Origin of the sequence: Paraburkholderia sp. J7, from assembly GCF_905220155.1 — a bacterium.
Classification (GTDB): domain Bacteria; phylum Pseudomonadota; class Gammaproteobacteria; order Burkholderiales; family Burkholderiaceae; genus Paraburkholderia.
On the sequence record NZ_CAJMYZ010000020.1, the window covers coordinates 56834 to 170133 of the forward strand.

A 113300-nucleotide genomic window follows, 5' to 3' on the forward strand; every position below is an offset into this window, starting at 1 on the left:
GCAGGTGGCGGCCTCGCTCGCAATGGGCGCGCAAGGGGCGTGGCTCGGCACGCTGTGGCTCGCCGCGAGAGAGAACCACACGCCGCCCGCGCTGCTGCAACGTCTCATCGAAGCGAGGAGCGACGACACGCTCGTCACGCGCGCGCACAGCGGCAAGCCGTGCCGCGTCGTGCGCAGCGCCTGGATCGACGCGTGGCAGGCGAGCGACGCGCCCGCGCCGCTGCCCATGCCGCAGCAGCAGGCGCTCACGGGCGGCGACTTCAGCGCGATGCACGAGTACGACCGCGCGGATCTGATCTACGAGGCGGCGGGACAAAGCGTCTTTGCAATCGATGCGCCCACAACGGTCGCCGCGCAAATGTCGACGCTGATCGCGGATGCAAACGCGGCGCTTGCGGCGCTAGAAGCGGCGATGGCCGATTGAAGCAACAGTGTTCATATAAAAAGATGGCACGGAGACGACAATGAATGCAAAGGCATCAGGCGGATCGATACGCGCGTGGCTGATCGTCGCCATGCTGTTCCTGTTCATGGTGATCAATTTCGCCGACAAAGCGGTGTTTGGCCTGGCGGCCGTACCGATGATGCGCGACCTGAATCTCAGTCCGCGCGAATTCGGGCTGGTCGGCAGCAGTTTTTTCCTGCTGTTCTCGCTCTCGGGCATCGGCTTCGGGTTCGTCGCGAACCGCGTGCAGAGCAAATGGCTGCTCGCGCTGCTGGCGGTGGTGTGGAGCGCGGTCCAGTTTCCGCTCGTGACCGCGAGCGTGACGCTGCCTATGCTGATTGCCTCGCGCGTGCTGCTCGGTGTTGGCGAGGGCCCGGCGTTTCCGCTCGCGCAGCACGCCTGCTACAAGTGGTTCGACAATGCGCACCGCAATGTGCCTAACACCATCGTGCAGCAGGGCGCGAGCGCGGGCCTCATGCTCGCGGGGCCGATCCTTTCGTATCTCATCGTGCGCTACGACTGGCACATGGCGTTCTTCGCGCTGGGGATCGTCGGCCTGGTGTGGACGGCGCTGTGGCTCGTGATCGGGCGCGACGGCCCGGTGGGCGTGGCGAGCCATGCAGCGGGCGTGGCGCACGATGGCGCGGGCGAAACGATCGCCTATCGCCATCTGCTGCTGAACCGCACGTTCATGGGCGTGCTCTTCATTTACTTCGTCGAGTACGCCGTCATTTCGCTCGCGTTCACGTGGTTTCCGGTTTATCTGCGGCTGGGTCTGGGCTACGCGCCCATCGTGACGGGGTGGCTCTTTTCCGGCATCGTCGGCTCGTTCATTCCCGTGACGCTGCTGCTCGCGTGGGTCTCGCAGCGGCTCATTCGCAAGGGTGTCAGTTCGCGTTTCGCGCGCGGCGCGATGGTGAGCGGCTTCGCCATGCTCGGCGGCGTGCTGTTCCTCGCGACATCGAGCGGCCTGAGTCCCGCGCTCAAGGTGGCCTGCCTCGCGATAGGCGGCGCGCTGAGCCAGCTCGTCTTTTCGTTCGGACCGCTGATGATCAGCGATATCGTCTCGGTCAGGCAACGCGGCGCGCTGCTCGGCATCAACAGCTCGATCGGCACGCTCGCCGGCCTGATCGCGCCGGCGCTGATGGGCGGCATCGTGCAGGCCAATCATGGCAATCCGGCGCTCGGCTACGAGCACGGCTTTATCGTGGTGGGTGCGCTGCTGCTCGCGAGCGGCGCGCTCGGTCTCGTACTGCTGAACCCGGAACAATCGCGCCAGCGCATTTTCGAAGCGGCCCGGCGCGATGCGGCGCAGTCCCCGGTCAACGAGGGCGCGCAGCCGCGCACGATGGCGCCCTCGATGGATATGGGGCGCTCGCCTTAACGCGCGAGCGCGGTTTCACACGCGAGCGGCAGCACGTCGTTGACCTGCGTGGCGATATGCTCGGCCGCGACGCCGTAGACATGCAGCGAAACGGCCTGTGCAGCGCTGCCGTTGGACAGCCGGTGGATGCTGGTGCGTCCGCGCCCGCCGAACGAGACCGCTCCACTTGCGCGCGGATGCGAGCGAACCACGTCGGCGCCCTGGCGCACATCGTCCCACTTGTAGAGGGTTTCGGTCAGCGTGCCGTCGAGCACGGCGTAGCCGCACCAGGTGTGATGCGCGTGGATCGGGCTTGCCTGGCCCGGCTGCCAGACGAGCGCCGCCACCGTGTAGCGGCCACGGCTGTCCGTTGCGATGAGATGACGCCGGTACTTGTCGGCGCTGCCTTCGCGCTGCGCGCTCGTGACGAGCGCCGGGTCGGCGAGCGCAAGCGTGAGCGCCGCGCGCATGCCGAGCGCGAAGCGCGCGCAGCGCGACGGGTCGGCGGGCGTGGCGCAGGCGTCGAAGGCCGCGTCGAGCGCGGCGGTGAAGCGCGCGACGGCCGCGGCGTGCTGCTCCGCGGTGTGGAAGGCGCTCAGCAGGGCGAATTCGGCAGGGGCGTTCATGGCGTGTTTTTCCTCCGTTTCCTATAGGAAGATTTATAGCCGGTCGCGCCTAGAAAGAGTTTTCCTATTTTTCCCTCGTTTACCCATCGTGTAGAATAAATTTCTACACTTCGGGGAGTGCGGAAATGGATCTCATCGACAGAAAGCTGGTTGAGCTGCTGCAGCAGGACGCGACCATGCCGGTCGCCGAATTGGCGCAGCGCGTCAATCTTTCGCAAACGCCGTGCTGGAAGCGCGTTCAGCGCCTGAAGGAAACGGGCGTGATCCGCGCGCAGGTCGCCCTGTGCGACCCGCGCAAGCTCGGCGTGGGGACGACGGTGTTCGTCGCCGTGCGCACCAACCAGCACACCGAGGCGTGGGCGCAGACCTTCACGCGCGCCGTGCAGGAGATTCCCGAGATCGTCGAGGCGTATCGCATGAGCGGGGAGACCGACTACCTGCTGCGCATCGTGGTGTCCGATATCGACGATTTCGACCGCGTGTACAAGCAGCTCATTCGCGCCGTGCCGCTATTCGATGTGAGTTCGAGCTTCGCGATGGAGCAGCTCAAGTACTCGACGGCGCTGCCTGTGCGCAGTGGGGCGTAGCGGTTAATCGCGGCGCGCAATGCCTCGTGGCGCAAGCCGACTGCAAGGCATGGCGGCGTAGAATGCCCGTTGCCGTCATCCAATTCCAATTCGAGGCTGGGCACGACCGATGAACGAACCGCGCAAGAAAAACCCCACCTTTGGCGTTGCCGTGTTCATCGTGGCGGTGGTCGTGTTCGTGATCGGCACCGTGCTGTTCAATGCGCTGAAAAGCAAGCGCGAGTACGAAGAGACCATGGGCGCCAGCGCGGCCCATGCTTCCGCCAGCACGGCCGCTTCGCAAGCCAGCGGCTCGACGCAGTGACGCGCCGGGCCGATCGCTTGTTATTCCTCGGGTAGCCGGATAATGCTCGCGTCCCGGCGAATGAGCCAGGACGCCGCGATCATCTGCTTGCATTGATGCGCGAGTAGCTTGAGCTCCTGCGCGAGTTCCGCCGTGGCGCCAAGCGAGCGCTCGGCTTCCACCACCATCGTGTCGAGCTCGCGCGTGAGCTGCTTCGTGATGTCGGTTTGATCGAGGGGCGCGGGCGTGCCCGCCTCGGCGGCGACGAGGTTTTCGCGCACGCATGAAAGCGCGCGCTCGAGCGCATCGAGTTTGACCTCTGGCTGGTCGGGGCGCGCCGTGCTGCGCAGCAGCGGGGCGGTGGCCGTGATCTGCGAGGCGAGCACGTGGCTGCGCACGAGCAGGTCGTTGAGCTCGGGCACGAACTTCTGCGCGGCCTTCGGTTCGAGCATCATGCGCTGGAACGCCTGGCCGAGATTCGCAAACGCCACATGCACGTTCTTGCGCGCGAGCCGGTAGCGGAAGTCGCGTGCGAGCGACGGGGTTGCCGCGGCTGCGCTCGAAGTGGTTTGTGCGGACTGCGCAGTGGCCTTCGCGCCCACGGCCGACACCGGCGAGCCGGCAGCGGCGGTAGGCGAATCGCCGACGGTCGCGGCGGCGAGCGCTTCGTCAACGACACTCGCTGCGTTCGCAGAAGCGCTTGCCATGGCGCTCACGCCGCCCGAGTCCGCTGCAATCGTCATCGCAGGCGTGTCATAGGCCGACTTCTGGGCCGGCTTATGGGCCGACACGCGCGCGCCGGTATCGCTCACCGCGGCCCCCGCGAACGCCGGCTGCGGCGCACTGGTGCGCCCGCTCCACCACCAGCTTGCCTCGAGATAGCTGCGTGTCGCCGCGATCATGTCGTGCACGAGCTTGCCCATCAAGCGGTATTCCCAGTACGGGAACAGATGGCTCGCGGCAATGGCGATCATGCAGCCCACCACCGTGTCGATCGCGCGCTCGCCGATGATGCGCATGCTGCCCGGCGCGAGCAGGTGGAACATCAGCAGCACATAGGCCGACGTGAACACGACGCTCGCCGTGTAGTTGAAGAGCAGGAGGCTGTAGCTCATCACCATCGCCGCGAACATCGAGACGAGCAGCACGAGCGGCTGCTTCACGAGCAGGATCAGCGCAATGCTCGCGATACAGCCGATCAGCGTGCCGACGATACGCTGCGCGTTGCGCTGGCGCGTGAGCGAATAACCCGGCTTCAGAATGATGATGCTCGTCATCACGATCCAGTAGGCGTTGGTGAGCGGCAATAGCCGCCCGAGCCAGAACCCCACCGCCACGGCGATCGTCACGCGCAGCGCGTGGCGAAAGCTCGGCGAGGCCATCGTGAGATTCGAGAAAATCTGCAGCCAGGACACGCGACGGTTCGTGACGAAGCGTGCGAGCGCCTCGTCGACGCGCACCTCGGTCTCGGTCGTCGGCACTTCGCTCGCGAGGCTGCGGCGCATGCGGTCGATCAGGCGTGTGGCGCTCCAGATACGCCGGAACGAAGCCGAAATCGCCGCGTAGGCCTCCGGGTCGGTCGCGGCCAGGTCGCGCTTTTTCAGCAGCTCGAGCTCGTATTCGATGGCGCGCAGCTCGGCCTTCACGTTCACGCTCGCGCGCGGCGCTTCGTTTTGCAGCACCGCGAGGCCGATGTCTTCGAGATCGGCGGCGGCCTTGCGGATCAGGTCGCGGTAGAACACGAGCAGGTCCGAGCCGCCGAAGGTGTTGCGCACGAGCGGGTAGTCGGTGTGCGCGCCCACGAACAGCTCATGCAGATCGACCGTGTTGATGAACAGGTTGAAGTGCATGGCGCGCCGCGCATCGATCTTGCCGGCCCGGAGTTTGGGCAGATTGCGCAGCACGATGTCGCGCGCCGCGTCCTGGCGCTCGACGGCGGCGATCTGCTTCGCGACGAGGTTGCGGTAGCACTCGTCGAGATCGTTGTCGAGGTCGAAGAACTGGGCGCGCGCGAGCAGATAGTCGGCGCAGGCGAACACGCTTTCGGCGAGCGCCTGCTGCTCGATGCGATCGAGCATCAGATGGCTGATCAAGGTCGACCACGCCGTGTACCAGAGGCCGCCTAGCAGGATCCACAGCGCATTGACGAGCGCGAGGTGCGGCGTGAAGTGCTCTTCGAGCGTCATCACCATCATGAAGAGGGTGGCGAAGCTGATCTGCGGCCAGCGGTTGCCGTAGACCACGATCAGCGAAAGCACGAAGGTGAGCGGGACTACCGTGGCCCATAGCGCGATGGGACTGAAGGTGGCGAGGCCGGTCGCGTAAGCGGAGAGAAACCCGATCACGCTGCACGCGAGCATTTCGTTTCGCTTGTACTTCAGCGGCCCCGGCATGTCGACCACGCACGCGCCGAGCGCGCCGGTCGAGATGGTGAAGCCCAGCTCGCTCTTGTGAAAGACGAACAGGCACAGGACGGCCGGAAGCGAGATGCCGATCGCGATGCGCAGGCCGCCGTAAAAGTACTGGCTATAGAGGAATTTCCTGATTTCTACGGAGTAGCGCATCGACTGCCGGGAAGTTCGAGAGCGGACGGTACGCCGCGGACTGTGGCGCTGAGTCTAACGTATTTCGGGCACGATCTGACCGCCGATGCGTGCCCGACCGGGTGTCATTCAGTCCACGCTCAGCGACGTTGCGTTCGTGGTCGCGGCGGCGTCGCCAAGCAGGCCGTGCGTGCCGTGAATGCGCCGCATGCGCGTGCGATACCAGAAGGTCCAGGCCATCAGGCCGCCGAACACGCCATAGCCGATGATCGGCGAGACGACGAGAAAGCGCTCGATTGGCCAGGTGGCGGCCAGATAAGTGCGCAGCGCGGAGTCGAGACACAGCCCGAAGCCCCAGATGAACGTAAGCAGGCGCATGGCAGCGACGAAGCTTGCGTTCTCGTTCCAGAGCTGTTCGAGCCGCGCGACGCCCTCGCGAGTCTCGCGCGCGACCGTCGCTCGCGTGAGATAGAACACGAGCGGGCGCTTCGCCAGTAGCGAGATCAGGAACGCGGCGCCGATTGCGCCTGAGGCGAGGCACTCGCGCATCAACAGAACACGCGGACTGCCGCCGAACGCCACGGCAAGGAGCGAGAGCACGATGCCGAGCAGTATGACGGCCGAGAGCGCATCCACGCGCCGAAAGCGCACGAGTTCGACGATGCTCCAGGCAAGTGGCGGCGCGGCCGAGGCAATGAGGCCGCCGACTTCGCCCCAGTGCGGCTCGGCGAGACGATAGGCGACCCAGGGAAGCAGCAGGTTGACCGCCAGTTCGGCGACGAATGCTGGACGCAGCTTCATGGGTTGCGTGCTCCTGAAGGTTCCGCGGAGGCAATGACGCCAGTATGGTTCATGCGCCGCGCGGCAGCAAACCGGCTGCTCAGGCGCCCGACGGGGTGGTTGCATGTCGCATGCCTGTGGCAGAGGCCTGGCGCTTGCGCTGGGTCCATGGCGCATACGTTGTGCGCTTGTGTCAACCTGGCCGCGCTGTGCGACACTGCCGCGTGTTCTCCTTCTCTCCGCCCATGACCGCACGCGCGCCCATCCCGTTGCAGGAAATCGAACTCGTCGCCGTTCGCGCACAGGGCGCGGGCGGCCAGAACGTGAACAAGGTGTCGAGTGCGATTCATCTGCGTTTCGACATCCGCGCCTCGTCGTTGCCCGAGGTGCTCAAGATGCGTCTGCTTGCGCTCGCCGACCGTCGGATCACGACTGAGGGCGTCGTGGTGATCAAGTCGCAGGAATACCGCACCCAGGAACAGAACCGGGTGGCTGCGCTCGCGCGCCTCGAGGAGCTGGTCGACAGCGTGAGCGTGACGCGCAAAGCACGCGTGGCGACGCGCCCCACGCGCGCCTCGAAGCTGCGCCGCCTCGACAGCAAGGCGCGCACCGGCGAGCTGAAGGCGGGGCGGCGGCGCGTATCCGAATAGCTGCCAGGACCACGCGGTGCTTTGCCGGTTCGCCACACATTAACCCCGCTCGCTCCAAGGCCGCTCGCGCGGCCCATGCTCGGGCGGAAAGTCCGCGCACAACACGTGCGTCGCGCCGCCATAGTCGAGCGCGATGGCGGCTGTGTAGCAGAGTTCACCGTCGTTGAGCGAGTAGTGCGGACCCATCACCGCGACCCGGCCGGGCGCGGCGAGCGCGCGCCGGAAGTACTCGCGGCGCGACCAGTTGCTGTCGGTGTCGGGATAGAAAGGCGCGAGGCGCGCAGGCGGCCCGACGCCGGGCATGGCAATCGAAGGCTCGTGCTGCTCGCCATGTTCGTCTGCGCTGAAGACGCGCTGCGCGTGGCTGCCGCCGTCGCCGAAAATGGCCTCGGCGGCCGCTTCGAGCGTTCCGCCGCCCGTGAGCACGCGCGCGCCGCACAGCATGGTGCGTGAGAGCGCGCCGAAATTGACCTGCTCGATGATCTCTGTGCTGCGCTGGTAGTCGGCGAAACGCCGCCACATCGACTGCGCCAGCGCGGCCGCGGCGGCGCCGGCATCCGGAATCGAAGCTTGCGGCTCGCCGAACCAGAAGCCCTGCACGAGATCGACATCGGCCTGCATCAATACCATGAGCTGCGACTCGGTCTCGACACCTTCTGCAAGCACCATCGTGCCGGCGTGATGAAGAATTGAGACGAGTTCCGAAATGAATGCCACATGACTCTCGCCGCGGGTCGCGCGCGTGACGAGCGAGCGGTCGAGCTTGACGATGTCGGGCCGATAGCGCCAGACGCGATCGAAATTGGAGAAACCCGCGCCGAAGTCGTCGAGCGCGACGAGGAAATCGCGTCGGCCGGCAGGCGGCCGTTCGTCGACGAAGGAGCTGTACTCGTCGCCGCCGCGCTGCTCGAGCACCTCGATCACCACGCGTTCGCGCGGGAAATCGAAGTGCCGGCACAAGCCGTCGATTGCGGCTTGCGCGGGGTCGGCGGCGCGTGCGCTGCGCGGCAGCGTGTTCAGGAAGATCCAGCCGGTCTCCACGCCTTGCGCGACGAAATTCGCGAGGTGCAGGCAGCGGGCGAGTTCGTCGAGCTGCTGCGCTTCGGCGCCTTCCACCGATGCGAACAGATCCGCTGGGGCGACGGGGTGGCTCGATTCGTCGGTCACGCGCAGCAACGCCTCATAGCCGACCACGCGTTGATGCGTGATCGAGAGCACGGGCTGGAAGGCGCTGTCGAGCGCGTAACCATGCTGCTGCGCGTGCCATTGCGCGCCCCAGCCGGCAGCGCGCGGCTGGAGTTGGGCGAGCAGACTGGCGGCGGCAGCCGCCTTTGCGTTCGACGGATCGTTCGGCATGGCTCGGGACGCGCGGCGACGCGCGCGGTTCGTGAGCGTTTGAACCCGCAGGCTCGTGGGTCGCGCGATTGCCGTTTATCGCAGGCGCGCGTCCGACGGTGGTAACCGGCGGGGCCTGTCGTCAAGTGTACGGACTATCGGAAAAAACTGCGCGCACGAGTCGTGCCTGGGATGGCGACGCGATGCGTGCCGATGGAGCGTGGGGAGAGTCGAAAGAGGGCGCCCGCCTCGGGTGCGAGCGCCTTGGGTACCGCCTGCCGGCGGTCCGATTTGCCGCTCAGTGCGCGGTGTCGGGCACGTCGAGAATCAGGATGATGGTCCAGTCCGCGTCGCCTTCGTGATGGTATTGGCGTTCGGCGACGATGAACGGCTGCTGCTTGCCGGCCGGCCCGAGGAACAGCACGTCGCCTTCCATCGGCAGGCATTCGATGGGGGGCAGCGCGAGATACGCGTCCTGGTTGCCGCCGCGCGGCATCAGTTTTTCGATCTTGCGTGAGGCCGCTTCGGTCCATTCGATGTCGAGCTGGATGTTGCTCATTGTGTTTCTCCGCGCGTGGCGCGCACAAAAGGTTGGGTCTACGCCGACCGGGGCGTTTTCGAGGTGCGCGACTTTAGCATACCGCGCCCGCGCGCCGTCGCGGCGGCGATGCGCACGACACCGCAAACGCGGCAGGTGGCGCCGCGAATAAAAAAGCCGATGACGGCAAGACCGGCATCGGCTTCATTCCCGGGAAGGCGCTGCCCGCTTGCGCTGGGCTGCGCGCTGCCTGGCCTTCCCTGTTCTTACTGGGCGGGGGCCTTCTTGTGATGCGGATGCCCCGGCTTGTGGTGCGTCATGGGTGCCGGCGCGGGCGCGGCTTCCTGCTGCTGCTGCAGGGCCTGGGCGCGTTGCAGGACGTCGTCGGCTCTGGCCGGATCGGTGCTCATCGTGATGCCGTTATCCGACTGCGCATGCGCAGCGCCCGCCAGTGCGGAAAGTGAAATCAGGACTGCGAGGGACACTTTTTTCATCTCTACCTCCGAAGGAGCGGTTTATGGACCCAGCCGGTACCTGTCCAAGCAGGATGGACATGCCATTCTAACGATCAAATACTCGCTCCAGATGACATCGCGTAACCCGTTCGCGCGGGAGTTACATCTCGTTACATCTGGCGCCGCGATAAGGTCATACTAGAACCAGCCGATCATCCGATACACATAAAACTGGACAACCCCAATCGATTCGTGGAGCGCCGTTTCGGCGGACCTGAGATTGGCCACGCGCGGAAGCAGTCCGCGCTCGACGCGGCGCACGTTGGATACCGCGGGCAACGGGTTCATGTCGAAACGCTGGAAATCGAGCATCGCGCGGCGCATCTGGTACGACGACGTCACGAGCAGGAGCGTTTCATCGTTGCCGGCACGGACGATGGGCGCGACGTTGCGCGCGTTCTGATACGTCGTGAGGCTCTGGTTTTCGAGCACGAGATCGGTGCTCGGCACGCCGGCGCGCAGCAGATAGGGCGCATAGTTGTCGGCCTCGGCGCTCGCATGGTGCTCCGGGTTGCCGCCACTCACGATCACGCGGCATGTGCCGCCCGCGCGCGCACACAGCGCGTGGAGTTCGGCGGCAAGGGCAATGCGTGCGTACACGTCGCGCGCGGGGACCAGTTGGCCATCGCGGGATTCGGTGCCGCCGCCCAGCATGATGATGGCGGTGCGCGCACCGAAGCGCGCCGGGCCGATTTTCGCCTGATCGTAGGGAGTGCGATATAACGCCGGCTGCGCAACATCGAGCAGCACCCCGGTGAGCCAGCCGGTGGCGAGCAACCAGAAGACCAGCGCCCCGCAGGCTGCGACACGCCAGCGCGCGTTGCGCCACAGCAGGCCGAGCGCAATAAATAGCGCAAACAAAACGATTAGAATCAATTTGGATGAGGTAACGTATTGTTTTCGGGAAAATGCGCGTCCAACCGACCTTTGCGCCGCGAACGTGGTGCGGCGTTGGCCGTGCGGGAAGCGGTGAAGCCGCTTTCACGGGGGCCCGGATAACCTGCAGTCCCTGCCGCTGCTCAGCGCGCGGATGGGCGCGTGGGCCCGCCAGGGCACAGACTGCGCCGTTCTCAGGTCCGCATTGCGCCGCTGCCGGTTCGCGCGAGGCTCAATGATCGCAGGACTGCATTTTAAGAAAGAAGTGAGATGACCACGTATTCCAACGAAGCAGTACTCGAAGCGCTACGGCGGGTGCAGTATCGGCAGGTTCCGTGGGCGCGTCGTCCTGAAGTGTTCCAGTATTTGCGCGATCTCGGCATGATGGACATCGTCCGGCAACGCACGGTTGCGCCGGCGCCGGGCTTCCATGCGCCGGTCGATATCGCGGTGCTCACCGATTGCGGCCGCGCCGAATTCGCCCGGCTCGCACGCGACGAGCGCACGCTACAGTGGAGCGCGCATCGCGTGGCCGACTACGTCGCGCAGCGCGTGCCCCAATCGGGCCTCGAAGCCAGCCAGTAAGCACTCTACCTTCTTCGTCCCGCCAAAAAAAAAGCCCGCATCGAAAGATACGGGCTTACCGGAATTACTGCTGCCACGCTGTGCTTGATGGCATAAGGGTAGACCGCAGGTCAGGCGCGGTGGTTCCCTGGGGCAGGGTATATGCTGAGCCGCGGCGTTCCAGGGCGGTCTTGCCGCCTTCCGTGATCGCCGATGCGCTTTCATCGGTCCCGGCGGTCGTCCCTACGGTTCCCTCGATGGTGTTTCGCCGGCCGGCTCACTGCCGCCGCGTCGGTTCCTGCCTCTGTGGCGCGCTGCGGCGGGCATTGTCCGCAATGTCGCCGCGTAAATCGCCACGCGGCACTGGCGGCTTGCCCGCGTTCGGGCCAGGCGCTGCGGGCGGCTGGGCGTGGGCGCCGGTGCGCGACACCGGCCATGGCGGTGCCGGCGCATGCGGCGGCTGGGCAGCGACGCTGAACGACACGAACGACGCCGTTGGCGCGAACAGGGCAAAGAGGGCGAGGGGGGCGAGCGCGGACAGCGAAACCATGATGCCCCGGATGTGCAGGTTCATGGATTTCATGGTGGTTCCCCGTCAATCCGGTTTCTTGACGTTAATGGACATGGTCCTAAGCTAACGTCGGAAGCGAAAGCACGCTGTAAATATTGGTAAAGAGATGTATCGCGCGGTGCCTATCGCTTTGTTGCGGACGCAGCGATGCTCAACGCAGTCTGGTTGAGCCGTGCAGGCGCGGCGGTTTTGGCCCAGGACCGGAAAACGGTCTGCGGCGGCCACGACGTGCGCCAGGGGTGGGAGAAAAACACGCCGGGTGCATGAGGCACCCGGCGGGAAAGCAAGTGAAGCGTGGCTCAGGCCATCTTGACCGGTGCGCGCCACGATTCCGGGTTGGTCCAGAATGCGCCGCGCAGGCGATCGCGGCTCGGCGGTGCGGGCGGCTTGGTCGCCGTGGCGCCGATACGGCCGCGCAGCGAAATTTCGCGGCCGTTCGTGCTCAGTCGCTTGACGATTTCCGCCAGCGTGCCGTCTGCCTGCCACTCGTCGAAACGGCGGCGGCAAGTCGGCGGCGAGGGGTAGCGGCCCGGCAGCTTGGACCAGCCTTCACCCGTCGAAAGCACCCAGAGCACCGCGTTGACCACAGCACGCGCTTCGACGCGAGGCCGTCCGCGCCGTTCGCTCCGTGCCGGTTCAGCACAGAACAACGCCTCGACCAGCGCCCATTCGTTGTCTCTCAAATCGTCGAACAGCATCATGTTTCACCTCAGCGAAGCTATCTCCGGTGCGCTGCCCCGCGCTGCGCACTCTTCATGTACTCCCGGCCGGATGCCGGAGTACCAGGCGGGCCCGGCTGGATCGTCCCGGACTGCATGCTTCCGGTACATCCATCGAACCTGTGCGTGCCTTAATGCGAAAACCGTGCCAGCACGTACGTTCTCGTCTTGAAGCCGCGTGGCGCCAAGCCCGCGCGGGAGATTGCCAGGGGCGTATAAGACTCGAAAACACTTATCGAAGAAATCGGGAGAATCACCAATCTTGTGCAAGCAGGCCCGTCCACCGTGCGTTTGCGCCGTATTGCTGCACTGCGGCGAATAGTCGGGGGCGTCATGCTGTTACCCGTAACAGTGCGCAGTCGACATAAAATTGCATGAAAACGAACAATTCATGAGGCGAGTGGATGAATGTGACGCTACGGCAGTTGCGGGTGTTCATCGAGGTTGCCCGGCTGCAGAGTTTTAGCCGGGCAGGGGACGAAATCGGGCTCACGCAGTCGGCGGTGAGCCGTTGCGTGCGCGAACTCGAAGCCGAGATTGGCGTGAAGCTCGTCGATCGGACCACGCGCGAGGTGCAGCTCACGGATGTGGGCGCGAACCTGATCGCGAGCATTCCACGGTTGCTCAACGATCTGGACGACGCCTTGCGCGAAATTCGCGAGATTGGCGAGCAGCGGCGCGGCCGCGTCGTCGTGGCGGCGAGCCCGACGGTCGCGTGCCGCTTGATGCCGCAGGTTGTGGCCGCGTGCGGGCGGCAATTTCCTTACATTACGCTTGGATTGCGCGACGACGTGCAGAGCGACGTCGTCCGCAAAATCCGCTCGGGCGAGGTGGACTTCGGCGTCATCATCGGGCCCTTTGTCGCCGAAGATCTGGAAACGGAGTGTCTGACTACGGACTCGTTCTGTGTGGTCGTGCGCGGCGATCACGCGCTCGCGCTGAGCCAGGAAGTCTCGTGGAAGGAACTGGACGGCGAACGCCTCGTGATGCTCGACTACGCCTCGGGCAGCCGCCCGCTGATCGACGCCGTGATGAGCGAGCAGGGCGTGCGCGCCCGGGTGGTGCAGGAGCTGGGCCACCCCGCCACGGTATTCGGCCTCGTCGAGGCGGGCGTGGGCATCAGCGTGCTGCCCTGGCTCGCGTTGCCCGTTCCCGCGGGCGCGCCCTTGCTCGCACGCCCGCTCGTGCCGCGCGCGGAGCGCACCGTCGAGCTGGTACGGCGGCGCGACCGCTCGCTTTCGCCGGCCGCCGAGGCGGTCTGGACGCTGATCCGTCAACTGGCCGGACAGCCCGAAGCGCAGCACTGAAACCGCCGCGCCATTGCTTGCGGGCGCGGACCTCATAGCGCCCGGCCGCGCGCTACACTTCACGTTTTCCCACATTCTGTAAGCCCGAACCTCCGATGAGCGATCTCGATCCGTCGTCCTCCGTCTCCTTGCCGCGCGAAGCGGTGCGTGCGTTGCGCTCGTCGCAGATCCGGGAAGTGGCGAACGCCGGGTTCGGCGTTCCCGACGTGCTGCCGTTCTGGTTCGGCGAGTCCGACCGCGTGACGCCGCCGTTCATCCGCGAGGCGGCTGCCGAGGCGCTCGGGCGCGGCGACACGTTTTACACGCACAACCTCGGTATCGCGCCGCTGCGCGAATCGCTCGCGCGCTACGTGAGCGAACTGCACGGCGCGACGCCGGTGGATAACCTCGCGGTGACGAGCGCTGGCGTCAATGCGCTGATGCTGGCGGCGCAACTCGTCGTGGGCGCGGGCGATCGGGTGGTGGCGGTGACCCCGCTGTGGCCGAACCTCGTCGAAATTCCGAAGATTCTTGGCGCCACGGTCGAGACGGTCTCGCTCAGCTACGGCGAGCACGGCTGGACGCTCGATCTCGACCGGCTGCTGGCGGCGCTCACGCCCGACACGCGCATGCTCATGATCAACTCGCCGAACAACCCGACGGGCTGGGTGATGACGCTCGAACAGCAGCGCGCGGTGCTCGAGCATTGCCGGCGCCTTGGCATCTGGATCGTCGCCGACGAGGTCTACGAGCGCCTTTACTACGGTGACGCGAATGAGCGCACCGCGCCCTCGTTCCTCGACATCGCGTCGCGCGAAGAGCGGCTGATCTGCGTGAATTCGTTCTCGAAGGCCTGGCTCATGACCGGCTGGCGGCTTGGCTGGATGGTCGTGCCGCGCACCTTGACTGACGATCTGGGCAAGCTGGTCGAGTACAACACCTCGTGCGCACCTTCGTTCGTGCAGCAGGCGGGCATTGCCGCGGTCGAGCACGGCGAGCCATTCACGCGCGCGCTGGTGGCCGACCTGCGCGCTTCGCGCGACCACCTCGCCGCGGCGCTTGCCAAGCTGCCCGGCGTCGATGTGAAAGTGCCGCACGGCGCGATGTACCTGTTTTTCCGGCTGGCTGGCGCGCGCAACAGCCTCGAGCTGTGCAAGGCGCTGGTGCGCGACGCGGGCCTCGGGCTCGCGCCGGGCAGCGCGTTCGGCCCGCAAGGCGAAGGCTTCGTGCGCTGGTGCTACGCGTGCGATCCGGCGCGGCTCGACGCGGGCGTCGAGCGCCTCGCGCGTTACCTGGAGGCGGTGGGCGCGCATTGAGCGGCAGCCGGGAGCGCGCCGGACCGGTGTCGCGCGAGGGAGCGCAAGGCGGCGGTCCGGCCCGGGTTAAAATGAGGCCGCTCATGCGGAATGGCGTCTTTACGCACCCAGCGTTTTTGCGTAATATGGCGCTCAGTCAAGCGATTCCCTGCGGGAAATTCGCGGCTCCCTCCGGCTGGGTCTGGCTCTTTGCCTGAATTTCGGCCCCCCGGTGCGTGCTCCCATCAATATGACCGATCAGAATCGGGCGAGCGCGTCTCCAGTTCCATATCGTCTTTCGTCTGTCTGATCCGGTTCCTTGAACCTGATTTACCTTACTTAGGGTCTGACCTGGCTGCATGAATACCCAAGAGGCGAAAATCGTCCTCGAGACTGCATTGATCTGCACGCAGGAGCCGTTGAAGATCGGCGAACTGCGCAAACTGTTTGCCGACGACATTTCGGCCGACACGGTCCGCAACCTGCTCGAAGACCTGCGGCATGAATGGTCCGGGCGCGGCGTCGAGCTGGTGGGGCTCGCGTCGGGCTGGCGCTTTCAGAGCAAGCCGGCCATGCGGACGTACCTTGACCGGTTGCACCCCGAAAAGCCGCCGCGCTATTCGCGCGCGGTCCTCGAAACGCTCGCGATCATCGCGTACCGGCAGCCGGTCACGCGCGGCGACATCGAGGAAATTCGTGGCGTCACGGTCAATACGCAGGTCGTCAAACAGCTCGAGGACCGTAACTGGATCGAAGTGATCGGTCATCGTGACGTGCCGGGACGCCCGGCGCTCTATGCAACGACGCGGGAGTTTCTCGACGATCTCGGACTGAAGTCGCTCGACGAGCTGCCGCCGCTCGACGATCCGTCGAGCCAGTTCGGCGAGCAACTGCTTGCCCAGCATGCGATCGAGTTTCCCGAGAGCGCCGCGGCGCAGTTCGTCGCGGAAGGTCAACCCGAGGCTGCCGACACTGACGCCGCAGGCGCGGAAGATGCGGGTGCGACGACGGTAGCCGGGGGCGAAACGCACGAAACGCAAGCAGCCCACGAAACGGAAGCTGCGTACGAGGTGGAAGGCGCAAACGTTGCGGACGCAGCCGACGCCTCGGGCGACGCGGGACATGACGAAACGAGCCTCGCGCAGCACGGGTCAATCCCGGATGCTCACGCGCAGGATGCCGCGCACGCAGCAGATGCGGCGGGCGAAGAAGAATACGAAGACCGCCGCGACGCGGCGCAGGACGACCCCGTCTCGACGACGGACGACGAAGCCGCACGACGCGGCATCTGAAGCAACAAGCATTTTTGACGCGCCCCGCAAGCGGGCGCGCAACCTGACATTTTGAGGTTGTTTTGACTGATATCCACGACACCGATTCGACCGACGCGTCCGAATCCGCTCGCCGCGCGTCCTCCGCGCGCGACGACGACACGCGCGCTTCGCAGGTCGAAGGCGAAGCACAGGGCGGCGAGGGCGAAGATCGTCCGCGCCGTGGTCTGCGCCGCGGGCCGCGCAGCCTGATCGCGCGCCGCCGCGCGGGCGCGAAGGCGAAGGCCGCTGAAGGCGCGGAGGGCGCCGACGTGTCCGCAGCGCCTGACGCCGAGCCGCAAGCGACGCCTGAGCGCGCTCCCGCCGGGCGCGCGCCGCGCAAGGAAGGCGGCGCGAAGAAGGCGGGCCGCGGCCAGAACGCCGGTGGCACCGGCCGGGGTGAGCGTCAAGGCGAGCGCCAGGCTGAGCGTCAACAAGGCGCGGGCAAGCGCCAGAAGGGCCAGGGCCGCACCGAAGGCCAGCCGGCTGCCGCCACGGGCGAGTCCACACCGGACGATCTGTTCCTCTATGTGACTTCGCCGGCGTTCGACGCCGACAACGGCGCCGGTTCGGGCGTGCACGCGCCGATGCTGCGCCGCGGCCGCGCCCAGCAGCCCAAGCGCGTGCTGAGCCCCGACGACGACGCGCCGAAGCTGCACAAGGTGCTGGCGGACGCGGGCATGGGCTCGCGCCGCGACATGGAAGAGCTGATCATTGCCGGGCGCGTCTCGGTGAACGGCGAGCCTGCGCACATCGGTCAGCGCATCCTGCCGACCGACCAGGTCCGCATCAACGGCAAGCCCATCAAGCGCAAGCTGCAGAACAAGCCACCGCGCGTGCTGATCTATCACAAGCCGACAGGCGAAATCGTGAGCCACGCCGATCCGGAAGGCCGCCCGTCGGTGTTCGACCGCCTGCCGCCGATGAAGACGGCGAAATGGCTTGCTGTCGGCCGTCTGGACTTCAACACCGAAGGTCTGCTGATGCTGACGACCTCGGGCGATCTGGCGAACCGCTTCATGCACCCGCGCTACAGCGTGGAGCGCGAGTACGCGGTACGTGTGGTCGGCGAACTGAGCGAGGGGATGCGCCAGAAACTGCTCAAGGGCGTCGAACTCGAGGACGGCCCGGCAAGCTTCCTGCGCATTCGCGATGGCGGCGGCGAAGGCACGAATCACTGGTACCACGTTGCGCTGGCCGAAGGCCGTAACCGCGAAGTGCGGCGTATGTTCGAGGCGGCCGGCCTGATGGTGAGCCGCCTGATCCGCACGCGTCACGGCCCGATCGCGCTGCCCAAGGGCCTCAAGCGCGGTCGCTGGGAAGAGCTCGAAGACAACCAGGTGCGTGCGCTGATGGCGGCGGTCGGCCTGAAGGCGCCGAGCGAAGAGAAGGGCGGTCGCGGCGGCAAGGAGCAGGAACGTCGCCAGCCCGATCCGATGCAGACGTCCATGGGTTTCATCAACCGCGAACCGGTGCTGAGCTCGCATGGTGCAATGGGGCAGCCGCGCCAGGGCCAGGGACGGCGCGGTGCGGCGGGCGGCTTCGGCGGCGGCGCAGGTGCCGGTCACGGCAACTTCGGCGCGGGCTCCGGTTTTGGCGGCCGTGGCGGCAACCGAGCGGGCGGCCGCGATGTCGACGGCAACCGTGCTCCGGGCGCGGCGGGCAAGCGTGCGGGCGGCAACGCCAACGCCAACGCCAACGCCAACGCCAACGGCAATCGCCGCAGCGGCCCGGGTAACGGCGGCAATGCCAATCCCAACGGCAACCGCACGGGCGGCAACAACCGTGGCGGCCAGCGCGGCACGCCGCGCAACCGCACGCGCGGCCATTGATCCGCGAGGCATGCGACGCCCGGCCGCGCCAGGCGGTGGGCGTCGCGGCCATGCAACGGCCGCGATGCGTGCGGTATGTGCAGTCGCTGCCGTTTCAGTTGTGCGCGGTTAATGCGTAAAACGCCGGCAAATCCCCCTTGCGAGCCCGTAAATAACGGCAAAAGGCGCCTCTGGCTTGACCGTGGGTTTGCGTTAATGTGCAAAAAAGGCTAGAATCACAAAGTCGCTGGGCGTGCGGCTCTTTTACGTGCTGTAATTCGCGCCCCAGGTGCGACCACCTGGCTAAGTGAGAAGATGGGCGTTTCGCCCATTTTTTTTTGGTTCGCCCCAATTGGTTACCAACAGATGCCGACGTTTCACGTTCGGCATTGTCAATTTGGGGGTTATCCGAACCATGCACCGGGTCGTTCGTCATCGTGGGGCAAGTAGGTGAGAAGCGCGCGCGCTCACCTGGCGCGCGGCCCGCGAATCCCTAGCGAAGCAAGAATTAGAGCGAAGGAAGTTGCTGGCCCGCTGCGCAGAACATCTGGAGTGGGCATTGTGCAACTGACGGAACTGATTGAAACCACGGTCACCGGGCTCGGTTACGAGCTGGTCGACCTCGAGCGCACCGGGCGCGGCATGCTGACTATCTTCATCGATCAGCCCGCGGGGATCGCGATCGAGGACTGCGAGAAGGTCACGCGTCAGCTGCAGCACGTTCTGACGGTCGAGAACATCGACTACGAGCGGCTCGAGGTTTCGTCGCCCGGTCTCGACCGTCCGCTGAAAAAACTGGCGGACTTCGAACGCTTCGCAGGCTGCGAAGCGGTAATCACGTTGAAAAAGCCATTGGACGGACGGAAATCGTACCGGGGCATCGTGCATGCTCCCGAAGGCGAATCCATCGGTCTGGAATTCGAAGGGAAGGCGGGTCCTGCGATGCTTGATTTCACGCTCGCAGATATCGACAAAGCACGCCTTGTCCCCAAAGTTGACTTTAGGAGCCGCAAACAATGAGTCGCGAAGTGTTGATGCTGGTGGATGCGCTGGCACGCGAGAAGAATGTCGACAAGGACGTGGTGTTCGCCGCCCTTGAAGCGGCGCTTGCGTCGGCCTCCAAGAAACTCTTCGACGAGGATGCGGATATCCGCGTGCATATCGATCGCGAAAGCGGCGAACACGAAACCTTCCGTCGCTGGCGCGTCGTGCCGGACGAGGCGGGCCTGCAGGAGCCGGACCAGGAAATCCTGCTGTTCGAAGCGCGCGAACAGGATCCGGAAGCGCAGATCGACGGTTTCGTCGAGCAGCCGGTGCCTTCGGTCGAGTTCGGCCGTATCGGCGCGCAGGCCGCCAAGCAGGTCATCCTGCAGAAGGTGCGCGACGCGGAGCGCGAGCAGATCCTGAACGACTTCCTCGAGCGCGGCGAAAGCATCATGACCGGCACGGTCAAGCGCATGGACAAGGGCAACTTCATCGTCGAATCCGGCCGTGTGGAAGCGCTGCTGCGCCGCGATCAGCTGATTCCGAAGGAAAACCTGCGCGTGGGCGACCGCGTGCGTGCCTGGATTGGCAAGGTCGACCGCACCGCGCGCGGCCCGCAGATCGAACTCTCGCGCACGGCGCCCGAGTTCCTGATGAAACTGTTCGAAATGGAAGTGCCCGAAATCGAACAGGGCCTCCTCGAGATCAAGGCGGCGGCGCGCGATCCGGGCGTGCGCGCCAAGATCGGCGTGGTGGCCTATGACAAGCGCATCGACCCGATCGGCACCTGCGTCGGCATCCGCGGCTCGCGTGTGCAGGCCGTGCGCAACGAGCTCGGTGGCGAAAACGTCGACATCGTGCTATGGTCGGAAGATCCCGCCCAGTTCGTGATCGGCGCGCTCGCGCCGGCTGCCGTGCAGTCGATCGTCGTCGACGAGGAAAAGCACTCGATGGACGTCGTGGTCGACGAGAGCGAACTCGCGGTCGCGATTGGCCGTAGTGGCCAGAACGTGCGTCTCGCCAGCGAGCTGACCGGCTGGCAAATCAATATCATGACGCCGGACGAATCCGCGCAAAAGCAGAATCAGGAGCGCACGGTGCTGCGCGACCTGTTCATGGCGCGTCTCGACGTGGATGAAGAAGTCGCCGACATCCTGATCGACGAAGGCTTCACGAGCCTCGAAGAGATCGCCTACGTGCCGCTCAACGAAATGCTGGAAATCGAGGCGTTCGACGAGGACACCGTGCACGAGCTGCGCAACCGCGCTCGCGACGCCCTGCTCACGCAGGCGATCGCGAACGAGGAGAAGGTGGAAAGCGCCGCGCTGGACCTGAAGAGTCTGGACGGTATCGACCCGGACCTGCTCGCGAAACTGGCGCAGCATGAAGTTCACACCCGCGACGAGCTCGCCGAGCTGGCCGTGGACGAGCTGGTCGAAATGACGGGAATGGAAGAGGACGCCGCCAAGGCGTTGATCATGAAGGCACGCGAGCACTGGTTCCAGTGACCCGGTAACGGGAAACGACCCCAGGGCGCGACGAGCAGGAAGCGACCATGACCCACTGATCTGATCGCGGCGGAGCCTTGCAGGAAGCAAGGCACCCAAGGCCGCATGACCCGATGTCAACCGCAAGGAATCGGTCCTTGCATTAAGAGGAATGAATGGCGAGTAACAACGTAGCCCAATTTGCCGCGGAACTGAAGATGCCTGCCGGCGTGCTGCTGGAGCAGCTGCAGGCGGCGGGCGTCACGAAAGCGAGCGAAGCTGACTCCTTGTCCGAAACGGACAAGGCGCGTCTGCTCGACCACTTGCGCAAGTCTCACGGCTCGACTGATGCAGACAAGCGCAAGATTACGCTGACGAAACGGCATACGTCGGAAATCAAGCAGTCCGATTCGACGGGTAAGGCTCGCACCATTCAGGTCGAGGTGCGCAAGAAGCGCACGTTCGTCCGCCGCGACGAGTCCGCCGGTGAGGCGGATGCATCGAATCATGCAGCCGACGCAGCCGCTGCCGCCGAAGAGGCGGAGCTGCAGCGCCGCGAGGAAGAAGCACGCCGCGAGGCAGAACTGCTCGAGCGTCAGGCCCAGGAGCTCAAGGAGCGCCAGGAACTGCTCGCGCGTGAAGAGTCGGAGCGCCGCGCGCGCGAAGAGGCCGCTGAGGCCGAGCGCCGCCGTGCTGAAGAAGAAGCAGCAAAGAAGAAGGCAACGGCCGACGCCGCCGCTCGCGAACTGGCCGCTCAGGCCGTGGCCGCGCAGCGTAATGCCGAAGCGGAAGCCAAAGAAGTGAAGCAACAGCAGGACCAGCAGGAAGAACAGCGCGCCGCAGCCGAGCGCGCCGCGCAGCGCGAAGCGGCCCAGAAGGCCGAAGTCGCTGCACGCGAAGCCGCCGAAAAGGCGCAGAAGGAACAGGACGAGATCGCTCGCCGCCGTGCGGCTGCCGAAGCCGAAGCGCGCGCGATCCGCGAAATGATGAACACGCCGCGCAAGGCGCAGGTGAAGGCGCCCGAGCCGCCCAAGCCCGTCGAGCCGCCCAAGCCCGCTGAGGCCAAGGGCACGCTGCACAAGCCGGCGCGTCCGGAAGGTGCGCCGGCGCGTCCGGCCGGCGGTGCAGCCGCCGCGGCGAAGAAGCCGGCCACGACGGCCGCGCCTTCGACGAGCGCGCCGGGTGCAGGCGCGGGCGACCGCAACAAGAAGCCGGGCGCAGGCAAGGGCGGCTGGCAGGACGACGCGGCCAAGCGCCGTGGCATCAAGACGCGCGGCGACTCGTCGGGCGGCGTGGATCGCGGCTGGCGCGGTGGCCCGAAGGGCCGTGGCCGTCACCAGGACGCTTCGACGTTCCAGGCGCCGACCGAGCCGATCGTGCGTGAAGTGCACGTGCCGGAAACCATCACGGTGGCCGACCTCGCGCACAAGATGTCCGTGAAGGCATCGGAAGTCATCAAGGCGATGATGAAGATGGGCCAGATGGTCACCATCAACCAGATGCTCGACCAGGAAACGGCGATGATCATCGTCGAGGAACTCGGCCACCGTGCGGTTGCCGCGAAGCTCGACGATCCGGAAGCGCTGCTGGTCGAAGGCCAGGCCACGGGCACGGATGCCGAGCAACTGCCGCGTCCGCCGGTCGTCACCGTCATGGGTCACGTCGACCACGGCAAGACCTCGCTGCTCGACTACATCCGCCGCGCCAAGGTCGCAGCGGGCGAAGCGGGCGGCATTACGCAGCACATCGGCGCTTATCACGTCGAGACGCCGCGTGGCGTTATCACGTTCCTCGACACGCCGGGTCACGAGGCCTTTACGGCCATGCGTGCTCGCGGTGCGAAGGCAACCGACATCGTCATTCTGGTGGTCGCGGCCGACGACGGCGTGATGCCGCAGACGAAGGAAGCGATCTCGCACGCGAAGGCTGCGGGCGTGCCGCTCGTCGTGGCGATCAACAAGATCGACAAGCCCGATGCGAACCCCGAGCGCGTGAAGCAGGAGCTCGTGGCGGAAGGCGTCGTGCCGGAAGAGTACGGCGGCGACTCGCCGTTCGTGCCGGTGTCGGCGAAGACCGGCGCGGGCATCGACGACCTGCTCGAAAACGTGCTGCTGCAAGCCGAAGTGCTGGAACTGAAGGCACCGGTCGAAGCACCGGCCAAGGGCATCGTCATTGAAGCGAAGCTCGACAAGGGTAAGGGTCCGGTTGCAACGATCCTCGTCCAGTCGGGTACGCTCAATCGCGGCGACGTCGTACTGGCAGGCAGCGCCTACGGCCGCGTGCGCGCCATGCTCGATGAAACGGGCAAGCCCACGAAGGAAGCTGGCCCGTCGATCCCGGTCGAAATCCAGGGTCTCTCGGAAGTGCCGGGCGCGGGCGAAGAAGTCATCGTGCTGCCGGACGATCGCAAGGCGCGTGAAATCGCCATGTTCCGTCAAGGCAAGTTCCGCGACGTCAAGCTCGCGAAACAGCAGGCCGCGAAGCTCGAAAACATGCTCGAGCAGATGGGCGAGGGCGAAGTGCAGAACCTGCCGCTCATCGTCAAGGCGGACGTGCAGGGTTCGCAGGAAGCGCTGGTGCAATCGCTGCTCAAACTGTCGACCAGCGAAGTGCGCGTGCAGATCGTGCACAGCGCGGTCGGTGCGATCAGCGAGTCGGACGTCAACCTGGCAACGGCTTCGAAGGCGGTCATCATCGGCTTCAATACGCGTGCGGATGCGCAGGCGCGTAAGGTGGCCGAGGCGAACGGCATCGACATCCGCTACTACAACATCATCTATGACGCAGTGGATGAGGTGAAGGCGGCGATGTCCGGCATGCTCGCGCCGGAGAAGCGCGAGACGGTGACGGGTATGGCCGAGGTGCGTCAGGTGATCCGCGTGCCGAAGGTCGGCCTGATCGCGGGTTGTATGATCACGGACGGTTTCGTCAAGCGTTCGTCGTCGGTGCGCGTGATTCGCAACAACGTGGTTATCCATACCGGCGAACTCGACTCGCTCAAGCGCTTCAAGGACGACGTCAAGGAAGTCAAGCAAGGCTTCGAGTGCGGTATGTCGATCAAGAACTTCAACGACATCGTCGAAGGCGACCAGTTCGAAGTGTTCGAGATCACCGAAGTCGCGCGTACGCTGTAATACAGCGGCGCCTGCGGGCCGGCCTTCGGGCGGCTCGCTTGCCGCGGGTTTTTGCCGATAACGGGCGGGGCAGGCGCTGGCCAGCCCCGCCCGTTTTGTTTTTGTGCGGCTGTGTGCGCCTCCATGGACGCAACGCCGCCTGAATGCCTCGTAGATCAAGAGGTGGAACCATCATGCCGAAAAAACGTACTTCCCCGAATCGCAATGTGCAGATCGCGGACCAGATCCAGCGCGATCTGTCCGAGCTGATGCGCGAAGTGAAGGACCCGCGAGTCGGGCTCGTGACGATCCAGAGCGTGGAACTCACGCCCGACTATGCGCACGCCAAGGTCTACTTCACGACCCTCACGGGCGACCCGAAGACCACGCAGGAAGCGCTCAACCACGCCGCCGGCCACCTGCACAACCAGCTCTTCAAGCGCCTGCACATTCATACGGTGCCGACGCTGCATTTCCACTATGACCAGTCGGTCGAGAAGGGTGTCGAGATGTCGCGTCTCATCGACGAGGCGAACGCGACGCGCGCGAAGGACGACTGACGCGGGCAATGACTGCATCATCGAAACAGAATCAGGGCGCGCCGCGACCTGACGCGGCCCGACCTAAGGCGGCCCCACCCAAGGTGCCGCGCCGCCTGCTCGACGGCGTGCTGCTGCTCGACAAGCCCGTTGGCCTCTCCAGCAACGACGCGCTGATTCGCGCGAAGCGGCTTTATCGCGTGAAGAAGGCAGGCCACACCGGCACGCTCGATCCGCTCGCGTCGGGCTTGTTGCCACTGTGCTTTGGCGAAGCGACCAAGTTTTCGCAGGATCTGCTCGAAGCCGACAAGACGTATGAAGCGACCATGCGTCTCGGCGTTCGCACGGCAACGGGCGACGCTGAAGGCGAGGCGATCGAAACGCGCGAGGTCACCTGCGACGAAGCCGCAGTGCGTGAAGCGATGGCGCGCTTTGTCGGCGACATCGTGCAGGTGCCGCCGATGTATTCAGCGCTCAAGCGCGACGGCAAGCCGCTCTACGAATACGCGCGTGCGGGCCAGACGGTCGAGCGCGAAGGGCGCGAGGTGAAGATCCTTGCGCTCGAGATGATCGCGTGCGCGCTTCCCGAGACGCCTGAGGTCACGTTTCGCGTGACTTGCAGCAAGGGCACGTACGTCCGCACGCTGGCCGAGGATATCGGCGAGGCGCTGGGCTGCGGTGCGCATCTCGTGATGCTGCGGCGTACGGGTGTGGGCGCGCTCACGCTCGAGCATGCGGTGACGCTCGACGCGCTCACCGCCGCTGACGAGCCCGAGCGCGACACCTGGCTGCAACCTGTCGACGCGCTGCTTTCCACGTTTCCCGCCTTGACGCTCAATGAAGAGGCGGCGCGCCGCTTCATGCACGGCCAGCGCCTGCCGCTCAACGAGCTGGTGCTCGATCGCGCGGCTTGCGAAGCGGCCGAACGCGTGCGTGTGTATGCGGAAGATGGGCGCTTGCTCGGCGTGGCGAAGGCCGCGAACGGCGTGCTTGCGCCGGAGCGGCTGGTCGTGAGCGGCGCGGCCTGAGCGAACTCGAATCGCGCCTCGGGCGCACCAACAAAAACGGCACGTCGGTGAACAACCGGACGTGCCGTTTTGCTATGGGCAGCAGCAAGCGCTAACGCATGAGCCTCAATGCGCCGCCGAAGCCGCCGCACCCGCGTCCGCACCGCCTGAACGTTCGGGCCGCGTGATCCAGATGAGCGCGATCAGCACGATGAAGATCACAGAGGAAATCCAGAACAGGTCGTTCACACCGAGTTGCGCGGCCTGCTGTGAGAGCATCCGGTCGAAGAGCCCGTGCGCCTGGGAAGGATCGAGACCCGCGCCCTGGAACTGCTGCATCGACTGGTTGAAGACCGGGTTGGTCGGCGTCGCCACTTCGGTCAGGCGTGCATGGTGAAACGTCGTTCGGTGATCCCACGCCGTTTCGAAGATCGAGGTGCCGATACCGCCGCACATGATCCGCACGAAGTTCGACAAGCCCGAGGCCGCCGGAATGCGATGGCCCGGCAGACCCGAAAGCGTGATCGACACGAGCGGAATGAAGAGGCCCGCCATGCCAATGCCCTGGATCAGTGTAGGCAGCGTGAGCGCCCAGGTGTCCACGCCCGTGGTGTAGCGCGAACGCATCCAGAAGCACAGCGCGAACACGATAAACGCCGTGGTCGCGATATAGCGCGGGTCGGTGCGCGGCAGGATCTTGCCCGTGATCGGCGAAAGCAGGATCGCGAAGAAGCCCACAGGCGCCATCACGAGACCCGCGTCGGTAGCGGTGTAGCCGATGTCCGTCTGCAGCCACAGCGGCAGCAGCACGAGGTTGCCGAAATACAGGCCGTAGCCCACCGAAAGCGCGATCGTGCCGCCCGTAAAATTGCGCCGCGCGAACAGCGACAGGTCGACCACGGGGTGATCGGCGGTCAGCTCCCATACCACGAAGAAAGCGAATGCGATGATCGCGGTGAGCGCGAGCACGACGACCGTGGTCGACGAGAACCAGTCGAGGTCCTTGCCCTTGTCGAGCATCACCTGCAGCGAACCCACCCAGATGATCAGCAGCGCGAGACCCACGCCGTCGATCGGCGCCTTCTTCACGACCGAATCGCGGTTGCGGAAGATCGCCCACGTCGCGAACGCGGCCACGATACCGACCGGGATGTTCACGTAGAAGATCCAGGGCCACGAGATGTTGTCGGAGATCCAGCCGCCCAGAATCGGACCGGCCACCGGCGCGATCAGTGTGGTCATCGACCACATCGAGAGTGCCATGGGCGCCTTCGCGCGCGGATAGCTCGCGAGCAGCAGCGTTTGCGAAAGCGGGATCATCGGGCCGGCCACGGCGCCTTGCAGTACGCGCGAGGCGAGCAGGAAGGGCAGCGTGGGCGCGAGGCCGCACAACCACGACGAGATCACGAACAGGATGATCGACGCCATGAAGAGGCGTACCTGGCCGACACGGTCGGTGAGCCAGCCCGTGAGCGGCACCGAGATCGCGTTGGCCACCGCGAACGAGGTGATGACCCACGTGCCCTGGTCCGACGACACGCCGAGGTCGCCCGAGATCGACGGGATCGACACGTTCGCGATCGAGGTGTCGAGCACGTTCATGAACACCGCGAGCGACACCGCGATCGTGCCGATCACGAGTTGCGCGCCCTGCAGCGGGGGATGCGCGACGGGTTGTTGTGGTGCTGCCATTGCGTCCTTTCCTGTTGACCTGTTGGAGGGCACGCGAAACAAAGCGGCGCGGGCTGAGGATCAGCCCGCGCCGGTGTTTGCGAGTGCTTTTAGCAGGGCTTCAATCAGCCTTTCGCGCCGGCTTTCGCCGCGTGAGCGGACGACACCTGCGCCTTGGCGGCTGCGTTGCCGCTCGCGCTGTTGCCCGCGTTGCTGGCACCGCTGCTGGCTGCCTTGTGCGCATTCGGGCCGGCGTTTTCGGCGATGATGCGCGCGATCTCCGCATCGGCTTCTGCGCCGTACTTGGCGAACACATCGGTCTCGTACACGGTGTTCTGCGCGTTGCCGAGCTGCGTGCCCGAATCGTTGCGGATGTTCACGTCCACCTGCATCGAGAGACCGATACGCAGCGGATGCTTCTGGAGGTCTTCCGGATCGAGCGAGATACGCACCGGCAGACGCTGCACCACCTTGATCCAGTTACCCGTGGCGTTCTGCGCGGGCAGCAGCGAGAACGCCGAACCCGTGCCCGCCGAGAAGCCCACCACCTTGCCGTGATAGACCACCGACGAGCCATACACGTCGGCCGTCATTTCGACCGCCTGGCCGATGCGCATGTGCTTGAGCTGCACTTCCTTGAAGTTGGCGTCGACCCACAGCGAATTCAGCGGCACCACCGACATGAGCGGATTGCCCGGCGAGACGCGCTGGCCCACCTGCACCGTGCGCTTGGCCACGTAGCCGGTGACCGGCGCGGGCAGCGTGTTGCGTGCGTTCGCCAGATAGGCGTCGCGCACCTTGGCGGCGGCAGCCTCTACGTTCGGGTGATTGGCGATGGTCGTGTTGGCGGTCAGCGCGCGGTTCGCGGCGAGCTGTTGCTGCGCGGCTTCGAGCGCGGCTTCGGCGCTGCGCACGGCGTCGCGGGCGTGCGAGATTTCTTCCTGCGAGACGGCGCCCGTCTGCGCGACCTGCATGCGGCGGCGCAGGTCGTCCTGCGCGCGCGAGAGGTCGGCCTGGCGAACCGCGACTTGCGCTTCGTACTGGCTGTCGTCGGCGAAGAGGCCGCGCACCTGGCGTACTGTTTGCGCGAGTTGCGCTTCAGTCTGCTCGAGCGTGACGCGCGCGTCGGCCGGGTCGAGCAGCACGAGCGGGTCGCCGACGTTCACGGTTTGCGTGTCGTCCGCTTTCAGTGCGATCACCGTGCCGGTGACCTGCGGCGTGATCTGCACGACGTTGCCGTTCACATAGGCGTCGTCCGTGCTTTCGGTAAAGCGCGCGACGAGGAAGTAGTAGAGGCCGTAGGCAACGGCTGCAATCACGATCACGAGGACAAGCAGCGTCATCATGCGCTTGCGCTTGCCGCTGTTCGCGTTCGGCTGCGGGGCCGCCGGCTGCTGGGGGGTGCTCATGGAAGGATCTCCGGATGCTTGCGTGCTGTTCGTTCAGTTTTTGATGTTCGTGTGCTGCCCGGCGCTCAATTCGGCACAGGTGCAGCGTTTGCCGCGTTCGTCGACGCCGCCGCGTTCTGCGGCGAGCGTGTACCGCGCCACGGTGCGCCGTTCACGTCGCTTTGGCCGCGTGCTTCGCTGCCGACTTCGGCCGGCGGCGTGAGCCCTGCGCCTTGCGCTTCGAAGCCGCCGCCAAGCGACTTGATGAGCGCCATCTGCTGGTCGCGGCGCTGCGCCTTCAGGTTCGACACCGTCTGCTCCGCCGCGAGGCGGTTCTGGTCGGCGGTGAGCACCTGAAGCTGCTCGGAGAGACCCGCCTTGTAACGGATCACGGCGAGCTGCCAGGCTTTGGTCGAAGCGTCGAGCGCGCGATCCGCGTCCACGAGCTGCTTGTCGGCCGAGCGGATCGTCGACACGTCGGTCGCCACGTCCTGGAAAGCGCCGATGAGCGTCTGGTTGTAGTTCGCCACATCGAGCTCGAAGTCGGCGTAGCGACCCTTCAGTTGCGCACGCAGCGCGCCCGCGTCGAAGAGCGGCAAATGCACGGCCGGCCCGAACTGCGCCTGGCGGCTCGTGAAGTTCAGGAATTTGCCCCAGCCGAACGCATCGAAGCCGAAGCCGGCCGCGAGGTTCACGTCGGGATAGAACTCGGCCTTGGCTTCCTTCACGTCGTGCATCGCGGCTTCCACCTGCCAGCGCGCGGCGACGATGTCGGGACGGCGCGCGAGCAGGTCGGCGGGCAGATTGTCGGGCAGCGCGACGTTGGCAACCGGATTGAGCACCGGCTGCGCGATCTGCAAGCCGCGGTCCGGGCCCTTGCCGAGCAGGGCGCCGAGCTGGTAGCGCGTCGTTTCGATCTGGCCGTCGATCTGCGAGAGGTTGGCCTGGCTCGTCGCGATATTGCCGTTCGCCGTCTGCTTCTCGACGTTGGTGTCGAGCCCCGCCACCACGCGGCCGTTCGTGATCGTGCCGATGGTCTTGCGGTTGTCGATCTCGTGCACGGCGATGGCGCGCAGTTCGTAGAGCTGGGCGAGCTGGTTATACGTGCGCGCAACCGAAGAGGCGAGCGTGATGCGCGCCTGCTGCATGTCCGCCTCGGCGGCGCGCTGCGCGGACACGGCTTGAGCGAGGCGCTGGCGGTTCTTCCCCCAGAGGTCCAGATCCCACGAGGCGCTGGCGAGCACGTTGTTTTCGCTATACCAGGTGCCGCCGTACGGGGGCGGGAAGAGCGCGTTGGCCGAATACAGCTCGCGGGTCCACGAATAGCTCAGGTTGGCCTTCGGGAAGAGCGCCGAGCGCGAGGTTTCGATGTACGACGAAGCCTTGGCCAGGCGCGCCTGCGCCTGAGCGATGGTCGGGCTGCCTTCGAGCGCCTCGTCGATCAGCTTGGGCAGTTGCGGGTCGCCGAACTGGTTCGCCCAGTCGAGCGTGGGCCACTGGCCGCCTTGCGCCGGAATGCTTTGCGAGCTTTCGAACTGCTGCGGCTGATCGATGGTCTTGTCGCTCTTGATGCCGATGTAGTTCGCGCAACCCGAAAGGGCGAGCGCCGCGACCGCGGCGGCGACCGCCGCCCGGCAGGACAGCGCCCGCACGGCCGGAACTGGCGCAAACTCGGTTTGGGATTTCATTGCTCGTCTCGATGCGTGAGAGTGTGTGGTGATACTGGACGATGCAGCTATTTTCTTGTTCGGCGATTTCAAATTTGCTTGCCCCGTCATCAATTCTCGGGCGAATTCGGGCTCGAATTCTGGCTAGCTTCGCAGCTATTCGAAAGAATTCGCCGCAACATGCTCTTCAGGAATCCGACCTCCTCAGGCGTGAATCCGGCTGAGAGATGCTCCGTGACGCTGCGGAAAATCGCCGGCATGCGCGCGGCGATGGCAAGGCCTTCGGGCGTGAGCGCGAGGCGCACCGCGCGGCGGTCTTCGGAGCTGCGCACGCGCTTCAGGAGCCCGCGCTTCTCCAGCCGGTCGACAAGCCGCGTGACGGCGCTCGCGTCGATGCCATACTCGCGGGCGAGTTCGGCGGCGAGCGTGCATTTGCCGGTCGCCACCATGAACAGGATGCTGGCCTGCTGGCTCGTTACGCCGAGTTCGGCAACGGCGCGCTGGGTGACCATGTTCGACATCGTCGATTTCACCCGCGAGATCAGGTAGCCGACGCTCTCACCAAGGTCGTAGTCGCGGACTTCGGGCGGGGGCGTGGGAGTCGGATCCGTCATGAGATTCTGCTGCGACTGCAATGGTTGACCAGGCAGGAATTATAGGGGCGGTTAGTTGACGCGGCAAGATTTATTCTGCCTTTGCCGAGAAACCTTTGCAGAGTAGGGGCTTAATCCGGCCCCACACGCATGGGAAAATGCGGGGCCGGCGGCGCGCCGGTTCCGCCGGTTTCTCTCATCGCATGCGTTGCGCGGGTGCGACGCTGCCCAACCTGATCCAGGGTGCTCCCTGATATGCGCGAGATCAATTCATCTGCGCGTGCTATACTTTCAGGTTCCCAAAGTGCGTCATTGCAGCGATGCTGAATTGACCCGCCGGCGATCGTCCAAGACAGTCGTCCGGCGCGGCTCGAAGCGGCGGCCGCGCGCCCTTGCCGGGCCTGCCAGCAGGGCATGCGCGGCGCACTCAACTGTACCCAGGTTCCTATGTCCCGCGCTCTTCGCAACATCGCCATCATTGCCCACGTCGACCACGGCAAGACCACGCTCGTCGACCAGCTCCTCCGTCAGACCGCCACGTTCCGTGACAACCAGCAGGTCGCCGAGCGCGTGATGGACTCGAACGACATCGAAAAAGAGCGTGGTATCACGATTCTTTCGAAGAACTGCGCGGTCGAGTACGAAGGTACCCACATCAACATCGTCGACACCCCGGGTCACGCCGACTTCGGCGGTGAAGTCGAGCGCGTGCTCTCGATGGTCGACTCGGTGCTGCTGCTCGTCGACGCCGTCGAAGGCCCGATGCCGCAAACGCGCTTCGTGACCAAGAAGGCGCTGGCGCTCGGCCTCAAGCCGATCGTCGTCGTCAACAAGATCGACCGTCCGGGCGCGCGTATCGACTGGGTGATCAACCAGACGTTCGACCTGTTCGACAAGCTCGGCGCGACCGAAGAACAGCTCGACTTCCCGGTCGTCTATGCCTCGGGCCTGAACGGCTACGCTTCGCTGTCACCGGACGCGCGCGAAGGCGACATGCGTCCTCTCTTCGACGCCGTGCTCGAATACGTGCCGGTTCGCGATGCGGATCCGGAAGGCCCGCTGCAGCTCCAGATCACCTCGCTCGACTACTCGACCTACGTCGGCCGTATCGGCGTGGGCCGCATCAAGCGCGGCCGCATCAAGCCGGGTCAGCCGGTGGCGCTGCGCTTCGGCCCGGAAGGCGAGGTGATGAACCGCAAGATCAACCAGGTGCTGTCGTTCAGCGGCCTCGAGCGCGTGCAGGTCGAATCGGCTGAAGCCGGCGACATCGTGCTGATCAACGGTATTGAAGACATCGGCATTGGCGCGACCATCTGCGCGGTCGACACGCCCGAAGCGCTGCCGATGATCACGGTGGACGAGCCGACGCTCACGATGAACTTCCTCGTGAACTCGTCGCCGCTCGCAGGCCGCGAAGGCAAGTTCGTGACGAGCCGCCAGATCCGCGACCGTCTCACGAAGGAACTGAACCACAACGTCGCGCTGCGCGTGAAGGACACCGGCGACGAAACCACGTTCGAAGTCTCGGGCCGTGGCGAACTGCACCTGACGATCCTGATCGAAAACATGCGCCGTGAAGGCTACGAGCTGGCCGTGTCGCGTCCGCGCGTGGTGCTGCACGAAGTCGACGGCGTGAAGCAGGAGCCGTACGAAATGCTGACCGTGGACGTCGAAGACGCCCACCAGGGCGGTGTGATGGAAGAGCTGGGCCGCCGCAAGGGCGAAATGCTCGACATGGCTTCGGACGGCCGTGGCCGCACGCGTCTTGAGTACCGTATTCCGGCGCGTGGCCTGATTGGCTTCCAGGGCGAGTTTATGACGCTCACGCGCGGCACGGGCCTGATGAGCCACGTGTTCGACGCCTACGGCCCGGTCAGGGAAGGCACGCTCGGCGAACGCCGCAACGGCGTGCTGATCTCGCAGGACGACGGCGCCGCCGTCGCCTACGCACTGTGGAAGCTGCAGGACCGCGGCCGCATGTTCGTGAAGCCGGGCGACGCGCTGTACGAAGGCATGATCATCGGCATTCACAGCCGCGACAACGACCTCGTCGTGAACCCGATCAAGGGCAAGCAGCTGACCAACGTGCGCGCCTCGGGCACCGACGAAGCCGTGCGCCTCGTGCCGCCGATCCAGATGTCGCTCGAATACGCCGTGGAATTCATCGACGACGACGAACTCGTGGAAGTCACGCCGCAATCGATCCGTCTGCGCAAGCGTCACCTGAAGGAACACGAGCGTCGCCGCGCGAGCCGCGAAGCCGGTGCCGAGTAATTTGCAGTTTTATCGCTTTTTTGCCGCACTGCAATGCAAACAGACTCACAGAAAAGCCGCCGCTTGATGGGCGGCTTTTTTGCGTCTGGCGGGGATTGCATTGCGCTGCGGGAAGAGAGCATTGCGAATGCCGCAAGAGCCCATATAAAAAGGGTTCCCGCGTGGTGTTCGGTCGCATTGCATCCTGTGGCGAGATGCGCATATGCGCTATACTCCGCGGATGCATGATTTAGGTCCTTCCAAGCAGACTTGATTCGCAATCCGCTAAACGGTCAGGCCGTGGCGCGGAAGGTTGAGTAACCCGCTATTTCTCGAGAAACTCGAAGAAAGGTGAGCGTAAATGTCGGAAACGATGAAGCAATTCCAGCTGAACTCCTATTTGTTCGGCGGCAATGCTCCGTATGTCGAAGAGCTATACGAAGCATATCTTGACAACCCTGCGTCCGTTCCGGACCAATGGCGTGAATACTTCGACGCACTGCAAAACGTGCCGTCGTCGAGTGGCACGACCGACAACGACATCGCCCACGGGCCGATCGTCGAGTCGTTTGCCCAGCGCGCAAAAGCCAATGCATTCGTCCCCAAGGGTGGCGGCGAAGACCTCGCAACGGCTCGCAAGCAAGTCTACGTTCAGTCCCTCATCGGCGCATATCGCTTCCTGGGCTCGCAGTGGGCCAATCTGGACCCGCTGAAGCGTCGCGAGCGCCCGCCTATTCCCGAACTCGAACCTGCGTTCTACGACTTCACCGAAGCCGACATGGACCAGACGTTCAGCGCTACGAACCTGTATTTCGGGTTTGAGCGCGCGACGCTGCGCGAGATCGTCAAGGCGCTGCGCGACACGTACTGCGGCACGATCGGCGCCGAGTACATGTACATCAGCGATCCTGAACAAAAGCGCTGGTGGAAGGAGCGTCTCGAGTCGATCCGCTCGACGCCGAGCTTCTCGAACGACAAGAAGAAGCACATCCTGCAGCGCCTGACGGCCGCCGAAGGCCTCGAGCGCTTCCTGCACACCAAGTACGTCGGCCAGAAGCGCTTCTCGCTCGAAGGCGGCGAGTCCTTCATCGCCGCGATGGACGAAGTCGTCCGTCACGCAGGCGCGAAGGGCGTGCAGGAAATCGTCATCGGCATGGCCCACCGTGGCCGTTTGAACGTGCTGGTCAATACGCTCGGCAAGATGCCGGCTGACCTGTTCGCCGAATTCGAAGGCAAGCACGTCGACGACCTGCCGGCTGGCGACGTGAAGTACCACAAGGGCTTCTCGTCGGACGTCGCAACCGAAGGCGGCCCGGTCCACCTGTCGCTCGCGTTCAACCCGTCGCACCTCGAAATCGTCAACCCGGTGGTCGAAGGCTCGGCGAAGGCCCGTATGGATCGCCGCGGCGATGCAGACGGCCTGCAGGTGCTGCCGGTGCAGATCCACGGCGACGCGGCCTTCGCAGGCCAGGGCGTCGTGATGGAAACGCTGAACCTCGCGCAAACGCGCGGTTACGGCACGCACGGCACGCTGCACATCGTCATCAACAACCAGATCGGCTTCACGACCTCGGACCCGCGCGACGCGCGTTCGACGCTCTACTGTACCGACGTGGTCAAGATGATCGAAGCGCCGGTGCTGCACGTGAACGGCGACGATCCGGAAGCGGTCGTGCTGGCGATCCAGCTCGCGGTCGATTTCCGCATGCAGTACCACAAGGATGTCGTGGTCGACATCATCTGTTTCCGCAAGCTCGGCCACAACGAGCAGGACACGCCGGCTGTCACGCAGCCGCTGATGTACAAGACGATCGCGAAGCACCCGGGCACCCGTGCGCTGTACGCCGAGAAGCTCGTGCAGCAGGGCGTCATCACGGCGGAAGACGGCGACAACTACGTCAAGGCCTACCGTGCCGCGATGGACGAAGGCCACCACACGGTCGACCCCGTGCTCTCGAACTACAAGAGCAAGTACGCGGTGGACTGGGTTCCGTTCCTGAACCGCAAGTGGACCGACGCTGCCGACACGGCAGTGCCGCTCGCCGAACTCAAGCGTCTGGCTGAGCGCATCACCACGATCCCCGAGAACTTCAAGGTTCACCCGCTGGTCGAGCGCGTCATCAACGACCGCCGCGCGATGGGCAAGGGCGAAGCGAAGCTCGACTGGGGCATGGGCGAACACCTCGCGTTCGCGTCGCTGGTCGCTTCGGGCTACGCAGTGCGCCTGACGGGCCAGGACTCGGGCCGCGGCACGTTCACGCACCGCCACGCCGTTCTGCACGACCAGAACCGCGAGCGTTGGGACGATGGCACGTACGTGCCGCTGCAAAACATCGGCGAGAACCAGGCGCAGTTCACGGTGATCGACTCGGTGCTGTCGGAAGAGGCCGTGCTCGGCTTCGAATACGGCTACTCGACCGCTGAACCGAACACGCTCGTCGCGTGGGAAGGCCAGTTCGGCGACTTCGTCAACGGTGCGCAGGTCGTGATCGACCAGTTCATCTCGTCGGGCGAAGTGAAGTGGGGCCGCGTTTCGGGTCTCACGATGCTGCTGCCGCACGGCTACGAAGGCCAGGGTCCGGAGCACTCGTCGGCGCGTATCGAGCGTTTCCTGCAACTGTGCGCCGAGCACAACATGCAGGTCGTTCAGCCGACCACGCCGGCTCAGATCTTCCACGTGCTGCGCCGCCAGATGATCCGCCTGTTCCGCAAGCCGCTCATCATCTTCACGCCGAAGTCGCTGCTCCGTCACAAGGAAGCCGTGTCGGATCTGTCCGAACTCGCGAAGGGCACGTTCCAGCCGGTCATCGGTGAAGTGGACGAAAGCATCGACGCGAAGAAGGTCAAGCGCGTGGTGGCCTGCTCGGGCCGCGTGTACTTCGACCTCGTCGCGCACCGCCGCGAAGCGAAGGCAAACGACGTCGCGATCATCCGTATCGAACAGCTCTACCCGTTCGCGCACAAGCAGTTCGAAGCGGAGCTGAAGAAGTACGACAACGCGACCGAAGTGGTGTGGGTGCAGGACGAGCCGCAGAATCAGGGCCCGTGGTTCTACATCGAGCATCACCTGAAGGAAGGCATGAAGGAAGGCATGAAGCTCGCGTACAGCGGCCGTCCTGCTTCCGCATCGCCGGCTGTTGGCTACTACGCGAAGCACTACGAGCAGCAGAAGACGCTGATCGAAGGTGCATTCGGCCGCCTGAAGGGCGCGCAGGTCGCGAAGTAAGCACTAGAGCAACCGAACCGGGAAAGCGTGTGAATTCAAGGCACGCTTTCCCGCGCTCAAGTGCGCGACCCGGTTCGTCATACGGGGATGTCCCCGAAAAAGTATTCAGGAAAATCACATGGCTATCGTAGAAGTGAAGGTCCCGCAGTTTTCGGAGTCGGTGTCGGAAGGCACGATGCTGCAGTGGAAGAAGAAGCCGGGCGAAGCGATCGCTCAGGACGAAGTCGTCATCGAGATCGAAACCGATAAAGTCGTGCTCGAAGTGCCCGCGCCGGCAGCCGGCGTGCTGGCCGAGATCCTCGTTGGCGACGGCGCAACCGTCGAGAGCGAACAGGTAATCGCAAAGATCGACACGGAAGCCAAGGCTGGCGCCGCTGCAGCTCCCGCAGCCGCTGCCGCTCCGGCTGCTGCCGCGGCTCCCGCAGCCGCACCGGCTGCTGCTGTCGCCGCCTCGACGGCCAGCAGCACCGTGGCATCGCCCGCCGCGTCGAAGCTGATGGCGGAGAAGGGTCTGTCGGGCGGCGACGTCGCCGGCACGGGCCGTGACGGCCGCATCACGAAGCAGGACGTGCTCGGCGCAGGCGCGCCGAAGGCCGCTCCGGCCGCTGCACCGGCTGCCAAATCCGCTGCTGCTGCGAAGCCCTCGCTGCCGCAAGTCAACGCACCGGCATCGGCTGCGAACTGGCTCAACGACCGCCCGGAACAGCGCGTGCCGATGTCGCGTCTGCGTGCGCGTATCGCCGAGCGTCTGCTCGAGTCGCAGCAAACCAACGCCATCCTCACGACGTTCAACGAAGTGAACATGGCGCCGGTCATGGATCTGCGCAACAAGTACAAGGACAAGTTCGAGAAGGAACACGGCGTGAAGCTCGGCTTCATGTCGTTCTTCGTGAAGGCTGCGGTTCACGCCCTCAAGAAGTTCCCGCTCGTCAACGCGTCGATCGACGGCAACGACATCGTCTACCACGGCTACTTCGACATCGGTATCGCTGTCGGCTCGCCGCGCGGTCTGGTGGTGCCCATCCTGCGTAACGCAGACCAGATGAGCCTCGCCGACATCGAGAAGAAGATCGCCGAATTCGGCCAGAAGGCCAAGGACGGCAAGCTGTCGATCGAAGAAATGACGGGTGGTACGTTCTCGATCTCGAACGGCGGTGTGTTCGGCTCGATGCTCTCGACCCCGATCATCAACCCGCCGCAGTCGGCGATCCTCGGCGTGCACGCCACGAAGGAACGCGCTGTGGTCGAGAACGGCCAGATCGTGATCCGCCCGATGAACTACCTCGCGATGTCGTACGACCACCGCATCATCGACGGCCGCGAAGCCGTCCTGTCGCTGGTCGCAATGAAGGACGCGCTGGAAGATCCGGCTCGTCTGCTGCTCGACCTGTAATTCGCGTTGTAGCGCGAGCCAGGGCTCCCGTCCTGCTCGCGCATCCAGTCTCACACTGAGCGCCTTGCGCGCGGTATCCGGAAGCCGGACACCGCGCGTGGCGCTCACGTCTCGAAAGGATGACCATGTCCAAAGAATTTGACGTCGTCGTGATCGGCGCCGGCCCCGGCGGCTATATCGCGGCGATCCGCGCCGCCCAGCTCGGCAAGTCGGTTGCGTGTATCGAAAAATGGAAGAACCCGGCCGGCGCGCTGAAGCTCGGCGGCACGTGCCTGAACGTCGGCTGCATTCCGTCGAAGGCGCTGCTCGCCTCGTCGGAAGAGTTCGAAAACGCCCAGCACCACCTCGTTGACCACGGCATCAGCGTGGGCGACGTGAAGATCGACGTCGCGAAGATGCTCGCCCGCAAGGAAGGCATCGTCGAGAAGATGACGAAGGGTATCGAGTTCCTGTTCCGCAAGAACAAGATCACGTGGCTCAAGGGCCACGGCAAGTTCACCGGCAAGACCGACGCCGGCGTGCAGATCGAAGTGAGCGGCGAAGGCGAAACCGAAGTCGTCACGGCGAAGAACGTGATCATCGCAACGGGCTCGAAGGCGCGTCATCTGGCGGGCATCCCGGTCGACAACAAGATCGTCGCCGACAACGAAGGCGCGCTCTCGTTCGACACCGTGCCGAAGAAGCTGGCCGTGATCGGCGCCGGCGTGATCGGTCTGGAGCTGGGCTCGGTGTGGCGTCGTCTGGGCGCGGAAGTGACCGTGCTCGAAGCGCTGCCGGAATTCCTCGGCGCTGCTGACGTTGCGCTCTCGAAGGAAGCCGCCAAGCTCTTCAAGAAGCAGGGTCTCGACATTCACGTTGGCGTGAAGGTCGGTGAAGTGAAGGCGACGGACAAGAATGTCACGATCAACTACACGGACAAGGACGGCAACGCGCAAGTGCTCGAAGCCGATCGCCTGATCGTGTCGGTTGGCCGCGTGCCGAACACCGATAATCTCGGTCTCGAAGCGATCGGCCTGAAGGCCAACGAGCGCGGCTTCATCGACGTGGACGATCACTGTGCAACGGCAGTGCCGAACGTCTACGCGATCGGCGACGTGGTGCGCGGCCCGATGCTCGCGCACAAGGCCGAAGACGAAGGCGTGCTGGTGGCCGAGATCATCGACGGCCAGAAGCCGCATATCGACTACAACTGCATTCCGTGGGTGATCTACACCGAACCGGAAATCGCATGGGTCGGCAAGACGGAGCAGCAGCTCAAGGCAGAAGGCCGCGACATCAAGACGGGCCAGTTCCCGTTCATGGCGAACGGCCGCGCGCTTGGCATCAACAAGGCCGACGGCTTCGTGAAAATGATCGCCGACGCCAAGACCGACGAGCTGCTCGGCGTGCACATCATCTCGGCCAACGCATCGGACCTGATCGCGGAAGCCGTGGTGGCGATGGAATTCAAGGCTGCCGCCGAAGACATCGGCCGCATCTGCCATCCGCACCCGTCGTTGTCTGAAGTCATGCGCGAAGCAGCACTCGCGACTGACAAGCGCGCGCTCAACATGTAAGAGCGCCAGGGGCAGGGCGGCCGGCTTTTCTGGCCGCCCTGCCTCGATGTACCAGCATCACGTACGGAGGCGGGTGGGCGTTTGCCCTCCCGCCTTTCCTCATTTGCGGCCCACAAAATGAACGTCACCGAATACTACGAAAACGAACTGCAGAAGCGGGGATACAAGCCCGATACGGCGCAACGCGCCGCGATCGACCGGCTGCAGCGGTGCTACGACGAGTGGGTGGCATACAAGTCGCGGCGTTCGAACGCGCTCAAGAAGTTTCTGATTCACCCGGACCTGCCACGCGGCGTGTACATGTGGGGCGGTGTAGGGCGTGGCAAGAGCTTCCTGATGGACAGCTTCTATGCGGTGGTGCCGCTGCAGCGCAAGACGCGTCTGCACTTTCACGAATTCATGCGCGAGGTGCACCGCGAGCTTGAAGAGCTCAAGGGCCAGGCCGATCCGCTCGACGAACTCGCGCGCCGCATTGCGAAGCGTTATCGCCTGATCTGCTTCGACGAATTCCACGTCTCGGACATCGCCGATGCGATGATCCTCTACCGTCTGCTTGACCGCCTCTTTGAGAACGGCGTGCAGTTCGTGATGACGTCCAACTACGATCCCGATCTGCTCTATCCCGATGGCCTGCATCGCGACCGCATGCTGCCCGCGATCGAGCTGATCAAGAGCAAGCTCGACGTGCTCAACGTCGATGCGGGCGTCGACTATCGCCAGCGCACGCTGGCGCAGGTCGAGGTCTATCACACGCCGCTCGGCGCGGCTGCCGACAAGGCGTTGCGCCACTCGTTCGCGGAGCTTGCTGCCGTGCCCGACGAAAGCCCGCTATTGCGCATCGAGAAGCGCGAGCTCAAGGCGTTGCGCAAGGCCGACGGCGTGGTGTGGTTCGATTTCGCGACGCTGTGCGGCGGTCCGCGCTCGCAGAACGACTATCTGGAACTGGCGAGCCGCTTTCACGCCGTGATCCTCTCAGGCGTCCCGCAGATGACGCCGCGCATGCAGTCCGAAGCGCGCCGCTTCACGTGGCTCATCGACGTGTTCTACGACCACAAGGTCAAGCTGTTGATGTCGGCCGCCGTGCCGCCCGAAGAACTCTACGTTGAAGGCCCGATGGCCAACGAGTTCACGCGCACGGTGTCGCGTATCGTCGAAATGCAGTCGAAGGAATATCTCGAAACGCCGCGCCGCATTGTCGATACGGCGCTGACCTGACGGCACGGCACGGCGCCCGCACCGCGTGTGCGGGTTGTGGGCGCATGCGCGGCGGCACACTGGCATCAGGCTAGTCTCGAAATAGCGCTGCGGCACCTTTTTCAAGATTCGGACTCGTCTGATAGGGACGGCGAGGGCGAGTGGATATCGTTTGTCGGTACAGCTTCTGACAAAGGACTCTCCATGACCCCGCATCGCGATATTACCGACGAAGAATGGCAGCGCGTGATGCTGCTCCTGCCCGAACTGCGCCCGCGCACCGAGTTGCGCGGCCGGCCGCTTGCCAACACGCGCTCGGTGCTCAACGGCGTACTGTGGATCATGTATAGCGGCGCGACCTGGTCGGCCATGCCGCGCCGCTACCCTTCGTATCAAACCTGCCATCGCCGCTTCAAGACCTGGCACGACAACGGCGTGCTCAAGTCCGTGATGGGCGAGTTGTTCGGCGAAGAGGGCGTGACGTTGTGCGACACCATCGAAACGCGTATGCGCAAGCACGTGAGTCGTGCGGAAAAAGCGGCGCGCAGGCAGGAAGCGGCACGCAACACGCCGCGCAATTCGCCGTTCGTACCGGTGGCGCCCGCGTCCGCGCCATCGCAGCCATTCAACTATCGCTCTGTATATCGTCACACGGCGTAACACCAGCGCGTATCAAACTCCGGCCGAAGCGGCGCATGTGCCCGCTTCGGCCGGTTTCGTCTCTCAGGTTCCCTTGCCGGTTTGCGCGCCGGTTCTTAGCTCAATCCGTTCACTGCTGGCGCACCCAGGTCTGCGAGCGGCCAAGCAGCGAAATGCCCAAATAGCCACGCACGACGAGTTTCTGGCCACCGTCTTCCGTATGCATCTTGCAGCGGTAGATCTTGCCGTTCTCGGGGTCGAGAATGTGGCCGCCGTCATAACCGTCGTCGCTTTTCTTCATGCTGTCGATGATCGTCATGCCGAGGATCAGCTGATCCTTGCGTGCGTCGGTGCAGGCCGTGCAGCGCCGGTCGGGCTGGTCATTCGCACTGAGTCCCTTGATGACCTTGCCACTTAGATCGCCGTTGGCGTCGGCGCTGATCTGCACGAGCGCCTTCGGTTGGCCGGTGTGATCGTCGATCGTCTGCCAGACGCCGACAGGCGTGTCGCTCTGCGCGTGCGCGGCGAGCGCGCTGCACAGCAGTGCGCTCGCCAGCGCGACACGGCGCGCCGCGCGTCCCATGAATCGGCTCATGTCTTCCTCCACTGATGTTGTTTGTCATGTCGATGCTGCCCGTGCGGCGCGACTGGCACGCCGCAAGGTGAGGGCAGGATACTGGAAAGGATCGCGCGCGTTTGAGAGAAGGCACTCTAGTTTGTCCGGGTGCGGGGCGCCGCATCCGGTCGACAACCGGTTGGCGGCTAAACGTGCCGTTTGCGTCGGGGGCACAGCGCCCGCCGTTCGCGAGACATGATCGATCGCACTTTCCGCTCTGTGTGGCGCTGGACCAAAACGGCCACCGGCGCAAGGACACCGCACAATTCCTCGGAATTTCTCGCAAAGTGTTGTGGGAAAAGATACGTAATCGGCAAATTTTCTACGAGCGACCCGAAACACGTGAAAGTGAGTAATAATTGTGCCGATTTGTAAAAATTAGAACTGTTCAAAGCAGGTACTACATGGACTACAAGTGGAGAGTTCGTCGCACCGCCTTGGCGGTGCTGGTGTTAGTCGGGGGTATCGGTACGGGCTGCGCACAGACGCCGCCTGACAATCCAGCAGTAGCGGCGCCCGTAGCACAGACCACCGCCGCACCCGCAGTGCAGGACGAGCAGGTAGCAACCGCTGCGTTGCCTACGGCAGCGAGCGCAGCGATCCAGCCGGGCGTACTCACGCCGGATGAAGCGAAGCAGAACGCCGCAGGCAACGTTGCCGAGTTGCAGCAGATGCTGCGAGGTTCGGATCTCGCCGAGTTGCGTACGACGTACAACGGCTCGTATGGCGCGAGCTTGCTGTTTTACGGCAAGGAAATGACGTACTACGTCACGCTGTTCCAGAACAAGACGTTCTGGCGCGTGATCAAGACGAGCGACGAGACGCGTGCTGAAGCGATCTATCGCGACTTCGCGATGAAGTCGGCGCAGCTTGCCGAAGTGGAAATCCGCCGCACGCGCCTTGAAGCGCAGAAGGCTTTCACGGACCGCATGATCGCGCTCACGCAGGATCATGCGAACCGGCTCCAGGCGGATCTGGCTATCGCGCGCGAACAGCAGGCGCTCGTCGCGGACCAGCAGAAGCAGGGCCGCGATCAGGCGAACGCGTTGCAGGCGCAGAAGACGGCCGCCCAGGCGCAACTGCGCACGGTGCAGCGTCAGGTGCGCGAGTTGCAGCAACAGGTTGAAGGCGGTCTGCCGATCCGCTGATCAACAGTACGCGGTATGGCTTGGGCGCCCGTTTGGCGTCCAGTCTTGCGAGACTGCAGATGCGACACGCAAAAGGCGGAGCGCCAATGGCGCTCCGCCTTTTTTCATGCCGCGACCGTGCCGGGCGCGCTCAGTGCTTGCCGTGGCGATGCGTGTCGCGGCCCTTGTGGGATTCGTCTGCGGAATGAGGCTTGGGTTGCGAGCGGGTGGGCGAAGGGTCCACGGCGATCGGATCGCTCGCGGGGAAGGTTTCGTCGAGTGCTTCGTCGAGCGGGTCTTCCTGCGAGGGCTGCGGGGCTTTCGGCTTGGATGCGCTCATAGCGGTCTCCCTGGCGATAGGCGTCATGTTCAGAATAACGCAAAGCCAGGATCGTGGCCGTGAGCGACGACTGCCAGGCCGATTTGAGGCGCAGAACGAGGCGCAAAAGCGCAACTGCGGTGAACTCGACGAAGCGCGCGCAAAAGAGCGGGCGCGCCGTGGCGCGCCCGTACTGTCCTGAAAACCGGCGCGGCGTGCAACGAGCGCGCCAGCGCGCAGCGGCTTAGCTGTTGCCCGAGCCTTCGCCGCCGTTGCCGCCGTTATTCACCGCTCCATAGAGGCGGCGGCGGCGCGTGACGACGACCGGGCCGTCCTGGGACGCACGGTCGTTGCCCGGTGCACCCGAAGGTGCGCCGGACGGCGCCGACCAGTTTTCGCGCGGCTCGCGCGATTCACGCGGTTCTCGTTGTTCACGCGGACCATGGCCGCCATGGCTGCCGTGCGGGCCGCGGCTCGTATGCTCGCCGTGCGAGCTGCGAGCGCCGCCCGGGCGCGGACCCGGCCGGGTGCCGGTGTCGAGCTGGATGGTCGAAATGGCGCGCTTGTAGATGCCTTGCAGGCCAACGGGCGTGCGCAGCATCACCAGGTACTGATCGAACGACTCGATGCATCCGGTCAGGCGAATGCCGTTGACCAGATAGATTTCGACGCGCTTTCTTTCCTTACGCGCGGCGTTCATGAAGTCGTTTTGCGGGTGCGATTCTGCGGAAGGCATGGACTAGATTTGGCCAGGCGGCGCAATGCCGCAATCAGTTGGAAACGTTTGCTCGCCGCGATTCTACCTTGTGTCGGCGAAGCGCGCGTGCGGGGAATAAGCTTACTGCAGAACTATACCGGCTCGCGGCCGCAACCGCAGATTGACGAAAAATGCATCGCTGCGTCCCTTGTCGTCGGCCGCTGGGAAGCGGGCGCCCGGATGACAGGTTGCAATATTCAGCGACAGTGGTTTTCGAGGGCGAGACCTGCTGACGATATGTCACTCGTGTTCTCAGACCCGTGACGTTTCGACGCGCATGCGCTCACCCTCACAGCGTAGTCCATGACGGCCGGCCATGCTCGACCGATTCACGGCCGGCTTGAAGTTTGGTACCGCGGCGCATCGCTCGGCTGCACGATGCATGTCGATCCGCTTGCGACGATTCTCGCGGTGCGCGAGGGCTGCGTTCCGTGCGGCGGCGCACGTCGGAGCGCCGTATTGGCACTTTATTGGCAACTGGTCGGCCGTGGATGGCGGGCGCGGCGGCGCACGAAAAGCGAAATCGCTGCTTGCGCGGAATAAGCGCACCGGCTGCAACGTTTTACGCGATATCGGCGATGGACCTCAATGGAGGGAATCATGGAGCGGTTTCGCAAAGTTCTTGCGTATGTCGTCTGGGCGGCGCTGGCCGGCGTTGCGGGTGCGGGCCTCACTGCCTGTGGCGACATGAATCCGGGCGGGGCGTCGTCGACCAGTTCGGGCGGCTCGTCGGGCGGTGGCTACTGAGCGGCGTGCGGCGTGTTGCTTCAACCGTCGCCGGAGTTCGAAGCACAGGTCGTGGCGCAACTCGCGCCGATGCGACGCTATGCGCGCGCCCTGACCGGCGACGCCGCGTGGGCTGACGACCTCGTGCAGGACGCCGCGGAGCGCGCGCTCTCGCGCTGGACTTCGTTTCGACCGCAAAGCAATCTGCGCGCGTGGCTGTTCACGATCCTGCGCCATCTCTACATCGACCAGTTGCGCGGCCGGCGCGAGATCGCGGTGGACGACGAAGCCGCGCCGTGGCGCACGCTCGAAGCGCCGCACGGCGAAGTGGATGGGCTCGTGCTGCGCGATCTGCAGCGGGCGCTCTATGCGTTGCCGGCGGCGCAGCGCGAGGTGCTGCTGCTCGTGTGTGTGGAGGAGTTGAGCTACAGCGAGGCGTCGGCGGTGCTCGGGGTGCCGGCGGGCACGGTGATGTCGCGGCTCTCGCGGGCGCGCGAGCATCTGCGCGCGTTGCTCGATACGGGCCCGGTGCAGGATCCGGGCCGCGAGTCGGCGCAACGCGCGACGCCGCTCAGGGTGGTGGGGACGCTACGATGAATGACGACGATCTCGGCCACGAACGCGATGGCGCGCCGCCTGGTGCCCCTGACAGCGGCGCTGAAGAGGATCTTGCGATGCTGGGCGCTTTCGTCGACGGCGAACTGCCCGCGGGCGAGCGCGAAGCGCTGCAGGCGCACCTCGCGAACGATCCGCGCGCGGCGGCGCGTGTCGCGGCCTGGCGCGCGCAGAAGGCCGCGCTGAAGGCCTTGTGCGAAGGCTCGCGCGTGTCTGGCGAGGGTGCGGTGCCCGGTGCCGACGCCGCCACGCCTGCCGTGCTCGTGCTGCGTCCGCGCGTGCCGTGGTGGTGGCGCGCGGGTATCGCGGCGGCGTGGGTGGCAGTGGGCGCAGGGCTCTCGGTGACGGCCGCCCTGGTCGTGCCGCAGCTCGCGGGTCTCGCGCCAGAACGGCTCGCCGATTTGGCGCCGGGGGCCGTACGCAGCGAAACGCCCGAAGCGTTCGCGCGCCGCGCCGACATCGCCTATGCGGTCTATTCGCCGGAGCAGCGGCATCCCGTGGAAGTGGGTGCCGCCGACGAGGCGCATCTCGTCGCGTGGCTCTCGAAGCGCCTCGGCAAGCCGCTTTCGGTGCCGTCGCTCGCGGAGTATGGTTATACGCTCGTAGGCGGACGTCTGTTGCCCGGCAACACGGGTCCGGCGGCGCAGTTCATGTACGAGAACGATGCAGGCGAGCGCCTCACGCTCTACGTGGCTGGTTCGGCCGCGGAGCGTGACCCCGTACGTCTCTTGCGCGACGGCAATCGCCGCACGTTCTACTGGAGCACCGAACGCACGGGCTATGCGCTCTCGGGACCGCAGACGGAACCGAAGCTGCACGAGATCGCGCTGGAGGTCTGCGGCGCGCTGGGCGGCAAGCCCGGGCAGTGGTGACGAGTGGTTTCGATGAGCGACGCCAGCGGAGCGGGCCGATGAACGACGCCGCGCCGACCTTGCCACCCGGCATCGACGAGGCCCGTTTCGCGCGCGCACTCGCCGCGTTCGAAAGCATTGTCGGCGCGCCGAACGTCTGCCGTGGCGGCGCCTCGCTCGAGCCGTATTTCGACCCGTTCGTGCCGGTTGCCGATGCCCATGCCTTCGCGCCGTCGGCCGCGATCCTCCCCGCGAGTGTCGAAGAGATCCGCGCGATCCTGCGCGTGGCGAACGAAACGCGCGTGCCGCTCTGGACCGTTTCCACGGGACGCAACTTCGCCTATGGCGGCGCCGCACCGCGCCTCGCGGGCTCGGTCGTGCTCGACCTGCAGCGCCTGAACCGCATTCTCGAAGTCGACGAGCGTCTCGCGTGGGCGCGCGTCGAGCCCGGCGTGAGTTATTTCGATCTGCATGCACACCTGCGTGAGCAGCATGTGCGCCTGTGGGTCGATCCGCCCGCAGCGGGCTGGGGCAGCGTGGTCGGCAACACGCTCGAGCGCGGCTTCGGCACGACCGCCTACGGCGACCACGCCGCGTCGCAGTGCGGCATGGAAGTCGTGCTCGCCAACGGCGACGTGGTACGCACCGGTATGGGTGCGATCGAAAACGGCACGGCGTGGCAACTTTACAGGCCCGGCTACGGGCCGTCGTTCGACGCGCTCTTTACGCAGTCGAACTACGGCGTCGTCACGAAGATGGGACTCTGGCTCATGCCGGCGCCGCAGGCGTTCGTGATTGGCGAGATCCAGTTTGCGCGCGAGGACGATCTCGGCGTGCTCGTTGATACGCTGCGCGCACTGCAGCTCGGCGGCACGATACGTCAGCACGCCGCGATCGAAGGCGCAATCCGGCGTGCCGCGAGCCTTGCGCCACGCTCGCGCTGGTACGAAGGCGAGGGCGCGATGCCCGAGGCCGCCGTCGCCGCCATGCAGCGCGACCTGGGCGTCGGCCGCTGGAATTTGCACTACGCGCTTTATGGCGCGCCCGAGGTCATCGACATGGAGCGGCGCATTGTCGAGCGTGCGTTCGCTGGTGTACCTGGCGTGCGTTTTTCTGCGCGGCGCTATGTGGAAGGCGAAGAACCGCAGGGTGGCGCGGATCGCAATCTGGCGGGCATTCCGGCGATGAGCGCGTTTCGCATGCTCGACTGGCGCGGCGGCGAGGGCGCGCATGTGGACTTCTCGCCGCTATGTCCCGCCGACGGCCGCGACGCGCTGCGCCAGTATGCGCTCGTCAAGGCGCGCGCGGCCGAGTACGGTTTCGATTACTACGGCGGTTTCACCGCGGCGGGGCGCTATCTGCATCATGTATTCGCGGCGATCTTCGCGCGCGAGCGCCGTGACGACGCGGCGCGCGCGGGCGACCTGCTACGTGCGCTGATGAGCGACGCGGGCGCGGCCGGCTACGGCGTATACCGTTCGCATCTGCTCTACATGGATTACGCCGCGGCGCAGTACGCGTTCAACGACGGCGCGCTGTTGCGGCTCGCGCAAACCGTGAAGGATGCGCTCGATCCACAGGGCGTGCTCTCGCCGGGCAAGCAGGGCGTCTGGCCCGCGGCGTGGCGCGCGCAACGCGGCTATACGTGACCGATTCACTTCAGGACTGCGTAGCGATCGGCAGGAGGGCGCACGGAGGGCTAGATGGACAGGCGGGCTTTTCTCTGCGATGTAGGTGCCGTGGCATTTGGCGCGGCTTGGCAGACGCATGCGCTGCGGGTTGCGTTGGGCGAACGCCCGCCTCGTGCGAGTGCGGTGTTGAATTCGGCAAATGGCGTGGTGTTCGACCCGGCGCTCGCGCGAGGCCGCGTGCTCGCGCAAGAGGCGGCGTGCGCGGGATGCGTTGCGTGGGCCATAGGCGATCATGGCGGCGGCGTGGCGGACGACGACATCGGCACCTTGTGGCACGCGCGGATCGCGCGGCGGCTCGAGCCCGGCGCGGCCTTGATAGGCGCATTGCGCCCATCGGATCGCTTCGTGCTTGAGCGCCTCGCAAACGCGCGCGGGGTGACGTTTCGCAACGCTGCCTGGTAGACCTTATCGTTTCCTGGCGCTCTTGCTTCAGCGTCTCGTGTCTAAGGGGTCTTCGCGGTTTTCGCGATTTCCTCGTCGCGCAACTGGCGGCGCAGGATCTTGCCGATGGTCGATTGCGGCAGGGACTCGCGGAACTCCACGAGGCGCGGCACCTTGTAGCCCGTGAGCTGCTGGCGGCAGAACTGGATCAGCGCGTCTTCCGTGAGGGCGGGGTCGCGCTTCACGACGAATACCTTCACGCGCTCGCCCTGCACCGGATCCGGCACGCCGATCGCGGCCACCTCGCGCACGCCGGGGTGCATTGCCAGCACGTCCTCGATCTCGTTCGGATACACGTTGAATCCCGACACGAGAATCATGTCCTTCTTGCGGTCGACAAGGCGGATATAGCCGCGCGCATCCATCACGCCGATGTCGCCGGTCGTGAGCCATCCATCGGCAAACACCTTTGCCGTTTCGTCCGGACGATTCCAGTAGCCCTTCATCACTTGCGGGCCCTTCACGCAGAGCTCGCCGGGTTCGCCGATGCCGGCCCACGTGCCGTCGTCCTTCCGAAAGCGCACCTGCGTGGAAGGTGCGGGCAGCCCGATGGAGCCTTCCGGATGCGCCTGGCCCGCGTCCAGGCGTTCGACATCGACGGGATTCATCGAGACGATCGGCGAGCATTCGGTGAGCCCATAGCCTTCCACGACTGACTTGCCCGTCACGGCCCGGAAGCGGTCGGCGATGGCTTTCTGCATGGCCATGCCGCCCGCCATCGCGAGCTTGAGGCCCGAGAAGTCGCGCTCGCGGAACTCCGCGTTATCGAGCAGTGCGCTATAGAGCGTGTTGACCGCGCTGATGCAACTGAACGTCTCGTGCCGCAGCACCTTCATGACGCGCTTCATGTCGCGCGGATTGGCGATCAGGATGTTGCGGCCGCCGAGTGCGAGGAAGATCAGCGCATTGATGGTGAGCGAATAGATGTGATAGAGCGGCAACGGTGTGAGCACCGTCTCGGCCTTGGCGTCGAGCTGGTTGCCGACCCAGGCCTTTGCCTGCTGCACGTTCGCGAGCACGTTGCCGTGCGTGAGCATTGCACCCTTCGCGACACCCGTGGTACCGCCCGTGTATTGCAGGAACGCGAGGTCCTCGGCGCGCGTCGCCACCGGGGCGTGCGGTGCACGCGCGCTGTGCGCGAGCGCATCGAGAAGACGCACGGCGTGCGGAAGGTGGTAGGGCGGCACCATCTTCTTCACGTGGCGCAGCATGACGTTGATGAAGCGGCCCTTGAGGTTCACGCCCTCGCCGAGCAAGTCGCCAAGCGCCGTCACGACGATGCGTTGCACCTGCGTGCCGGGCAGGGCCGCTTCGAGCGTGGCCGCGAAATTCTCGAACACGACGATGGTCTGCGCGCCGCTGTCCTGCAACTGATGCGCAAGTTCGCGCACGGTGTAGAGCGGATTGACGTTGACGACCACCGCACCCGCCTTGAGTGCGCCGAAGAGAGCAACCGGATACTGCAAGGTGTTGGGCAGCATGATCGCGACACGCTCGCCTCGCTGTACACCCGCGCCTTGCAGCCAGGACGCGAACGCCGTGGCTTTGCGGGCGAGCGCGGCGTAGGTCATCGGCGAGCCCGCGCTCACATAGGCGACGCGCTCGCCAAAGCGCGCCGTGCAGTCGTCGAAGAAGTGTGTGAGCGAGGCGTACTGGCTTGCGCCAATTTCGTGCGGCACGCCGGGAGGGTACGAGGCGTACCAGATGCCGTCGGTATTGGGTGGCGGCGCCGTAGCTGGGAGCGCCTTAGCTGGCGGCGCCGTAGCTGGGGCCGCTGCCTGAGCGGAGACTGCCACAGGGCTCGCCGGATCGGGCTGGGGCGTTTCGCTCATGGTGGACCTCCGGGCGGTATATCAACCGACTGCAAATGCCTGTTCGCTTACATCATGCAACGCCACGCGCCGTGCAGCCAGGAGGTCTTACCCGGTGTGCGAATGCGGGCGCCGGTCAAGATCAGCAAAAAGGCCGTGCGGGTGAACCCGGCACGGCCTTTATTGTGTTGCTGCAGCGCGGCGTTACGGGGCCGCCCGCACGTCAGACGCCGGACACCTCTTTCGCGGTCTGCGTCATGTCGATGCCTCGACGTTCGCGGCTGAACGGGATCAGCACGGCGATCACAACGGCGACCGTACCGGCGACGATCGCCATGGCCATTGCATAGTCCTGGTTGTGCGTTTCGGCAAGCGAAGCCTGCAGCGTGGCGTTCACCGAAGCGAACAGGTTACCGAGCTGGTAGACGAGGCCAGGGAAGGTCGCACGCACTTCGTCAGGCGAAATTTCGTTGAGGTGCACCGGGATCACCCCCCACGCGCCTTGCACCGAAATCTGCATGAGGAACGCGCCGAGTGCGAGCAGCACGGGGCCTTGCGAGAATGCCCACAGCGGCAGCACGGGCAGCGCGATCAGCGCGGCGATGAAGATGGCCTTGCGGCGTCCGATTTTTTCAGACATCTGCCCGAAGAAGAGGCCGCCTACGATCGCGCCGATATTGAGCACGATGGTGATGATCGAAACCGTGTGCGGATCGAAGTGATGCTGTTCGCGCAGGAAGGTCGGATACAGATCCTGCGTGCCGTGCGAGAAGAAGTTGAACGCCGTCATCAGCACGATGGCGTAGAGGGAAAGCTTCCAGTTGTGCTTGAGCGTGCTGATGAGGCTCGGACGCGCGCGCTTTTGCATCTCCTTGAAGGCCGGCGACTCGGGCACGTGCAAACGCACATAGACCACGAGCAGCGCAGGCAGCACGCCGACGAAGAACATGCCACGCCAGCCGATGTGCTGATACAGGACGCCAAACACGATCGAGGCGAGCAAATACCCGCTCGGATAGCCCGCCTGCAGCAGGCCGGAAACGATGCCGCGCGACTTGGGCGGAATGGTTTCCATGGTGAGCGCGGAGCCCACGCCCCATTCGCCGCCCATCGCGACGCCGAAGAGCGCGCGCAGGACGATGAAGGTGGTCAGGTTGGGCGAAAAGCCCGTGAGCAGTTCGAGCAGGGAATAGCACGCGATGTTGATCATCAGCGTGGGGCGGCGGCCGTATTTGTCGGCGAGTCGGCCGAATATCAGCGCGCCGAGCGGGCGCATGGCCAGTGTCAGCGTAATGGCAAAAGCCACTGCCGGGATTTTGGTGTTGAATTCGGTGGCGATGTCTTTCAGAACGAAAACCATCAGAAAGAAATCGAATGCATCGAGCGTCCATCCCAGGTACGCCGCGATCGTGACGTTCTTCTGTTCACGCGTCCAGCTCATGTTGATTCTTCTCCTGTGAAACTAGGGCAATGCCATGTCTCCTGTCGATCGCGGTTGGCGTTTTGGCGCTTGTCGCGATCTCATGCACGTGTCGGCATTGCGTTGTGTGGCTTGGTTGTGTCGCTTGGAGCGGCCCCCCCGTAACGGGCCGTGCGCGAGCAGTGTACGCCCGGCGTTAAACATTTGCATGCTTCTTGACTACACCCCGTAGTAATCCCTGGGAAGTTCGGCTATATGCGAAAGCATTTTGTTTTAATCGTAATTAAAACGTAATGAATGTGCAGGCAATTAAATGAGCGAATGCATTAAAGGGATGTCGATGAACCAAAGCAAACGAGCGGGCATTTGCCCGCTCGTTTGCCTTGAAAAATCACACGATGCCTGTCGCGCGATTTAGCTGCGAAGTAACCAGCCGATGGCGCGCGAGATGACGTCGTGCCATTCGCCCATTTGCGTCTGGCGCAGGACCGTTGCCGCGCTCATCCACGGCGTGCGTGCGCCCGTCTGGCCCCAGCGCCATTCGCCGGTCGGGTTGACGAGCACGGCGGTGGGTTTGCCGAGCATTGCGCTCAGGTTTGCGGCGACGGCGTCCACGCTCAACACGGCGTCGAGCTGCTCGATGCAGGCCGCCGTATCGGCAAAGCTCGCAATGCCGGGCCCGTAGTGACTCACCGCGCCACGGGGCGTGCCGTTCGCCAGTTCGGCGGCGGGGTGGTGCAGGCTGACGAACTGGACTTCGCGCGTGAGCGCGGGGTGGGTCGTCAGGCGCTCGATTTGCTCGAGCGGCACGCTGCGCAAGCCGGCCCAGCAACGCTCCTTGCTGCCGATTTCCGAGGCGTGCTGTTGCGCGCAGTCCCAGAAGAGGCCGACAAGGCGTTTGCCTGGCGCGTGCGCACGCAACGTTTGCGACCACGTGGACGCCCGTTCGCGCGCTGCCGCGGGCGCACGCAGATAAGCGTCGAAATACGGTTGGGGCCGCGGTGAATCGGCGGCTGCGAGCAGTGGCAGGTGGAGCAGTGTGGCCTGCAGCGTCGGCGCGAATGCCTTGATCGTGTCGTGCGTTTCGGGCGGCAGGGGCGCGCTCACCGCAAGCGGGCGCGCGGTGCCAAGCACGGTGCACCCGGGCAAGGAAGCATGCACGAGGCCATGTATCGCGTGGTCGCACGTGAGCATGATTTCGGCGCCCGCGTCACGCCACTGGCGCACGCACGCGAACAACAGGAACTGGTCGCCAAAGCCCATCTGGTGCGTCACGAGCACGCGCTCGCCGCGCAGGTCGCGCTGGCCGCTCCACATCGGCGCTTCGGCGTAACGATAGTTGCCGCTGTCGCCGCGATTGCGTTCGAGCCAATGTGTGAACCCGCGCGTGTCGCCGAGGCTCAGCAACGCTTCGGCCAGCCACTTGCGCGCCCTTAGCGCGTCTCGCGAGAGGTCCGCCGGATGGCGGCTCAACGCGGTTTCGAGGTGGTCGATGGCGCGCTGCGTTTCGCCGCTCAGATAGAGGTCGCGTCCGATCCGCGCTTCGCAGAAAAGCGGGCTCCACGGTAACGACTGATGCGCGAGCCAGTTGGCGGCTGCCTCGGCGTGACGCCCGCGCAGGCGCAACGCGCGGCCTCGCGCATGGATGAACCCGCGATGCTCGGGGTCGAGCGCGAGTCCTTTGTCGGCCCAGGGCAGCATCTGCTCGTCGCGCCGCGATTGCACCAGCGTTTCACAGATCTGCATGAGCAGGCCCGTGTTGTCGGGCGCGTGCGCGTGGGCTTCGAAGGCTGCGAGAAGTTTTTCCTGGGCGGATTGGGACATGGGGCGGCCTGACATCGAACGTTTCTGGGAGACAGAAAAATTCTATCGACGCCATCCTGCAGGGGAATCAGACGAATCTGAGATATCGCGGGACTGGCGCTGTCGGGGCGCCGCTCAGGAGAATGGGCGCAAAAAAACGGCGGCGCTGCGCCCGAAAGCGCGGCGCCGCCGCTGTGCCGGTCGTCAGACCCGGCGATGCAATCCGCTATTAGAAGATGTTGCGGAAACCGACTGCGACACCGGTCTGATTGTTGCGGCCCGGGAAGTCGGCGGTTGCCGAGCCGGTGCCGCGCATGAAGTCGACCGTGCCATACACTTCGGTGCGCTTCGACAGTGAGTATTCGGCCAGCATCACGGCCGAGTAGCGCACGCCGGTGCTGAGCGTCACGCCGTCTTCGTTCAGGCCGTTCTTGGCGTGGTCGTAGTAGTACGCAGCCGTCAGCAGGAGCGGCGAGGTGACCTGCCACGTTGCGCCGGCATAGAGGCCGTTGTCGATACGGTTGGTTTTCGTCACAGGGTTCATGAAGTTGATCGCCGCGGGCGAGTTCGCGGCTGCCATGTACTGGTCCACCACGCCCGTATTGTCCTGACCCCACAGCCAGCCGCCGTACAGGTGAACCGAACCGAGCGCATAGACCGCGCCGAGGTTGGCCACGCGGTACTTGTTGTTGTGCGCGTCGCTGTTCTGCTGGTAGCCCGCGAGCAACTGGACCGGACCGGCCGCGTAGGTGGCCGTGAAGCCGTACATGTTGCTCGCGCCGACGCTGCCGGCCACGCCGCCGAAGCTGTACATGCCTTCGACTTCGAGGCCGCCGAACTTGCCGTCGTACTTGACCGAATTGTTCTCGCGCAGACCGTAGCCGAGTGCACCCGGCAGCCAGCCATCCTGGTCGAAGTTGCCGACGGTCAGCGGGTCGAAGGTGTTACCGAGCTGATCGAACAGCGGCGTGTTCTGATGGCCCATCGTGACCGTGCCGTACTGGCTGCTCGATACCCCGACGTACGCCATCCGGTTGAACAGCGTATTCGAGCTTGCCAGTTGGCCGTTCCAGAGGTTGAAGCCGTTTTCGAGGCGGAAGACGGCAGACAGGCCGCCGCCGAGGTCCTCGGAGCCCTTCAGGCCCCAACGGCTGCCGGTGATCGGGCCCTGCGTCATCTGCAGCTCGTTGTCGTTGTGCGCGTTAGCGTTCGTGAGGTAACGGATGCTGGTGTCGACGATGCCGTACAGCGTGACCGAGCTTTGCGCGAAGCTGTGCTGGCAAGCGAGAGCGAGGGCAACGCCGCCGATGGCCGATGCAATCTGGGTATGTCTCACGATGGGATCCTTTTTCTTCTGCTGCGTGTTGTAAGTTGTTCGGACCGCCGGGGTGCCGGGGCCGTATTGCGTGTATGCCGAGCCAGTGGATGCTGACCGGGGGCCGATGATAGACGCTCGATAAAAGGCTGAAAACGCTGGCTGTCGCGCGATTGCAACGGTTGCGCGTGCAAGTATCTACTGGTGCATTTCGTTTCTGAGACAACTCAGGCCGCATAGAGCCGGACGCAAAAGCACAAATGTTATTTAATGAACGGTCGTGCTTTTCCCTATTTTCGTGGCCGGCGGGCCCCGCTAGAATCGTCGGCATCTCATCGCGTTCCGCAATGCGGAACTTCGGCCGGTCGACAGACATCAAGGAGACGAAAGCATGCGGGTCAGGGAAATGTTCGAGCTGGGTGGTCAGGTCGCACTCATCACCGGCGGCTCGCGCGGGCTGGGTTTGCAGATGGCGCAGGCGCTAGGCGAGATGGGCTGCCATGTGGTGATTACCGCGCGCAAGGCCGACGAACTCGCCGAGGCGGCGAGCCATTTGCAGGCGCTCGGCATCAAGGCGACCACGATCGTGAGCGATCTGCAGCGCGCCGAAGCCGTCAAGCCGCTCGTGGACGAGACGCTCGCGGTCTGCGGTCAGATCGACATCCTCGTGAACAATGCGGGCGCTACGTGGGGCGCCCCCGCGGAGGACTACCCCGACGAGGCGTGGCACAAGGTCATGAACCTGAACGTGAACGCGCCGTTCTTCCTCGCGCGCGAAGTGGGCAAGCGCAGCATGATCCCGCGCCAGCGTGGCAAGATCATCAACGTGGCTTCGATTGCCGGGCTGAAGGGCTCGCTCGGGCCCATGCAGACCATCGCGTACAACACCTCGAAGGCGGCGGCCATCAATTTCACGCGCGCGCTGGCGGCCGAATGGGGCAAGTACAACATCAACGTGAATGCGATCTGCCCGGGCTTCTTTCCCTCGAAGATGTCGGCCGGCCTGCTCGACAAGCTGGGGCAGGTGGTGATCGACCATACGCCGCTACACCGTCTCGGCGACGACGACGATCTCAAGGGCGCCGTGGTGTTTCTTGCGAGCCAGGCGTCGCGGCATATGACGGGCCAGTATCTCGCCGTCGATGGCGGCGCGAGCATCGTCTGATTTCGCATGGTACGTGGCGTCACGCCGCTGCGCGCGGCTGGCGGCCGCGTGCTTCACCTGTCTTGCCCGACGGAGCTTGCCATGTCCACGTCTGCCCCGACGCATTCCGTAAATTCGCCTTCCTCGACATCGCCCCATTGGCCCGCGCAACTTTCGCCGCATCTGAGCATTCCGCAGACGAACCTTTTCTATAACGCAGAGGTTTCGGCGGCGCGCTATCCCGACAAACCGTTCATCGTCTTCTACGACACGCCCGTTACGTTCGCGCAGTTCAAGGACGAGGCGGAGCGTGTAGCCGGGTATCTGCAGCAAGCGTGCGGCGTGAAGGCCGGCGACCGCGTGTTGCTCTACATGCAGAACAGCCCGCAATGGGTCATCGCTTACTACGGCATCCTGCGCGCCAACGCCGTGGTCGTGCCGGTCAATCCGATGAATCTCACCGAGGAGCTCGCGCACTACGTGGAAGACAGCGGCGCGACGACCGCTTTCGTCGCACAGGATCTCTATGCGCGTATTGCGCCGCTCGTGCAGGAAGGCGAGGGCGATGGCCTCAAGCACCTGCTCGTTGCGACGTATAGCGACTATCTGAAGTGCGAGCCGTTTTCGCCGCCGCCCGAATTCGTGAGCGCGCCGCGCTGTGTCAGTGGTCCGGGTGTCGCGCACTGGGCCGACGTGCTCGAGGCGCGCTGCGTGCCCGGCGCGCTCACCGCCGGCGCCGACGATCTCTGCGTGATGCCGTACACCTCGGGCACCACGGGCAAGCCCAAAGGCTGCATGCATACGCATCGCAGCGTGATGGCGACAGCCGTGGGCGGTTGCAACTGGTTCGGCAGTAATCAGGATGCCGTACAACTTTCCGTGTTGCCGCTCTTTCACGTAACAGGCATGCAGGGCGGCATGAACAGCCCGATCTACAACGGCTCGACCGTGGTGTTGTTGCCGCGCTGGGATCGCGACGCCGCGGCGCGTGCGATCGAGCACTACCGCATCAACGGCTGGCAGGCGATCTCGACGATGGTGGTGGACTTCATCTCGAACCCGCGCATTCACGAGTACGACTTGTCGAGCCTCGCCTGGATGCGCGGCGGCGGCGCGACAATGCCCGACGCGGTGGTGAAGAAGCTCAAGGATCTGACCGGGCTCGACTTCGTCGAAGGCTATGGCATGTCGGAAACCATGGCGGGCACCCATATCAATCCGCCGCAGCGTCCCAAGCCGCAGTGTCTCGGCATTCCGGTGTTCGACGTCGACTCGCGTGTGGTCGATCCGATTACGCTGGAAGAGTTGCCGCCCGGCGAATCGGGCGAGCTGATCATGAACGCGCCGCAGGTGATGCGGGGCTACTGGCGCAACCCCAAGGCGACGAGCGAAGCGTTCATCGAACGCGACGGCAAGCGCTTCCTGCGCACGGGCGATCTCGTACGGCGCGACGAGGAAGGCTATTACTTCATGACCGATCGCCTCAAACGCATGATCAACGCGTCGGGCTACAAGGTCTGGCCGGCCGAGGTCGAAGCGCTGATGTACCGGCACCCCGCAATCAACGAGGTGTGCATCATCGGTACGCAGGACGCGCGCCGCGGCGAGACCGTGAAGGCGGTCGTCGTACTCGACCCGAAGCAGGTCGGCAGCGTGAATGAAGACGACATCATCGCCTGGGCGCACGACAACATGGCGGCGTACAAGGCGCCGCGCATCGTGCAGTTCGTCGAGGCGCTGCCGAAATCGGGTAGCGGCAAGATTCTGTGGCGCAAGCTGCAGGAGGAAGAGGCCGAGGCCCGCAGCAACACCTGAGCGCGCAGGCCTGCCTAGTACCCCTTAGTTGTCCTTCACTACCGAACCCGTCTGGATCGCGCGTTAGAGCGCGACGAATCCAGACGGGTTTCGTCTTTATCGGGCTCGCGCATACGTGCGCAAGTGTTACGCGCCTGCGAGCGCGGGCAAACCGCCTTCGCGCCAATCCTGCTCCATGGCGGCGGCCATCCCCCATTCCTGCGAACTGCGTGGGGCGGGCGCTGCCAGCGGCCACTCGCCCGGCGCCTGCGCGTTCTTGCGAGCGAGAATCGCCTCGCACAGAAATTCCATGCTGTACGCCTTCAGCAGATGCGAGTGATTCGCTTCGATATAAGCGGCGACGCGCGCATGTTCACCGGCGACCGAGGCGAGCGAGTAGAGCGTGCGCGCGTCCCAGCGAAAACGCAGGCCCAGTTCGGCAAATGCCGTATTGAACGCGCACAGTTGCGCTTCCAGTTGATGATCGTGGCGGGTGTCCAGGTGGCTCATGGCTGTCTCCTCGTGTCGAGTACCGTGAAGCAAGAGTAGAAGCGCCAATGAATAAACGATAGTTAAAGTTTTTTTAGAAAAATATAAGTAGAAAGCTATGTATCGAGGGCAAACCCGCGAATCGTGAGAAATGCGCGCCGGTTACGCGTAAACCCCGCTTAGTCACGAGCGTTCTGCTGATATATTGTATTGGAAATATGAAATTCCCCAGCAGTAACGGCTAAACAGAACGTTGGAGACAAACGACCGATGTCCGCCGAAAGAGAATTCGTCACCGCGATGCCCCCGGTCACCTTGACGCTGGAGCCGATCAACGCGACCGCTTCGCTGCGCGATCAGGCTTACGCGAAGCTCAAGCAGGCCATTGCCGAAACCGACATCTACCGCTCGCGAGACGAGATCCGTCTGGATGAGAAGGAACTGACCGAAAAGCTGGGCGTGAGCCGCACACCGGTGCGCGAAGCGATGACGCTGCTGGAGCAGGAGGGCTTCCTACGCACGGTGCCCCGTCGCGGTGTTTACATCTTGCGCAAGACGCGCAAAGAGATCGTGGAGATGATCTATATGTGGGCCGCGCTCGAAAGCATCGCCGCGCGCCTGGCCACCCAACGCGCTTCGGACGACGACATTGCAGGTCTGCGGCGCATGTTCGCGACCTTCGGCGATTCGACGCCCTCGGACCATATAGAGGAGTACTCGGAGGCGAACATCATGTTCCACCAGTCGCTGGTGGAGCTTTCGAAGTCGCCCATCATCGTCGACACCATCAAGAACATCTTCATGCATGTGCGTGCGATCCGGCGCATGACGATCGCGCAGAGCGATCGTGCGTCGCGCTCGATCGTGGAGCACATGCGCATTATCGAAGCGCTCGAGGCGCGCGACACCGAACGCGTCGAGCAGCTCGTGCGGCAACACTCGATAGAACTCGCGCTGTTCGTGGAAGCCAACTGCGATTTTCTGGACTGAAGCGTAGCGCGCGCCGTGTCGAGCCGCCGATACACATCGGCTCGGCGCATGAGCAAGCGGCATCGATCCGCAAATCGTCTGAATGAGCGTCGCGATGCTGAAAGAAAAGTATGGAGTCCGTAACAAATTCGTTGGGACGTTTGGGTTGATTGAAAGAACTCGCCCATGGTGTGCCGCATCAAAGTTTGCCGCTTTGCGAGCGATCGCGTGAGCCGGCATCGGGGCAGCGCGGTGCGACGCAGTGCAGCAAACGTAGCATCCGTAAAAAAACGTCTTGACTAATATTGTGTGTGGAATATTGTATATCACGAATCACACTACGCCCCGCCAAAGAGGAGACGTCATGGCAGAAGCAGGCATCAACGAGGCACAGCAGAACCCTGTGCCGCAAGCGCAGCAAACGACCGATGGTTTTCATCTCGTCATCGACGCGCTGAAACTCAACGATATCGACACGATCTTCGGTCTCGTCGGTATTCCGATTACCGATCTCGCGCGTCTCGCGCAGGCCGAGGGCATGCGCTTCATCGGCTTCCGGCATGAGCAGAACGCCGGTAACGCCGCGGCCGTGGCGGGCTACATGACGAAGAAGCCGGGCATCTGCCTGACCGTTTCCGCGCCGGGCTTCCTGAACGGCCTGACGGCACTGGCCAACGCGACCACGAACTGCTTCCCGATGATCCTCATCAGCGGCTCGAGCGAGCGCGAGATCGTCGACCTGCAGCAGGGCGATTACGAAGAGATGGACCAGCTCAACGCCGCGAAGCCCTATGCCAAGGCTGCGTTTCGTGTGCTGCACGCGGAAGACATTGGCGTTGGCGTGGCGCGTGCGATTCGCGCTGCGGTCTCGGGCCGCCCGGGCGGCGTGTATCTCGACCTGCCGGCCAAGCTGCTCGCGCAGACCATCGACGCCGTGAAGGGCCAGCAGTCGCTCATCAAGGTGGTCGACGCCGCGCCGCGCCAGATTCCCGCACCGGACGCCGTGCAGCGCGCACTCGACGTCATCAGGAATGCGAAGCGTCCGCTGATCCTGCTCGGCAAGGGCGCCGCCTACGCCCAGGCCGACGCGCAGATCCGCGCACTGGTCGAAAAGAGCGGCATTCCGTATCTGCCGATGTCGATGGCCAAGGGTCTGCTGCCCGACACGCACGAGCAATCGGCATCGGCCGCGCGCTCGTTCGTGCTGGCCGAGTCGGATGCCGTGGTGCTGATCGGCGCGCGCCTGAACTGGCTGCTCTCGCACGGCAAGGGCAAGACCTGGGGCGCGGAAGCCGGACCGAAAAAGTTCGTGCAGATCGACATTGCGCCGACCGAAATCGATAGCAACGTCGCCATCGAAGCGCCGGTGATCGGCGACATCGGTTCGTGCGTGGAAGCGCTCGTCGCAGGCCTCGGCAACGACTTCCCGAAGCCGCCGGCAGAGTGGCTCGATGCGGTGGCCGAGCGCAAGAACAAGAACCTCGAAAAGATGGCCGCGACGCTCGCGAAGAATCCGTCGCCGATGAACTTCCACAGCGCGCTGCGCGCCATCCGCGACGTGCTCAAGACGCGCCCCGACATCAACGTGGTCAACGAAGGCGCGAACACGCTCGACTACGCGCGCAGCATCATCGACATGTATCAGCCGCGCAAGCGCTTCGACTCGGGCACGTGGGGGATCATGGGCATCGGCATGGGCTTCGCGGTCGGCGCAGCGGTAACGAGCGGCACGCAGGTCGTGGCGATCGAAGGTGACAGCGCGTTCGGCTTCTCGGGCATGGAACTCGAAACGATCTGCCGCTACAACCTGCCGGTCTGCACCATCGTCTTCAACAACAACGGCGTATATCGCGGCACGGACGTCAACCCGAGCGGCGGCTGCGACGTGGCGCCCACGGTGTTCGTGAAGAACGCGCGCTACGACAAGATGATCGAGGCGTTCGGCGGCATCGGCTATCAGGCGACCACGCCGGAGGAACTCACGAGCGCGCTGCTCGAAGCCATCGCGTCGGGCAAGCCCACGTTGATCAACGCAGTCATCGACGAATCGGCCGGGACCGAAAGCGGTCGCCTCACGAATCTGAATCCGCAAAGCGCGGCCATGAAGAAATAAGCCCCCATCGATCAGGTAGATCAGATAGACCAGGAGATACGAGAAATGAGCAAGCCCCTCGACGGAATCAAGATCATCGACTTCACGCACGTACAGGCCGGTCCCGCTTGCACGCAGATGCTCGCGTGGTTCGGCGCGGACGTGATCAAGGTAGAGCGCCCGGGTTCAGGCGACGTGACGCGTTCGCAATTGCGCGATATTCCCGGCGCAGACGCGCTGTATTTCACGATGCTCAACAGCAACAAGCGCTCGCTCACGCTCGACACGAAGAAGCCCGAAGGCAAGGAAGTGCTGGAAAAGCTGATTCGCGAGTCGGACGTGATGGTCGAGAACTTCGGCCCCGGCGCGCTGGACCGCATGGGCTTCACGTGGGAGCGCATCAACGAACTGAACCCGAAGATGATCGTCGCTTCGGTGAAGGGCTTCAGCGAAGGCCACCACTACGACGACCTCAAGGTCTATGAGAACGTCGCGCAGTGCGCGGGCGGCGCAGCTTCGACCACGGGCTTCTGGGACGGTCCGCCCACGGTCAGCGCGGCGGCGCTCGGCGACAGCAACACCGGCATGCACCTCGCCATCGGCATTCTTACGGCGCTGATCGGCCGCGACAAAACCGGTAAGGGCCAGAAGGTGGCCGTGTCGATGCAGGACAGCGTGATCAACCTGTGCCGCGTGAAGCTGCGCGACCAGCAGCGTCTGGACCGCGTGGGCTACCTCGAGGAATATCCGCAGTACCCGCACGGCTCGTTCAGCGACGTGGTGCCGCGCGGCGGCAACGCAGGCGGCGGCGGCCAGCCGGGCTGGGTGCTCAAGTGCAAGGGCTGGGAAACGGATCCGAACGCGTACATCTATTTCACGGTGCAGGGCCACGCGTGGGAGCCGATCTGCCGCGCACTCGGCAAGCCGGAGTGGATCGACGACCCGAACTACAACACGGCACAGGCGCGCCAGCCGCATATTTTCGACATCTTCGCGACGATCGAAGCCTGGCTCGCCGACAAGACCAAGTACGAAGCGGTCGACATTCTGCGCAAGTTCGACATTCCGTGCGCCCCGGTGCTCAGCATGAAGGAAATTGCGGATGACGCTTCGCTGCGCGCTAGCGGTACTATCGTCGAAGTGCCGCACAAGGAGCGCGGCTCGTACCTCACGGTGGGCAGCCCGATCAAGTTCTCGGACCTGAAACCGGAGATCACGGGTTCGCCGCTGCTCGGCGAGCATACCGACGAGGTGCTGGCCGGCCTCGGCTACACGCCGCAGCAGATCGCGGCGCTGCACGAGACGCGCGCAGTTTGAAGTCCGCTGTGCGTTCCCCAAGCTGAACGCAGTACGTAGAAAGCGGGCGCGGCCAACGCCGCACCCGCGCAACACTGCAATACCAGACTGGCAGGCAGGACGCCGCGCGGCATGAGCAATGCATGCCGCGCGACGACGACAAACGACTTACCCCACATAGTCATCGCCATGCAATCCGCCATCGATTTCGAGCAGCTCGCAAACGCCATTGGGGATGCCATTGTCATCTCCGACGCAGCCGGCGATATCACTTACTGGAATCCGGCGGCTACGCGCATGTTCGGCTATACGCAGGAAGAAGCGCTCGGCAAGACGCTCGACCTGATCATTCCCGAGCGGCTGCGCGGGCGCCACTGGGAGGGCTATCACAAGACGATGGCGACCGGACAGACGCGCTACGGCAACGACGTGCTGCGCGTGCCAGCCGTGGACAAGGCGGGCAAGGCGCTTTCCATTGCCTTCACCGTGGCGCTGCTGCACTCGCCGCAGGGCGAACTCAACGGTATCGTCGCTGTGATTCGCGACGAAACGGCGCGCTTCCAGGAAGAGCGCGCGCTCAAGAAACGCATCACCGAACTCGAAGCACAGGCACAGCAATCCTGAAACCTCGGGAGCTCTTCGATGCACACCGAAAGACTCGGACATTTCGAGGTCGAACTCTCGGCCCGTCAGATGATCCACAACGGCGGCTGGGCTGCGTTCGCCGCCATTCACGCGGTCGAGGCCGCTGCCGATGAATCGGCGGCCGCTGTTCTCCCCCGTCAATGGGTGGTCGACGAAACCGTATTCGAAAGCGAGGCCGCCGCCATTGCCGCTGCGCGCGAAGCGGCGATCGCTTATCTCAAGAGCGGCAATTCGCCCAAACTGGGCGTGTCATAGGGCCAAGCCCTCATCGAGCCGCGGCACAAAAAGCATTCCAACATCAGCAGGAGACGTTTCATGAAGTCGTGGCTACGCTTTCGGCGCGCCAGATGCACTGGCGCGCCGCCGATTCCGTTTGTTTGCGCCGCAGCGCTCCAGGTTGTGAAGCACGGAGGCGCATCATGGCAATGACAATTGCGGTCCCCCGCGAGACATACGAAGGCGAACGACGCGTAGCGGCGACGCCCGAAAGCGTCGCACAACTCATTAAACTCGGTTATGCCGTGGAAGTCGAGACGGCAGCGGGTGTGAGCGCGTCCTACCCGGACGACGCCTACCGCGCGGCAGGTGCGCGCGTCGTGGACGATGCGCAAGCGCTCCTGAGCGCAGCGGATATCGTCATCAAGGTGCGTCCGCCCTCGAGTGATGAGGTACAGCGTCTCAAGCCAGGCGCGACGCTAATCGGCTTCATCTGGCCTGCGCAAAACGCGGCGCTGCTCGAGCAGCTGGCGGCGCGCGAGGTCACGGTGCTCGCGATGGATTGCGTGCCGCGCATCTCGCGCGCGCAGAAGCTCGACGCCCTGAGCTCGATGGCGAACATGGCCGGCTATCGCGCGGTGGTCGAGGCGGCCCAGCATTTCGGCCGCGTTTTCACAGGGCAGATCACGGCGGCCGGCAAGATGCCGCCCGCCAAGGTGCTCGTGATCGGTGCGGGCGTGGCCGGGCTGGCCGCGATTGGCGCCGCACGCGGTCTTGGTGCAATTGTGCGCGCGTTCGATACGCGCCCCGAAGTCGGGCAGCAGGTCGAAAGCATGGGTGCGGAGTTCCTGAGCATCGACATCGAGGAGGAGGGCGGCGGCTCAGGCGGGTACGCCAAACAGATGAGCGCGAAGTTCATCGAAGCGGAGATGGCGCTTTTCGAGGCCCAGGCGCGCGAGGTCGACATCATCATCACGACGGCGCTCATTCCGGGCAAGCCGGCACCGCGCTTGATCAACGCGAAGACGGCGGCGTGCATGCGCGCGGGCAGTGTGATCGTCGATATGGCGGCCGAGCAGGGCGGCAACTGCGAACTCACGCGAGCGGGCGAAGTCGTGAATGCGAACGGCGTGACCGTGATCGGCTACACGGATCTGCCAAGCCGCATGGCGAACCAGTCGAGTCAGCTCTACGCGACGAACATCCGTCATCTGCTGACCGATCTCACGCCCGCGAAGAACGGCGAACTCGAACTCGACATGGACGACGTCGTGCAGCGCGGCACCACGGTCATGCAGCGCGGGCAGGTGTGCTGGCCGCCGCCGCCGGTGCAGGTCAGCGCCGCACCGCAGGCGTCTGCGCAGACGAAGCCCGCTGTCGCCGCGACCGGCCAGGCGAAAGAAGACGCCGCGCAAGCCGCTCGCCGCAATGGCGCCTGGTCGCTCGCGGCGCTCGTCGTCGCCGCGTTGCTGCTGCTCGCGCTCGGCGCGGTGGCGCCGCCGGCGTTCGTCGCGCACTTCACGGTGTTCGTGCTGGCCGTGTTCGTTGGCTATCAGGTGGTCTGGAACGTCACGCCCTCGCTGCATACGCCGCTCATGAGCGTGACAAATGCGATCAGCGGGATCATCGTGATCGGCGCATTGCTGCATCCGGGCAACGCCAGCACGATCGTGACCGTGCTGGCGGGCATTGCGCTCGTCGTCGCGACCATCAACATCGCGGGCGGCTTTCTCGTCACCCAGCGCATGTTGAAGATGTTCCAACGGACCTGAGGAGACGTCATGCTCAACGGAATCGGCAACATGGCGTGGCTCGGCGCGGCAACGCTCTTCATCCTCAGCCTGCGCGGACTGAGTCATCCCGCGAGTGCGCGGCGCGGCAACCTGTATGGCGTGACCGGCATGGTGATCGCCGTGCTTGCCACGCTGCTCGTCACCGGTGGCGCGGGCCTGCAGATCGCGCTCGTCGCTGCGCTGGTTGGTGGTGGGCTCGGCGCGATTCTCGCGCGCCGCGTGGAGATGACGCAGATGCCGCAGCTCGTCGCGGTGCTGCACAGCTTCGTCGGCCTCGCGGCCACGCTGATCGCCTTCGCGAACTTTCTCTCGCCCCAGGCCGCGATGAGCGGCGTCGAGCGTGCGATTCACGACACCGAGGTCTATGTCGGCGCGTTCATCGGCACGGTGACGTTCAGCGGCTCGATTATCGCGTTCCTGAAGCTGCAGGGCACGGTGAGCGGCAAGCCGCTCGTGCTGCCCGCGCGGCATCTGCTCAACGCGGTGGTATTGGGCGCATGCATCGCGATCGGGTATCGCTTCGTCAGTGCTCCTGATGGTGGCGACGCGCTGTATGCGCTCATCGTGATGTGCGTGCTGGCGGCGGCGCTCGGCGTGCATCTCGTGATGGCGATCGGCGGCGCGGATATGCCCGTGGTGGTTTCGATGCTCAACAGCTATTCGGGCTGGGCGGCAGCGGCAACGGGCTTCATGCTCGATAACGATCTGCTCGTCACGACGGGTGCGCTGGTGGGGTCGAGCGGTGCGATTCTCAGCTACATCATGTGCCGCGCGATGAATCGCAGCTTCGTTTCGGTGATCCTCGGCGGCTTTGGCGCCGTGAGCGCCACGGCCAGCGCGACACCGGAAGGTGAGGTCGTAGCGACCACCGTGGACGAAGTGGGGTCGCTCCTGCGCGACGCTCAGGAGGTCGTGATCGTGCCGGGCTATGGCATGGCGGTGGCGCAGGCGCAGGGCACCATCAGCGAGATCACGCGGCGCTTGCGTGCGCTCGGCATACGCGTGCGTTTCGGCATTCACCCGGTTGCGGGGCGTTTGCCTGGCCACATGAACGTGCTGCTCGCGGAAGCGAAAGTGCCGTACGACATCGTGCTCGAGATGGACGAGATCAACGAAGACTTCACGAGCACCGACGTCGTACTCGTGATCGGCGCGAACGACATCGTCAACCCGGGCGCGCAGGAGGATGCGGGCAGCCCGATCGCTGGCATGCCGGTGCTGGAGGTGTGGAAGGCGCGCACGGTGGTCGTCTCCAAGCGCAGCATGGCGACGGGTTACGCGGGTGTGGACAATCCGCTCTTCTATAAGGACAACACACGAATGCTGTTTGGCGACGCGAAGGGCAGTGTCGATGCGTTGCTGCGGCAGCTCGAAGCGGCGTGACATTCAACGTCAGGCGCGGCGAACGAACGTCTGCCGCGCCGGCTGTAACGCGGGAAAGAGGCGATGGCGCAAATCCCGCGGGCAATCACTACGGATGGAGACAGACAACGTGGTACACACCGATCGTATCGAAGGCGGCTACACGTCCCGGTGGCACAACCGCTGGGTGCAGCTCGTGGCGGGCATTCTCTGCATGGGGCTCGTGGCGAACCTGCAGTACGCGTGGACGCTCTTCGTCGTGCCGATGGACGCACGGCATCACTGGGGGCAGGCTGCTATCCAGCTCGCCTTCTCCATTTTCATCGTGACGGAAACCTGGCTCGTGCCCGTCGAGGGCTGGCTGGTCGACCGCTTCGGGCCGCGCCCCGTGGTGATGGGCGGTGCGTGCTGCGTGGCGCTCGGCTGGGTGCTCAACGCGTGGGCGCCCGTGCTGCCGGTGCTTTACGTCGCCGCGGTCATCTCGGGCATCGGTGCGGGCTGCGTATACGGCACGTGCGTAGGCACCGCGCTCAAATGGTTTCCCGACCGCCGCGGCCTCGCCGCCGGCATGACAGCGGCGGGCTTCGGCGCGGGCGCGGCGCTCACGGTCATTCCGATTTCGAACATGATCCAGCAGTCAGGTTATCAGCAGGCGTTCGTGTTCTTCGGACTCCTTCAGGGTGCGTGCATCATGGCGCTCGCGCTCGTCATGGTGCGCCCGAAGCCGCCGGCGCACGCAGCCGGCATGAAGCGCATCGTGGCGACGAAAACCGACTACACGACGAAGCAGATGGTTCGCGCGCCCGTATTCTGGGTGATGTACGCGATGTTCGTGTGCGTGGCCGCTGGCGGCATCATCGCGACGGCGCAGATCGGCCCGATCGCGAAGAGTTACGGTTTCGCCTCGATGCCGATTACGCTCGTGGCGACGACGCTGCCGCTGCTCACGATGACGCTCTCGATCAACAATCTCTGCAACGGCTTTACGCGGCCGCTGTGCGGGCTCATTTCGGATCGCATCGGCCGTGAGAATACGATGTTCATCACGTTTCTCGGCGAGGGGCTTGCGCTGCTGGGTTTGCGGGCGTTCGGCCACGACCCGTATCTCTTCGTGCTGTTCTCGGGGCTCGTGTTCCTGTTTTACGGCGATATCTTCTCGAACTTTCCGGCAACCTGCGCCGACACGTTCGGCGCGAAATACGCGGCGGGCAACGCAGGCACGCTCTACACCGCGAAGGGGACCGCGGCGCTGCTCGTACCCGTCGCTACGCTGCTCGCGCTGCACGGCGGCTGGAACATGGTGTTCGATATGGTCGCTTGTGTCGCGATGATGGCGGGCGTGAGCGCGAAGGTGATCCTGCAGCCCATGCGCCGGCGCTGGATCTTTCAGTCGGCGGAGGAGGCGAAGGTTGCCGATTCGGCGTTCATCCCATCGCCGCTGGGGTCGCACGAGTAAGCGCGGTGGATGCCGCCGCCGAGCGTTACGGGCGGGCGGTGCGGTCGTGATCGTGGCGAGCGGTCGCGGCGCGCAACGCCCGCATCATGCGTGCCGCGCCCTGGAGTCGTGCGCGCACGCGTGCGCGCCGTACGCGCCGCATATCGAAGCGGGTCTGCTCGCGACGCGGGTCCGTTTCGGCGGCTCGCTCGCTGTCCAGCCCGAGATGCGCATAGCGGCCTTCGCTGGCGCTCTTGTCGAGCCAACGCTCCGGCAGCCGGGTTGCGAGCAGCCAGGTCGCAGCGGCGCCAAAGCTGACGGCGATGATCGCAGCGACGACAACGAATTCCATTCTGTATTCCTCGATCGGCTTATCCACGGCTCCCGGCAATGTATACCATGAAATATATCGAGTCGTGCCTCCAAGGAGGTTCGCTGCAGCAAAATGGAAGCCGGAAAACAAAAAAGCCCGCAATTTGCGGGCTTTTTTGATGAATCCTGTGCGCTGCTAGTTCTGCTTGATGAGACGTGGTGCCCAGGAGAGGACTCGAACCTCCACAGTGTTGCCACCGCTAGGACCTGAACCTAGTGCGTCTACCAATTCCGCCACCTGGGCACGTCTTCAAGCTAGAAGGAGATTATGACGCGATTTTGCGTACCCGTCAATAGATCTTTTCAAAAAAACTTCATCTCGGGAACGCGGCTGCTGCGATTGACGCGATAGCAGGGCAGTTGTACTCACTGCTGTTCTGGAAATGAAAAAGGCCGGCATGAAGCCGGCCTTTTGAATCTGGTGCCCAAGAGAGGACTCGAACCTCCACAGTGTTGCCACCGCCAGGACCTGAACCTGGTGCGTCTACCAATTCCGCCACCTGGGCAAGGTGTCGTTTGCTGTTCAACGTGTTGTGCAGCAAAGACCGAAATTATAGCGGGCCCGGAACGCCTGTCAAGCGTTTTATGAAAGGCAATCAAGCGCGGCTGCGCGAGCGTTGCCGGGCGCGTGGCGTGGCCGTCCGATCGCGCTGTGAGGCCGCTCCCACGGCTCGTAGGGTGCGATGCGGGTGTTAGAATGCCTCGCAGAAGTTCCGCCGGCACAAGTACGGGGTTCAGGTGCTGCGTGCAGCGTGGCGCACGCAGTGCGAGCGGTCAGGCAGTCCACGTACGGGCCGGCAGATTGCAGCACTCGAAGACGGGGCGCCGCCCGCATGTACTGCACATTCGGGCCGCGCAAAATCCGACGTCCACGCAACGAGAACAACCATCGACAAGCCCTTGAGCAAATATCCGTACCCGATTCCCAGCCGCGAAGAGATTCTTGGCGTGCTGCGGACCAGCGACTCGCCGTGCACCGCGAACGATATCGCCGAGGCGCTCTCCATCAAGCGCCAGGAGCGTGAAGGGTTCTTCAGGCGCCTCGCCGCCATGGAGCGCGACGGGCAGATCCGGCTCGATTCGCGCGGCCACTACCAGCTCGCGCATCCTTCGAATTTCGTCGCCGGGCGCGTGCAGGGGCATCGCGACGGCTACGGCTTCCTCGTGCGCGACGACGGGCAGGACGATCTGTTCCTGCCGCAAGGCGAAATGCAGAAGGTCATGCACAACGACCGCGTGCTCGCGCGCATTGTCGGCTATGACCGGCGCGGGCGGCCGGAAGGGCATATCGTCGAAGTCACCGACCGTGCGAACCGCAGCGTGATCGGGCGCCTGCTCAACGAGAACGGTGCGCTGATCGTCGCGCCGGAAGACAAGCGCATCGGCCACGACATTCTCGTCACGCAGAATCCCAAGAAAGCCAAGGTCGGCCAGGTCGTGGTCGTCGAACTCACCGATTTCCCCAGCCGCCACTCGCAGCCGCTCGGCCGCGTGTTGGAAGTGCTCGGCGATATCGACGATCCGGGCATGGAGATCGAGATCGCCGTGCGCAAGTACGGCGTGCCGCACGAATTCAGCAAGCCCGCGCTCGACGAAGCCGCGAAGCTGCCCGACGCCGTGCGTCCCTCGGACATCCGGTATCGCGTGGACTTGCGCGACGTGCCGCTCGTCACCATCGACGGCGAAGACGCACGCGACTTCGACGACGCCGTGTATTGCGAGCCGATGCAGGTTGGCAAGGGCGAGGGCTTCCGCCTGATCGTCGCGATCGCCGACGTCTCGCATTACGTGCTGCCCGGCAGCGGTCTCGATGTGGACGCGATCGAGCGCAGCACGTCGGTGTACTTCCCGCGCCGCGTGATTCCGATGCTGCCCGAGAAGCTCTCGAACGGGCTCTGTTCGCTCAATCCGCACGTCGATCGCTGCGTGCTCGTGTGCGACATGGTGATCACCGCGCGCGGCGAGATCAAGGCGTACCAGTTCTATCCGGGCGTCATGCACTCGGCGGCGCGGCTCACGTATACCGAAGTCGCGGCGGTGCTCACCAACACCAAAGGCCCCGAGGCGACGCGCCGCGCGGCGCTGCTGCCGCAACTCCAGAATCTCTATGGCGTGTACAAGTCGCTGTTCGCCGCTCGCCAGAAGCGCGGTGCGATCGATTTCGACACGACCGAGACGTATATCGTCTGCAATGCGCAGGGCAAGATCGAGCAGATCGTGCCGCGCCAGCGCAACGACGCGCACAAGCTGATCGAAGAGTGCATGCTCGCGGCCAACGTGTGCGCGGCGGACTTCATGAAGCGCCACAAGCACCCGGGCCTGTACCGCGTGCACGCGGGGCCGACCGCCGAAAAGCTCGAGAACCTGCGCACCTTCCTGCGTGGCATGGGCCTTTCGCTCGGCGGCGGCGACACGCCGCACGCGAGCGATTACGCGGCGCTGATGGCGCACATCCGCGACCGGCCGGACGCGCAGATGCTGCAGACCATGCTGCTGCGCTCGATGCAACAGGCCGTGTACAGCCCGGACAATATCGGTCACTTCGGGCTTGCGTACGAGGCTTACGCGCACTTCACGAGCCCGATTCGCCGTTATCCCGACCTGCTCACGCACCGCGCGATCTACGCGATCCTGCAGGGCAAGAAGTATCAGCCGCAGGCGCCCGAGGGCGTCGAACTCAATACCGCGCTTTCGCCGCGCGCCCGCGCGCTGCAAGCCGAAGACGAAGAGAAGCGCGGCAAGCGCGCCCGCGGTGCCAACACGGCGATCTGGGAAGAACTGGGCCTGCACTGCTCGGCGAACGAGCGCCGCGCCGACGAAGCCTCGCGCGACGTCGAAGCCTGGCTCAAGTGCTACTTCATGCGCGACAAGCTCGGCGAAGAGTACGGCGGGATGGTGAGCGGCGTGACGTCGTTCGGCATTTTCGTTCAGCTCGATGCGCTCTTCATCGAAGGTCTCGTGCACGTGACGGAACTGGGCTCGGATTACTTCCAGTACGACGAGATCAAGAACGAACTGCGCGGCGAGCGCACCGGCATTCGCTACCGTCTCTCGGACCGCGTGCGCGTGCAGGTGAGCCGCGTGGATCTCGATGCGCGCAAGATCGACTTCCGCCTCGTGCGCGATACGCCCGTGAAGCCGGGCGGCAACCGGCCGATGCCGGTCGACAAGGGCGGTGTGGATGGCGGTCCGCGCGTGCGTGCGCTGCAGGGCGGCGACATGGCGCGCCAGAGAAAGGCCGCGCCGGCGCCAAGCGTGGCGGTGAAGGAAGCACGCGCGGCGCGCGGTGCCGCCAAGACCGCGAAGAAGCGCTCGGCCGTGAAGTCGACGCCCAAGAAGCAGGCGCCGCGCAAGAAGCGCTGAGCGCCGGGCGGGGCGCCAGATGCGCTCCGCCGCCGTTATGTATCCGGGCCGCGCCGTCGTGCGCGTGCCCGGTTTTTTCACTTGCATGCCGCGTCGTGAGTTGCCACACAGGCGCGCGGTTTGCATACGCCGGACCGCACGACGCGGCCGGCTGACTTTCGTTGCTGGCGGCGCGCTGTTTGCGCCGCAAAACGTTCATCAGGGGTTGTCTCAGTCATGTCACGTCTCAAGGTTCTTTACGGGTTTCATGCGGTGATCGCACGCTTGCGGCACGACGCGTCCACGGTCGAGGATGTCTACTACGATCCGACGCGCCGCGACCGCCGCATGCAGGATTTCCTGCACACCGCGAAGGAAGCAGGCGCGCGCGTGATCGCAGCCGACGAAACGCGCCTCTGGGGTCTCGCGCACACGGAGCGCCATCAGGGCGTCGTGGCCCGCGTGCACGATCTGGCGCTCGCGCAGAACCTCGCGGAACTGCTCGACGGCATCCAGGGATCGCCGCTGCTGCTCGTGCTCGACGGCGTGACCGATCCGCACAATCTCGGCGCCTGCCTGCGTGTGGCCGACGCGGCCGGCGCGCACGCCGTGATCGCCCCGCGCGACCGCGCCGTGGGTCTGAACGCCACGGCCGCGAAGGTGGCGAGCGGCGCCGCCGACACCGTGCCCTATATCACCGTGACGAACCTGGCGCGTGCGCTGCGCGAACTCAAGGACGCGGGCGTGTGGGTGGTAGGCACCGCTGGCGACGCGAGCGCGAGCCTCTACGAGACGAAGCTCGACGGCCCCGTTGCGCTCGTGCTGGGCGCCGAAGGCGAGGGCATGCGCCGCCTCACGCGCGAAACCTGCGACGAAGTCATGCAGATTCCGATGGCGGGCACGGTCGAGAGCCTGAACGTTTCGGTGGCTTCGGGCGTGTGTCTGTTCGAGGCGGTGCGCCAACGCTCGGCTGCGCGCTGATCGCCGGCCGATCGCGCGTTGCCCGGCGCGCGATCCTGTGAGTGCGGGCAGCCCGTGCCCGCATCTCCGGTAAACTATGCGTATTCCGCGTTTTTCTCCTCCTCGGGCTGTACTCCCATGACTCAAGACGAACTCAAGCAACTGGTCGGCCAGGCCGCCGCCGACTATGTCAATGCAAACGTGCCGGAAGGCGCCGTAATCGGCGTCGGCACGGGCTCCACCGCGAACTGCTTCATTGACGCCCTCGCGGCCAGCAAGGGCCGCTACCGCGGCGCCGTGTCGAGCTCGGTTGCGACCACCGCGCGCCTCGAAGCGCACGGCTTCAAGATTTTCGACCTCAACGAGATCGAATCGCTGCCCGTGTACGTGGACGGCGCCGACGAAATCGACGGTGCAGGCGCCATGATCAAGGGCGGCGGCGGCGCGCTCACGCGCGAGAAAATCGTCGCATCGGTGTCGGACGTGTTCGTCTGCATCGCCGATGCGAGCAAGCGCGTCGACGTGCTCGGCCAGTTCCCGCTGCCCATCGAAGTCGTGCCGATGGCGCGCACGGCCATCGGCCGTCGCGTGGCGGCGCTCGGCGGCGTGCCGGTGTTGCGCGTGCAGAAGGACGGTTCGCCCTTTATTACCGACAACGGCAACGAGATTCTCGACGTGAAGGGCCTGCGCATCAGCGATCCGCGCACGCTTGAAGCGCTTGTCAACGCCTGGCCGGGCGTGGTGACGGTCGGTCTGTTCGCCGCCCGCGGCGCGGACCTCTGCCTGCTTGGCGGTGAAACCGGCGTCGAGCGTATCGAATACCGCAAGGCCTGAGCGGTCTCGCGCGAGCGGCACGTTCCACCGGCATTAGCCTGCTTTTGCCTGTGCGTTGCCGCTCTTTTTTCTGGCAGGTCTGCGTGGCCTGCCGAACCGAACATCGCGATTAATCATTAAAAGAAAGCGATTTTCTGTATCTGGTTGTGCGCGCATCTATTTGAAGCCTTTCAATTGGTTTTGAAAGAAAATCCCCATATTCAAGGATATGTCTATTTACTACGTTGAGAACCGCACATAAAACATGCGAATGACGTAGCAATAGTCTTACTGTCTGAGTTATAAATTCACCGTCCGGCGACGTTATGCAAGCAGTTCGCTAAAAGAGACGTCGAAAACAACCGGGCAGGGGAAGGGCGGCGCGCGAAAATGCGCAGCGGCCCGAGGGTTTCTGTCGGGCGGTACGCGGGGAAATAATGACAAAAGCAGGTGTTGAGCAACTTGTGTCGGACTGCTATTTAATAGGCTCCGTGAAGGTGCGGAGTCTTGCGGGGCATTTCTTTCTGTTCTCCGGATTTTCAATTCTGCATGATCGCCTGATTTACGAAAACACGTAAGGGCGTTCTGCGCGCGATTATTAATCTGGTAATTCCGGTTTAAACGGTCCTCCCGATATCGGGAGGCTCGCGGGGATATTCGCGCGTCGTAAATGCAGTGATTTTATAAGCATTGCAATTGAAATCGTGTTAAATGCGCCCGCGCTATCAGGGGGAGTGCGCGCGCATTCATCCAACGCTCCCCTGTTTTATCAGGAAGACCACAATCATGAAGAAGATTCAGGCCATTTCGCTCGCCGCCATGCTCTCTCTCGGTTCGGCTGCCGCATTTGCAGGCGGTGCGGGCGGTGTGGGCGCGCCGTCGTCCTCCACCACGTCGGCGGTGGGCGCAGCGGGCGTCGGCTTTGGCGCTTCGGCGCTCACGTCGAACTCGACGTCGTCGGTCAACGGCAGCTTCACCTCGGCGCTGACGGTGCCGGGCCATATCGACGCCACCGTGTCGCAAGGCAACCAGTCGTTCTCGAACGCGAGCCTCACGTTCGGTTCGAGCTACACGACGCAAAACGGCAACTCGCAAACCTACGGCCAGACGGCTAACGGCTACGTCGGCCAGACCGGTACGACGACCACGAACCAGAATTCGTCGACGCTCGGCTTCACGAGCGCCACGCAGTCGGGTTCGCAGAACTTCAATTCGTCGGTGATCAACACGTCGTTCGACGGTTCGAGCGGCAACTACGGCGGCTCGGGCTTTACGTCGAACGCGACGGCGAACGGCACCGGCACGGCCAATGCGGACGGCGGCGTCGGCATCGTCGCGGCGGGCGGTTCGGGTTCGCTCACGGGCGGTATGCACTGGTAATCCGAACGGGTCAGCCGTTCACTAGCGCGTCGGAGAGGGGGCGCTGCCCCCTTTTCCGTTCACGGAGAGAAGAATGAGCAAGCTGAAACAAAAAATCGCCGTTGCCGGGGTGTTGCTGTTCGCAGGCGCCGCGTGGGCGCAAACCACGCCGACGATGACGTCGGGGACCACGTCCACGTCGAGCCAGACGAGCACCGTTTCCAATACCGTCGTACTGCCGAGCGGCGGCGCGTCGGATGTGACGTATCACGGTTCTTACGATGTGCGCACGACGCCCACGGTCTATGCGCCGGCCTTGACGGCCTCGGTGACCGAGACCTGCTGGGGCAGTATTTCTGCTGCGGTGTCGGTGGTGGGCGTGGGCGCGACGGCCGCGGGCACCATCAAGGACATGGACTGCAACAAGCGCCTGAACGCGGCCGTGGCATGGCGCATGGATCGCAAGGACATTGCGTTCAACATCATGTGTCAGGAAGACGACTTCCGCGAGGCGGCCGCGCTCACCGATCATCCGTGCGGCGACAATCGCAAGGTCGCGAAGAACGATGGCGCGCCGGTGCAATTGCGCAACGCCGACACGAGCCCGGATCCGAAGCTGCAGGAGCCGACCGACCCGTTCGTGCGCGAACGCGAGCACCTGCCTGCGTTGCCGCTTGCGCAGGCGCTCGTGCCTTCGGCTCATTGAATCCGGCGAGGCTGAAGAGAAGAGGGCGCGCGCCTGTTCTCTCCGGCTCAATCGGAAGGACGCGATTGATTCGGTATCCTGTATGTACTCGGTGTCTGCGAATTTGCGTGAACGGTTCCGCGAAAGCGCAGGCAAAGCGAACAGACGCGCAAAAGCGCGCCGCCAGGGCACGCTTTGTTCGGGGACGACTCGCAAGCGAACTCGCGGTGTGAACCGCGAGCGCGCGACGACTACGTACTCACTCGACCGTTTCCGCCTGGTGCAGGCGCGGCAGCAGCCGGTCGAATTCGCGGCGCACGAGGCCATAGCACTCGCAGGCGCGGGCTTCGAGACCTTCGCGGTCGAGCACACGGATATGACCGCGGCTGTGGTGGATCAGGCCTTCGTCGTGCAGCTTGCCGGCCGCCTCGGTAATGCCTTCGCGGCGCACGCCGAGCATGTCGGCGATCAACTGCTGCGTGACGTTGAGATCGTTGGAAGCCACGCGGTCCACTTCGATCAGCAGCCAGCGGCACAACTGCTTGTTGAGCGAATGGTGACGATTGCACGCGGCGGTCTGTGCGACCTGCGTGAGCAGCGCGTGCATATAGAGCAGCATGAGGCGGCGCAGGAAGTCCGAGCGCGCGAACTGCTGCTTGAGGGCCTGCGCGCTCATGCGATAGGCGAAGCCCGCGCATTGCACCTGCACGCGGTTCGGCATCGTCTCGCCGCCAGTGAGCACGGGTACGCCCGTCATGCCCTCGCGGCCGACCGCTGCGATTTCGACCGAGCTGCCGTCTTCCATCGTCGAGAGCAGCGAGACGATCGCCGTAGTCGGAAAGTACACGTGATGAATGCGCTGGCCCGAATCGCAGATCAACTGCTCGGTGCGCAGATGAACGAGTTCGAGGTGCGGGGCGAGAGCCTGCCATTCATGCGACGGGAGGGCGCCCAGCAAATGGTTGCCGTGAAGATCGGATTGAAGGGTTAACATGACTGGTCCTCGTGCGAAGCGGCGCGAGCCGCCTCCTGTTTTTTGATTCCGTACGCCGAACTCATTGTTGTTTGCCGTTTCCCGTGCGGCTTTTGCGTTCGTCGTGCCGGCCCCATAGTCCCGCTTGTTCGTGCTCTTTCCTGCTTGTTCCTGCACTTGTTTCTGCGCTTTTTCCTGCGCTTGTTACTGCGCTTGTTACTACGTCCCCGCTCTGTCCTGCCCGGTCCCACTCGCGTGCGCTTGTGTGCGCGGTATTGCTTGTCCGCGTCTCGCGTCTTTGCGGTGATCTCTCTTTAGCAGGGTGTGTGCCAGTTGGTGCGAAAGCACGCATTCAAGCGGCTAAGCGAGCGGCGGCCATGCGGCAGCGCGGCGTAACGCCGCATTTTTGTTTCAGTTTTGTACGGCGACTTTGCGCATCGAGGTACCGCGCAGCACATTTTTGAAAGCCGCAAGTCGATGATTCAATTGAGTTATTTACCTCGGTAACAGGGGCGTTCAGAAATGGCTCCTGCTTGAAACATGCATTCGGGGCGACGCGTGCCCCAGGCTAAAAAACAAGTGTTTTTGATTCAGTTCTGTTGCAACGCAGACGTAGCCGGGGAAAAAGCGTTCGGTGTTGAAACCTCGCGTGTGAGCCGCTTTGCCGCGCGCCTGGCCGGGCGCATGCGATCAGTGTGGGTATGCGTACAGATTGGCATGCCGAGGTTTGCTCCAATGGGGTCCGGAAAAGGTCTCATGAATGCGTGAGGCCTGAGAGGTCCGGGAGGCGCGTGACGCTTCGGGCGAGCCCGCCGGCAGGCAGGCGCGGCGTTCGTCGACGTGACCCGACGTATTTCAACGGGGAGCTCACTGCATGAACCAGCTCGTGACGCCAGCCGGCTTGATCGCGGCAGCCAATGAACCCGAAGTCGCGCTCATCGTTCAGCCCGTGGTGCTGGCCGGGGGCTCGGGGACGCGGCTTTGGCCGCTCTCGCGCGAGCATTGTCCGAAACAGCTGATCGATCTGCTCGACGGCGAGTCGCTGCTCGAAGCCACCGTGCGGCGGCTCGACGGCGTGTACGCCCAGGCGGGCGACGCAATCCGCAAGGCCGCGCCTGTTGTTGTGAGCAGCGAGGAGTTGCGGCTCATGACCGTCGACCGGCTCGGCCGCAGCGGCATGCCCGCGCGGGTCGTGCTCGAGCCGGTCGCGCGCAACACGGCGCCGGCCCTCACAGTGGCGGCGCTGGCGGCGCGCGCCGGGCGCGAGGCGGCACTGGCCAGCAACGGCGCCGGTGGCGTGTGCGACAGCGACCCGGTGCTCATCGCCATGCCGGCCGACCACCTGATCGCCGATCGCGCGGCGTTTGCCGCCGCGCTCGAAGAAGCGGTGGGCTACGCGGCGCGGGGCGCGATCGTCACGCTGGGCGTGCCACCGCAGCGCGCGGAAACCGGTTACGGGTACATCGGCGCGGGGGCGGCGCTCGGCGCCAGCGGCGCGCGCGTGATCGAGCGTTTCGTGGAAAAACCGGGCGCCGAACTCGCGGCGAGTTACGTGGCCTCGGGCGATTACCTCTGGAATAGCGGCATTTTCGTGGTGCGCGCATCGGTTTGGCTGGCCGCGATCGCGCATTGCCGGCCGGCCATCGCGGCGCAATGCGCGGCGGCGTTCGAGGCGGCCGTAGTCGACGCCGACGGCACCGTGCATCTCGATGCGGCGGCGCTCACGGCGTGCCCGTCCGATTCGATCGACTACGCGGTGATGGAGTCGCTCGGCGCGGACGCGCGGCTCGCGGGCGTGGTCGTGCCGCTCGTGGCCGGCTGGTCCGATGTCGGCGCATGGGACGCGGTGTGGCAGGTATCGAACAAGGACGCAAGCGGCAACGTGGCGCGCGGCCGTGTGATGTTCGAAGACGTGACTGACACGTTCGCGCACTCGGACGGACGGCTCGTTGCCTGCGTGGGCGTGCACGGCGTGGTGGTGGTCGAGACGGCCGACGCAGTCCTCGTTGCGGCGAGGGATCGGGTGCAGGACGTGAAGGCGATCGTCGGCAAGCTCCGGCAGGAGCGCAGTGCGGTTGCGCAGCATCACCGGCGCGTGGAGCGGCCGTGGGGCTGCTACGACTCGCTCGATCAGGGCGAGCGCTTCCAGGTCAAGCGCATCGTCGTGAAGCCGGGCGGCCGGCTGTCGCTGCAGATGCATCATCACCGCGCGGAGCACTGGACCGTGGTGCGTGGCACGGCGCGTGTCACGCGCGGCGAGGAAGTTTTCCTGCTTTCGGAAAACGAATCGACCTACATTCCGCTCGGTGTGAAGCACCGGCTGGAGAATCCCGGCAAGACGTCGCTCGAGATCATCGAGGTGCAGTCGGGCGGTTATCTGGGCGAAGACGACATCGTCCGCTTTGACGATGAGTATGGGCGGATACAACGTTGAACGAGTGCAGCGTTGAAAAGCACGACGTGGGTCAGCGCGCGAAAAGCGTACGCAAAAGAAACATGCACGCCGGCATCGCTGCATATGCACAGCCAGGGAATGCCGATCGATCCGGAAGCGGATTCAAGAGCAGTTTGAAAGCGCGTTGATTGAAGTAAGTGGGCGGTCCATACGATCGCCTTACAAAAAGAGCAGCGCAAGGGCCGACGTAACACGCGTACATACGAACAATGCGCATGCGCGCAAGCATCATGTCAGGAGATATCCTGGCTGGCGAATTATGCGAAACGCATGGCAACGTAACACCTAAGTTCGACGACGCACGAGGGCCCGCGCAGTATCCGGCAAACATGGGCGATAACGTCCACATCGGGGGGGTAGGGTCATGGAACTGGGGAACAAGGAACGCTCGCTCGTCAGCAAGGTGATGGACGGGCTGATTTCAGGCATCGTCGAGGAGCGCTACGGCGCAGTGCTGCCTCCGCAGGACATCCTGTCAAAGGAGTTCGACGTGAGCCGCACGGTCATGCGCGAGGCGCTCTCCATGCTGCTCGCGCGCCACATGCTCGACGTGCGGCCGAAGATAGGCACGCGCATCCGGCCCATGCGCGACTGGCGCATGATCGACGAGGACGTCGTGAACTGGCGTTTCCGCTCGAAACCGGACAAGACGTTTTTGCGCGACGTGATCGAATTTCGCGGCCTGATCGAACCGGCGGCGTGCGCACTCGCCGCCACGCGCGCGAGCGCGGCGGACATTGCCGGCATTCGCGAGGCGTTCGAGGTGCTGCGCCAGACGAGCACCGACGATCCGAATTTCCAGACTGCCGACGCACTTCTGCACACGCGCATCCTCGCGGCGAGCGGGAATCAGTTTTATCAGCAGATGGCGGCGATCATTCGCGGCGCACTCTCGCTCGTGAATCCGATTCTCAACACGCGTGACGGCGGCTGGAACAATGTCGTAGCGGCGCATGGGCGCATCGTCGAGGCAATCGAGCGGCGTGCGCCGAAAGAGGCCGAAGCGGCCGCGCTCGCGATGATCGAATACACCGCCGACGAACTCACTCGCGCGCTCGCGCCCGAGGCGTTGGAGCAGCGCTAAGGCCGTTGGCAGCGTCGATTCGCTCGCGTCAATGCGCTTGCTGCGCGCGGATTGATGCGAGCGCATTGCGGCGCGCTGCGCGGGCCGGTATCGTGCGTGTCTTTGGGTGCGCCGCGTGTGACGTACGTTACGTACACCGCGCGGCGGCCCTCGACTTCACAGCCGGAGCACGCAGCACATGAGCGAAACACAAACGATACGTTGGGGCATCGTCGGCGCGGGCCGCATTGCGCACCGCTTCGCGCAGGGCGTCGCGCACGTCGCGCACGCGCGCGTCGAAGCGGTCTGGTCGCGCCGCGCAACGACTGCTCAGGCGCTTGCCGCCACCTGCGGCGCGAAGGCGTGCGAGAGCGTGGATGCGCTCTTCGCAAGCGGCATCGACGCCGTGTATATCGCCACGATGCAGGATACTCACGCCCACTATGCGATTGCCGCGCTCGAAGCGGGGCTGCCCGTGCTGTGCGAAAAACCCGCCACCGTGAACGGCGCGCAGCTCGAACGTGTGCTCGACGCGGCGCGCCGCGCGCAGCGCCTCTTCATGGAGGCGATGAAGCCGCCGTTCTACCCCCTCTATCGAAAGTTGCGCGCGCAACTCGATGCCGATCCCATCGGTCCGGTCGGACTCGTGCGCGCGGGCTGTTCAGTGGCCAGTGTGCCCGCCAACCATCCTTCGCTTTCATTCGAGCAAGCGGGCGGGGCGCTGCTCGATATCGGCGTGTACGAGATGTTTCTCGCGGTCGACTGGCTCGGCGCGCCGCGTGAGGTGCAGACGGTCGGGCGCCTCGGCTCGACGGGCGTGGACACCTTCGCTAGCCTGAACTGCCAGCATGAGCACGGCATTGCGCAGCTGTTCTGCGGGCTCGATCTGCACGGCTATGGCGACGCGCTGCTCGCGGGGCCGCTCGGTAACGTGACGATCCACGCGAACTGGTGGAATCCGGCGCGCGCGACGGTGCGTTATGTGGATGGCCGCGTCGTCGAGCTCGACGAGCCGTTCGAGGGCGGCGGCCTCAACTACGAGACTGCGCACTTCTGCGAATTGCTGCGCGCGGGCGCGCTCGAAAGCCCGGTGATGACGCACGACACCTCGCGCCGCATGCTCGCGATGGCCGACGCCGCGCGCGCGGCGCTCGGACTGCGTTTTCCCTGCGAATGACGCGTCAGGAAGCCGCCTGAAAACAACACGGCCCGCTCGTGCGGGCCGTGTCTGAAACGCGCCTGGTATCAGTGCCGCGAAGGCAGCGCGAGGCGTTTTTCGTACCAGTGCTGCACCCATTCGAGCACCTGGCAGAGCACCCAGTAAATGGCGGCTGCAGCGAGATAGAGCGGCAGCGGCTGATACGTCGAAGCGATGATTTCCTGCGCACTGCGCAGCAGCTCCGTCACGGTGATGACCGAAACGAGCGACGTGTCCTTGATGAGACTAATGAGACTGTTCGAGAGACTCGGCACGGCGATGCGCAGCGCTTGCGGCGCGATCACGTAGCGCAGCGTCTGGGTGCGCGAGAGGCCAAGGCTATACGCCGCGAGCCACTGTCCGCTGTGAATGCCGAGAATCGCGCCACGCATGCTCTCCGAGAGATACGCCGCCACGTTCGCGGAAAGCGCGATCACGCCAGCGGGCGTCGGATCGAGCGAAATACCGATGCTCGGCAATCCGTAGTAAATGACGAAGATCTGCACGAGCAGCGGTGTGCCGCGCATCAGGCTCACGTACACGCGCGCGATGAACACGAGCGGGCGGTTCGAGCTGATGCCCATGAGCGCGAGCACGGCGCCGCCGATGAGCCCGAAGATCATCGAAAGCACGGCGAACTTGACCGTCAGCACCGCGCCCTGTGCGAGCACCGGCAGCGACTGGATGATGAGCGTATAGATGGGCATGGGCGTAGGTAACGAGGTGGAGTGGCGCGTTTTGCAATGGACGCACATGTGCGAAGGGCGGCATCGTGCGATGCCGCCCTTCGCGTCAGCCGGACTGAGCGTCCCTCAGGATCATTGCGTGATCGGCTTGGTCACGTCGATGCCGAACCACTTGTCCGAGATCTTCGTGAAGGTGCCATCGGCTTCGAGCTGCGTCATCGCATCGTCGATCGCCTTGGCGAACTTCGGATTGCCCTTCTTGAACGGGATCGCCGACGGGTTGCCGTTGCCGACGATCGCGCCCGTGCGCAGCGGCAGCTGCGAGTTCTTCAGCAGGTAAGCGAGCATCAGGCGGTCGTTGAGCGCCGCGTCGAGACGGTTCGCTGCGAGGTCGCGCAAATACTCGGGCGCGCCCGGATAGGTCTTCACGTCGATGCCCGGCACCGACTTGGCCATGTCCATGTAGTTCGTGCCGAGACCGACGCCGAGCTTCTTGCCCTTCAGGTCTTCGAGCGTCTTGAACTGGCGCGTGTCGTCCTTGCGCTGGATGAGCTGCGCGGCCGAGTACGTGTACGCCGGCGAGAAGTCCAGCACCGCCTTGCGCTGGTCGGTCACGCCGACCTGGTTCACGATCACGTCGAACTTGCCTGCCTGCAGGCCCGCGATGATGCCGCTCCATTCGGTCGTGACGAACTCGGGCTTGAGGCCCATTTTCGCGGCCACAGCCTTGGCGATGTCGACGTCATAGCCGACCAGCTCGCCGCTGGGCGCCTTCGAATTGAACGGGGGGAACGTGCCTTCGAGACCGATGCGCAGCGTGCCGCGCGCCTTGGCCTGATCGAGCAGGTCGTCGGCGTGGGCGCTCGCTGCGACGAACGATGCGCCAACGATTGCAAGTGCAAGGAGTTTTTTCAGCAAACCGGCTTTCATGTTTTCCTCTTGTTCTGCTGCTGCGATTCTAGTGCTAGTGCACAGCGCCTCCGATGCGCCGTGACTAGCCTGCAACTATAGCTTCAGGCGCGGCCCGAGGCCAGCGCCCGCGCACATTCGGCGACGAGCGCCGGACCGCGATAGATGAAGCCCGTATAGATCTGCACGAGCGAGGCACCGGCTGCGATCTTCTCGCGCGCGTCGTCGCCCGAAAAAATGCCGCCCACGCCGATGATCGGCACGTCGCCGCCCAGCTCGGCGCGCAGCTTGCGGATCACGTTGTTCGACGCGTCGAATACCGGGCGTCCCGAGAGGCCGCCAGTTTCGTTCGCATTCGGCATGCCTTCCACCGCCGCGCGCGAAAGCGTGGTGTTGGTTGCGATCACGCCTTCGATCTTGTGGCGCAGGAGCGTGTCGGCGATTTCCTTGACCTGCTCGTCGTCGAGATCGGGGGCGATCTTGAGCGCGAGCGGCACGAGCTTGCCGTGCATGTCGGCCAGACGCTGCTGCTTGTCCTTGAGCGCCGCGAGGAGCGCGTCGAGTTCGCCGCCGCCTTGTAGCTGGCGCAGGTTCTTCGTGTTCGGCGACGAGATATTGATCGTCACGTAGCTCGCGAACGGGTAGACGCGCTCAAGGCAGAAGAGATAGTCCTCGGCGGCGCGCTCGATCGGCGTGTCGGCGTTCTTGCCGATGTTCAGGCCGAGAATGCCGCGATAGCGCGCGGCCTGCACGTTCTTCACGAACTGCTCGACGCCGTGATTGTTGAACCCCATGCGGTTGATGATGCCCCCCGCCTGCGGCAGCCGGAAAATGCGCGGACGCGGATTGCCGGGCTGCGGGCGCGGCGTGACCGTGCCCACCTCGATGAAGCCGAAGCCGAGCGCGGCGAAACCGTCGATCGCGGCGCCTTCCTTGTCGAGACCAGCGGCGAGGCCCACCGGATTGCGGAAGGTCAGGCCCATGACGGTGCGCGGCGAATCGGGCACGCGCGGCGCGAGCAGGCCGGCCATGCCTGTGCGGCCCGCGGCGCCGATCATGCGCAGGGAGAGGTGGTGGGCGTCTTCGGCGTCCATGCGAAAGAGCTGGTCGCGGACGAACGGATAAAGGGTGCTGAACACGGGAAGAAGGCGCGGGCGCCGGAAAATGGGAACCCGCTATTTTACCGGCAACGCGAGCCCAGGGCGATGTGCCGGGGGCTCAGGCTTCGGGCGTGAGTGCGGCCCATGCACCGTCGAAGAGGCCTTCGAGCGGCTGGAAGCGCGCCTTGTACGCCATTTTCGGGCTCTCGCGGATCCAGTAGCCGAGGTACACGTAAGGCAGCTGAAGGCTGCGGGCCTGCTCGATCTGCCAGAGGATGTTGTACGTGCCGTAGCTCGTGTGGAGCGTATCGGGGTCGAAGAACGTGTAGACCGAGGAGAGTCCGTCGCCGAGGATGTCGATCATGCTCACCATGCACAGCGTGCCGGGCTCGTCCGGGTGCGCGGGGTTCGGCTCGCGGAATTCGACGAGGCGTGAATTGATCCGGCTTTGCAGCAGGAACTGCTCGTACTGGTCGCGGCTGTCGCGGTCCATGCCGCCGCCCGCGTGGCGCGCCGACTGATAGCGCATGTAGAGCGCGTAGTGCGACTCGTCGTAGTGCAGCGGCGCGACGGTGGCGACGAGCGCGCCATGGCGCTTCCAGGCGCGGCGCTGCGTGCGGTTCGGCGTGAAGCGCTCGACTGGCACACGCACCGGCACGCACGCGCGGCAACCGTCGCAGTAGGGGCGATAAGTGAACACGCCCGAGCGCCGGAAGCCGGCCTTCACGAGATCGGTATAGACGTCGGAATTGATGAGATGACTGGGCGTTGCCACCTGCGAGCGCGCGATGCGCCCCTCCAGGTAACTGCAGGGGTAGGGCGCCGTTGCATAGAATTGCAGCGCGGAAAGCGGTGAAAGCGGCAGCTCGTTTGGATGCGTCACGTTGGCAGCTCTCGTAGCAGTTCGGATCGTCGCGTGGCGCGCGCGTAAGCCTTGCCGGATCACGCAGCGACGGGTTCTCTATTCAGTCTAACATTGACGCCGAACATGTATCCATCGAATTGCGCGGGCTGTGGCAAGCGCGCACGCGGGGGGGCGCGCCGCTCATATGCCACTCATTTGCGGCTCGCCGGCCTTTCACGCGGCGGGCAGGAACGCGTCGGGCGTGCCTCGTCCGCCGAGCAGATCGGCGAGGACGGCTTTGTCGAATTTCCACGGAATGGGCGCGGCGTTCACATGCGTGCGCACATGGGCAATGAATGCCTTGCGCGAGATTTCGCGCCCGCCGAGCGAGGCGAGATGCGCGGTGTTCTGCTGGCAATCGATCAATTCGACGCCGTGGCGGCGCAGATGTGCGACGAGCGCCGCGAGCGCGATCTTCGAGGCGTCGGTGACGGAGGCGAACATCGATTCGCCGAAGAACATCGTGCCGAGCGCCACGCCGTAGAGCCCGCCCACGCGCTCGCCGCCGAACCAGGCCTCGATGCTGTGCGCGTCGCCGATGCGGTGCAGGGTGGAGTAGGCGTCGATGACGTCGCCTGTGATCCAGGTGCCGCGCTGGCCGTGCCGCGGCGCATTCGCGCACGCACGCATGACCGCGGCGAAATTGTTGTCGACGCGAATTTCCCACGCGTCCTCACGCAGCACGCGCTTGAGCGTCTTCTTTAACGAAGGCGAGACCTTGAACTCGTCGGGGCGCAGGATCATGCGCGGGTCGGGGCTCCACCAGAGCACCGGCTGGCCGTCGGAATACCACGGGAAGATGCCGCGCCGGTAAGCGTCGATGAGGCGCGAGGGCAGCAGGTCCGCGCTGGCGGCGAGCAGGCCCGGCGCGCCGCTCGACGCGCCGAGCGCGCGCTCGACGGCGGGAAACGGTTCGTCGGGCGAAAGCCAGGGGACCATCGTCGCGGGCGCAGTCGGAAGAACAGTCAGCCGTCGCGCAGCGAGCGCAGGACGTCGCCGGTGTGCAGCCCGAAGCTGCCGGACTGGCGATCGGCGAAGAAACAGCGCAGCGTCTGCCCGACCGTTGGGAACGCAATGTCGTCCCAGGGAATCTCGTGCTCTTCAAATAGCCGCACTTCGAGGCTTTCTTCACCGGCTGCGATATCGAGGTCGAGCAGGCGCGCGAGATAGAACAGATGCACCTGGTGAACGCGCGGCACGTTCAGGAGCGAAAAGAGGTTCTGCACCTCGACGCGCGCGCCGGCTTCTTCCAGCGTTTCGCGCGCCGCGGCTTCGGCGGTCGTCTCGCCCATCTCCATGAAGCCGGCGGGCAGCGTCCAGTAGCCGTAGCGCGGCTCGATGGCGCGGCGGCACAACAGCACCTTGTCTTCCCAGACCGGAACCGTGCCGACCACATTGCGCGGATTCTGATAGTGGATGGTGCCGCAGTGTGAGCAGACGTAGCGTTCGCGATTGTCGCCGGGCGGAATGAGCAGGCTGACCGCCTGACCGCAAGTCGAGCAGAATTTCATGGGCACGATAGGGGGATGGGTGATGCGAGTTTATCACCGCTCAGATCGTCGCTCATGTGCTCGCAGTGAAGTTCGCTGAGAAGTGGGGGAGAAAGCCGGGAACGCTGTAAGCAGAGGGCGCAGGCCGATGATCTGCAACCCTTTCGAGTTCCATTGGTTGCGCAGGCAGGATTTGATTCTCTGACCTTTTGGCTTATGCGTGCGGTTCTTCCAGTTTCGTGCTGTCCAGAAACCGCCGATTTATTGAGGGTGCGACCGCTCCCGATCCGTTCACGGGTTCGGGAAAGACGGGACAGCTTCCACGCGGGCCGGGCGGTGTTTCGCATGCGTCGCGCCTCGATAGCCCGCACTTGTCACGTTATCCCCAAGCTATCCGCTCGACGCTGCACCGGTGCATGGAGCGCCTGTGCTACCCTGGACACCACTTCATCCCAGTTCCCCGGCACAAGCTGCCGAAACAATCGCGCACTCGGATACCAGGGCGAATCCGCACGATCGCGAAGCCAACGCCAGCAAGCGTCGTAACGAGACAATATCCATACGGGCTTGTTAAGCGCCCCGGCGAGATGGGCCATTGACGTGTCGACCGTTATGACGAGATCAAGCAATTCAATCATCGCGGCGGTATCAGCGAAATCTTCGACGTCGTCCATAGGATCGAAAGGCCGCAGCTCTGGGGGAAGATCAACGATTTGTCGTCGCGCGCTCTCGCCCTTTTGCAGACTCACAAAACTGACGCCAGGCACTCGCAAGATCGGCAGTAGCGATTGGGCTTTTATGGAGCGACGCCGATCCATTGCGTTCGATGCCGGTTGTTGCGGTCTCGGATCGCCAGCCCAGACCAGGCCGACCTGAAACTGCTTTTTTGGCAACCGCTTGTGCCACACGGAAACGAGGCTCGCGGGTGGGTGAAGATACGGTACTGCTGCCGGAATGGTTTCTACCGTTGTACCGAGTCGATGCGGTAGGCTCATCATGAAACACCAAAAGTCATGCGTCGGGATCGATCCCTGACCATTGGCCGCATAAACGAAATCGACACCATTCAGACTTTCGAAAAGACGCACAAGCGCAGGCGGGCAGAGAACGGAAAGTTTCTGCACACCAAGCTTTTTCAGCATGGGTGCATAGCGACAGAATTGAAGCATATCGCCGTATCCCTGCTCAGGCCAAATCAGTAGCGATTTCCCGACAAGTGATTCGCCATTCCACATTGGCCAGGAAGCCGGCGGCATTGTGCCGTAGCGTTTCCCGGCCGATGTATCGTACCGCGACTCATAGCGCGCCCAACCCTCCGTGTACTCGCCAATTGCCAGCAGCGGATGCGCGAGATTTATCTTTGCCTCGGAAAAATCGGGCTTCAGTGCCAGCGCTTGACGATGCGCGCGAATCGCCGCCTCAACCTCGCCCGACTGCCATAGGGCGCTTCCAAGGTTACTGTAGATTTCATGCGAAGTAGCATGAATCGATAGCGCGCGCCGAAATGCACTTTGCGCCTCTCGCAGATTGTTGGTTACTGTTAAGAGTAGTCCAAGGTTATTCTGCGCCTGATAAAAATCGGGATAGAGTCGGATCGCCTCCCGAAAATGCGTTTCGGCCTCTTCGAGTCGTTCCGTGCTCCAGAGCGCAAGACCTAGCGCATTGTGGGCATATTCAGCGTCTGGGTCTTCGGCGAGTACCTGCCGTAACAGCACCTCCGCCTCGGCATACGAGCGTCTTTTTTGCAGGATACAACCCAGATCAAGTTTCGCCCTTAGCCACTCCGGCTCGACCTCCAGGACCTGGCGAAATACGGCTTCGGCGGCTTCAATGTCGCCACGGCGATAGTGTGCGTGACCGATTTCATGCAGGGATAGCCCGCGGCTCCCTGCGTGCGCGGCAATGCGATGTTTCACCATGTTCATTTCCTGTGCACTTCAGGACTGGAATCGCGGGTGGATGGAGATGGCTTCCCTCGCGGCACTGTCAAGAGCGTGGAGGGAAACCACCTTCGCTATCGATGATTAGTCAACGGTCGCTACTGCCGTAGCTCCGGAGAGCGTCGATGAACTCACGAAGTAACGGCCGTACCATAGGCCCGGTTTTGGAGACTTCACAGTGCAGGACAATTGCTCTGGACCAGGCGCGGCTTTTGCGCACGCAGGCGTCATATCGGACGGTGAATCGTTCACATAGATAGAAGCGGCTTCGCCTGAATTTTTAATGTTCAAGGAAAACGTGAGGCTCTTTGCTCCAGGTGGAACAGTCGTTTTATAGTAAACCAAATACCCGTAGCTGCCCGAAAATGGCACAGCGGTATCCAAAGGAAGATCGACAGCGGGCGGCGGATTAACAGTAATGGATCGGCTAAGAGAACTCGTTTTCCCGTTGCTATCCGTAACGGTTAGGGTTACTGGATAGGCACCGCTATATTTATAGTTGAATTCTGCTGGATTAGCGAAATAAGGTTGCGCACTTGACGAACCCGGGTCCCACTTCCGTGTTTTGATAGAAAGGCCGCCCCTTGCGGTTGAAAGATCCTTGCAAAGCACCCACATGCTCTGTGCACTTTCTTGTTGGCACGTGAAATCGGCCGCAACCGGGATGCCCCCTGATTTAGCCGCTGCGACCGTTTTCGTCGCGTCGAGGATGCCAGCGCCGAGAGCGCGATCCGGAGGCGCCGGAAATGGTTTTGCGTTCTGCCGAAGAAGCGTTCGAAATTCAGCTACGGTCAAAGGCGTGGGAGCGGCGGATTGTGCTAGCGCAATGACGCCGCTAACCATTGGCGCGGCCATTGACGTGCCCGAGAGAAACCGATAGTCGTCACCCCTGGGCGTATCGGTTCCCAAATCGTAAGTCGACATAATTTCCATGGCGGGGGCGGAGATGTCGATGCCCGGGCCAAAGTTTGAGCTTACGTAGCTGTTGCCACCACCATCTGTGCCACCAACGCTAATCAGGTTGCGGCAATTTGCAGGTTGATATCGTGCTACATCCTGAGTGTTATTTCCCGCCGCAGCGACCACCACAGCGCCTTTGCTGGTCGCGTAGTCAATCGCGTTTTGCAACGTATCGAAGCACTGGTTATTCGATGCAAGACTGAGGTTGATGACGGTGGCGGGATTGTTGTTGATGGGTTTGTTTGGCAGTACACCGCCCGCAGCCCACACAATTCCGTCGGCCACTTCGGACATCGCGCCATTACCACACGGTCCCAGGACCTTGACAGAAAGAATCTTGGCATTCGGAGCAACGCCGGCTACGCCGACGCCGTTGTTCGTTTGAGCAGCGGCGATCCCGGCAACATGCGTGCCGTGCCACGTTACACACGACAGGCCAGGCGCGCCCGAATTCATTCCATCCGGGGTGCCCGTATTCGCGATTTGAGCGCCCGGCAGCAACAGATTCGCGTTGTAGTCGCTGTGACTGGTGACACCGGTGTCGACAACCGCGATAACTTGCCCGGCGCCATTCGCGTTGTCCCAGGCACCTTCAATTCCGATTCCTGCCGGTTTCGATTGCAGGTGCCACTGCGTGGGATATAGCGGGTCGTTCGGCGCGGAAACGGCATACATTTCGACATCCGGCTCGACGTATTCGACGTTCGGGTCCGAAGCGATGGCGCGCATGAATGCCCGGGCTTCAGCAGCGGTGAGCTTGCGCTCACTCGTCACTACGTCGGCACCGATACCCATGCGCCTCAGATGGCGCCCCTTTGCGGGAAACGCGGAAGCTAGCCGGTTCAGTTTCGTTTGGATAGCATTCGAATCCTTCCTTTCCGTGCTCCCGTCTTTGTATTTGACGATAAAGCGGTCAGTTCCGTCCTGAATTGCACTCCCGTGCACTTTCATCGCAATGGCTGGCGAGACGGTTTCTGTAGCGGCGGCACTGGCTGCAGCAGCGGCTTCTGCTTTAGCTTCTAGCGGTGTCTCTTCGGATTTCGATGTGCTTAAGGCTGAACCAGCGCTGTTCTCGCCGCCACATGCCGCAACGGTTAGCAACAGGATGACCAGTGCACAATGCGACAGCGCTGTTCGCATTTTCAATGTCTGCATTCGTTCTCCTTATTCTCGATCTGGCACACCCCGTAGATGGCCGTGCCGCTGCATGGCGAGCGAAGTACTCGCCCAAACGAGATTGTTTTAGCGTGTGCGGGAGAACGATATGGGACTGTTCCGAAAACGCCATGAATTGAACCGAGGCGATGGAACGGGTGGCACGCGTGCTACGAACGTGAAACGCTCACAACTCGCGAATTCTCATACTCGGGCAGGCAGGCGCCACGATTGAGGGCATACGCAAGGCATTCACGTGAATGTATAGCCGCTTGACGCAGGACATCGGTCCGCTAGCGGGCAAGGAGGGAAAGCGGTGGGCAAGGGTTCGGCGCAGGGCGCACGCTGGACAACGGACAACAAAAAACCCGCTCGGGGCGGGTTCTGTTTCGAACGAAGCTACCTCAAATTCGCGGCACACAGAACCAGTTGTCGGTCTTGTTGCTATCGCGCGACTGCTATTTGGTTGCGGGGGTAGGATTTGAACCTACGACCTTCGGGTTATGAGCCCGACGAGCTGCCAGACTGCTCCACCCCGCGTCCGTCGAAGAAAAGATTATATGACAGTTCGCGCCGCGTTGCAACAAAAAATGACGGTCGCCTTTCCACGCGTTTGCAAAATGTTTGCGGGGCGCACGTGCCATGGCTTGCGAGGCCGTCAGGATAGAATCGGGGCTCGGTCGGCGCAACGTTCACGCTGCGCCTTGGTTCTTCATGCGCACCGCGCTTCACACGCTTCTTCCATGGACATTCCCCTCGACCTGCAATCGATAGCCGCGCAGGAGCACGCGCTGGTGTTTCCCCGTTTCGACGCCGATCGCGCCTGGCAGCTCGGCTCGCATCTGCATGAACTTGCGCGTGCACGCGCGGTGCCCGTCGCCATCGACGTGCGCACGTTCGGCCAGCAGCTCTTTTTCTGCGCGCTCGACGGCGCCACGCCCGACAACGCTGACTGGGTGCGCCGCAAGTCGCGCGTGGTCGAGCACTTTCGGCGCAGCTCCTATGCGATCGGCTTGCGCATGCAGCAAACCGGCACGACGCTCGCCGACAAGCACGGCTTGCCCATCACCGATTTCGCACCGCATGGCGGCTCGTTCCCGCTTACGGTCGCGGGCGCGGGCGTGATCGGCTCGGTCACCGTCTCGGGGCTGCCACAGCGCGCCGATCATGAACTGGTGGTCGAGGCGCTTTGCGCGCAACTCGACGTCGACTATGCGCAACTCGCGCTCGCGAAGGTCTAAAACGATGCGCTTTCCCGCACTCTCAGCCTGGAGCTGGCTCGTCATCGCGATCGTCGCGGAAGTTATCGCCACGTCTGCACTGCGCGCTTCGGATGGTTTCACGCGGCTCGTGCCCTCGGCGATCGTCGTGGTGGGGTATGGCATCGCGTTCTATGGGCTCTCGCTCACCTTGCGCAGTTTGCCCGTCGGCATCGTCTACGCGGTGTGGTCGGGCGTGGGCATCGTGCTCATCACGCTGGTGGCGATGGCGCTCTATCGGCAGGTGCCCGATCTGCCGGCCGTGCTCGGGCTCGGCCTCATCGTGGCCGGCGTGGTCGTGCTGAATCTGTTCTCGAAGATGCAGGCGCACTGAAAGCAGACGCTGCTGCGGCCACATTCGCGCCAGACATCGTGTCTCGCGCGTAGTATGGCCGGTTACCGCCGCGCACCGCGTGGTCCTGCGGCGGCAGTGCTTTCTGCTGGTTTTCCCCATTGGGGCTGGACATGATCATTCGTTTTCCCGCCGACGCGCCGCTCTATCGCGACGCCAATCTGACCGTGGTCTTCCCCGCACTCGTCGACGGCACACGCGTACCGTGCGCGATTTCCGTCGAGGCGCTCGAGGACCATTTCGGCGCGCTGCCCGCGAACCGTGACGCGTCGATGCAGGCGTTCGACGCGGGCCGTCCGCGCATCGAGGCCGTGGCACGCGCCCATCTTGAACTCAGCAATGGCACGCCGGTGCTGCTCAAGAGCGGACACTTTCCGCCCGGGCGCCTGGATTCGTAGTGCAGGGCGCGCCCGCTCGGGCGTCACAGGAAAATTCGGTTACGGCAACCGCCAGGCGTCGTCATGGGAATCGTCGAACGCAAGCATCGCGAACTGCCCGCAGGGCGAGCAGCGCGCGCGCACGACCAGCGCGAGCGCATTCTCGATGCTGCGCGCCGCATCGTCATGCGCGAAGGCCTCGCCGCGCTCTCGATGCGCAAGATCGCCGACGCGATCGGTTATTCGCCGGCGTCCCTCTACCTGCATTTCGCCGGCCGCGACGAGATTGCCGAGGCGCTCGGTCAAGAGGGTTGCGCGCAACTGCTTGCGCAGCTCGAACCACTCACGCTGATCGCCGACGCGCGCGAGCGGCTTCATGCGCTCGCACACGCCTATGTGGCCTATGGCTGCGACCATCCGCAGACTTACGAACTCATCTTCATGGCGCGCAAGGCGCGCCCGGCGCATGCGGAGCCGGCCGCGCGCCGTCAGAACGACGCGCCTGTTGCGGTTGATGAACCTGACACCGACGCCGCGCCGGCCTGCGGCGCGCAGCTCTTTGCCGCTACGCTCTCCGCACTCGCACCGGCGAGCGGGGCGCGTGTCGACAGCGCCGTGCTCGCGCAGTCGCTTTGGGCAACGCTGCACGGCGTGGTGATGCTCACGCTCGCACGCGCCGGCTTTCAGCACGCCGCACCCGGTCCGTTGATTGACGCCACGCTCGATGCCTGGTTCGGCACGCGCGCCGCAGCGGCTACGCCGTCGACCGCGCCAGCGCCTCGCGTGGCGACGTGATAGCCTCAAGCAGTCTGTGATCGCACCTCATGCGATCCGAAGATGCCGCTCATCGTTCCGCCTTGCCAATCGCCATGTCACACGAAGCCAACGCAAGCCCGACCGCAACCGATGCCGACGCGTACGTGCTCACACACGTCGCGAACCGCATCGGCTTTATCGAACTCGAACGTCCGCAGGCGCTCAACGCGCTCACCACTGGCATGGTCCGCACGATGCACGCGGCGCTCGATCGCTGGCGCGACGACCCGGGCGTGCTCGCGGTGATCGTGCGCACGCGCCACGCGCGCGCGTTCTGCGCCGGCGGTGACATTCGATTCCTGTACGAGTCGTATCGCGCGGGCGATCAAGCGGCGCTCGACACGTTCTTCTCCGACGAATATCGCCTGAATCACGCCATCTTCACGTTTCCGAAAGCGTATATCGCGCTGCTCAACGGTGTGGTCATGGGCGGCGGCATGGGCATCTCGCAGGGCGCGCATCGCACGGGCGGCCTGCGGCTCGTGGGGCCGAGCACGCGCATGGCGATGCCGGAGTCGCGCATTGGCCTCTTTCCCGATGTCGGCATGGGCTGGTTCCTTGCGCGCACGCCTGGCGCGATTGGCCGGTATCTCGCGGTGACCGGCGAGACGCTCGACCAGGCCAGCGCGGTCTATGCGGGCCTCGCCGACGCGTCGCTCGACGAGGCCGCGTGGCCCGCGCTGCTCGATGCGCTCGAGAGCGAGTCGTTCGCAAGCGGCGCGGAAGTGGTCGCGCGCATCCGTCAGGCGGCGCTGCCCGCGGCCGAGTTGCAGCGCCTCGCCGAAGGTTCGTCGCTGGCCGCGGTTCGCGGCTGGATCGACCGGCATTTCTCGCTTGCCGATGTGCCAGCCATGCTGGCGTCGCTCGCAGCCGCGCAGCGCACGGGCGAAGGTGCGCAAGCCGAATGGGCAGGGCAGATGGTGGAGGTGCTGCGCGAGCGCTCGCCGCTTTCGATGGCGGTGTCGCTAGAAGTCGTGTCGCGCGCGGAAGGCACGATGGCTGACTGCCTGCGCCGGGACCTCGACCTCACGCGCTCGAGCTTCGCGATCGGCGACGTCATGGAGGGCATACGCGCACGCATTATCGACAAGGACAATCATCCGCACTGGCGCTTTGCGAATATCGAGGATGTGCGCCGCGAAGACGTCGAGCGGATGTTCGAGAGTCCCTGGAGTCCGGGGGACCATCCGCTGCGCGAACTCATGGGTTGAGCTGGCTGGCGCGGGAGCAGGGGAGGAAAGCGGGAGGGAAAAGCGCGGCGGTCAAACACGGGCCGCGCATCGTGCACGGCCCGCAGGCGGGGTCAGTCTTCGGCAGTTTCGCTCATGAACGCGCGCATGAAAACGAGCGCGCCCCAGCCCCACATCGCATTCGAGGCGAAGCCCGTGGCAAGGCGCGGCAGCATGTTGCCGCTCGGCCAGATGCCGCGCAGCGGATCGACGACGAACACCATCGCTGCGGTGAGCACGATGCCGCCGAACACGAACGCCTGAACCCACGGCGCGGGCCGCGCAGGCGACACGCGCAGCAGCCACGCCATCAGAATGGCCCAGATGGCGCTCCAGATCGCGTTCACGAGGAACTCGGGCAGCCCGAGCGGCAGGAACGGGTCCGTCGAAAATCCGGCCGCGTTGGTAACCTGCGCGGCATGCAGGAGCGCGAGCGTCGCCTCGCGAAAGAAGAGCGACGCCAGAAAGCCGGAGACGAACGGCAGAATCAGTTTTTGCATGAAATCGTGCGAGAGCTTGCTTGGCCTCACCGCGCAATGAGCCTGATGGAGCGTTCTCGCGCGCAGCGTGCCGGTGTTTTTGTGGGTGCGTGCGCCATTATATCGGCGCGCGGTGCGCGCGAGGCGCGCCGTATGCTAAAGCGTCGGGCAAAGCACGAAAGTGGAAAACCTAAGCTCAAAAAAATCGTTCTAAAGGGCGAGGGCCGTCCCTAGACTGGTTCCCCATGAAGACGGCGCCGCCGTCGCCGGGCGCCGCGCGTGGCGCACCGGGGAACGCGCCGGCGCATTCCGTCAGCCGTCGAATCCTTTCAATTGAGCCATGAGCGGCGCATTCGTTTGCGCGGCGCGCCCGCGCGCGTCTGCAGCATGTTGCGCGCCATGTTTCGAAATTCCTGGCAGGAGCCACGCATGAATGTTTTCTGGTTCATCCCGACCCACGGCGACAGCCGCTATCTGGGCACGACCCAAGGCGCGCGCGCGGCCGATCTCGCGTACTTCCAGCAGATCGCCGTGGCCGCCGATACGCTCGGCTACGAGGGCGTCCTGCTGCCCACGGGGCGCTCGTGCGAGGACGCATGGGTCGTGGCGTCCAGCCTCATCGCCGCAACGCGGCGCCTGAAGTTTCTCGTGGCGATCCGCCCAGGTCTTTCGTCGCCGGCGCTTTCCGCGCGCATGGCCGCCACGTTCGACCGGCTCTCCAATGGCCGTTTGCTCATCAATGTCGTGACGGGCGGCGACACGGCCGAACTGGAAGGCGATGGTCTTTTCGTCGATCACGACACGCGCTACGAGATCACCGACGAGTTCCTGCACATCTGGCGCCAGCTGCTCGCGGCATCGCACACGAACGAGGCGATCGACTTCGAAGGGCAGCATCTGCGCTCGGTCGGCGGCAAGGTCCTGTACCCGCCGGTGCAGCATCCGCATCCGCCGCTGTGGTTCGGCGGCTCTTCGCCGGCTGCGCACGCCATGGCGGGCGCGCACATCGACACGTATCTGACGTGGGGCGAGCCGCCCGAAGCCGTCGCGCGCAAGATCGCCGACATTCGTGCGCGCGCGGCCGAGCATGGGCGCACGATCCGCTTCGGCATCCGCCTGCATGTGATCGTGCGCGAGACCGAAGAGGAAGCGTGGGCCGCAGCCGACAAGCTCATCAGCCACCTCGACGACGAGACGGTTGCGCGCGCTCAGGCTGCGTTTGCGAAGATGGACTCGGAAGGCCAGCGCCGCATGGCTGCGCTGCACGGCGGCAAGCGCGGCACGCGCGAGGACCTCGAGGTGTATCCGAACCTGTGGGCCGGCGTGGGTCTCGTGCGTGGCGGCGCGGGCACGGCGCTCGTCGGCAATCCTGAACAGGTGGCGGCGCTCATGAAGGAATATGCGGCGCTTGGCATCGAGACCTTCATTTTGTCCGGCTATCCGCATCTGGAGGAATCCTATCGTTTTGCAGAGCTTGTATTCCCGCTGCTGCCGGGGCGAGCGGCAAAGGGCGCAGGCGGCCCGCTTTCGGGGCCGTTCGGCGAAGTGGTCGGCAATCACTATCTGCCGAAGGTGAGCCAGAGCTGAGGCGCTGGACAAACGCAGCAATCGTGGAGAATGCAACGATGACGCAATCCGTGGTAACGGCCGCACCCGCGCGCGGTTCCCCGAACTCTGGCGGCGCGCTGCGCGCTGCGCGAGCAGTCGTGCGGGCGAGCCGGCGGCGGCTCGCGCCCTGGTTCGTGCCGCTGGCGGTGCTGGTGATCTGGGAGGTCGCCGCCAGGAGCGGCGCGCTCTCGACGCGTGTGCTGCCCGAGCCGCTCGCCGTGCTGCGGGCCGCCTGGTCGCTGATCGAGTCGGGCGAGATGTGGGCCGACGTGCGCGTGAGCACCTGGCGCGCGCTTTCGGGGTTCGCGATCGGTGGCGGCATCGGGCTCGTGCTTGGACTGGCTACGGGACTTTTCAAGCCCGTTGAAACCGCGCTCGACTCGACCGTGCAGATGGTCCGCAATATTCCGGCGCTCGCCATGATTCCGCTCGTGATCTTGTGGTTCGGCATTGGCGAGGAAGCAAAGGTCTTTCTCGTGGCGCTGGGTGTGTTCTTCCCGGTGTACGTGAATACGTTCCACGGCATCCGCTCGGTGGACGCCAACCTCGTGGAGATGGCGCGCAGCTACGGGCTCAAAAGATTTTCGCTCTATCGCGAAGTGATACTGCCGGGGGCGTTGCCGTCGATACTCGTTGGCGTGCGCTTTGCGCTTGGCCTGATGTGGGTGACGCTGATCGTGGCCGAAACGATTTCCGCGCAATCGGGCATCGGATACATGACGATGAATGCGCGCGAATTCCTGCAAACCGACGTAGTGGTGGTCGGCATCCTGCTATACGCGGCGCTCGGCAAACTCGCTGATTGGCTGGCGAAGTGGCTCGAGCGCGTGGCGCTGCGCTGGCATCCCGCCTATCAACAGGAGAACGAAGCATGAGCGTGAGCCAGTTGGCATCGAACTACGGTGCAGGGCGGGACGGCTTTGAACGCGAGCCGGCGCGCGAACGCAACGGCCGTGCGCAGGTCGCCCGCGAAGGCGTGGCATTGCGCACGAATACGCAGGGAGCGGACGCCGCAGTTGCACTGCGCGGCGTGGGAAAGGGCTACGGCGAGCGCGCCGTGCTGAGCGGCTTTGACCTTGCGATCGAGCGCGGCAGCTTTGTTTCCATCGTCGGACGCAGCGGTTGCGGCAAGTCCACGCTGCTGCGTCTGATCGCAGGTCTCGAAGCGCCGGACGAGGGCGAGGTGCAACGGCGCGGCGCGGGTGGCGCGCCGCTCGACACGCGCATCATGTTCCAGGACGCACGCTTGCTGCCGTGGAAAACCGTGTTGCAGAACGTGATGCTCGGCCTCGGGCGAAGTGCGCGCGACGACGCCCGCGCTGTGCTCGACGAGGTGGGCCTGCTTGCGCGCGCCGACGAGTGGCCCGCGCGACTCTCGGGCGGCCAACGGCAGCGCGTGGCGCTCGCCCGCGCGCTGGTGCATCGTCCGAGCCTGTTGCTGCTAGACGAGCCGCTCGGTGCGCTCGACGCGCTCACGCGTATCGAGATGCATGCATTGATCGAGCGCTTGTGGCGTGAACACCGCTTCACCGCGCTGCTCGTGACGCATGACGTGCACGAAGCCGTCGCGCTAGGCGACCGCATTCTGCTCGTCGAGGCGGGACGTATCGCGCTCGATCAGACCGTGCCGCTCGAGCGCCCCCGTGCGCGAGTGGACGCGCGCTTCGCTGCGCTCGAGGAGAGCGTTCTGCAGCGCGTGCTCGGCCACGGCGCGCAGCCAGCCACCGGGCGGCCTTCGGGCGCGGCGGCTTGAATCGTTTATCAGGAATCCTCTTTTTATACTCGAACTCCCGGAGCCTAACTTATGAGCATTACCGCCATCAACGTGCGCAACCAGTTTCGCGGCAAGATCAAGGAGATCATTCGCGGGCCCGTCGTCTCGGAAGTCGATGTCGACACGGCGTTCGGCATCGTGACCTCGGTGATTACCACGCGCTCGATCGACGAACTCGAGTTGAAAGTGGGATCGGAAGTGGTCGCGCTGGTGAAGTCCACGGAGGTGTCGATCGCGCGCCTGTGAAGCGGATCGCGCGTCGGGCCCGCCTGCGAGTCGCACAGGGGCGAAGTGCTAGCATGAACCGTCAGCAGAAGACGGAGAGGCGATCATGGAGCCGAAGGGCAACGACATGGGCGACTACCAGGAGCGCTACAAGGACTACGACATTGAAGTCGCGGTCGAGCAGGTGCTCACGGGCGTGAAGGCGCACTTTCGCGTGCTGAAGGGCGATACGGTTGTAGAGGACTGGCAGCTCGTGCATATCACGCGACTCTGGTCCACCGAGCACGCGGCGGCCCAGGCGGGCTTCGACGCCGCGCGCGCATGGATCGATGCGCGCGGCGCGCAAGCTGGCTAGCGTTTGCCTTGCGAGCCCAAGGCCGGCGACTGGCTGGCCCGGCGCTCGGCAGCGGCGAACATGTCGCGGAGTTGCTGGCGCTCGGCGCCGCTCAGATGTGCTGCGGCGGCCGGTATGGTGAGCACCAGGTGCAGCGTGAGGGCGCCGCGCGTGCCGTTGCGGTCCGCGAGCCCCTGGCCGGGCAGACGGATTGCCGTGCGCGCATTTGCGTTTGCTGGAATCTTCACCTCGAACGTGCGGCCGAGGACCTTCGCCTGGAGGCCGCCGCCCAGCATGGCAGTCACGAAGTCGATCTGCAGGTCGCAGGCAAGGTCGAGCCCGTTGCGCGTGAAGCCCGGGGCGCAAACGATGGAAACGGAAAACGTGGCGTCTCCGGGCGGCCCGCCATTCACGCCGGGATGGCCGCCGCCCGGCACCACCAGACGCTGACCGTCCCATGCTCCGCGAGGAATCTCGACGGCTTGCGACTTGCGCCAAGTTCTCACGCCTGTGCCGTGACATTGCTCGCAAAGCGCGCCGCGATCTTCCTGCTCACACGTCGGACAGGGACCTTTGACAGGGTAGTGGGCTTGAACGCCGCCGCCGTCGAGTGCGACTTCGAGCGGCACGAATAGCTCGACGAGACAGTTCGCGCCGCGCATGGGCGGCGTCGCACGGCGGTGTCGCGGCGATGCTTCTCCGGTGCGGGTTTTGCTGGCCGGGTTTGCGGCGCCAGTTGTCCTGTCTGTTGGCGCGACGCGCCTACCGCTCAGAATCTCGAAGGCTTCCTGAATGAGCTTGAACACCGGCTCGACCGTCGCCTCGCGTCCCTTGTTGCGGTCGGGGTGGTACTTCGCGCGCAAATGACGGTACGCGCGCTTGATTTCCGCCGGCGACGCAGTCTCCGGCAGCTGCAGCCGCCTGTAATATTCCTCGAAGCTCAAGGGCGTTCCCGGGTGTCTCTCGTGCACAGACGCAAAAAAGCCCGCAACCAGTGCGGGCTCATTTGTTCACTGCTGAATTCTTTGGGGGGCTGATGGGACTCGAACCCACGACAACAGGAATCAGAATCGAGTCGCCGAACAGCCAATTCAGGTTAAAAATCCAAGCCCTAGGATTTCAATTTCGGAATATATCGCACTTTGTCGACCCAACACTGGCGCGCGTTTGCAGCGACGTGTTCCGAAAATTCCGATGTATTTTAGCCGCCATAGTAGACGTAGCGCCAGCGCTACAGCTTCGAGAAAAGCTGCGGAAGCGGTCCGATGCGCAGCTCAGCGTGACGCCTTGCTGTACTGGCGTCTTTCGCTGCGTTCAGGCGGGAGGGCCTACCGGGATGAGATATACGACAGTCTGGCCAGCAGGCAGGGCGAGCGCTTGCGCGGCTTTATGCCCGTCGACGGACCCAACGGGCACGGCGGCAAGCTTAAGAACCGCGGCCTGAAGCAGCATGTTCTGGACGGCATGCGCGGCCTCTTGCCGGGAGTAGGGAAGGTCCCGGGCGCCGTACCGCTGGGAAAGCCGACTGGGGTCGGCGGCCACCGCGATGACGAGCGGCGCTGCCCCGACAGACGCTTGCCCGAGTGCAACGGCTTTCAACTTGGGTCGCAGGTCGGGCGTGGCTCGCGTCTCGGCCCGGTGGCCCTGTGGCAGGTAGTGCATGACTTCAGTGGCGCTCACCGCGTAGAGTTCGAGCGCGTACAAAGCGCCTGCCGAAGGCGACGCACGCTTGCCGTCTGGGCTGGTGATGCCCTGTCCAGCCCACAGCAACTGGCCGATCGTCTCGACTGGCAACGGGTCTGTGCCGAAGGTGCGCACGGATCTGCGTCGCGAAATGGCTTCTTCCAGGGAAACGGTGCCCGCGAAGGTGGGCTTGGGCAGTGCGATCTCATTGGTGTATTTCGCCTGGCTCGCCTGCGCGTGGCGGGTTGCCCCCTCAACGAGCGCGCCCGCGGCTAGCAGAGCCAAAAGTTCACGGCGGTGCATGGTGCCTCCACGAGAGAATGAACAGACTCGTTGGCGTACCGCACAACCGGATGAAAATCTGAAAGCAGAGGTGCCGCTGCAAGGCGAGTCACGAATTTTGGCTTGGCGCTGAGCAGCTCCGCCAATGAGTTGACCAGCTTTGTCTCTTTCTGTGCGGGACAAGTCGACATTTCGTCAGACGAGGTGAAGCATAGCCGCCGTGAAAGCCTAATCCAAGGTTTGCTTATCTCGCGCCAGCCACCGCAGTGACGGATCGTGGAAGGAGCATTCATTGACCCGCGCGGCCGTTGCGATGTGCTCGACGTGCACCATCGCGTCCGTTTCGTTCTCCAGCGCATAGATGAGCGGCTCCCGATTGTTGGGGCAATGGCTCACGAACTGGAGTCGATAGATGTTGGTCATGTGCATCTTGCGTTAGTGCTGGGGCGCCGTAGGGATACGAGGATGAATTGAACGCTGACTCTAGGTTTCGGGTGCGGAATTGTTGCGGGTCTGTGATTAACTCCTTCCGGATTTCACTCGAAAAACAGGCACGGCAAGCGATGTCGGCCGAATAGTCAGAAGAATCTTTGCCAATGGCCGGGGACAGACAATGGATACAAGGGATGAGGTGGGAGCCGCCCACGAGGCGTGGGTGATCGCCCGCGAAAAGGTTGCTAGAGAACTCCCGCGCTTGATCCTTGAATTTCCAGACGACGATTTGATACGCGCTCTGATTGCTGAGGAAGTCGCTGCGCATAGAGACTTCCTTGTCATTCGCGCTAGCGTGGCATGCCCGTAGCATGTGGCCGCCATGCAGCCGGCCCACTGCGCTGCGCCGAGCACGCGCGCTCACCGTCCATGCGGACGGCCAAGGGCAGCGAGCAGGTGAGTCGCGATCACGAGCACGACGCTGACGGCGATCCACCACACGCGTTCGGCGAGCAGGCCGCCACGCTGCCCGCCCGCCGTGACAGACAGACACGCTGCAGTCACGGTGTAGCAATGTCGGCGACGGACCTTCCGGTGCCGCCGGCGTGGGCGATGGAAGCGCCGCCGTCGCAGACCTTGACCCAGTGGTTGCCGAACGCGTTTCCCGGGTCGCTGGAGACGACCAGCACGAAATAGACAAGATGAGGGTGCTGCAGGCGTATGTGTGCGCGGTTCGAGCAAAAACGCCGGGATGCGCTGTCGCGTCGACAGCTCGGTAACGCCCGGGCAGCCTGCGCCTGAAGAAAAGAGGCCGCCGATTTCGAGAATGCGGCGGCCTTAAGCTTTGTCTTCCAGCTTGGGAGGTGCTGGAGGTTGCGGGGTCTGGACGCAACCTGAATGTAAGGTATCAGTAATATTGCGCAGCGTCTATAGCTCGAGAATTATCTTCGCTGTAACACAGCTAAGCACTCAGGTGCGCGGCTGTTCTCAGCTCGCGAAGTTCGGGGGCATCTTCTCCGCGATTGGCGGGCTCGAATTCACAAGCGCAAAAGCAAAAAAGCCCGCATAAAGCGGGCTTCATTTTGCATCGCATCTTCCAGAGATTCTGTTTTCCGCGCTGCGAGCACTTATCAGTGCTTGAATTCTTTGGGGTGGCTGATGGGACTCGAACCCACGACAACAGGAATCACAATCCTGGACTCTACCAACTGAGCTACAGCCACCGCTGTTTTTCTCAATCAGCGCTGCTTTGTAAGCGGCGTCAATCAAGAAGCAAGATTATATACACACCAAAGCGGGCTTGCCTAGCCCTTTATTCAAGAATTTCATCCGCAACGCGCAGATATTCTCGCGCCTCGTCGAAGATCGCGAGATCCGCCTTCGCGAGCTTGCGGTTGTCCGAGAGGATACGGCGCCATCCGCGCGCGCCGGCCACGCCGCGATAGAGACCCAGCGCATGGCGCACGATCGCGCCGAGGTAAGTGCCGCGCGCGATCTCGCTTGCGCAGTACTCGATGAGCTTCGCTTCCACTTCCTCGCGCGTGAGCGCGGCTTCGGTTGCGCCATAGAAGCGCGTATCGACGTCGGCGAGCACATAGGGGTTGTGATAAGCCTCGCGGCCGAGCATCACGCCATCGACATGCTGTAAGTGCTGCTCGACTTCGTCGAGCGTTTTGATGCCGCCGTTGATGATGATTTCGAGCTGCGGGAAGTCGCGCTTGAGCTGGTACGCGTAGTCGTACTTGAGCGGCGGGATCTCTCGATTTTCCTTCGGGCTCAAGCCCTTCAGAATCGCGTTGCGCGCGTGGACGATGAAAACGTCGCAGCCCGCTTCGGCAATCGTGCCGACAAAGTCGCGCACGAACGCATAGTCCTCGACCGCATCCACGCCAATGCGGTGCTTGACCGTCACGGGTACGGAGACGACGTCGCGCATCGCCTTCACGCAGTCCGCCACGAGTCGCGGTTCGTTCATCAGGCACGCGCCGAATGCGCCGCGCTGCACGCGCTCGGACGGGCAGCCGCAGTTCAGGTTGATTTCGTCGTAACCCCACTGTTCGCCGAGCTTCGCCGCGCGCGCGAGGTCGTCGGGTTCGCTGCCGCCTAACTGAAGCGCGACCGGCGCTTCGGCCGGCGTGAACGCGAGATGGCGCGGCACGTCGCCGTGGAGAAGGGCGCCCGTCGTCACCATCTCCGTATACAGCCACGTGTGCCGGGAGATGAAGCGATGCAGCGAGCGGCAGTGGCGATCGGTCCAGTCCATCATCGGCGCGACGGAAACGCGGCGGGGGCTGGCTTGACGGTTGGCAGACATGGCGATGGGAAACCGGTGCGTAACGGCTGGCGTGGATCAACCTTGCATTTTAACGCATATGGGTTTGGCTCTTCGTACCCTTTGCGCACTGCGCCAATTTGCCAAATCCCCATGCAGGAAGCGCGCCCGATGGCCATTTCCGGCCGAAAAACCCTACTCGAGTTATGTAATCCCCAGGAAATTTGCTGCGTCGCGCAAATTTTTTTGAGCGTGTTTTTAGGGTCTGTTCGTCGCTCAGCCTTGTCAGAATTGCCTGACGCGATTGTTGTGGAATGGAGAATAGTAAATTCGGATTATCGCGATTATTTTCTGATAGTAGGTGTATACACTGAGTTTCGTTGACGCAGCTCGTGGGCACTGACCTCCCAGGCGCGGCGCCTTCCCGATCCGCAATTGAACCTGATATTGGAGTCCACCATGAAGACCAAACTCATCGCAGCGCTGCTGGTCGCAGCTACCGCTTCTGTTGCCGCTCCGGCGTTCGCCAGCGGCTATGGTCCGGCACCGTTCTACCGCCCGGACGTTGGCGCGCCGGCTTCGCAGCGTGGCCAGAGCGTTCAGACCGTGGCCGCCGAGCGCGTCCAGGAACAAGGCGCCCAAACGGCATACGGCGGCGTTGCCGGTTCGGCTTCGCAGTCGGGCAGCCACGCGAAGGCCACGGGCCCGCAATCGGTCTTCTTCGGCCAGTAAGCCGCACTGAAGTTGTCGGGCCGCTCGCCAGTCGGGCGGCCTGAAGAAGCCGGATGTCGTTTCGACGTCCGGCTTTTTGCTTTTCAGGCCCGCGATTTCTCAGGTGACGCTCAGGACGCGCCGCGAACGCGCTGGTCGATGGCCACGCGAATCCGGTCGAAGGCCGCGTCGAAGGCGTTGTCGTGGGTCGGGAAGCGGCCGGTCGCTGCGCATTCAGTGGATTCTGGCCGCATTCAGCATTCCCTGAAAAAATTCTCGCGGCGTGATAGCGTCAGCGTTTCCCCAACCGAACTGACGGACAACGTTTCCATGGAATACCGCACACTCGGCGATACCGACGTCAAGGTGAGCCTGATCGGGCTCGGCACGATGACGTGGGGCGAGCAGAACACGGAGCGCGAGGCGCACGAACAGATCGACTACGCGCTCGACCAGGGCGTCACGCTGATCGACGCCGCTGAGATGTACCCCGTGCCGCCGCGCCCGGAGACGCAAGGGCAGACCGAGCGTTTCATCGGGACATGGCTCGCGCAGCATCGCGCGGCGCGAGAGCGCATCGTGCTCGCCACCAAGATTGCGGGCCCGGCTCGCCAGCCGCACAATCCGCAGCACATTCGCGGGCCGCAGAACCAGTTCGACCGCAAGAATCTGACCGAAGCGCTCGAAGGCAGCCTGAAGCGCCTGCAGACCGATTACGTCGATCTGTATCAGCTGCACTGGCCCGACCGCAGCACGATGACGTTCGGCCGCAACATGTATCCGTATCTCGACGACGCGTACACGGTGCCGATCGAGGAAACGCTCAGCGTGCTCGCCGATTTCGTGAAGGCCGGGAAGGTCCGCCATATCGGCGTGTCGAACGAAACGCCGTGGGGTGTTGCGCAGTTCCTGCGCGCCTCCGAAAAGCTGGGGCTGCCGCGCATCGTCAGCATTCAGAATCCGTATAGCCTGCTCAATCGCACGTTCGAAAGCGGCCTGTCCGAATTCGCACATCGTGAAGGCGTGGGCCTGCTCGCGTATTCGCCGCTCGCGTTTGGCTGGCTGTCGGGCAAGTACGAGGGCGGGGCGCGTCCGGAAGGCGCGCGCATCACGCGGTTCGAACGTTTCAAGCGATACAGCAAGCCGGAATCGGTGGCCGCGACCACGCGCTACGTGGAACTCGCCAGGGCGCACGGCTATACGCCCGCGCAGTTCGCGCTCGCTTTCGTCAACAGCCGGCCGTTCCTCACCAGCAATCTGATCGGCGCGACCTCGCTCGAGCAGTTGAAGGAAAACATCGCCAGCGCCGACGTCAAGCTCACGCCCGAATTGCTCGCGCAGATCGACGTGCTGCACGAGCAGCAGCCTAATCCTGCCCCTTAAGAGGAGCAGCAGGGCGCAGCGCGGTCCCTTCCGGGCCACGCTGCGCTGCGCCGCGTTAGCGGCTAACGCGGCAAAGTCGTTGGCGATTCGCAAGGCATACACTACGATCCAGCATGCGCTGGTTGGGGCACCATCACGCTTCGTGTGACGGCGCCCCGACCGGCCGTCCATACGCTCAAGCCCGGAGAATTCAAAATGACGAGCGCACGTCCAGCGCAATCACCTCCGTCCTATGGCTGGCCCATTTTTATTTTGCTGGCGGTGGCCGGTCTCTTCTACGTGAAGTGGTTCCCGTACTATCACCGCGCATTCACCGCCGAGGAAACACACTCCATCGGCAAATCGATCCTGATGGGCGGCGCGTCCACAGCCCCTGATCCCTCGTTCTCCGCCGCGCTCGATTACGCCTTCGCTTATGGCAAGGCGATCTGGCAGGCCATGGTGCTCGGTCTGCTGCTCGGCTCCGGCGTGCAGGCGCTCCTGCCCGTGCAATGGGTCGCGCGCGTGCTCGGCCGGCGCGGCTTTGGCAGCGTGGCGGCGGGCGGCCTGCTCGCGGTGCCCGGCATGATGTGCACCTGCTGCGCCGCGCCCGTGGTCGTGGGCCTGCGCGCACGCAATGCGTCGGCAGGCGGCGCGATTGCATTCTGGCTCGGCAACTCCGTGCTCAACCCCGCCACGCTCGTGTTCATGGGCTTCGTGCTCGGCTGGCAATGGAGCGCGCTGCGCCTCGCGCTGGGCCTGTTGATGGTGTTCGGCCTTGGCTGGGTTTGCAACCGGCTCGTCACGCCCGAGGAGTCGCGTGCCGCCGAAGACCGCCTGGCGCTTCTCACGGAGCAACAGGCGCAAGGCGGCAACGTCTTCGTGCGCTGGGCGCGCATCTTCGCGCGCATGGCCGTGCGACTCGTGCCGGAGTACATCGTGCTCGTGCTGCTGCTCGGCGCCGCGCGTGCCTGGCTCTTTCCGCATATCGGCCCGGAAGTGACGAGCAGCCTTGGCTGGATCGTCACGTTTGCCGTGGTCGGCATGCTGTTCGTGATCCCCACGGCCGGCGAAGTCCCCATCATTCAGGCGATGCTCGCGCTCGGCATGGGCGTAGGGCCCGCGGGCGCGCTTCTGATGACGCTGCCGCCCGTGAGCGTGCCGTCGTTCGCGATGCTGGCGGGCTCGTTCCGGCCGCGCATGCTCGTCGTCGTGGGCACGACGGTGGTGTTCTTCGGCATCGTCGCGGGGCTCGCGGCGGTCACCCTCGGCTTCTAGGGACGTCGCGACGAGGCAGTCGCCATGCGTTCAGCGTTGGCATTCTTGTAATACGCGGGCGGTTCGCCGTCCGCCACGGAGCGGGCCTCGGCCCGAAAACCAGCATGGCAAAGCAAAAAACCAATCCGAAACTCGAGCAGGCGCTCACGCGCGGCGACCTCGCCATCCGCCAGGCCAATTCGGCCCGCGCCACCGCAGTGCTGCGCGCGCTCGGCAAGATGATCGTCGAGGCTTCGGCCACCATCGGCGTCGAAGCGGACACCTCGATTCCCGACGGCGATCGCATTTACGACCCGGCCGACGGTCTGTGGCCGCAGTCGCTGCTGGTTTCGCTCGATGGCCCGGTGGAGGAGTCGGACCCGGAAGAGATCCGCACGGTGCGTTTGCTTGCCCAGACCCAATCGACGATGTTTCGCGTGGAATGGCATCGCGCCGACGGCAAGATCGGCCGCCAGGAAGGCGGCCCGTTCGCAACGGTCGCGTTTATTTCGGACGTCGATATTCCCTGGGGAGACGACGAGGACTGAGTGCCTCGCGATGCCTTAGCGTGCCTTAATGTGCTTAAACGTCCTTCAACGCATCATGCGCCGGCGAAACAGCACCGAAGCGATCGCGAACGGCACCACCACGTAAATCGCGAGCACGAGCAGGTGCAGTCCGGCCTGCTCGACAGGCCGGTCGAGCATGGCGGGGCGGATCAACGCGACGGCGTGCGCGAGCGGCAGCATCAGCGTGATGTGCTGCGCGGCCGCGGGCAACTGTGCGATCGGGAAGAACACGCCCGAGAGCAGCAGCATGGGCGTGAGCACGAGCGTTTGATAGAACATGAAGAAGTCGTAGGACGGCGCGAGCGCGGTGACGATCATCGCGCAACTCGCGAACGCGAGGCCCGCAAGCGCGATCACGGGCAGCGCGAGCAGCATGGAAGGAAAACTCGCGTAGCCGAGCAAACCGGCCACCACCATGATCGCCGCGCCCGAGAGCATCGACTTGCTCGCGGCCCACATGACTTCGCCTAGCACGACGTCGCCAAGCGTGAGCGGCGTGTGCATGATCGCCTCCCACGTGCGCTGCACGTGCATGCGCGAGAAGCCCGAGTACATTGACTCGAAGCTCGCCGACATCATGACCGAGGACGACACCGTCCCCGCCGCGAGAAACGCGATGTACGAGACGCCGTCGACGTGCCCCACCATCAGCCCAAGCCCGAAGCCGAGACCGAAGAGATAGATCATCGGGTCGGCGAGATTGCCGAACATCGACGCAAGGGCGAGCTTGCGCCAGACCAGATAATTGCGCCGCCACACGGCGATCCAGTGCGTGGCGTTCGAAGGCAGCGCGGCGCGCGGCTCGCGCATGGGCGCCTGGGTGGGGCGCGAGGGCGTCGGGTTGTTGGTGCGTGTCTGCATGGTGTCCTTGGCGATTCGTATGCCGCCGTCAATCCTGGCGCATTAATCCTGCATCTCGCGGCCTGTGAGCCGCAGGAACACGTCTTCGAGATTCGCGGGCCGGTGCAGGTAGCGTAGATCGGAGCGGTGGCGCAGCTTCGCATGCACGGGCGCGGGGTCGTCGACATAGCAGAATAGCGTCTCGCCGCTGATCTCCGTGCGCTTCGCATCGGCTGCAAGCTCGTCGCGCAGCGAGACCGGGTCCGGGCCGTACACCTCGATCACATCGCAGCCGATCTCCGATTCGATCAGCGCCTTGGGCGCACCCTCGGCGATCTTGCGGCCCTCCTCGATCACGCAGACGCGATTGCAAAGTCGTTCGGCCTCCTCCATGAAATGCGTGGTGAGGAGAATCGTCTTGCCGCGCGCGAGCAGCGAGCGCAGCCGCTCCCAGATCAAATGCCGCGCCTGCGGGTCGAGGCCTGTCGTGGGCTCGTCCATCACGAGCACGTCGGGGTCGTTCACGAGCGCGCGCGCCAGTGTGAGACGACGGCGCATGCCGCCCGAAAGCTCACCTACGCGCGCATCGGCCTTGCTTTCGAGGCGCGCGAATTCGAGCAGTGGCGCGACGAGGTCACGCGTTTCACGCGCGGACAAGCCGAAGTAACGGCCGAACACGAGCAAGTTCTCGCGCACGGTGAAGTCGGGGTCGAGATTGTCGAACTGCGGCACGACACCCACGCGCTGGCGGGCGTGACGCGCGCGCGCGGGCACCGGCTCGCCACACAGGCTGATGCGACCCGCATCGGGCGAGACGATGCCGAGCAGCATGCGCAGCGTCGTGGTTTTCCCGGCGCCATTGGGGCCGAGCAGCCCGAAGCACTCACCGGGGAGGACGTTGAACGACAGGCCGTTGACGACCGTCCTGTCTCCGTAATGTTTGATGACCTGCTCGAATTCGATGGCGGGTGCGGGCATGGACCAGTTGAACGTGAGTCGAACGGGCGTCGCGCGAGGCGCACGCAAAGCGAACGCAAAAGCAAACGAACAATCGCGCGAAACAAGGCGGCCCATTTTAGTGCATTGCTGCGTGGCGGGTTGGGCGGCGCTTCCAGGCCGTGCGACGTGGCACGAGGCGATTGCATGTCGCGGCAAGCATCAGGCCATGCACAAGAGGTGTGCGTTGCCTAAGACGTATCTGGCGGTTTTCGATGCCCACCTGGCGTTTTCCAGCCCTTGCGTGTGGAATTGCGGCGCACCATCATGAGAATCGCACAGCCTGCAAATCACGCGGGCGGGGAGAAGCGATCATGGCGAGCTACAAAAAAATTCTGCTCTGTTACGACGGCTCGCGCGAAGGCCGCAAGGCACTGCGTTGCGGCGCCGACCTTGCGCTCGATCTGCAGGCGGAAACGCATCTGCTCTCGGTTGTCGACATGCGCTCGACGATCGCGCAGAGCGCGGGCCTGCTGACCGATGTGGCCTGCGGCCGCTTCGAGGAAACGGCGCGCGAAATCCTTCAGGAAGGCGTGGACTGGCTAACCGAGCGTGGCGTGCGCGCCCAGGGGCACTTCGCGTTCGGGCATCCGATCGACGAAATCGCAAATCTGGCCAACGAACTGAATGCCGACCTCGTGGTGGTGGGTCACCGCTGCCGCACGGGGCTTTCGCGCTGGTGGATGGGCGCGGGCAATACGCCGCTGCTCGACCGCGTGTCGTGCAGCATTCTCGTGGCGTGTTCGTCGGCGGCTGAGGAAAAACAGCAGCAAGCCGCCGCTTAGTTGATCGAGCGGGATCAAGCGGGAACAAGCGGGCCGGTTCGCACAGAACCGGCCTGTTTCCGCTTTCGCTTCCAATCTGTCTCAGTTCGAGACGTTTCCTTCGTCTAGCTCGACCGCTGCGAGCTTCCACGAGAAGAGCCCGTGACGCTGCAGGATGGCGGCATAGTGCTCGCCCGTATTGCCGCGCTCCCACGTGAGCGCGAATTCATTGAGGCCGCGATAGCCGGCCGTGGTGACCGGCCGAGCCTCGGGCGCGGGATTGCCCGACGCCGCTGGGGGCGATGACGGCGCCGATTCTGCCGATTGCGCGGATTCTGCCGATTGCTCGCCGGACTCCGCCGGCGGCGGCGCGTGCGGCCGGTCGCCAGGCTTGCCCGTCGGCGGCATGCCGCTCAGCAGGGCGGCCACGCCTTCCGGCGTTGCGTAGGCATCCACGAGCGGACTGATCAGTGCCGCACCAATCACGGCGCCAAGGATGAGCAGCGGATTGCTGCTGTGTTGCCCTTCGACGCGCCGATGCAGCATCTCGCCAACCTGCTGCTTGAGGCTCAGGCGCAGCGCCGGGTAGTCGACGTACTCGTTGAGCGTGGCGGCGTCGCGAGCGTCGGCGGCGGCTTTCATGTGTTTCACCGCGATATAGGGCGACGCATACGCGTAGCCAAGCGCGCCAACAACCATGGCGAGCGCAACGGCGATCGCTACGGGCTTCTTCCAGCCTTGGGATTTACGTGGGGTTGAGGGAGATTCCGTCATCGGCATAGGGCTAATCGTTCAAACAGGGTGTTGACCGCAAACCCGGTCAAACGATCCCGACCGTAACCTCTTCTCACATTTGAGCCGCGTATTGGCGAATTCGCGGCGTAATTCGCGCTCGATTCGACCTTACTTCGCCAGCGCTGCAGGCAGGTCGCTGTGCTGCTCCGCGATGCAGCGGTCGATCGCACGGCAGACCGCGTCAACCGTGCCGACGAGAATGAGCCGCGACTGACCTTGATAGACCCGCACCGGCGCGCGGCGCATGGGCTGCTCGGTGTTGAGCGTGCTGTTGAGCGACACGCGCGCAAACGCCGGCTGGGCCGAGGGCAGCGCCGGCAGGTCGGCCGTGCTGGCGGCCACCATCTCTGGCGAGTCTTCGAAGAGCGAGCCGCTCAGTGCGGCGGCCGAGTCGCGCACCTCGCGCACCGCGCAAGAGGCGATTCCACGGAGGTGGCGAAGACGGCCGAATTGACGGAAGGGCAGCAAGCGGGCAAGGCGTTCCATGACTCTCTCCAGGTAGTGCGTAAACTCAGCGCACAACGCGCGCAGACGGATTGCTTAGAATTCTGTGGGGCGGATCAGGCCAACCGCGATGCCTTCCAGCGCGAATTCCGCGCTGCCAGCCTCGACAAAAATATTGTCGTAATCGGGGTTCTCGGCGATCAGTTCGAGCCCGTTCGAACGGCGCTTCAGCCGCTTCACGGTGACGTCGTCGCCAAGGCGCGCCACGATGATCTGCCCGTCTTTCGCTTCGGCCTTCTTCTGCACGGCGAGCAGGTCGCCGTCGAGAATGCCGGCGTCGCGCATGGAAAGGCCGCGCACTTTCAGCAGATAGTCAGGGCGGCTCGAGAACAGTGCCGGGTCGCACATGTAGTTCTGCGAGATGTGTTCCTGCGCGAGGATAGGGCTACCCGCTGCGACGCGGCCAACGAGCGGCAGTGAGAGCTGCATGATGCTCGGGTGCGGGAGCGTGAACTGGTGCGGCAGGTCGTCGGGCCCCGGCATGAGGCGGATGCCGCGCGAGGCGCCCGCAGCCAGTTCGATCACGCCCTTGCGCGCCAGCGCGCGCAGATGCTCCTCCGCGGAGTTGGCCGAGCTGAAGCCGAGTTCGGCCGCGATCTCGGCGCGCGTGGGCGGGAAGCCCGTGCGTTCGATCGCCCGGCGAACCAGATCGAAAACCTGCTGCTGTCGTGCGGTGAGTTTGGTCATGGCGCCACTGTATGTTTGAACAGGTAACTGTATTTTTATACAGTACTCGCCACTTTTCAAGTGTTACTTGAAGTTCGTCAACTGAGCGTTGCTATCAGGCCGTTTTCCCGCGTTTGTGCGGACGAAACCGCGCTCCAGCAGCGACTTCCTCTGTCCTTACCACTTTTGCGTATTAAAAAATGAGAAAACATCATTTTTAATAATGTAAGCGGATCGCTAGACTGGCCTCCATCGTTAGCTGCAATTCGCAGATGCGCACGGATGAGCGCGAACGAGCACACACGAAAACGGAGAACAGATAGATGGGCACGACACATACGGGGCGCGCAGGCTGGCTGAAATCACTGGCGGCAAAACTGGTTATCGGCGTTGCGCCGCTCGTCGCAGTTGCGGCGATGGCGCCCGTGGCCGCTCACGCGGACACGTCGCTGCTCAACGTCTCCTACGATCCGACGCGCGAGCTGTACCAGGACATTAACGAGGCCTTCATCAAGCAGTGGAAGGCGAAGACGGGCGAAACGCTCACCATCAAGCAGTCGCACGGCGGCTCGGGTGCGCAGGCGCGCTCGGTGCTCGACGGCCTGCAGGCCGACGTCGTGACGCTGGCGCTCGCATGGGACATCGACGCGCTCGCCAACAAGGGCATCGTTGCGAAGGACTGGCAAAAGCGTCTGCCCGACAACGCCTCGCCGTACACGTCGACGATCGTGTTTCTCGTGCGCAAGGGCAACCCCAAGCACATCAAGGACTGGGACGATCTGACGAAGCCGGGCGTGTCGATCGTCACGCCGAATCCGAAGACCTCGGGCGGCGCGCGCTGGAACTATCTCGCGGCGTGGGCCTATGCGCTGCACCAGCCGGGCGGCAACGAGCAGAAGGCCAAGGACTTCGTCTCGAAGCTCTACAAGAACGCGGGCGTGCTCGACTCGGGCGCGCGAGGCGCGACGACGAGCTTCGTGCAGCGCGGTATCGGCGATGTGCTGATCGCATGGGAGAACGAAGCATTCCTTTCGCTCAAGGAATTCGGCCCGGACAAGTTCGAGATCGTGGTTCCCTCGGTGAGCATTCTGGCTGAGCCGCCGGTTGCGGTGGTGGACAAGGTCGTCGAAAAGAAGGGCACGCGTAAGGAGGCCGAGGCCTACCTGCAGTTCCTCTATAGCGAAGAGGGCCAGGAGATCGCCGCGAAGAACTTCTACCGTCCGCGTTCGGACAAGGTCCCGGCGGCGCTCACGGCGAAGTTTCCGAAGCTCAAGCTCTACACGGTCGACGACACGTTCGGCGGCTGGACCAACGCGCAGAAGACGCATTTCGCAGATGGCGGCGTGTTCGATTCGATCTACCAGCCGCAGTAAGTCACGCAACACCGCTGTACCGCAGTACCGGTTGGCAGTCGATCACGACGCGACCGCATAACAAAGAAGCGCGCCCACGGGCGCGCTTTTCGGCGCCGCCGGCGAACCCGGCAAGCGCGCAACCCATGTCTGGACGATGAGCATGACAACGTTTCGATTGCGCAAGCCCAGTGCGCTGCCGGGCTTCGGCGTGACGCTCGGCATCACGGTGGCTTACCTGAGCCTCGTGGTGCTCATTCCGCTTGCCGCCACCTTCCTCAAGACGGCGACGCTCGACTGGAGCCAGTTCGTGCGCGCCGTGTGGTCGCCGCGTGTGATCGCTTCGTACCGGCTCACGTTCACGGCTGCGCTCGGCGGGGCGCTCATCAACGCGGTGTTCGGCTTCCTGCTCGCGTGGGTGCTCGTGCGCTATCCATTCCCGTTCAAACGCGTGATCGATGCGC

Annotated in this window: 105 protein-coding genes, 4 tRNA genes and 2 pseudogenes (2 of these 111 running past the window's edge); 64 read left to right on the forward strand and 47 right to left on the reverse strand. The window is 64.3% G+C overall.

Features of this window, described 5'->3' with window-relative positions; genetic code table 11:
- Both U5A58_RS28620 and U5A58_RS28625 read left to right on the forward strand, forming a co-directional pair.
- Positions 1 to 424: the final stretch of a nitronate monooxygenase gene (locus U5A58_RS28620; RefSeq protein ID WP_321963926.1), read on the forward strand. The gene continues 674 nt to the left of window position 1, outside the view; only the last 424 of its 1098 coding nucleotides appear in the window; its start codon lies off the left edge, out of view; its stop codon occupies positions 422 to 424.
- Positions 425 to 464: 40 nt separating this feature from the next.
- Positions 465 to 1829: an MFS transporter gene (locus tag U5A58_RS28625; RefSeq protein WP_321963927.1), complete on the forward strand. Its 1365-nt coding sequence runs from the start codon at positions 465 to 467 to the stop codon at positions 1827 to 1829.
- Here the strand turns inward: U5A58_RS28625 and U5A58_RS28630 are convergent.
- Entirely contained in the window at positions 1826 to 2434 is a 609-nt protein-coding gene (locus U5A58_RS28630) for a cysteine dioxygenase family protein (protein WP_321963928.1), read from the reverse strand. The genes U5A58_RS28625 and U5A58_RS28630 overlap by 4 nt on opposite strands.
- 125 nt (positions 2435 to 2559) lie before the next feature.
- On the opposite strand from U5A58_RS28630, the gene U5A58_RS28635 reads away from it, so the two are divergent.
- Complete coding sequence (locus U5A58_RS28635; protein ID WP_133184185.1) at positions 2560 to 3021, forward strand: Lrp/AsnC family transcriptional regulator; 462 nt, start codon at positions 2560 to 2562, stop codon at positions 3019 to 3021.
- 109 nt (positions 3022 to 3130) lie between these two features.
- Positions 3131 to 3325 (forward strand): hypothetical protein, encoded by a 195-nt coding sequence (locus U5A58_RS28640; protein WP_321963929.1) that lies wholly within the window; start codon positions 3131 to 3133, stop codon positions 3323 to 3325.
- A gap of 20 nt (positions 3326 to 3345) precedes the next feature.
- Here U5A58_RS28640 and U5A58_RS28645 read toward each other — a convergent pair whose 3' ends face one another.
- Positions 3346 to 5868, reverse strand: a complete 2523-nt coding sequence (locus U5A58_RS28645; RefSeq protein ID WP_321963930.1) for an FUSC family protein — start codon at positions 5866 to 5868, stop codon at positions 3346 to 3348.
- Positions 5869 to 5976: 108 nt separating this feature from the next.
- The gene (locus U5A58_RS28650; protein WP_321963931.1) at positions 5977 to 6648 is read right to left on the reverse strand and encodes a VC0807 family protein; all 672 of its coding nucleotides are present in this window, start codon (positions 6646 to 6648) and stop codon (positions 5977 to 5979) included.
- Between the two features lie 224 nt (positions 6649 to 6872).
- On the opposite strand from U5A58_RS28650, the gene arfB reads away from it, so the two are divergent.
- Positions 6873 to 7277 carry an alternative ribosome rescue aminoacyl-tRNA hydrolase ArfB gene (arfB, locus tag U5A58_RS28655; protein ID WP_321914320.1) on the forward strand — a complete coding sequence of 135 codons (405 nt, stop codon included), beginning with the start codon at positions 6873 to 6875 and terminating at the stop codon, positions 7275 to 7277.
- 39 nt (positions 7278 to 7316) lie between these two features.
- Here arfB and U5A58_RS28660 read toward each other — a convergent pair whose 3' ends face one another.
- The 4 genes from U5A58_RS28660 to U5A58_RS28675 all read right to left on the reverse strand — a co-directional run bounded on the left by U5A58_RS28660 (position 7317) and on the right by U5A58_RS28675 (position 10541).
- On the reverse strand, positions 7317 to 8633 hold the full coding sequence (locus tag U5A58_RS28660) for an EAL domain-containing protein (protein ID WP_321963932.1): 1317 nt from the start codon (positions 8631 to 8633) through the stop codon (positions 7317 to 7319).
- A gap of 277 nt (positions 8634 to 8910) precedes the next feature.
- Positions 8911 to 9171, reverse strand: coding sequence for a DNA-binding protein (locus tag U5A58_RS28665; protein ID WP_133184189.1), 261 nt, complete (start codon positions 9169 to 9171; stop codon positions 8911 to 8913).
- Positions 9172 to 9416: 245 nt separating this feature from the next.
- Positions 9417 to 9644: a hypothetical protein gene (locus U5A58_RS28670; RefSeq protein ID WP_321914217.1), complete on the reverse strand. Its 228-nt coding sequence runs from the start codon at positions 9642 to 9644 to the stop codon at positions 9417 to 9419.
- A gap of 159 nt (positions 9645 to 9803) precedes the next feature.
- Entirely contained in the window at positions 9804 to 10541 is a 738-nt protein-coding gene (locus U5A58_RS28675; protein WP_415774307.1) for a YdcF family protein, read from the reverse strand.
- 270 nt (positions 10542 to 10811) lie between these two features.
- On the opposite strand from U5A58_RS28675, the gene U5A58_RS28680 reads away from it, so the two are divergent.
- Entirely contained in the window at positions 10812 to 11126 is a 315-nt protein-coding gene (locus U5A58_RS28680; protein ID WP_321963934.1) for a hypothetical protein, read from the forward strand.
- Positions 11127 to 11382: 256 nt separating this feature from the next.
- On the opposite strand, the gene U5A58_RS28685 is transcribed toward U5A58_RS28680, so the two are convergent.
- Both U5A58_RS28685 and U5A58_RS28690 read right to left on the reverse strand, forming a co-directional pair.
- The gene (locus U5A58_RS28685; protein ID WP_321963935.1) at positions 11383 to 11688 is read right to left on the reverse strand and encodes a hypothetical protein; all 306 of its coding nucleotides are present in this window, start codon (positions 11686 to 11688) and stop codon (positions 11383 to 11385) included.
- A gap of 290 nt (positions 11689 to 11978) precedes the next feature.
- A pseudogene (locus U5A58_RS28690) lies at positions 11979 to 12374 on the reverse strand (transposase); the annotation flags it as partial.
- 425 nt (positions 12375 to 12799) lie between these two features.
- Between U5A58_RS28690 and U5A58_RS28695 the strand changes: the two are divergent.
- From U5A58_RS28695 to truB, 9 genes are all read left to right on the forward strand, one after another.
- Positions 12800 to 13702, forward strand: a complete 903-nt coding sequence (locus tag U5A58_RS28695; RefSeq protein ID WP_321914221.1) for a LysR family transcriptional regulator — start codon at positions 12800 to 12802, stop codon at positions 13700 to 13702.
- A 95-nt stretch (positions 13703 to 13797) separates the two neighbouring features.
- Positions 13798 to 14997, forward strand: coding sequence for a pyridoxal phosphate-dependent aminotransferase (locus U5A58_RS28700; RefSeq protein ID WP_321963936.1), 1200 nt, complete (start codon positions 13798 to 13800; stop codon positions 14995 to 14997).
- 338 nt (positions 14998 to 15335) lie between these two features.
- Positions 15336 to 16268 (forward strand): SMC-Scp complex subunit ScpB, encoded by a 933-nt coding sequence (scpB, locus tag U5A58_RS28705; protein WP_321963937.1) that lies wholly within the window; start codon positions 15336 to 15338, stop codon positions 16266 to 16268.
- Between the two features lie 62 nt (positions 16269 to 16330).
- Positions 16331 to 18118, forward strand: a complete 1788-nt coding sequence (gene rluB, locus U5A58_RS28710) for a 23S rRNA pseudouridine(2605) synthase RluB (RefSeq protein ID WP_321963938.1) — start codon at positions 16331 to 16333, stop codon at positions 18116 to 18118.
- Between the two features lie 540 nt (positions 18119 to 18658).
- Positions 18659 to 19117: a ribosome maturation factor RimP gene (gene rimP / locus U5A58_RS28715; protein WP_028204813.1), complete on the forward strand. Its 459-nt coding sequence runs from the start codon at positions 18659 to 18661 to the stop codon at positions 19115 to 19117.
- Complete coding sequence (gene nusA, locus U5A58_RS28720) at positions 19114 to 20589, forward strand: transcription termination factor NusA (protein WP_069267875.1); 1476 nt, start codon at positions 19114 to 19116, stop codon at positions 20587 to 20589. Before rimP ends, nusA begins: the two co-directional genes overlap by 4 nt.
- A 155-nt stretch (positions 20590 to 20744) precedes the next feature.
- Entirely contained in the window at positions 20745 to 23702 is a 2958-nt protein-coding gene (infB, locus tag U5A58_RS28725) for a translation initiation factor IF-2 (protein WP_321963939.1), read from the forward strand.
- A gap of 173 nt (positions 23703 to 23875) precedes the next feature.
- Positions 23876 to 24241: a 30S ribosome-binding factor RbfA gene (gene rbfA, locus U5A58_RS28730; RefSeq protein WP_158758004.1), complete on the forward strand. Its 366-nt coding sequence runs from the start codon at positions 23876 to 23878 to the stop codon at positions 24239 to 24241.
- Positions 24242 to 24249: 8 nt separating this feature from the next.
- Complete coding sequence (truB, locus tag U5A58_RS28735) at positions 24250 to 25248, forward strand: tRNA pseudouridine(55) synthase TruB (protein WP_321963940.1); 999 nt, start codon at positions 24250 to 24252, stop codon at positions 25246 to 25248.
- A 105-nt stretch (positions 25249 to 25353) separates the two neighbouring features.
- Here truB and U5A58_RS28740 read toward each other — a convergent pair whose 3' ends face one another.
- From U5A58_RS28740 to U5A58_RS28755, 4 genes are all read right to left on the reverse strand, one after another.
- Positions 25354 to 26919 carry a DHA2 family efflux MFS transporter permease subunit gene (locus U5A58_RS28740; RefSeq protein WP_321914227.1) on the reverse strand — a complete coding sequence of 522 codons (1566 nt, stop codon included), beginning with the start codon at positions 26917 to 26919 and terminating at the stop codon, positions 25354 to 25356.
- Positions 26920 to 27023: 104 nt separating this feature from the next.
- Positions 27024 to 28307 (reverse strand): EmrA/EmrK family multidrug efflux transporter periplasmic adaptor subunit, encoded by a 1284-nt coding sequence (locus U5A58_RS28745; RefSeq protein WP_321963941.1) that lies wholly within the window; start codon positions 28305 to 28307, stop codon positions 27024 to 27026.
- Between the two features lie 65 nt (positions 28308 to 28372).
- On the reverse strand, positions 28373 to 29974 hold the full coding sequence (locus U5A58_RS28750; RefSeq protein ID WP_321963942.1) for an efflux transporter outer membrane subunit: 1602 nt from the start codon (positions 29972 to 29974) through the stop codon (positions 28373 to 28375).
- An 89-nt stretch (positions 29975 to 30063) separates the two neighbouring features.
- Complete coding sequence (locus U5A58_RS28755; RefSeq protein ID WP_321914230.1) at positions 30064 to 30567, reverse strand: MarR family winged helix-turn-helix transcriptional regulator; 504 nt, start codon at positions 30565 to 30567, stop codon at positions 30064 to 30066.
- 426 nt (positions 30568 to 30993) lie between these two features.
- Between U5A58_RS28755 and typA the strand changes: the two genes are divergently transcribed.
- The 6 genes from typA (at position 30994) to U5A58_RS28785 (ending at position 40828) form a co-directional block, all read left to right on the forward strand.
- The gene (gene typA / locus U5A58_RS28760; protein WP_321948711.1) at positions 30994 to 32820 is read left to right on the forward strand and encodes a translational GTPase TypA; all 1827 of its coding nucleotides are present in this window, start codon (positions 30994 to 30996) and stop codon (positions 32818 to 32820) included.
- Positions 32821 to 33160: 340 nt separating this feature from the next.
- Positions 33161 to 36025, forward strand: a complete 2865-nt coding sequence (locus U5A58_RS28765; protein ID WP_321914232.1) for a 2-oxoglutarate dehydrogenase E1 component — start codon at positions 33161 to 33163, stop codon at positions 36023 to 36025.
- Positions 36026 to 36143: 118 nt separating this feature from the next.
- The gene (gene odhB, locus U5A58_RS28770) at positions 36144 to 37418 is read left to right on the forward strand and encodes a 2-oxoglutarate dehydrogenase complex dihydrolipoyllysine-residue succinyltransferase (RefSeq protein WP_321914233.1); all 1275 of its coding nucleotides are present in this window, start codon (positions 36144 to 36146) and stop codon (positions 37416 to 37418) included.
- A 125-nt stretch (positions 37419 to 37543) separates the two neighbouring features.
- Positions 37544 to 38974, forward strand: a complete 1431-nt coding sequence (lpdA, locus tag U5A58_RS28775) for a dihydrolipoyl dehydrogenase (RefSeq protein WP_321963943.1) — start codon at positions 37544 to 37546, stop codon at positions 38972 to 38974.
- 117 nt (positions 38975 to 39091) lie between these two features.
- Positions 39092 to 40189: a cell division protein ZapE gene (gene zapE / locus U5A58_RS28780; RefSeq protein WP_321963944.1), complete on the forward strand. Its 1098-nt coding sequence runs from the start codon at positions 39092 to 39094 to the stop codon at positions 40187 to 40189.
- Between the two features lie 183 nt (positions 40190 to 40372).
- Positions 40373 to 40828: a transposase gene (locus U5A58_RS28785; RefSeq protein ID WP_321963945.1), complete on the forward strand. Its 456-nt coding sequence runs from the start codon at positions 40373 to 40375 to the stop codon at positions 40826 to 40828.
- Positions 40829 to 40937: 109 nt separating this feature from the next.
- Here the strand turns inward: U5A58_RS28785 and U5A58_RS28790 are convergent, their stop codons facing one another.
- Positions 40938 to 41390, reverse strand: a complete 453-nt coding sequence (locus U5A58_RS28790; RefSeq protein ID WP_415774312.1) for a DUF2147 domain-containing protein — start codon at positions 41388 to 41390, stop codon at positions 40938 to 40940.
- A gap of 254 nt (positions 41391 to 41644) precedes the next feature.
- Between U5A58_RS28790 and U5A58_RS28795 the strand changes: the two genes are divergently transcribed.
- Positions 41645 to 41779, forward strand: coding sequence for a helix-turn-helix domain-containing protein (locus tag U5A58_RS28795; protein ID WP_415774313.1), 135 nt, complete (start codon positions 41645 to 41647; stop codon positions 41777 to 41779).
- Between the two features lie 48 nt (positions 41780 to 41827).
- Entirely contained in the window at positions 41828 to 42571 is a 744-nt protein-coding gene (locus U5A58_RS28800) for a DUF2968 domain-containing protein (protein ID WP_321963947.1), read from the forward strand.
- Between the two features lie 130 nt (positions 42572 to 42701).
- Here the strand turns inward: U5A58_RS28800 and U5A58_RS28805 are convergent, their stop codons facing one another.
- Together U5A58_RS28805 and hfq are read right to left on the reverse strand one after the other, a co-directional pair.
- Positions 42702 to 42890: a hypothetical protein gene (locus tag U5A58_RS28805; RefSeq protein ID WP_321963948.1), complete on the reverse strand. Its 189-nt coding sequence runs from the start codon at positions 42888 to 42890 to the stop codon at positions 42702 to 42704.
- Positions 42891 to 43113: 223 nt separating this feature from the next.
- The gene (gene hfq, locus U5A58_RS28810; protein ID WP_321914240.1) at positions 43114 to 43605 is read right to left on the reverse strand and encodes an RNA chaperone Hfq; all 492 of its coding nucleotides are present in this window, start codon (positions 43603 to 43605) and stop codon (positions 43114 to 43116) included.
- A gap of 621 nt (positions 43606 to 44226) precedes the next feature.
- On the opposite strand from hfq, the gene U5A58_RS28815 reads away from it, so the two are divergent.
- The 5 genes from U5A58_RS28815 (at position 44227) to U5A58_RS28835 (ending at position 47911) form a co-directional block, all read left to right on the forward strand.
- A complete protein-coding gene (locus tag U5A58_RS28815) occupies positions 44227 to 44373 on the forward strand; it encodes a hypothetical protein (RefSeq protein WP_321963949.1) in 147 nt (48 codons plus the stop codon).
- Between the two features lie 12 nt (positions 44374 to 44385).
- Positions 44386 to 44949: a sigma-70 family RNA polymerase sigma factor gene (locus U5A58_RS28820; RefSeq protein ID WP_415774308.1), complete on the forward strand. Its 564-nt coding sequence runs from the start codon at positions 44386 to 44388 to the stop codon at positions 44947 to 44949.
- Positions 44946 to 45839: an anti-sigma factor family protein gene (locus U5A58_RS28825; RefSeq protein WP_415774309.1), complete on the forward strand. Its 894-nt coding sequence runs from the start codon at positions 44946 to 44948 to the stop codon at positions 45837 to 45839. The genes U5A58_RS28820 and U5A58_RS28825 overlap by 4 nt, the downstream gene beginning before the upstream one ends.
- Before the next feature lie 38 nt (positions 45840 to 45877).
- Entirely contained in the window at positions 45878 to 47467 is a 1590-nt protein-coding gene (locus U5A58_RS28830) for an FAD-binding oxidoreductase (protein WP_321963950.1), read from the forward strand.
- A 168-nt stretch (positions 47468 to 47635) separates the two neighbouring features.
- On the forward strand, positions 47636 to 47911 hold the full coding sequence (locus U5A58_RS28835; protein WP_321963951.1) for a hypothetical protein: 276 nt from the start codon (positions 47636 to 47638) through the stop codon (positions 47909 to 47911).
- A 41-nt stretch (positions 47912 to 47952) separates the two neighbouring features.
- Here U5A58_RS28835 and U5A58_RS28840 read toward each other — a convergent pair whose 3' ends face one another.
- The 4 genes from U5A58_RS28840 to U5A58_RS28855 all read right to left on the reverse strand — a co-directional run bounded on the left by U5A58_RS28840 (position 47953) and on the right by U5A58_RS28855 (position 54323).
- The gene (locus tag U5A58_RS28840; RefSeq protein WP_321963952.1) at positions 47953 to 49782 is read right to left on the reverse strand and encodes an AMP-binding protein; all 1830 of its coding nucleotides are present in this window, start codon (positions 49780 to 49782) and stop codon (positions 47953 to 47955) included.
- A 202-nt stretch (positions 49783 to 49984) separates the two neighbouring features.
- Positions 49985 to 51202 (reverse strand): MFS transporter, encoded by a 1218-nt coding sequence (locus U5A58_RS28845; protein WP_321914245.1) that lies wholly within the window; start codon positions 51200 to 51202, stop codon positions 49985 to 49987.
- 393 nt (positions 51203 to 51595) lie between these two features.
- A complete protein-coding gene (locus tag U5A58_RS28850; protein WP_321963953.1) occupies positions 51596 to 53005 on the reverse strand; it encodes a hypothetical protein in 1410 nt (469 codons plus the stop codon).
- A gap of 208 nt (positions 53006 to 53213) precedes the next feature.
- Positions 53214 to 54323, reverse strand: coding sequence for a porin (locus U5A58_RS28855; protein WP_321964019.1), 1110 nt, complete (start codon positions 54321 to 54323; stop codon positions 53214 to 53216).
- 367 nt (positions 54324 to 54690) lie between these two features.
- On the opposite strand from U5A58_RS28855, the gene U5A58_RS28860 reads away from it, so the two are divergent.
- Together U5A58_RS28860 and U5A58_RS28865 are read left to right on the forward strand one after the other, a co-directional pair.
- Positions 54691 to 55464, forward strand: a complete 774-nt coding sequence (locus tag U5A58_RS28860; protein WP_321963954.1) for an SDR family oxidoreductase — start codon at positions 54691 to 54693, stop codon at positions 55462 to 55464.
- Positions 55465 to 55545: 81 nt separating this feature from the next.
- Positions 55546 to 57258, forward strand: a complete 1713-nt coding sequence (locus U5A58_RS28865) for a long-chain fatty acid--CoA ligase (RefSeq protein ID WP_321963955.1) — start codon at positions 55546 to 55548, stop codon at positions 57256 to 57258.
- A gap of 126 nt (positions 57259 to 57384) precedes the next feature.
- On the opposite strand, the gene U5A58_RS28870 is transcribed toward U5A58_RS28865, so the two are convergent.
- Complete coding sequence (locus U5A58_RS28870) at positions 57385 to 57747, reverse strand: hypothetical protein (RefSeq protein WP_321963956.1); 363 nt, start codon at positions 57745 to 57747, stop codon at positions 57385 to 57387.
- A gap of 249 nt (positions 57748 to 57996) precedes the next feature.
- Between U5A58_RS28870 and U5A58_RS28875 the strand changes: the two genes are divergently transcribed.
- The 8 genes from U5A58_RS28875 (at position 57997) to oxlT (ending at position 67555) form a co-directional block, all read left to right on the forward strand.
- Positions 57997 to 58716, forward strand: a complete 720-nt coding sequence (locus U5A58_RS28875) for a GntR family transcriptional regulator (protein ID WP_321936744.1) — start codon at positions 57997 to 57999, stop codon at positions 58714 to 58716.
- A gap of 343 nt (positions 58717 to 59059) precedes the next feature.
- Complete coding sequence (oxc, locus tag U5A58_RS28880; RefSeq protein WP_321914251.1) at positions 59060 to 60808, forward strand: oxalyl-CoA decarboxylase; 1749 nt, start codon at positions 59060 to 59062, stop codon at positions 60806 to 60808.
- 45 nt (positions 60809 to 60853) lie between these two features.
- Positions 60854 to 62104, forward strand: coding sequence for a formyl-CoA transferase (gene frc, locus U5A58_RS28885; protein ID WP_321914252.1), 1251 nt, complete (start codon positions 60854 to 60856; stop codon positions 62102 to 62104).
- A 168-nt stretch (positions 62105 to 62272) separates the two neighbouring features.
- A complete protein-coding gene (locus U5A58_RS28890) occupies positions 62273 to 62707 on the forward strand; it encodes a PAS domain S-box protein (RefSeq protein ID WP_321914253.1) in 435 nt (144 codons plus the stop codon).
- Positions 62708 to 62725: 18 nt separating this feature from the next.
- On the forward strand, positions 62726 to 62983 hold the full coding sequence (locus tag U5A58_RS28895; RefSeq protein WP_321963957.1) for a hypothetical protein: 258 nt from the start codon (positions 62726 to 62728) through the stop codon (positions 62981 to 62983).
- Positions 62984 to 63147: 164 nt separating this feature from the next.
- Positions 63148 to 64716, forward strand: coding sequence for a Re/Si-specific NAD(P)(+) transhydrogenase subunit alpha (locus U5A58_RS28900; RefSeq protein WP_321963958.1), 1569 nt, complete (start codon positions 63148 to 63150; stop codon positions 64714 to 64716).
- Positions 64717 to 64725: 9 nt separating this feature from the next.
- Positions 64726 to 66120, forward strand: coding sequence for an NAD(P)(+) transhydrogenase (Re/Si-specific) subunit beta (locus U5A58_RS28905; RefSeq protein ID WP_321963959.1), 1395 nt, complete (start codon positions 64726 to 64728; stop codon positions 66118 to 66120).
- A 94-nt stretch (positions 66121 to 66214) separates the two neighbouring features.
- Positions 66215 to 67555: an oxalate/formate MFS antiporter gene (gene oxlT, locus U5A58_RS28910; RefSeq protein ID WP_415774310.1), complete on the forward strand. Its 1341-nt coding sequence runs from the start codon at positions 66215 to 66217 to the stop codon at positions 67553 to 67555.
- A 25-nt stretch (positions 67556 to 67580) separates the two neighbouring features.
- Here oxlT and U5A58_RS28915 read toward each other — a convergent pair whose 3' ends face one another.
- The 3 genes from U5A58_RS28915 to U5A58_RS28925 form a co-directional block, all read right to left on the reverse strand.
- Positions 67581 to 67886, reverse strand: a complete 306-nt coding sequence (locus U5A58_RS28915) for a hypothetical protein (protein ID WP_321963963.1) — start codon at positions 67884 to 67886, stop codon at positions 67581 to 67583.
- A gap of 177 nt (positions 67887 to 68063) precedes the next feature.
- Positions 68064 to 68150, reverse strand: a tRNA-Leu gene (locus U5A58_RS28920).
- A gap of 175 nt (positions 68151 to 68325) precedes the next feature.
- Positions 68326 to 68412 (reverse strand) — tRNA-Leu (locus tag U5A58_RS28925).
- 394 nt (positions 68413 to 68806) lie between these two features.
- On the opposite strand from U5A58_RS28925, the gene rnr reads away from it, so the two are divergent.
- From rnr to U5A58_RS28950, 5 genes are all read left to right on the forward strand, one after another.
- Positions 68807 to 71269, forward strand: coding sequence for a ribonuclease R (rnr, locus tag U5A58_RS28930; protein WP_321963964.1), 2463 nt, complete (start codon positions 68807 to 68809; stop codon positions 71267 to 71269).
- 216 nt (positions 71270 to 71485) lie between these two features.
- A complete protein-coding gene (gene rlmB / locus U5A58_RS28935; RefSeq protein ID WP_321914260.1) occupies positions 71486 to 72229 on the forward strand; it encodes a 23S rRNA (guanosine(2251)-2'-O)-methyltransferase RlmB in 744 nt (247 codons plus the stop codon).
- Positions 72230 to 72346: 117 nt separating this feature from the next.
- Positions 72347 to 73042, forward strand: coding sequence for a ribose-5-phosphate isomerase RpiA (rpiA, locus tag U5A58_RS28940; RefSeq protein WP_321963965.1), 696 nt, complete (start codon positions 72347 to 72349; stop codon positions 73040 to 73042).
- A 765-nt stretch (positions 73043 to 73807) separates the two neighbouring features.
- Entirely contained in the window at positions 73808 to 74401 is a 594-nt protein-coding gene (locus tag U5A58_RS28945) for a hypothetical protein (protein ID WP_321963966.1), read from the forward strand.
- 73 nt (positions 74402 to 74474) lie between these two features.
- Positions 74475 to 75086 (forward strand): hypothetical protein, encoded by a 612-nt coding sequence (locus U5A58_RS28950; protein WP_321914263.1) that lies wholly within the window; start codon positions 74475 to 74477, stop codon positions 75084 to 75086.
- A gap of 238 nt (positions 75087 to 75324) precedes the next feature.
- Here U5A58_RS28950 and U5A58_RS28955 read toward each other — a convergent pair whose 3' ends face one another.
- A complete protein-coding gene (locus U5A58_RS28955) occupies positions 75325 to 76059 on the reverse strand; it encodes a Crp/Fnr family transcriptional regulator (protein WP_321914264.1) in 735 nt (244 codons plus the stop codon).
- An 853-nt stretch (positions 76060 to 76912) separates the two neighbouring features.
- Between U5A58_RS28955 and U5A58_RS28960 the strand changes: the two genes are divergently transcribed.
- The 3 genes from U5A58_RS28960 to U5A58_RS28970 all read left to right on the forward strand — a co-directional run bounded on the left by U5A58_RS28960 (position 76913) and on the right by U5A58_RS28970 (position 80733).
- Positions 76913 to 78472 (forward strand): mannose-1-phosphate guanylyltransferase/mannose-6-phosphate isomerase, encoded by a 1560-nt coding sequence (locus U5A58_RS28960; RefSeq protein ID WP_321963967.1) that lies wholly within the window; start codon positions 76913 to 76915, stop codon positions 78470 to 78472.
- Between the two features lie 385 nt (positions 78473 to 78857).
- A complete protein-coding gene (locus U5A58_RS28965; RefSeq protein ID WP_321914266.1) occupies positions 78858 to 79577 on the forward strand; it encodes a FadR/GntR family transcriptional regulator in 720 nt (239 codons plus the stop codon).
- Between the two features lie 178 nt (positions 79578 to 79755).
- Positions 79756 to 80733, forward strand: coding sequence for a Gfo/Idh/MocA family oxidoreductase (locus tag U5A58_RS28970; RefSeq protein ID WP_321963969.1), 978 nt, complete (start codon positions 79756 to 79758; stop codon positions 80731 to 80733).
- 68 nt (positions 80734 to 80801) lie between these two features.
- Here the strand turns inward: U5A58_RS28970 and U5A58_RS28975 are convergent, their stop codons facing one another.
- The 9 genes from U5A58_RS28975 to U5A58_RS29015 form a co-directional block, all read right to left on the reverse strand.
- Entirely contained in the window at positions 80802 to 81461 is a 660-nt protein-coding gene (locus tag U5A58_RS28975; RefSeq protein ID WP_158757960.1) for an amino acid ABC transporter permease, read from the reverse strand.
- Between the two features lie 111 nt (positions 81462 to 81572).
- Positions 81573 to 82370, reverse strand: coding sequence for a transporter substrate-binding domain-containing protein (locus U5A58_RS28980; protein WP_321914268.1), 798 nt, complete (start codon positions 82368 to 82370; stop codon positions 81573 to 81575).
- Between the two features lie 83 nt (positions 82371 to 82453).
- Positions 82454 to 83488, reverse strand: a complete 1035-nt coding sequence (locus tag U5A58_RS28985) for a quinone-dependent dihydroorotate dehydrogenase (protein WP_321963970.1) — start codon at positions 83486 to 83488, stop codon at positions 82454 to 82456.
- A gap of 79 nt (positions 83489 to 83567) precedes the next feature.
- A complete protein-coding gene (locus tag U5A58_RS28990; RefSeq protein ID WP_321963972.1) occupies positions 83568 to 84332 on the reverse strand; it encodes an arginyltransferase in 765 nt (254 codons plus the stop codon).
- 195 nt (positions 84333 to 84527) lie between these two features.
- Positions 84528 to 85292, reverse strand: a complete 765-nt coding sequence (aat, locus tag U5A58_RS28995) for a leucyl/phenylalanyl-tRNA--protein transferase (protein WP_321963973.1) — start codon at positions 85290 to 85292, stop codon at positions 84528 to 84530.
- Positions 85293 to 85318: 26 nt separating this feature from the next.
- Positions 85319 to 85864: an NUDIX hydrolase gene (locus U5A58_RS29000; RefSeq protein ID WP_321963974.1), complete on the reverse strand. Its 546-nt coding sequence runs from the start codon at positions 85862 to 85864 to the stop codon at positions 85319 to 85321.
- Between the two features lie 353 nt (positions 85865 to 86217).
- Entirely contained in the window at positions 86218 to 87762 is a 1545-nt protein-coding gene (locus U5A58_RS29005; RefSeq protein WP_321963975.1) for a tetratricopeptide repeat-containing glycosyltransferase family protein, read from the reverse strand.
- Positions 87763 to 87867: 105 nt separating this feature from the next.
- Positions 87868 to 89898 carry a S8 family serine peptidase gene (locus U5A58_RS29010; RefSeq protein WP_321963977.1) on the reverse strand — a complete coding sequence of 677 codons (2031 nt, stop codon included), beginning with the start codon at positions 89896 to 89898 and terminating at the stop codon, positions 87868 to 87870.
- 463 nt (positions 89899 to 90361) lie between these two features.
- Positions 90362 to 90438, reverse strand: a tRNA-Met gene (locus U5A58_RS29015).
- 203 nt (positions 90439 to 90641) lie between these two features.
- Here U5A58_RS29015 and U5A58_RS29020 point away from each other — a divergent pair.
- The 5 genes from U5A58_RS29020 to U5A58_RS29040 all read left to right on the forward strand — a co-directional run bounded on the left by U5A58_RS29020 (position 90642) and on the right by U5A58_RS29040 (position 93913).
- Positions 90642 to 91139: a heme-degrading domain-containing protein gene (locus U5A58_RS29020; protein ID WP_321914273.1), complete on the forward strand. Its 498-nt coding sequence runs from the start codon at positions 90642 to 90644 to the stop codon at positions 91137 to 91139.
- Between the two features lie 4 nt (positions 91140 to 91143).
- Positions 91144 to 91491, forward strand: coding sequence for a multidrug efflux SMR transporter (locus U5A58_RS29025; RefSeq protein WP_321963978.1), 348 nt, complete (start codon positions 91144 to 91146; stop codon positions 91489 to 91491).
- Positions 91492 to 91622: 131 nt separating this feature from the next.
- Positions 91623 to 91907 (forward strand): DUF1488 domain-containing protein, encoded by a 285-nt coding sequence (locus U5A58_RS29030; protein WP_321963979.1) that lies wholly within the window; start codon positions 91623 to 91625, stop codon positions 91905 to 91907.
- Positions 91908 to 91970: 63 nt separating this feature from the next.
- A complete protein-coding gene (locus U5A58_RS29035) occupies positions 91971 to 92681 on the forward strand; it encodes a TetR/AcrR family transcriptional regulator (RefSeq protein ID WP_321963980.1) in 711 nt (236 codons plus the stop codon).
- 74 nt (positions 92682 to 92755) lie between these two features.
- Positions 92756 to 93913, forward strand: coding sequence for an enoyl-CoA hydratase/isomerase family protein (locus tag U5A58_RS29040; RefSeq protein WP_321963982.1), 1158 nt, complete (start codon positions 92756 to 92758; stop codon positions 93911 to 93913).
- 92 nt (positions 93914 to 94005) lie between these two features.
- Here U5A58_RS29040 and U5A58_RS29045 read toward each other — a convergent pair whose 3' ends face one another.
- A complete protein-coding gene (locus tag U5A58_RS29045) occupies positions 94006 to 94431 on the reverse strand; it encodes a hypothetical protein (RefSeq protein WP_321963983.1) in 426 nt (141 codons plus the stop codon).
- A 408-nt stretch (positions 94432 to 94839) separates the two neighbouring features.
- Between U5A58_RS29045 and ssuD the strand changes: the two genes are divergently transcribed.
- From ssuD to U5A58_RS29070, 5 genes are all read left to right on the forward strand, one after another.
- Positions 94840 to 95997 carry an FMNH2-dependent alkanesulfonate monooxygenase gene (gene ssuD / locus U5A58_RS29050; protein WP_321963984.1) on the forward strand — a complete coding sequence of 386 codons (1158 nt, stop codon included), beginning with the start codon at positions 94840 to 94842 and terminating at the stop codon, positions 95995 to 95997.
- Positions 95998 to 96035: 38 nt separating this feature from the next.
- Positions 96036 to 96893, forward strand: a complete 858-nt coding sequence (gene ssuC / locus U5A58_RS29055) for an aliphatic sulfonate ABC transporter permease SsuC (RefSeq protein WP_321963985.1) — start codon at positions 96036 to 96038, stop codon at positions 96891 to 96893.
- On the forward strand, positions 96890 to 97771 hold the full coding sequence (locus U5A58_RS29060) for an ATP-binding cassette domain-containing protein (RefSeq protein ID WP_321963986.1): 882 nt from the start codon (positions 96890 to 96892) through the stop codon (positions 97769 to 97771). The genes ssuC and U5A58_RS29060 overlap by 4 nt, the downstream gene beginning before the upstream one ends.
- A gap of 51 nt (positions 97772 to 97822) precedes the next feature.
- Positions 97823 to 98038 (forward strand): TOBE domain-containing protein, encoded by a 216-nt coding sequence (locus U5A58_RS29065; protein WP_028204871.1) that lies wholly within the window; start codon positions 97823 to 97825, stop codon positions 98036 to 98038.
- A gap of 85 nt (positions 98039 to 98123) precedes the next feature.
- A complete protein-coding gene (locus U5A58_RS29070; RefSeq protein WP_321914280.1) occupies positions 98124 to 98372 on the forward strand; it encodes a DUF6566 family protein in 249 nt (82 codons plus the stop codon).
- On the opposite strand, the gene U5A58_RS29075 is transcribed toward U5A58_RS29070, so the two are convergent.
- The 4 genes from U5A58_RS29075 to U5A58_RS29090 form a co-directional block, all read right to left on the reverse strand.
- Positions 98369 to 99295: a DnaJ C-terminal domain-containing protein gene (locus U5A58_RS29075; protein WP_321963987.1), complete on the reverse strand. Its 927-nt coding sequence runs from the start codon at positions 99293 to 99295 to the stop codon at positions 98369 to 98371. The two genes, U5A58_RS29070 and U5A58_RS29075, sit on opposite strands and share 4 nt — an antisense overlap.
- 370 nt (positions 99296 to 99665) lie before the next feature.
- A complete protein-coding gene (locus U5A58_RS29080) occupies positions 99666 to 100337 on the reverse strand; it encodes a SagB/ThcOx family dehydrogenase (protein WP_321963988.1) in 672 nt (223 codons plus the stop codon).
- Between the two features lie 207 nt (positions 100338 to 100544).
- A complete protein-coding gene (locus tag U5A58_RS29085; protein WP_321963990.1) occupies positions 100545 to 100739 on the reverse strand; it encodes a hypothetical protein in 195 nt (64 codons plus the stop codon).
- 429 nt (positions 100740 to 101168) lie between these two features.
- Positions 101169 to 101312, reverse strand: a complete 144-nt coding sequence (locus U5A58_RS29090) for a hypothetical protein (protein ID WP_321963991.1) — start codon at positions 101310 to 101312, stop codon at positions 101169 to 101171.
- Between the two features lie 20 nt (positions 101313 to 101332).
- Here U5A58_RS29090 and U5A58_RS29095 point away from each other — a divergent pair.
- Positions 101333 to 101527 (forward strand): annotated as a pseudogene (locus U5A58_RS29095) (hypothetical protein); the annotation flags it as partial.
- A gap of 368 nt (positions 101528 to 101895) precedes the next feature.
- Here the strand turns inward: U5A58_RS29095 and U5A58_RS29100 are convergent.
- Both U5A58_RS29100 and dusA read right to left on the reverse strand, forming a co-directional pair.
- Positions 101896 to 101971 (reverse strand) — tRNA-His (locus tag U5A58_RS29100).
- Between the two features lie 89 nt (positions 101972 to 102060).
- Positions 102061 to 103062, reverse strand: a complete 1002-nt coding sequence (gene dusA / locus U5A58_RS29105) for a tRNA dihydrouridine(20/20a) synthase DusA (RefSeq protein ID WP_321963992.1) — start codon at positions 103060 to 103062, stop codon at positions 102061 to 102063.
- Between the two features lie 417 nt (positions 103063 to 103479).
- Here dusA and U5A58_RS29110 point away from each other — a divergent pair, with 417 nt between their 5' ends.
- Positions 103480 to 103752 (forward strand): hypothetical protein, encoded by a 273-nt coding sequence (locus U5A58_RS29110; protein WP_028204875.1) that lies wholly within the window; start codon positions 103480 to 103482, stop codon positions 103750 to 103752.
- A gap of 110 nt (positions 103753 to 103862) precedes the next feature.
- On the opposite strand, the gene U5A58_RS29115 is transcribed toward U5A58_RS29110, so the two are convergent.
- Positions 103863 to 103985 carry a hypothetical protein gene (locus U5A58_RS29115; RefSeq protein WP_321963993.1) on the reverse strand — a complete coding sequence of 41 codons (123 nt, stop codon included), beginning with the start codon at positions 103983 to 103985 and terminating at the stop codon, positions 103863 to 103865.
- A gap of 76 nt (positions 103986 to 104061) precedes the next feature.
- Between U5A58_RS29115 and U5A58_RS29120 the strand changes: the two genes are divergently transcribed.
- The 3 genes from U5A58_RS29120 to U5A58_RS29130 all read left to right on the forward strand — a co-directional run bounded on the left by U5A58_RS29120 (position 104062) and on the right by U5A58_RS29130 (position 106898).
- Positions 104062 to 105114: an NADP(H)-dependent aldo-keto reductase gene (locus tag U5A58_RS29120; protein ID WP_321963995.1), complete on the forward strand. Its 1053-nt coding sequence runs from the start codon at positions 104062 to 104064 to the stop codon at positions 105112 to 105114.
- 195 nt (positions 105115 to 105309) lie between these two features.
- Entirely contained in the window at positions 105310 to 106371 is a 1062-nt protein-coding gene (locus U5A58_RS29125; protein WP_321963997.1) for a permease, read from the forward strand.
- A gap of 104 nt (positions 106372 to 106475) precedes the next feature.
- Entirely contained in the window at positions 106476 to 106898 is a 423-nt protein-coding gene (locus U5A58_RS29130) for a hypothetical protein (protein WP_321914289.1), read from the forward strand.
- A 45-nt stretch (positions 106899 to 106943) separates the two neighbouring features.
- Here U5A58_RS29130 and U5A58_RS29135 read toward each other — a convergent pair whose 3' ends face one another.
- Together U5A58_RS29135 and nodI are read right to left on the reverse strand one after the other, a co-directional pair.
- On the reverse strand, positions 106944 to 107780 hold the full coding sequence (locus tag U5A58_RS29135; RefSeq protein ID WP_415774055.1) for an ABC transporter permease: 837 nt from the start codon (positions 107778 to 107780) through the stop codon (positions 106944 to 106946).
- 42 nt (positions 107781 to 107822) lie between these two features.
- Positions 107823 to 108737: a nodulation factor ABC transporter ATP-binding protein NodI gene (nodI, locus tag U5A58_RS29140; protein ID WP_321963998.1), complete on the reverse strand. Its 915-nt coding sequence runs from the start codon at positions 108735 to 108737 to the stop codon at positions 107823 to 107825.
- A gap of 332 nt (positions 108738 to 109069) precedes the next feature.
- On the opposite strand from nodI, the gene U5A58_RS29145 reads away from it, so the two are divergent.
- Complete coding sequence (locus U5A58_RS29145; protein WP_069267551.1) at positions 109070 to 109540, forward strand: universal stress protein; 471 nt, start codon at positions 109070 to 109072, stop codon at positions 109538 to 109540.
- A gap of 81 nt (positions 109541 to 109621) precedes the next feature.
- Here the strand turns inward: U5A58_RS29145 and U5A58_RS29150 are convergent, their stop codons facing one another.
- From U5A58_RS29150 to lexA, 3 genes are all read right to left on the reverse strand, one after another.
- Entirely contained in the window at positions 109622 to 110293 is a 672-nt protein-coding gene (locus tag U5A58_RS29150; protein WP_321964020.1) for a DUF2939 domain-containing protein, read from the reverse strand.
- Between the two features lie 129 nt (positions 110294 to 110422).
- Complete coding sequence (locus U5A58_RS29155) at positions 110423 to 110800, reverse strand: hypothetical protein (protein WP_321914292.1); 378 nt, start codon at positions 110798 to 110800, stop codon at positions 110423 to 110425.
- A gap of 54 nt (positions 110801 to 110854) precedes the next feature.
- The gene (lexA, locus tag U5A58_RS29160; protein ID WP_158757930.1) at positions 110855 to 111505 is read right to left on the reverse strand and encodes a transcriptional repressor LexA; all 651 of its coding nucleotides are present in this window, start codon (positions 111503 to 111505) and stop codon (positions 110855 to 110857) included.
- A 302-nt stretch (positions 111506 to 111807) separates the two neighbouring features.
- On the opposite strand from lexA, the gene U5A58_RS29165 reads away from it, so the two are divergent.
- A complete protein-coding gene (locus U5A58_RS29165; RefSeq protein WP_321948732.1) occupies positions 111808 to 112857 on the forward strand; it encodes a sulfate ABC transporter substrate-binding protein in 1050 nt (349 codons plus the stop codon).
- Between the two features lie 142 nt (positions 112858 to 112999).
- Positions 113000 to 113300, forward strand: the start of a protein-coding gene (cysT, locus tag U5A58_RS29170) for a sulfate ABC transporter permease subunit CysT (protein WP_321963999.1). It continues 599 nt past the right edge of the window; 301 of the gene's 900 nt are visible here — the first part of the coding sequence; it begins with the start codon at positions 113000 to 113002; its stop codon lies beyond the right edge, outside the window.

Bases quoted from the DNA above. Each gene is read 5' to 3' on its own strand.
- U5A58_RS28625 (WP_321963927.1), top strand. From the start codon at position 465: ATGAATGCAAAGGCATCAGGCGGATCGATACGCGCGTGGCTGATCGTC.
- U5A58_RS28630 (WP_321963928.1), bottom strand. From the start codon at position 2,434: ATGAACGCCCCTGCCGAATTCGCCCTGCTGAGCGCCTTCCACACCGCG.
- U5A58_RS28635 (WP_133184185.1), top strand. From the start codon at position 2,560: ATGGATCTCATCGACAGAAAGCTGGTTGAGCTGCTGCAGCAGGACGCG.
- U5A58_RS28640 (WP_321963929.1), top strand. From the start codon at position 3,131: ATGAACGAACCGCGCAAGAAAAACCCCACCTTTGGCGTTGCCGTGTTC.
- U5A58_RS28645 (WP_321963930.1), bottom strand. From the start codon at position 5,868: ATGCGCTACTCCGTAGAAATCAGGAAATTCCTCTATAGCCAGTACTTT.
- U5A58_RS28650 (WP_321963931.1), bottom strand. From the start codon at position 6,648: ATGAAGCTGCGTCCAGCATTCGTCGCCGAACTGGCGGTCAACCTGCTG.
- arfB (WP_321914320.1), top strand. From the start codon at position 6,873: ATGACCGCACGCGCGCCCATCCCGTTGCAGGAAATCGAACTCGTCGCC.
- U5A58_RS28660 (WP_321963932.1), bottom strand. From the start codon at position 8,633: ATGCCGAACGATCCGTCGAACGCAAAGGCGGCTGCCGCCGCCAGTCTG.
- U5A58_RS28665 (WP_133184189.1), bottom strand. From the start codon at position 9,171: ATGAGCAACATCCAGCTCGACATCGAATGGACCGAAGCGGCCTCACGC.
- U5A58_RS28670 (WP_321914217.1), bottom strand. From the start codon at position 9,644: ATGAAAAAAGTGTCCCTCGCAGTCCTGATTTCACTTTCCGCACTGGCG.
- U5A58_RS28680 (WP_321963934.1), top strand. From the start codon at position 10,812: ATGACCACGTATTCCAACGAAGCAGTACTCGAAGCGCTACGGCGGGTG.
- U5A58_RS28685 (WP_321963935.1), bottom strand. From the start codon at position 11,688: ATGAAATCCATGAACCTGCACATCCGGGGCATCATGGTTTCGCTGTCC.
- U5A58_RS28695 (WP_321914221.1), top strand. From the start codon at position 12,800: ATGAATGTGACGCTACGGCAGTTGCGGGTGTTCATCGAGGTTGCCCGG.
- U5A58_RS28700 (WP_321963936.1), top strand. From the start codon at position 13,798: ATGAGCGATCTCGATCCGTCGTCCTCCGTCTCCTTGCCGCGCGAAGCG.
- scpB (WP_321963937.1), top strand. From the start codon at position 15,336: ATGAATACCCAAGAGGCGAAAATCGTCCTCGAGACTGCATTGATCTGC.
- nusA (WP_069267875.1), top strand. From the start codon at position 19,114: ATGAGTCGCGAAGTGTTGATGCTGGTGGATGCGCTGGCACGCGAGAAG.
- infB (WP_321963939.1), top strand. From the start codon at position 20,745: ATGGCGAGTAACAACGTAGCCCAATTTGCCGCGGAACTGAAGATGCCT.
- rbfA (WP_158758004.1), top strand. From the start codon at position 23,876: ATGCCGAAAAAACGTACTTCCCCGAATCGCAATGTGCAGATCGCGGAC.
- truB (WP_321963940.1), top strand. From the start codon at position 24,250: ATGACTGCATCATCGAAACAGAATCAGGGCGCGCCGCGACCTGACGCG.
- U5A58_RS28740 (WP_321914227.1), bottom strand. From the start codon at position 26,919: ATGGCAGCACCACAACAACCCGTCGCGCATCCCCCGCTGCAGGGCGCG.
- U5A58_RS28745 (WP_321963941.1), bottom strand. From the start codon at position 28,307: ATGAGCACCCCCCAGCAGCCGGCGGCCCCGCAGCCGAACGCGAACAGC.
- U5A58_RS28750 (WP_321963942.1), bottom strand. From the start codon at position 29,974: ATGAAATCCCAAACCGAGTTTGCGCCAGTTCCGGCCGTGCGGGCGCTG.
- U5A58_RS28755 (WP_321914230.1), bottom strand. From the start codon at position 30,567: ATGACGGATCCGACTCCCACGCCCCCGCCCGAAGTCCGCGACTACGAC.
- typA (WP_321948711.1), top strand. From the start codon at position 30,994: ATGTCCCGCGCTCTTCGCAACATCGCCATCATTGCCCACGTCGACCAC.
- U5A58_RS28765 (WP_321914232.1), top strand. From the start codon at position 33,161: ATGTCGGAAACGATGAAGCAATTCCAGCTGAACTCCTATTTGTTCGGC.
- odhB (WP_321914233.1), top strand. From the start codon at position 36,144: ATGGCTATCGTAGAAGTGAAGGTCCCGCAGTTTTCGGAGTCGGTGTCG.
- lpdA (WP_321963943.1), top strand. From the start codon at position 37,544: ATGTCCAAAGAATTTGACGTCGTCGTGATCGGCGCCGGCCCCGGCGGC.
- zapE (WP_321963944.1), top strand. From the start codon at position 39,092: ATGAACGTCACCGAATACTACGAAAACGAACTGCAGAAGCGGGGATAC.
- U5A58_RS28785 (WP_321963945.1), top strand. From the start codon at position 40,373: ATGACCCCGCATCGCGATATTACCGACGAAGAATGGCAGCGCGTGATG.
- U5A58_RS28790 (WP_415774312.1), bottom strand. From the start codon at position 41,390: ATGGGACGCGCGGCGCGCCGTGTCGCGCTGGCGAGCGCACTGCTGTGC.
- U5A58_RS28800 (WP_321963947.1), top strand. From the start codon at position 41,828: ATGGACTACAAGTGGAGAGTTCGTCGCACCGCCTTGGCGGTGCTGGTG.
- U5A58_RS28805 (WP_321963948.1), bottom strand. From the start codon at position 42,890: ATGAGCGCATCCAAGCCGAAAGCCCCGCAGCCCTCGCAGGAAGACCCG.
- hfq (WP_321914240.1), bottom strand. From the start codon at position 43,605: ATGCCTTCCGCAGAATCGCACCCGCAAAACGACTTCATGAACGCCGCG.
- U5A58_RS28815 (WP_321963949.1), top strand. From the start codon at position 44,227: ATGGAGCGGTTTCGCAAAGTTCTTGCGTATGTCGTCTGGGCGGCGCTG.
- U5A58_RS28825 (WP_415774309.1), top strand. From the start codon at position 44,946: ATGAATGACGACGATCTCGGCCACGAACGCGATGGCGCGCCGCCTGGT.
- U5A58_RS28830 (WP_321963950.1), top strand. From the start codon at position 45,878: ATGAACGACGCCGCGCCGACCTTGCCACCCGGCATCGACGAGGCCCGT.
- U5A58_RS28840 (WP_321963952.1), bottom strand. From the start codon at position 49,782: ATGAGCGAAACGCCCCAGCCCGATCCGGCGAGCCCTGTGGCAGTCTCC.
- U5A58_RS28845 (WP_321914245.1), bottom strand. From the start codon at position 51,202: ATGAGCTGGACGCGTGAACAGAAGAACGTCACGATCGCGGCGTACCTG.
- U5A58_RS28850 (WP_321963953.1), bottom strand. From the start codon at position 53,005: ATGTCCCAATCCGCCCAGGAAAAACTTCTCGCAGCCTTCGAAGCCCAC.
- U5A58_RS28860 (WP_321963954.1), top strand. From the start codon at position 54,691: ATGCGGGTCAGGGAAATGTTCGAGCTGGGTGGTCAGGTCGCACTCATC.
- U5A58_RS28865 (WP_321963955.1), top strand. From the start codon at position 55,546: ATGTCCACGTCTGCCCCGACGCATTCCGTAAATTCGCCTTCCTCGACA.
- U5A58_RS28870 (WP_321963956.1), bottom strand. From the start codon at position 57,747: ATGAGCCACCTGGACACCCGCCACGATCATCAACTGGAAGCGCAACTG.
- U5A58_RS28875 (WP_321936744.1), top strand. From the start codon at position 57,997: ATGTCCGCCGAAAGAGAATTCGTCACCGCGATGCCCCCGGTCACCTTG.
- oxc (WP_321914251.1), top strand. From the start codon at position 59,060: ATGGCAGAAGCAGGCATCAACGAGGCACAGCAGAACCCTGTGCCGCAA.
- frc (WP_321914252.1), top strand. From the start codon at position 60,854: ATGAGCAAGCCCCTCGACGGAATCAAGATCATCGACTTCACGCACGTA.
- U5A58_RS28890 (WP_321914253.1), top strand. From the start codon at position 62,273: ATGCAATCCGCCATCGATTTCGAGCAGCTCGCAAACGCCATTGGGGAT.
- U5A58_RS28895 (WP_321963957.1), top strand. From the start codon at position 62,726: ATGCACACCGAAAGACTCGGACATTTCGAGGTCGAACTCTCGGCCCGT.
- U5A58_RS28900 (WP_321963958.1), top strand. From the start codon at position 63,148: ATGGCAATGACAATTGCGGTCCCCCGCGAGACATACGAAGGCGAACGA.
- U5A58_RS28905 (WP_321963959.1), top strand. From the start codon at position 64,726: ATGCTCAACGGAATCGGCAACATGGCGTGGCTCGGCGCGGCAACGCTC.
- oxlT (WP_415774310.1), top strand. From the start codon at position 66,215: ATGGAGACAGACAACGTGGTACACACCGATCGTATCGAAGGCGGCTAC.
- U5A58_RS28915 (WP_321963963.1), bottom strand. From the start codon at position 67,886: ATGGAATTCGTTGTCGTCGCTGCGATCATCGCCGTCAGCTTTGGCGCC.
- rlmB (WP_321914260.1), top strand. From the start codon at position 71,486: ATGTCACGTCTCAAGGTTCTTTACGGGTTTCATGCGGTGATCGCACGC.
- rpiA (WP_321963965.1), top strand. From the start codon at position 72,347: ATGACTCAAGACGAACTCAAGCAACTGGTCGGCCAGGCCGCCGCCGAC.
- U5A58_RS28945 (WP_321963966.1), top strand. From the start codon at position 73,808: ATGAAGAAGATTCAGGCCATTTCGCTCGCCGCCATGCTCTCTCTCGGT.
- U5A58_RS28950 (WP_321914263.1), top strand. From the start codon at position 74,475: ATGAGCAAGCTGAAACAAAAAATCGCCGTTGCCGGGGTGTTGCTGTTC.
- U5A58_RS28955 (WP_321914264.1), bottom strand. From the start codon at position 76,059: ATGTTAACCCTTCAATCCGATCTTCACGGCAACCATTTGCTGGGCGCC.
- U5A58_RS28960 (WP_321963967.1), top strand. From the start codon at position 76,913: ATGAACCAGCTCGTGACGCCAGCCGGCTTGATCGCGGCAGCCAATGAA.
- U5A58_RS28965 (WP_321914266.1), top strand. From the start codon at position 78,858: ATGGAACTGGGGAACAAGGAACGCTCGCTCGTCAGCAAGGTGATGGAC.
- U5A58_RS28970 (WP_321963969.1), top strand. From the start codon at position 79,756: ATGAGCGAAACACAAACGATACGTTGGGGCATCGTCGGCGCGGGCCGC.
- U5A58_RS28975 (WP_158757960.1), bottom strand. From the start codon at position 81,461: ATGCCCATCTATACGCTCATCATCCAGTCGCTGCCGGTGCTCGCACAG.
- U5A58_RS28980 (WP_321914268.1), bottom strand. From the start codon at position 82,370: ATGAAAGCCGGTTTGCTGAAAAAACTCCTTGCACTTGCAATCGTTGGC.
- aat (WP_321963973.1), bottom strand. From the start codon at position 85,292: ATGGTCCCCTGGCTTTCGCCCGACGAACCGTTTCCCGCCGTCGAGCGC.
- U5A58_RS29000 (WP_321963974.1), bottom strand. From the start codon at position 85,864: ATGAAATTCTGCTCGACTTGCGGTCAGGCGGTCAGCCTGCTCATTCCG.
- U5A58_RS29005 (WP_321963975.1), bottom strand. From the start codon at position 87,762: ATGGTGAAACATCGCATTGCCGCGCACGCAGGGAGCCGCGGGCTATCC.
- U5A58_RS29010 (WP_321963977.1), bottom strand. From the start codon at position 89,898: ATGCAGACATTGAAAATGCGAACAGCGCTGTCGCATTGTGCACTGGTC.
- U5A58_RS29020 (WP_321914273.1), top strand. From the start codon at position 90,642: ATGGACATTCCCCTCGACCTGCAATCGATAGCCGCGCAGGAGCACGCG.
- U5A58_RS29025 (WP_321963978.1), top strand. From the start codon at position 91,144: ATGCGCTTTCCCGCACTCTCAGCCTGGAGCTGGCTCGTCATCGCGATC.
- U5A58_RS29030 (WP_321963979.1), top strand. From the start codon at position 91,623: ATGATCATTCGTTTTCCCGCCGACGCGCCGCTCTATCGCGACGCCAAT.
- U5A58_RS29035 (WP_321963980.1), top strand. From the start codon at position 91,971: ATGGGAATCGTCGAACGCAAGCATCGCGAACTGCCCGCAGGGCGAGCA.
- U5A58_RS29040 (WP_321963982.1), top strand. From the start codon at position 92,756: ATGTCACACGAAGCCAACGCAAGCCCGACCGCAACCGATGCCGACGCG.
- U5A58_RS29045 (WP_321963983.1), bottom strand. From the start codon at position 94,431: ATGCAAAAACTGATTCTGCCGTTCGTCTCCGGCTTTCTGGCGTCGCTC.
- ssuD (WP_321963984.1), top strand. From the start codon at position 94,840: ATGAATGTTTTCTGGTTCATCCCGACCCACGGCGACAGCCGCTATCTG.
- ssuC (WP_321963985.1), top strand. From the start codon at position 96,036: ATGACGCAATCCGTGGTAACGGCCGCACCCGCGCGCGGTTCCCCGAAC.
- U5A58_RS29060 (WP_321963986.1), top strand. From the start codon at position 96,890: ATGAGCGTGAGCCAGTTGGCATCGAACTACGGTGCAGGGCGGGACGGC.
- U5A58_RS29065 (WP_028204871.1), top strand. From the start codon at position 97,823: ATGAGCATTACCGCCATCAACGTGCGCAACCAGTTTCGCGGCAAGATC.
- U5A58_RS29070 (WP_321914280.1), top strand. From the start codon at position 98,124: ATGGAGCCGAAGGGCAACGACATGGGCGACTACCAGGAGCGCTACAAG.
- U5A58_RS29080 (WP_321963988.1), bottom strand. From the start codon at position 100,337: ATGCACCGCCGTGAACTTTTGGCTCTGCTAGCCGCGGGCGCGCTCGTT.
- U5A58_RS29085 (WP_321963990.1), bottom strand. From the start codon at position 100,739: ATGACCAACATCTATCGACTCCAGTTCGTGAGCCATTGCCCCAACAAT.
- dusA (WP_321963992.1), bottom strand. From the start codon at position 103,062: ATGTCTGCCAACCGTCAAGCCAGCCCCCGCCGCGTTTCCGTCGCGCCG.
- U5A58_RS29110 (WP_028204875.1), top strand. From the start codon at position 103,480: ATGAAGACCAAACTCATCGCAGCGCTGCTGGTCGCAGCTACCGCTTCT.
- U5A58_RS29115 (WP_321963993.1), bottom strand. From the start codon at position 103,985: ATGCGGCCAGAATCCACTGAATGCGCAGCGACCGGCCGCTTCCCGACC.
- U5A58_RS29120 (WP_321963995.1), top strand. From the start codon at position 104,062: ATGGAATACCGCACACTCGGCGATACCGACGTCAAGGTGAGCCTGATC.
- U5A58_RS29125 (WP_321963997.1), top strand. From the start codon at position 105,310: ATGACGAGCGCACGTCCAGCGCAATCACCTCCGTCCTATGGCTGGCCC.
- U5A58_RS29130 (WP_321914289.1), top strand. From the start codon at position 106,476: ATGGCAAAGCAAAAAACCAATCCGAAACTCGAGCAGGCGCTCACGCGC.
- U5A58_RS29135 (WP_415774055.1), bottom strand. From the start codon at position 107,780: ATGCAGACACGCACCAACAACCCGACGCCCTCGCGCCCCACCCAGGCG.
- nodI (WP_321963998.1), bottom strand. From the start codon at position 108,737: ATGCCCGCACCCGCCATCGAATTCGAGCAGGTCATCAAACATTACGGA.
- U5A58_RS29145 (WP_069267551.1), top strand. From the start codon at position 109,070: ATGGCGAGCTACAAAAAAATTCTGCTCTGTTACGACGGCTCGCGCGAA.
- U5A58_RS29150 (WP_321964020.1), bottom strand. From the start codon at position 110,293: ATGACGGAATCTCCCTCAACCCCACGTAAATCCCAAGGCTGGAAGAAG.
- U5A58_RS29155 (WP_321914292.1), bottom strand. From the start codon at position 110,800: ATGGAACGCCTTGCCCGCTTGCTGCCCTTCCGTCAATTCGGCCGTCTT.
- lexA (WP_158757930.1), bottom strand. From the start codon at position 111,505: ATGACCAAACTCACCGCACGACAGCAGCAGGTTTTCGATCTGGTTCGC.
- U5A58_RS29165 (WP_321948732.1), top strand. From the start codon at position 111,808: ATGGGCACGACACATACGGGGCGCGCAGGCTGGCTGAAATCACTGGCG.